This is a genomic window from Cupriavidus sp. 09_S30 (assembly GCF_056930435.1).
On record NZ_JBXOWI010000001.1, the window covers coordinates 2743183 to 2855135 of the forward strand.

At 67.5% G+C, this 111953-nt stretch carries 102 protein-coding genes, 4 tRNA genes and 1 riboswitch (2 of these 107 only partly in view); of the genes, 60 read left to right on the forward strand and 46 right to left on the reverse strand.

What is annotated here, in order from left to right:
• The 8 genes from xdhA to AC1Z3O_RS13025 all read left to right on the forward strand — a co-directional run.
• A protein-coding gene (gene xdhA / locus AC1Z3O_RS12990; RefSeq protein ID WP_483516129.1) for a xanthine dehydrogenase small subunit crosses the window boundary here: on the forward strand, positions 1-530 show its 3' portion. Its footprint begins 982 nt before the window's first position; the window shows 530 of its 1512 coding nt (coding positions 983-1512); its start codon lies off the left edge, out of view; the stop codon is at positions 528-530.
• A gap of 12 nt (positions 531-542) precedes the next feature.
• A complete protein-coding gene (xdhB, locus tag AC1Z3O_RS12995; protein WP_483516130.1) occupies positions 543-2900 on the forward strand; it encodes a xanthine dehydrogenase molybdopterin binding subunit in 2358 nt (785 codons plus the stop codon).
• Positions 2901-3207: 307 nt separating this feature from the next.
• Positions 3208-4221, forward strand: coding sequence for a xanthine dehydrogenase accessory protein XdhC (gene xdhC / locus AC1Z3O_RS13000; RefSeq protein ID WP_483516131.1), 1014 nt, complete (start codon positions 3208-3210; stop codon positions 4219-4221).
• A 29-nt stretch (positions 4222-4250) separates the two neighbouring features.
• A complete protein-coding gene (locus AC1Z3O_RS13005; protein ID WP_483516132.1) occupies positions 4251-5294 on the forward strand; it encodes an adenosine deaminase in 1044 nt (347 codons plus the stop codon).
• A 70-nt stretch (positions 5295-5364) separates the two neighbouring features.
• On the forward strand, positions 5365-6711 hold the full coding sequence (gene guaD / locus AC1Z3O_RS13010) for a guanine deaminase (protein ID WP_483516133.1): 1347 nt from the start codon (positions 5365-5367) through the stop codon (positions 6709-6711).
• Between the two features lie 193 nt (positions 6712-6904).
• A complete protein-coding gene (locus tag AC1Z3O_RS13015; RefSeq protein WP_483516134.1) occupies positions 6905-8068 on the forward strand; it encodes a fatty acid desaturase in 1164 nt (387 codons plus the stop codon).
• Positions 8069-8140: 72 nt separating this feature from the next.
• A riboswitch (yybP-ykoY riboswitch) is annotated at positions 8141-8352 on the forward strand.
• Positions 8353-8405: 53 nt separating this feature from the next.
• Entirely contained in the window at positions 8406-8990 is a 585-nt protein-coding gene (locus tag AC1Z3O_RS13020; RefSeq protein ID WP_483516135.1) for a TMEM165/GDT1 family protein, read from the forward strand.
• Between the two features lie 146 nt (positions 8991-9136).
• Complete coding sequence (locus AC1Z3O_RS13025) at positions 9137-9550, forward strand: hypothetical protein (RefSeq protein ID WP_483516136.1); 414 nt, start codon at positions 9137-9139, stop codon at positions 9548-9550.
• Between the two features lie 186 nt (positions 9551-9736).
• On the opposite strand, the gene AC1Z3O_RS13030 is transcribed toward AC1Z3O_RS13025, so the two are convergent.
• Positions 9737-10936 (reverse strand): urate hydroxylase PuuD, encoded by a 1200-nt coding sequence (locus tag AC1Z3O_RS13030; protein ID WP_483516137.1) that lies wholly within the window; start codon positions 10934-10936, stop codon positions 9737-9739.
• A 30-nt stretch (positions 10937-10966) separates the two neighbouring features.
• Entirely contained in the window at positions 10967-11320 is a 354-nt protein-coding gene (gene uraH / locus AC1Z3O_RS13035) for a hydroxyisourate hydrolase (RefSeq protein WP_483516138.1), read from the reverse strand.
• A gap of 325 nt (positions 11321-11645) precedes the next feature.
• Here uraH and AC1Z3O_RS13040 point away from each other — a divergent pair, with 325 nt between their 5' ends.
• The 5 genes from AC1Z3O_RS13040 to AC1Z3O_RS13060 all read left to right on the forward strand — a co-directional run bounded on the left by AC1Z3O_RS13040 (position 11646) and on the right by AC1Z3O_RS13060 (position 16727).
• The gene (locus AC1Z3O_RS13040) at positions 11646-12389 is read left to right on the forward strand and encodes a GntR family transcriptional regulator (protein WP_483516139.1); all 744 of its coding nucleotides are present in this window, start codon (positions 11646-11648) and stop codon (positions 12387-12389) included.
• A gap of 167 nt (positions 12390-12556) precedes the next feature.
• A complete protein-coding gene (locus AC1Z3O_RS13045) occupies positions 12557-13963 on the forward strand; it encodes a nucleobase:cation symporter-2 family protein (protein ID WP_483516140.1) in 1407 nt (468 codons plus the stop codon).
• 62 nt (positions 13964-14025) lie between these two features.
• On the forward strand, positions 14026-14976 hold the full coding sequence (puuE, locus tag AC1Z3O_RS13050) for an allantoinase PuuE (protein ID WP_483516141.1): 951 nt from the start codon (positions 14026-14028) through the stop codon (positions 14974-14976).
• The gene (gene uraD / locus AC1Z3O_RS13055; protein WP_483516142.1) at positions 14973-15491 is read left to right on the forward strand and encodes a 2-oxo-4-hydroxy-4-carboxy-5-ureidoimidazoline decarboxylase; all 519 of its coding nucleotides are present in this window, start codon (positions 14973-14975) and stop codon (positions 15489-15491) included. Before puuE ends, uraD begins: the two co-directional genes overlap by 4 nt.
• A gap of 165 nt (positions 15492-15656) precedes the next feature.
• A complete protein-coding gene (locus AC1Z3O_RS13060; RefSeq protein WP_483516143.1) occupies positions 15657-16727 on the forward strand; it encodes a porin in 1071 nt (356 codons plus the stop codon).
• Positions 16728-17094: 367 nt separating this feature from the next.
• Here the strand turns inward: AC1Z3O_RS13060 and AC1Z3O_RS13065 are convergent, their stop codons facing one another.
• On the reverse strand, positions 17095-17982 hold the full coding sequence (locus AC1Z3O_RS13065; RefSeq protein WP_483516144.1) for a haloalkane dehalogenase: 888 nt from the start codon (positions 17980-17982) through the stop codon (positions 17095-17097).
• Between the two features lie 172 nt (positions 17983-18154).
• Between AC1Z3O_RS13065 and AC1Z3O_RS13070 the strand changes: the two genes are divergently transcribed.
• The 3 genes from AC1Z3O_RS13070 (at position 18155) to AC1Z3O_RS13080 (ending at position 20296) form a co-directional block, all read left to right on the forward strand.
• Entirely contained in the window at positions 18155-18799 is a 645-nt protein-coding gene (locus tag AC1Z3O_RS13070) for a helix-turn-helix transcriptional regulator (protein ID WP_483516145.1), read from the forward strand.
• Positions 18796-19764, forward strand: coding sequence for a threo-3-hydroxy-L-aspartate ammonia-lyase (locus tag AC1Z3O_RS13075; protein ID WP_483516146.1), 969 nt, complete (start codon positions 18796-18798; stop codon positions 19762-19764). The genes AC1Z3O_RS13070 and AC1Z3O_RS13075 overlap by 4 nt, the downstream gene beginning before the upstream one ends.
• A 286-nt stretch (positions 19765-20050) precedes the next feature.
• Positions 20051-20296 carry a hypothetical protein gene (locus AC1Z3O_RS13080; protein ID WP_483516147.1) on the forward strand — a complete coding sequence of 82 codons (246 nt, stop codon included), beginning with the start codon at positions 20051-20053 and terminating at the stop codon, positions 20294-20296.
• Positions 20297-20466: 170 nt separating this feature from the next.
• Here AC1Z3O_RS13080 and AC1Z3O_RS13085 read toward each other — a convergent pair whose 3' ends face one another.
• Both AC1Z3O_RS13085 and AC1Z3O_RS13090 read right to left on the reverse strand, forming a co-directional pair.
• Entirely contained in the window at positions 20467-22788 is a 2322-nt protein-coding gene (locus AC1Z3O_RS13085; protein ID WP_483516148.1) for an NADP-dependent malic enzyme, read from the reverse strand.
• 266 nt (positions 22789-23054) lie between these two features.
• On the reverse strand, positions 23055-23711 hold the full coding sequence (locus AC1Z3O_RS13090) for a DUF4136 domain-containing protein (protein WP_483517593.1): 657 nt from the start codon (positions 23709-23711) through the stop codon (positions 23055-23057).
• A 160-nt stretch (positions 23712-23871) separates the two neighbouring features.
• Here AC1Z3O_RS13090 and pepN point away from each other — a divergent pair, with 160 nt between their 5' ends.
• From pepN to AC1Z3O_RS13105, 3 genes are all read left to right on the forward strand, one after another.
• Positions 23872-26583 (forward strand): aminopeptidase N, encoded by a 2712-nt coding sequence (gene pepN, locus AC1Z3O_RS13095; RefSeq protein WP_483516149.1) that lies wholly within the window; start codon positions 23872-23874, stop codon positions 26581-26583.
• 100 nt (positions 26584-26683) lie between these two features.
• The gene (locus AC1Z3O_RS13100; RefSeq protein ID WP_483516150.1) at positions 26684-27700 is read left to right on the forward strand and encodes a class 1 fructose-bisphosphatase; all 1017 of its coding nucleotides are present in this window, start codon (positions 26684-26686) and stop codon (positions 27698-27700) included.
• A 162-nt stretch (positions 27701-27862) separates the two neighbouring features.
• Positions 27863-27938 (forward strand) — tRNA-Thr (locus tag AC1Z3O_RS13105).
• Between the two features lie 219 nt (positions 27939-28157).
• On the opposite strand, the gene AC1Z3O_RS13110 is transcribed toward AC1Z3O_RS13105, so the two are convergent.
• Positions 28158-29444: a hypothetical protein gene (locus AC1Z3O_RS13110; protein ID WP_483516151.1), complete on the reverse strand. Its 1287-nt coding sequence runs from the start codon at positions 29442-29444 to the stop codon at positions 28158-28160.
• Positions 29445-30123: 679 nt separating this feature from the next.
• Between AC1Z3O_RS13110 and AC1Z3O_RS13115 the strand changes: the two genes are divergently transcribed.
• The gene (locus AC1Z3O_RS13115; RefSeq protein ID WP_483516152.1) at positions 30124-30492 is read left to right on the forward strand and encodes a hypothetical protein; all 369 of its coding nucleotides are present in this window, start codon (positions 30124-30126) and stop codon (positions 30490-30492) included.
• A 136-nt stretch (positions 30493-30628) separates the two neighbouring features.
• Here AC1Z3O_RS13115 and AC1Z3O_RS13120 read toward each other — a convergent pair whose 3' ends face one another.
• Positions 30629-31669, reverse strand: coding sequence for a LysR family transcriptional regulator (locus AC1Z3O_RS13120; protein ID WP_483516153.1), 1041 nt, complete (start codon positions 31667-31669; stop codon positions 30629-30631).
• 138 nt (positions 31670-31807) lie between these two features.
• On the opposite strand from AC1Z3O_RS13120, the gene AC1Z3O_RS13125 reads away from it, so the two are divergent.
• The 3 genes from AC1Z3O_RS13125 (at position 31808) to mmsB (ending at position 35627) form a co-directional block, all read left to right on the forward strand.
• A complete protein-coding gene (locus tag AC1Z3O_RS13125; RefSeq protein ID WP_483516154.1) occupies positions 31808-33046 on the forward strand; it encodes an ABC transporter substrate-binding protein in 1239 nt (412 codons plus the stop codon).
• A gap of 138 nt (positions 33047-33184) precedes the next feature.
• The gene (locus AC1Z3O_RS13130; protein WP_483516155.1) at positions 33185-34684 is read left to right on the forward strand and encodes a CoA-acylating methylmalonate-semialdehyde dehydrogenase; all 1500 of its coding nucleotides are present in this window, start codon (positions 33185-33187) and stop codon (positions 34682-34684) included.
• A 31-nt stretch (positions 34685-34715) separates the two neighbouring features.
• Positions 34716-35627 (forward strand): 3-hydroxyisobutyrate dehydrogenase, encoded by a 912-nt coding sequence (gene mmsB / locus AC1Z3O_RS13135; RefSeq protein ID WP_483516156.1) that lies wholly within the window; start codon positions 34716-34718, stop codon positions 35625-35627.
• 167 nt (positions 35628-35794) lie between these two features.
• On the opposite strand, the gene AC1Z3O_RS13140 is transcribed toward mmsB, so the two are convergent.
• The gene (locus AC1Z3O_RS13140) at positions 35795-36307 is read right to left on the reverse strand and encodes a DUF1697 domain-containing protein (protein ID WP_483516157.1); all 513 of its coding nucleotides are present in this window, start codon (positions 36305-36307) and stop codon (positions 35795-35797) included.
• Positions 36308-36578: 271 nt separating this feature from the next.
• On the opposite strand from AC1Z3O_RS13140, the gene AC1Z3O_RS13145 reads away from it, so the two are divergent.
• Positions 36579-37409, forward strand: a complete 831-nt coding sequence (locus tag AC1Z3O_RS13145; protein WP_483516158.1) for a class I SAM-dependent methyltransferase — start codon at positions 36579-36581, stop codon at positions 37407-37409.
• A 56-nt stretch (positions 37410-37465) separates the two neighbouring features.
• Here the strand turns inward: AC1Z3O_RS13145 and AC1Z3O_RS13150 are convergent, their stop codons facing one another.
• Entirely contained in the window at positions 37466-38092 is a 627-nt protein-coding gene (locus AC1Z3O_RS13150) for a DUF1415 domain-containing protein (RefSeq protein WP_483516159.1), read from the reverse strand.
• Positions 38093-38223: 131 nt separating this feature from the next.
• Here AC1Z3O_RS13150 and AC1Z3O_RS13155 point away from each other — a divergent pair, with 131 nt between their 5' ends.
• Positions 38224-39552, forward strand: coding sequence for a TIGR03862 family flavoprotein (locus AC1Z3O_RS13155; RefSeq protein WP_483516160.1), 1329 nt, complete (start codon positions 38224-38226; stop codon positions 39550-39552).
• Positions 39553-39592: 40 nt separating this feature from the next.
• Here the strand turns inward: AC1Z3O_RS13155 and AC1Z3O_RS13160 are convergent, their stop codons facing one another.
• Together AC1Z3O_RS13160 and AC1Z3O_RS13165 are read right to left on the reverse strand one after the other, a co-directional pair.
• A complete protein-coding gene (locus AC1Z3O_RS13160; RefSeq protein WP_483516161.1) occupies positions 39593-41215 on the reverse strand; it encodes an NAD(P)/FAD-dependent oxidoreductase in 1623 nt (540 codons plus the stop codon).
• A 53-nt stretch (positions 41216-41268) separates the two neighbouring features.
• Positions 41269-41649 carry a hypothetical protein gene (locus AC1Z3O_RS13165; protein WP_483516162.1) on the reverse strand — a complete coding sequence of 127 codons (381 nt, stop codon included), beginning with the start codon at positions 41647-41649 and terminating at the stop codon, positions 41269-41271.
• A gap of 252 nt (positions 41650-41901) precedes the next feature.
• Here AC1Z3O_RS13165 and AC1Z3O_RS13170 point away from each other — a divergent pair, with 252 nt between their 5' ends.
• From AC1Z3O_RS13170 to AC1Z3O_RS13180, 3 genes are all read left to right on the forward strand, one after another.
• Positions 41902-43359 (forward strand): aminotransferase-like domain-containing protein, encoded by a 1458-nt coding sequence (locus tag AC1Z3O_RS13170; RefSeq protein ID WP_483516163.1) that lies wholly within the window; start codon positions 41902-41904, stop codon positions 43357-43359.
• Positions 43360-43462: 103 nt separating this feature from the next.
• Positions 43463-43636, forward strand: a complete 174-nt coding sequence (locus AC1Z3O_RS13175) for a hypothetical protein (RefSeq protein ID WP_483516164.1) — start codon at positions 43463-43465, stop codon at positions 43634-43636.
• A gap of 213 nt (positions 43637-43849) precedes the next feature.
• Positions 43850-45334, forward strand: coding sequence for a sensor domain-containing diguanylate cyclase (locus AC1Z3O_RS13180; protein ID WP_483516165.1), 1485 nt, complete (start codon positions 43850-43852; stop codon positions 45332-45334).
• A gap of 3 nt (positions 45335-45337) precedes the next feature.
• Here the strand turns inward: AC1Z3O_RS13180 and AC1Z3O_RS13185 are convergent, their stop codons facing one another.
• From AC1Z3O_RS13185 to AC1Z3O_RS13195, 3 genes are all read right to left on the reverse strand, one after another.
• Positions 45338-45661: a putative hemolysin gene (locus AC1Z3O_RS13185; protein ID WP_483516166.1), complete on the reverse strand. Its 324-nt coding sequence runs from the start codon at positions 45659-45661 to the stop codon at positions 45338-45340.
• Between the two features lie 200 nt (positions 45662-45861).
• Entirely contained in the window at positions 45862-46764 is a 903-nt protein-coding gene (lpxO, locus tag AC1Z3O_RS13190; RefSeq protein WP_483516167.1) for a lipid A hydroxylase LpxO, read from the reverse strand.
• 206 nt (positions 46765-46970) lie between these two features.
• Positions 46971-47282: a hypothetical protein gene (locus AC1Z3O_RS13195; protein WP_483516168.1), complete on the reverse strand. Its 312-nt coding sequence runs from the start codon at positions 47280-47282 to the stop codon at positions 46971-46973.
• Positions 47283-47481: 199 nt separating this feature from the next.
• Here AC1Z3O_RS13195 and AC1Z3O_RS13200 point away from each other — a divergent pair, with 199 nt between their 5' ends.
• On the forward strand, positions 47482-47781 hold the full coding sequence (locus tag AC1Z3O_RS13200) for a hypothetical protein (protein ID WP_483516169.1): 300 nt from the start codon (positions 47482-47484) through the stop codon (positions 47779-47781).
• Positions 47782-47834: 53 nt separating this feature from the next.
• Here AC1Z3O_RS13200 and AC1Z3O_RS13205 read toward each other — a convergent pair whose 3' ends face one another.
• From AC1Z3O_RS13205 to AC1Z3O_RS13220, 4 genes are all read right to left on the reverse strand, one after another.
• A complete protein-coding gene (locus AC1Z3O_RS13205; RefSeq protein WP_483516170.1) occupies positions 47835-48518 on the reverse strand; it encodes a Fe2+-dependent dioxygenase in 684 nt (227 codons plus the stop codon).
• Between the two features lie 282 nt (positions 48519-48800).
• A tRNA-Met gene (locus AC1Z3O_RS13210) sits at positions 48801-48876 on the reverse strand.
• A gap of 84 nt (positions 48877-48960) precedes the next feature.
• Positions 48961-49248: a hypothetical protein gene (locus AC1Z3O_RS13215; protein WP_483516171.1), complete on the reverse strand. Its 288-nt coding sequence runs from the start codon at positions 49246-49248 to the stop codon at positions 48961-48963.
• A 325-nt stretch (positions 49249-49573) separates the two neighbouring features.
• Positions 49574-49650, reverse strand: a tRNA-Arg gene (locus AC1Z3O_RS13220).
• A 124-nt stretch (positions 49651-49774) separates the two neighbouring features.
• Here AC1Z3O_RS13220 and greB point away from each other — a divergent pair.
• Positions 49775-50356, forward strand: coding sequence for a transcription elongation factor GreB (gene greB / locus AC1Z3O_RS13225; protein WP_483516172.1), 582 nt, complete (start codon positions 49775-49777; stop codon positions 50354-50356).
• A 27-nt stretch (positions 50357-50383) separates the two neighbouring features.
• Here greB and AC1Z3O_RS13230 read toward each other — a convergent pair whose 3' ends face one another.
• The 4 genes from AC1Z3O_RS13230 to AC1Z3O_RS13245 all read right to left on the reverse strand — a co-directional run bounded on the left by AC1Z3O_RS13230 (position 50384) and on the right by AC1Z3O_RS13245 (position 55004).
• Positions 50384-52816 (reverse strand): RelA/SpoT family protein, encoded by a 2433-nt coding sequence (locus tag AC1Z3O_RS13230; RefSeq protein ID WP_483516173.1) that lies wholly within the window; start codon positions 52814-52816, stop codon positions 50384-50386.
• 220 nt (positions 52817-53036) lie between these two features.
• On the reverse strand, positions 53037-53240 hold the full coding sequence (gene rpoZ / locus AC1Z3O_RS13235; protein ID WP_006578656.1) for a DNA-directed RNA polymerase subunit omega: 204 nt from the start codon (positions 53238-53240) through the stop codon (positions 53037-53039).
• Between the two features lie 83 nt (positions 53241-53323).
• Entirely contained in the window at positions 53324-53974 is a 651-nt protein-coding gene (gene gmk, locus AC1Z3O_RS13240; protein WP_483516174.1) for a guanylate kinase, read from the reverse strand.
• 94 nt (positions 53975-54068) lie between these two features.
• Positions 54069-55004 (reverse strand): YicC/YloC family endoribonuclease, encoded by a 936-nt coding sequence (locus tag AC1Z3O_RS13245; RefSeq protein WP_483516175.1) that lies wholly within the window; start codon positions 55002-55004, stop codon positions 54069-54071.
• 162 nt (positions 55005-55166) lie between these two features.
• Between AC1Z3O_RS13245 and AC1Z3O_RS13250 the strand changes: the two genes are divergently transcribed.
• The 5 genes from AC1Z3O_RS13250 (at position 55167) to hemW (ending at position 60137) form a co-directional block, all read left to right on the forward strand.
• Entirely contained in the window at positions 55167-56216 is a 1050-nt protein-coding gene (locus AC1Z3O_RS13250; protein WP_483516176.1) for a serine/threonine protein kinase, read from the forward strand.
• A gap of 160 nt (positions 56217-56376) precedes the next feature.
• Entirely contained in the window at positions 56377-57291 is a 915-nt protein-coding gene (locus AC1Z3O_RS13255) for a PP2C family protein-serine/threonine phosphatase (protein WP_483516177.1), read from the forward strand.
• A 244-nt stretch (positions 57292-57535) separates the two neighbouring features.
• Positions 57536-58255 (forward strand): ribonuclease PH, encoded by a 720-nt coding sequence (gene rph, locus AC1Z3O_RS13260; RefSeq protein ID WP_483516178.1) that lies wholly within the window; start codon positions 57536-57538, stop codon positions 58253-58255.
• A gap of 11 nt (positions 58256-58266) precedes the next feature.
• Positions 58267-58884 carry an RdgB/HAM1 family non-canonical purine NTP pyrophosphatase gene (gene rdgB, locus AC1Z3O_RS13265; protein ID WP_483516179.1) on the forward strand — a complete coding sequence of 206 codons (618 nt, stop codon included), beginning with the start codon at positions 58267-58269 and terminating at the stop codon, positions 58882-58884.
• Positions 58881-60137: a radical SAM family heme chaperone HemW gene (hemW, locus tag AC1Z3O_RS13270; RefSeq protein WP_483516180.1), complete on the forward strand. Its 1257-nt coding sequence runs from the start codon at positions 58881-58883 to the stop codon at positions 60135-60137. The genes rdgB and hemW overlap by 4 nt, the downstream gene beginning before the upstream one ends.
• A gap of 77 nt (positions 60138-60214) precedes the next feature.
• Here the strand turns inward: hemW and AC1Z3O_RS13275 are convergent, their stop codons facing one another.
• Positions 60215-60757: an outer membrane lipoprotein gene (locus tag AC1Z3O_RS13275; protein ID WP_483516181.1), complete on the reverse strand. Its 543-nt coding sequence runs from the start codon at positions 60755-60757 to the stop codon at positions 60215-60217.
• Between the two features lie 227 nt (positions 60758-60984).
• Here AC1Z3O_RS13275 and AC1Z3O_RS13280 point away from each other — a divergent pair.
• A tRNA-Ser gene (locus tag AC1Z3O_RS13280) sits at positions 60985-61074 on the forward strand.
• A gap of 202 nt (positions 61075-61276) precedes the next feature.
• Here the strand turns inward: AC1Z3O_RS13280 and AC1Z3O_RS13285 are convergent.
• The 3 genes from AC1Z3O_RS13285 to gudD form a co-directional block, all read right to left on the reverse strand.
• Positions 61277-61636: a hypothetical protein gene (locus AC1Z3O_RS13285; protein WP_483516182.1), complete on the reverse strand. Its 360-nt coding sequence runs from the start codon at positions 61634-61636 to the stop codon at positions 61277-61279.
• Between the two features lie 114 nt (positions 61637-61750).
• Positions 61751-62800 carry a Bug family tripartite tricarboxylate transporter substrate binding protein gene (locus AC1Z3O_RS13290; RefSeq protein ID WP_483516183.1) on the reverse strand — a complete coding sequence of 350 codons (1050 nt, stop codon included), beginning with the start codon at positions 62798-62800 and terminating at the stop codon, positions 61751-61753.
• A gap of 62 nt (positions 62801-62862) precedes the next feature.
• Positions 62863-64260 carry a glucarate dehydratase gene (gene gudD / locus AC1Z3O_RS13295; protein ID WP_483516184.1) on the reverse strand — a complete coding sequence of 466 codons (1398 nt, stop codon included), beginning with the start codon at positions 64258-64260 and terminating at the stop codon, positions 62863-62865.
• Between the two features lie 140 nt (positions 64261-64400).
• Between gudD and AC1Z3O_RS13300 the strand changes: the two genes are divergently transcribed.
• Entirely contained in the window at positions 64401-65150 is a 750-nt protein-coding gene (locus tag AC1Z3O_RS13300) for a FadR/GntR family transcriptional regulator (RefSeq protein WP_483517594.1), read from the forward strand.
• A gap of 144 nt (positions 65151-65294) precedes the next feature.
• Complete coding sequence (locus AC1Z3O_RS13305; protein WP_483516185.1) at positions 65295-66872, forward strand: aldehyde dehydrogenase (NADP(+)); 1578 nt, start codon at positions 65295-65297, stop codon at positions 66870-66872.
• Between the two features lie 99 nt (positions 66873-66971).
• Here the strand turns inward: AC1Z3O_RS13305 and AC1Z3O_RS13310 are convergent, their stop codons facing one another.
• From AC1Z3O_RS13310 to AC1Z3O_RS13325, 4 genes are read right to left on the reverse strand one after another with little or no spacing between them, the layout of a single operon-like run.
• On the reverse strand, positions 66972-68141 hold the full coding sequence (locus AC1Z3O_RS13310; protein ID WP_483516186.1) for an osmoprotectant ABC transporter ATP-binding protein OsmV: 1170 nt from the start codon (positions 68139-68141) through the stop codon (positions 66972-66974).
• A 2-nt stretch (positions 68142-68143) separates the two neighbouring features.
• Entirely contained in the window at positions 68144-68791 is a 648-nt protein-coding gene (locus AC1Z3O_RS13315; protein ID WP_483516187.1) for an ABC transporter permease, read from the reverse strand.
• A 10-nt stretch (positions 68792-68801) separates the two neighbouring features.
• Complete coding sequence (locus AC1Z3O_RS13320; protein WP_483516188.1) at positions 68802-69725, reverse strand: glycine betaine ABC transporter substrate-binding protein; 924 nt, start codon at positions 69723-69725, stop codon at positions 68802-68804.
• Between the two features lie 47 nt (positions 69726-69772).
• Positions 69773-70489, reverse strand: coding sequence for an ABC transporter permease (locus AC1Z3O_RS13325; protein WP_483516189.1), 717 nt, complete (start codon positions 70487-70489; stop codon positions 69773-69775).
• 691 nt (positions 70490-71180) lie between these two features.
• Between AC1Z3O_RS13325 and AC1Z3O_RS13330 the strand changes: the two genes are divergently transcribed.
• The 6 genes from AC1Z3O_RS13330 (at position 71181) to AC1Z3O_RS13355 (ending at position 77714) form a co-directional block, all read left to right on the forward strand.
• Positions 71181-72110 (forward strand): pirin family protein, encoded by a 930-nt coding sequence (locus AC1Z3O_RS13330; RefSeq protein ID WP_483516190.1) that lies wholly within the window; start codon positions 71181-71183, stop codon positions 72108-72110.
• A gap of 280 nt (positions 72111-72390) precedes the next feature.
• Positions 72391-74055: an ABC transporter ATP-binding protein gene (locus tag AC1Z3O_RS13335; protein ID WP_483516191.1), complete on the forward strand. Its 1665-nt coding sequence runs from the start codon at positions 72391-72393 to the stop codon at positions 74053-74055.
• Positions 74048-75139, forward strand: coding sequence for an ABC transporter permease (locus AC1Z3O_RS13340; RefSeq protein ID WP_483516192.1), 1092 nt, complete (start codon positions 74048-74050; stop codon positions 75137-75139). The genes AC1Z3O_RS13335 and AC1Z3O_RS13340 overlap by 8 nt, the downstream gene beginning before the upstream one ends.
• A gap of 9 nt (positions 75140-75148) precedes the next feature.
• Positions 75149-76069: an ABC transporter permease gene (locus AC1Z3O_RS13345; protein WP_483516193.1), complete on the forward strand. Its 921-nt coding sequence runs from the start codon at positions 75149-75151 to the stop codon at positions 76067-76069.
• A 66-nt stretch (positions 76070-76135) separates the two neighbouring features.
• Entirely contained in the window at positions 76136-77281 is a 1146-nt protein-coding gene (locus tag AC1Z3O_RS13350) for a BMP family ABC transporter substrate-binding protein (protein ID WP_483516194.1), read from the forward strand.
• Positions 77282-77420: 139 nt separating this feature from the next.
• Positions 77421-77714, forward strand: coding sequence for a YkvA family protein (locus AC1Z3O_RS13355; protein WP_483516195.1), 294 nt, complete (start codon positions 77421-77423; stop codon positions 77712-77714).
• Positions 77715-77853: 139 nt separating this feature from the next.
• Here AC1Z3O_RS13355 and AC1Z3O_RS13360 read toward each other — a convergent pair.
• The 5 genes from AC1Z3O_RS13360 to AC1Z3O_RS13380 form a co-directional block, all read right to left on the reverse strand.
• Positions 77854-79004, reverse strand: a protein-coding gene (locus AC1Z3O_RS13360) for an IS3 family transposase (protein ID WP_483516196.1) whose coding sequence is annotated in 2 segments (ribosomal slippage) — positions 77854-78743 and positions 78743-79004 — 1152 coding nt in all. Because the reading frame shifts where the segments join, the coding sequence is not laid out codon by codon here.
• A 660-nt stretch (positions 79005-79664) separates the two neighbouring features.
• Positions 79665-80645, reverse strand: a complete 981-nt coding sequence (locus AC1Z3O_RS13365) for a quinone oxidoreductase family protein (RefSeq protein ID WP_483516197.1) — start codon at positions 80643-80645, stop codon at positions 79665-79667.
• A 69-nt stretch (positions 80646-80714) separates the two neighbouring features.
• The gene (locus AC1Z3O_RS13370; RefSeq protein ID WP_483516198.1) at positions 80715-81116 is read right to left on the reverse strand and encodes a methylglyoxal synthase; all 402 of its coding nucleotides are present in this window, start codon (positions 81114-81116) and stop codon (positions 80715-80717) included.
• Positions 81117-81179: 63 nt separating this feature from the next.
• Positions 81180-81968 (reverse strand): SDR family oxidoreductase, encoded by a 789-nt coding sequence (locus AC1Z3O_RS13375; protein WP_483516199.1) that lies wholly within the window; start codon positions 81966-81968, stop codon positions 81180-81182.
• A gap of 48 nt (positions 81969-82016) precedes the next feature.
• On the reverse strand, positions 82017-82904 hold the full coding sequence (locus AC1Z3O_RS13380) for a DMT family transporter (RefSeq protein ID WP_483516200.1): 888 nt from the start codon (positions 82902-82904) through the stop codon (positions 82017-82019).
• A gap of 262 nt (positions 82905-83166) precedes the next feature.
• On the opposite strand from AC1Z3O_RS13380, the gene AC1Z3O_RS13385 reads away from it, so the two are divergent.
• The 3 genes from AC1Z3O_RS13385 (at position 83167) to AC1Z3O_RS13395 (ending at position 85427) form a co-directional block, all read left to right on the forward strand.
• Positions 83167-84225 carry a Bug family tripartite tricarboxylate transporter substrate binding protein gene (locus AC1Z3O_RS13385; RefSeq protein WP_483516201.1) on the forward strand — a complete coding sequence of 353 codons (1059 nt, stop codon included), beginning with the start codon at positions 83167-83169 and terminating at the stop codon, positions 84223-84225.
• Between the two features lie 164 nt (positions 84226-84389).
• Positions 84390-85040 carry a uracil phosphoribosyltransferase gene (gene upp, locus AC1Z3O_RS13390; protein WP_483516202.1) on the forward strand — a complete coding sequence of 217 codons (651 nt, stop codon included), beginning with the start codon at positions 84390-84392 and terminating at the stop codon, positions 85038-85040.
• A 222-nt stretch (positions 85041-85262) separates the two neighbouring features.
• Complete coding sequence (locus AC1Z3O_RS13395; protein ID WP_483516203.1) at positions 85263-85427, forward strand: DUF3149 domain-containing protein; 165 nt, start codon at positions 85263-85265, stop codon at positions 85425-85427.
• Between the two features lie 37 nt (positions 85428-85464).
• On the opposite strand, the gene AC1Z3O_RS13400 is transcribed toward AC1Z3O_RS13395, so the two are convergent.
• Positions 85465-86994, reverse strand: coding sequence for a helicase HerA-like C-terminal domain-containing protein (locus tag AC1Z3O_RS13400; protein WP_483516204.1), 1530 nt, complete (start codon positions 86992-86994; stop codon positions 85465-85467).
• A 224-nt stretch (positions 86995-87218) separates the two neighbouring features.
• On the opposite strand from AC1Z3O_RS13400, the gene AC1Z3O_RS13405 reads away from it, so the two are divergent.
• The 10 genes from AC1Z3O_RS13405 (at position 87219) to AC1Z3O_RS13450 (ending at position 96245) form a co-directional block, all read left to right on the forward strand.
• Entirely contained in the window at positions 87219-87944 is a 726-nt protein-coding gene (locus AC1Z3O_RS13405) for a YebC/PmpR family DNA-binding transcriptional regulator (protein ID WP_483516205.1), read from the forward strand.
• Positions 87945-88061: 117 nt separating this feature from the next.
• Positions 88062-89330, forward strand: a complete 1269-nt coding sequence (gene purD / locus AC1Z3O_RS13410; RefSeq protein WP_483516206.1) for a phosphoribosylamine--glycine ligase — start codon at positions 88062-88064, stop codon at positions 89328-89330.
• Between the two features lie 156 nt (positions 89331-89486).
• Positions 89487-90398 carry an oxygen-dependent coproporphyrinogen oxidase gene (gene hemF / locus AC1Z3O_RS13415; RefSeq protein ID WP_483516207.1) on the forward strand — a complete coding sequence of 304 codons (912 nt, stop codon included), beginning with the start codon at positions 89487-89489 and terminating at the stop codon, positions 90396-90398.
• 10 nt (positions 90399-90408) lie between these two features.
• Positions 90409-91140: a nicotinate-nucleotide adenylyltransferase gene (locus AC1Z3O_RS13420; RefSeq protein WP_483516208.1), complete on the forward strand. Its 732-nt coding sequence runs from the start codon at positions 90409-90411 to the stop codon at positions 91138-91140.
• A 51-nt stretch (positions 91141-91191) separates the two neighbouring features.
• Positions 91192-91935, forward strand: a complete 744-nt coding sequence (gene rsfS, locus AC1Z3O_RS13425) for a ribosome silencing factor (protein WP_483516209.1) — start codon at positions 91192-91194, stop codon at positions 91933-91935.
• Positions 91936-91981: 46 nt separating this feature from the next.
• On the forward strand, positions 91982-92461 hold the full coding sequence (gene rlmH / locus AC1Z3O_RS13430) for a 23S rRNA (pseudouridine(1915)-N(3))-methyltransferase RlmH (protein WP_483516210.1): 480 nt from the start codon (positions 91982-91984) through the stop codon (positions 92459-92461).
• 67 nt (positions 92462-92528) lie between these two features.
• The gene (locus tag AC1Z3O_RS13435) at positions 92529-93182 is read left to right on the forward strand and encodes a Maf family protein (RefSeq protein ID WP_483516211.1); all 654 of its coding nucleotides are present in this window, start codon (positions 92529-92531) and stop codon (positions 93180-93182) included.
• A 95-nt stretch (positions 93183-93277) separates the two neighbouring features.
• Positions 93278-94744 carry a ribonuclease G gene (gene rng / locus AC1Z3O_RS13440; RefSeq protein ID WP_483516212.1) on the forward strand — a complete coding sequence of 489 codons (1467 nt, stop codon included), beginning with the start codon at positions 93278-93280 and terminating at the stop codon, positions 94742-94744.
• Between the two features lie 216 nt (positions 94745-94960).
• A complete protein-coding gene (locus AC1Z3O_RS13445) occupies positions 94961-95578 on the forward strand; it encodes a phosphatase PAP2 family protein (protein WP_483516213.1) in 618 nt (205 codons plus the stop codon).
• Positions 95579-95717: 139 nt separating this feature from the next.
• On the forward strand, positions 95718-96245 hold the full coding sequence (locus tag AC1Z3O_RS13450) for a hypothetical protein (RefSeq protein ID WP_483516214.1): 528 nt from the start codon (positions 95718-95720) through the stop codon (positions 96243-96245).
• A gap of 90 nt (positions 96246-96335) precedes the next feature.
• On the opposite strand, the gene AC1Z3O_RS13455 is transcribed toward AC1Z3O_RS13450, so the two are convergent.
• Both AC1Z3O_RS13455 and msbA read right to left on the reverse strand, forming a co-directional pair.
• On the reverse strand, positions 96336-96929 hold the full coding sequence (locus AC1Z3O_RS13455) for a peroxidase-related enzyme (protein WP_483516215.1): 594 nt from the start codon (positions 96927-96929) through the stop codon (positions 96336-96338).
• A gap of 102 nt (positions 96930-97031) precedes the next feature.
• Entirely contained in the window at positions 97032-98741 is a 1710-nt protein-coding gene (msbA, locus tag AC1Z3O_RS13460; protein ID WP_483517595.1) for a lipid A export permease/ATP-binding protein MsbA, read from the reverse strand.
• A 250-nt stretch (positions 98742-98991) separates the two neighbouring features.
• Here msbA and AC1Z3O_RS13465 point away from each other — a divergent pair, with 250 nt between their 5' ends.
• Positions 98992-99741, forward strand: a complete 750-nt coding sequence (locus tag AC1Z3O_RS13465) for a glycosyltransferase family 2 protein (protein WP_483516216.1) — start codon at positions 98992-98994, stop codon at positions 99739-99741.
• A gap of 90 nt (positions 99742-99831) precedes the next feature.
• A complete protein-coding gene (locus tag AC1Z3O_RS13470) occupies positions 99832-100674 on the forward strand; it encodes a glycosyltransferase family 2 protein (RefSeq protein WP_483516217.1) in 843 nt (280 codons plus the stop codon).
• Positions 100675-100706: 32 nt separating this feature from the next.
• On the opposite strand, the gene AC1Z3O_RS13475 is transcribed toward AC1Z3O_RS13470, so the two are convergent.
• From AC1Z3O_RS13475 to dnaE, 4 genes are all read right to left on the reverse strand, one after another.
• Positions 100707-101627: a glycosyltransferase family 2 protein gene (locus tag AC1Z3O_RS13475; protein WP_483516218.1), complete on the reverse strand. Its 921-nt coding sequence runs from the start codon at positions 101625-101627 to the stop codon at positions 100707-100709.
• Between the two features lie 23 nt (positions 101628-101650).
• The gene (locus AC1Z3O_RS13480; RefSeq protein ID WP_483517596.1) at positions 101651-102949 is read right to left on the reverse strand and encodes an O-antigen ligase family protein; all 1299 of its coding nucleotides are present in this window, start codon (positions 102947-102949) and stop codon (positions 101651-101653) included.
• A gap of 370 nt (positions 102950-103319) precedes the next feature.
• Positions 103320-104513: a glycosyltransferase family 9 protein gene (locus AC1Z3O_RS13485; RefSeq protein WP_483516219.1), complete on the reverse strand. Its 1194-nt coding sequence runs from the start codon at positions 104511-104513 to the stop codon at positions 103320-103322.
• 59 nt (positions 104514-104572) lie between these two features.
• Complete coding sequence (dnaE, locus tag AC1Z3O_RS13490; protein ID WP_483516220.1) at positions 104573-108073, reverse strand: DNA polymerase III subunit alpha; 3501 nt, start codon at positions 108071-108073, stop codon at positions 104573-104575.
• Between the two features lie 277 nt (positions 108074-108350).
• Between dnaE and AC1Z3O_RS13495 the strand changes: the two genes are divergently transcribed.
• Complete coding sequence (locus AC1Z3O_RS13495; protein WP_483516221.1) at positions 108351-109193, forward strand: sulfurtransferase; 843 nt, start codon at positions 108351-108353, stop codon at positions 109191-109193.
• A gap of 69 nt (positions 109194-109262) precedes the next feature.
• On the opposite strand, the gene AC1Z3O_RS13500 is transcribed toward AC1Z3O_RS13495, so the two are convergent.
• From AC1Z3O_RS13500 to rimM, 4 genes are all read right to left on the reverse strand, one after another.
• Positions 109263-109943: a CoA pyrophosphatase gene (locus AC1Z3O_RS13500; protein WP_483517597.1), complete on the reverse strand. Its 681-nt coding sequence runs from the start codon at positions 109941-109943 to the stop codon at positions 109263-109265.
• 154 nt (positions 109944-110097) lie between these two features.
• A complete protein-coding gene (gene rplS / locus AC1Z3O_RS13505) occupies positions 110098-110487 on the reverse strand; it encodes a 50S ribosomal protein L19 (RefSeq protein ID WP_483516222.1) in 390 nt (129 codons plus the stop codon).
• A 77-nt stretch (positions 110488-110564) separates the two neighbouring features.
• Complete coding sequence (trmD, locus tag AC1Z3O_RS13510) at positions 110565-111347, reverse strand: tRNA (guanosine(37)-N1)-methyltransferase TrmD (RefSeq protein ID WP_483516223.1); 783 nt, start codon at positions 111345-111347, stop codon at positions 110565-110567.
• Positions 111348-111388: 41 nt separating this feature from the next.
• Positions 111389-111953: the 3' portion of a ribosome maturation factor RimM gene (gene rimM / locus AC1Z3O_RS13515; protein ID WP_483516224.1), read on the reverse strand. The gene runs 50 nt beyond the window's last position; 565 of the gene's 615 nt are visible here — the last part of the coding sequence; the start codon falls outside the window, past its right edge — the gene reads right to left on this strand; the stop codon is at positions 111389-111391.

Genomic DNA, 111953 nt, shown 5'->3' on the forward strand with positions numbered 1-111953 from the left:
AGGTGGTGCTGCAGTGCGGTGAAACGCGCCGCACGCTGCCGCTGGAAGACCTGTACCTGGCCTACCAGAAGACCGCCATGACGGAAGGCGAGTTCGTTGCCGCGCTGCGCGTGCCGCTGGAGGGCCCGGCGCATTTCCGCACCTACAAGCTGTCCAAGCGCTTCGACGAGGACATCTCGGCAGTCTGCGCGGCCTTCGCCATCGACGTCGAGGACGGCATCGTGCGCCGCGCGCGCATCGCCTTCGGCGGCATGGCCGCCACGCCCAGGCGTGCCGCCGCCGCGGAAGCCGCGCTCGCCGGCCAGCCCTGGAACGAGGCCACGGCGCGCGCCGGCATGGCCGCGCTGGGCCAGGACTACGCGCCGCTCACCGATATGCGCGCCACCGCCTCCTACCGGGCGCGCGGCGCCGCCAACCTGCTCTACCGCTTCTGGCTGGAAACGCGCGAGGACGCCCTGCCCGCCACCAGCGTCAACGTCCGCGCCCCCGGCGCCGGTGCCAGCGCCTGTACGCTCGCCGCCAGTGTCTAAGGAGTGACCGGCATGAACAAGCAAACCGAACCCTTCCTGCTCGATGAAAGCGTGGCCGCGGAAACCACGCCGCAGGTCGGCATCTCGCGTCCTCACGAGTCCGCCCACCTGCACGTGGCCGGCACTGCCACCTACACCGACGACATCCCCGAGCTGGCAGGCACGCTGCATGCGGCCCTGGGCATGAGCACGCGCGCCCATGCCCGCATCAAATCCATCTCGCTCGACAAGGTGCGCGCCGCGCGCGGCGTGGTCGCCGTGCTGACGGCGGCGGACATCCCCGCCGCCAACGAGTGCGGCGCGATCATCCATGACGACCCCATCCTGGCCACCGGCGAAGTGAAGTTCATCGGCCAGCCGGTCTTCCTGGTGGTCGCCACCTCGTATGACGCGGCGCGCCGCGCGGCGCGGCTGGGCGAGATCGAATACGAAGACCTGCCGCCGGTGCTGTCGCCCGAGGCCGCACACGCAGCGGGCAGCTACGTGCTGCCGCCGATGCACCTGAAGCGCGGCGAGCCGGCCGCGCACATCGCCGCGGCCGCGTGCCGCGAGGCCGGCAATATCCGCCTGGGCGGCCAGGAACAGTTCTACCTCGAAGGCCAGATCTCCTACGCCGTGCCCAAGGAAAACGACGGCATGCACGTCTGGTGCTCCACCCAGCATCCCACCGAGATGCAGCACGCCATCGCCCATATGCTGGGCTGGCACGTCCACCAGGTGCTGGTGGAGTGCCGCCGCATGGGCGGCGGCTTCGGCGGCAAGGAATCGCAGTCGGCGCTGTTCGCCTGCTGCGCCGCGCTGGCGGCCTGGAAGCTGATGTGCCCGGTCAAGCTGCGCCCCGACCGCGACGACGACATGATGATCACCGGCAAGCGCCACGACTTCGTCTTCGACTACGCGGTGGGCCACGATGCCGACGGCCGCATCGAGGGCGTGCAGGTGGAGATGGTGTCGCGCGCCGGCTTCTCGGCCGACCTGTCCGGCCCGGTGATGACCCGCGCGATCTGCCACTTCGACAACGCTTACTGGCTGCCGCACGTGCAGATCGACGGCTACTGCGGCAAGACCAACACGCAGAGCAACACCGCCTTCCGCGGCTTCGGCGGCCCGCAGGGCGCCTTCGCCATGGAATACATCCTCGACAACGTCGCCCGCGCCGTGGGCCGCGATGCGCTCGACGTGCGCCGCGCCAACCTGTACGGCAAGACCGAGCGCAACGTCACGCCCTACGGCCAGACGGTGGAAGACAACGTCATCCACGAACTGCTCGACGAACTCGAGGCCAGCAGCGAGTACCGTGCGCGCCGCGCCGCCACTCGCGCCTTCAACGCGGCCAGCCCGGTGCTGAAGAAGGGCATTGCCCTCACCCCGGTGAAGTTCGGCATTTCCTTCAACGTGGCGCACTTCAACCAGGCCGGTGCGCTGGTGCACGTCTACAACGACGGCTCGGTGCTGGTGAACCACGGCGGCACCGAAATGGGCCAGGGCCTGAACACCAAGGTGGCGATGGTGGTGGCGCACGAGCTGGGCATCCGCCTGGAGCGCGTGCGCTGCAGTGCGACCGACACCAGCAAGGTCGCCAACACTTCGGCCACCGCCGCCTCCACTGGCGCCGACCTGAACGGCAAGGCGGCGCAGGATGCGGCACGCCAGATCCGTGAGCGCCTGGCCGCCTTCGCCGCGCGCAAGGCCGGCGTGGCCGAGGACGAGGTCCGCTTCGGCGACGACTTGGTGGTCGCCGGAGAACTGCGCCTGCCCTTCGAGGAGCTGGCGCGACAGGCTTACCTGTCAAGAGTCCAGCTGTGGTCCGACGGTTTCTACACCACGCCCAAGCTGCATTGGGACCAGAGCAAGCTGCAGGGCCGGCCCTTCTACTACTTCGCCTACGGCGCGGCCTGCTCCGAGGTGCTGGTGGACACGCTGACCGGCGAATGGCGGCTGCTGCGCGCCGACGTACTGCATGACGCGGGCCGCTCGCTGAACCCGGCCATCGACATCGGCCAGGTGGAAGGCGCCTTCATCCAGGGCATGGGCTGGCTGACCACCGAGGAGCTGTGGTGGAACCAGGACGGCAAGCTGATGACGCACGCGCCTTCCACCTACAAGATCCCGACCGTCAACGACTGCCCGGAAGCGTTCAATGTGCGGCTCTACCAGAACCGCAACGTCGAAGACAGCATCCACCGCTCCAAGGCCGTGGGCGAGCCGCCGCTGCTGCTGCCCTTCTCGGTGTTCTTCGCGATCCGCGACGCGGTGGCGGCACTGGGCGACTACCGGATCAACCCGCCGCTGGTGGCGCCTGCCACCAGCGAGGCGATCCTTGATGCCGCGGATGCGGTGAGGGAGGCGGTGGCGGCAACGAAAGGATGATGGAATGACACGAGTGACGGGGAGGCGCTGGCAGTTTGCGTGCTGACGCGGCTGCGAGCGCCGGCCCTCTCCCCCGCCCCTCTCCCGCAAGCGGGAGAAGGGAGAAAACCTCGGGCACTTCCCCTGCTCCCGGTTTGCTCCCCTCTCCCACACGGTGGGAGAGGGGCCGGGGGAGAGGGCAGGCGCCGGCAAGAGCCACCACCACATCGCAACGCCCGTGACCTCGCGCCCGTGACCTCGTACTGCAACCAGCACCGCAAGCAGCCCGACCGATAACCCCGCGAACGCCGCACCCAGAGACCGAACCATGCAGGACGCCCCGCTCAAACCCTTCCGCTTCGCCGATGCCGCCCGCTGGGTGCGCGCCGGCGTGCCCGTGGCGATGGTCACCATCGTCGAGGTCAAGGGCTCGGCGCCGCGTGAGCCCGGCGTGCGCATGCTGGTGACGCGCGAGGAGCTGGTCGGCACCATCGGCGGTGGCCATCTCGAATGGCGCGGCATGGAGATTGCGCGCGCGATGCTGGCGGGCGCGCCCTCCCCCGCGCGCCGCATCGAGCGCATTCCGCTGGGGCCGGCCCTGGGCCAGTGCTGCGGCGGCGTGGTCCAGCTCGCCTTCGAGGTGCTGGGCGCGGCCGACCTGCCCTGGCTCGACGCCGTCGAGGCCGCCTTCGCGCGCGGCGAGGCGCTGCAACGCGCGGTGCCGCCGGCCGGGCCCGCGCGCCATGCGCCCAGCCGCGCGGTGGCGCCGGCGGTCACGCTGCATGCCGACGGCAGCTGGAGCGACACCTTGGTCTCGGACGAGATGCAGGTGGTGCTGTTCGGCGCCGGCCACGTCGGCCACGCGCTGGTCAAGGTGCTGGCCAACCTGCCCTGCCGCGTGCGCTGGGTGGACGAGCGCGACACGCTGTTCCCGCCCGGCCTGCCCGGCAACGTGCACGCCGAGGCCACCGACACGCCCGAGGCGGAAGTCGACGCCGCGCCGCGCGGCACGTACTTCCTGGTGATGACGCACAGCCATGCGCTCGACCTCACGCTGTGCGAGCAGATCCTCAAGCGGCGCGACTTCGCCTACTTTGGCCTGATCGGCTCGAAGACCAAGCGCGCCCGCTTCGAACACCGCCTGGCCGAGCGTGGCGTGGACAGCGCGCGGCTTGCCGAGATGACCTGCCCGATCGGCGTCGCCGGCATCACCGATAAGGCTCCAGCTATGATTGCGGTTGCCATCGTCGCCCAACTGCTCCAGGTGCGCGATCAGCGGCTTGCCGCCCTGACCGCGCGCACCAGGCAGCCAGAAGGGATGGCGCAACCCGTCACCCGGTGACTTTCGCCGGGCAATCATCAGAGGCCCCCATGACCATCGACGCCGCGCTCGCCGAACGCATCCGCCGCAGCCCCAAGGCGGAACTGCACGTCCATATCGAAGGCACGCTCGAACCCGAGCGCATCTTCCAGCTCGCCCAGCGCAACCAGGTCAAGCTGCCCTACGCCAGCGTCGAGGCGCTGCGCCAGGCCTACGCCTTCACCGATCTGCAGTCCTTCCTCGACATCTACTATGCCGGCGCCAGCGTGCTGCTGACCGAGGAAGACTTCTTCGACATGACCATGGACTACATCCGCCGCTCGGTGGCGGACAATGTGCGCCATGCCGAAATCTTCTTCGACCCGCAGACGCATACCGCGCGCGGCGTGCCCATCTCCACCGTGATCGACGGCATCGCCGACGCCCTGGCGCAGGCACGCACCGAGTTCGACTTCTCCAGCAGCCTGATCCTCTGCTTCCTGCGCCACCTGAGCGAGGAAGACGCCTTCGCCACGCTGGAAGCGGCGCTGCCCTTCCGCGACCGCTTCATCGGCGTGGGCCTGGACTCTTCCGAACAGGGCAACCCGCCTGAGAAATTCGCCCGCGTGTTCGCCCGCGCGCGCGAGCTGGGACTGCACCTGGTGGCGCACGCCGGCGAGGAAGGCCCGGCCGGCTACGTGCGCGACGCGCTCGACCTGCTCAAGGTCGAACGCATCGACCACGGCGTGCGCGCCATCGACGACCCCGCGCTGGTCGAGCGCCTCGCGCGCGAGCGCGTGGCGCTGACCGTGTGCCCGCTGTCCAACCAGAAGCTCAAGGTCTATCCCGACCTGCGCGATCACTCGCTCAAGAAGCTGCTCGATGCCGGCGTGGCGGTGACGCTGCATTCCGACGACCCCGCCTATTTCGGCGGCTACATGAACGCCAACTGGGAAGCCGTCTTCGACGCCCTGCCGCTGGACGCGGCCGATGCCCACAAGCTGGCGCGCAACAGTTTCGAGGCGGCCTTCCTGCCGGCAGCGCAGAAGGCCGACTTCCTCGCCGAAGTGGACCACTTCTGGCGATCGCCGCCCGCCACGCCGCCCGCGGCCTGAGCGAGGCTCATTCCAAGACACCGGCGTGCCCGGGCTGCGGCCCGCGCCGCCGGCCCCTAAAGACCAAGTCATGACGACCACTCCCGCCAACCCGTCCGACGCCAGCGGCACCAGCGGCATCAACAGCACGCAGGCCGTGCGCGGCCGCGTGCTGCATTTCCAGCGCGACCCGCAGTTCCACGAGGACGCCTATCAGTACTGGGAGGACGGTCTGCTGATCATCCGCGCCGGCCGCATCGTGGCCGCGGGCGACTACGCCCGCCTGGCGGCCGAGATCCCCGCCGACGCGCAGGTGACCGACCACCGCGGCAAGCTGATCGTGCCGGGCTTCATCGACACCCACGTGCACTACCCGCAGACGGACATCATCGCCTCGCCGTCGCCGGGCCTGCTGCACTGGCTCGAAACCTACACCTTCCCCGAGGAGCGCCGCTTCGCCGATCCCGACTACGCGCGCGGCGTGGCGGGCTTCTTCGCCGACGAGCTGCTGCGCAACGGCACCACCAGCGCCGTGGTCTGGAGCACGGTGCACGCCGCCTCGGCCGACGCCTTGTTCGCCGAAAGCGCGAGCCGCAACCTGCGCATGGTCACCGGCAAGGTGCTGATGGACCGCAACTGCCCCGAGTTCCTGCGCGACACGGCCGAATCCGGCGCGCGCGAATCGGCCGAGCTGCTGTCGCGCTGGCACGGCAAGGGCCGGCTGTCGTATGCGATCACACCGCGCTTCGCGCCCACCTCCAGCGAGGCGCAGCTGGCCGCCTGCGCCGAACTGGCACGCGCCTACCCTGACGCCTTCATCCAGACCCACGTGGCGGAGAACCGCGACGAGGTCAAGTGGGCGGCCGAGCTGTTCCCCGATGCGCGCAGCTACCTGGACGTCTACGACCGCTACGGCCTGCTGCGCCCGGGCGCGCTGTACGGCCACGCCATCTACCTGGACCAGGACGACCGCCGGCGCCTGGCCGACAGCGGCGCGGCGGTGGCGCACTGCCCCACCTCCAACCTGTTCCTGGGCAGCGGCTTCTACGACTTCCACCAGTCCGACGCCAACCGGCTCAACGTCACCCTGGCCACCGACGTGGGCGGCGGCACCTCCTTCTCGATGCTGCGCACGATGAACGCCGCACACAAGGTGGCGCGCATGGGCGGCTACCACCTGACCGCGCTGCGCATGTTCTACCTCGCTACGCGCGCGGCTGCCGACGCGCTGGGCTGGTCCGACCGCGTGGGCAGCTTCGCCGCAGGCTGCGAGGCCGACTTCATCGTGCTCGACCCGCAGGCCACGCCGCTGATCGCGCGCCGCAGCGCCCGCTCCGAGACGCTGGAAGAGCAGCTCTTCGCCTTCGCCATGCTGGGCGACGATCGGGTGATCGACAGCGTCTATGTGATGGGCGAGCCGGCAGGGATGTCTCATTAGGCATTTCCGGCGCAGTCGGCCCCGCCGCAAAGCGGCGGCTGCCGTGCGCCGGCCACCTCGCTTGACCCTGGTCAACACCCCCATTCGGCGGGGCTTCTAAGCTGTCGCTTCCCGGCGCGCCTGCCGGCGCCGTGGGCAAATGCCCGCGGCGCAGCCTGATCGCGGCGCGTCCCTGACCTTGGAAGAATTCCGCATGACTGCCAAGCTGCAAGCCAGGGCCATGGAGCCCTACCCAGACACCGCCGCCGCGCCGGCACCAGGCGCGAGCCGGAAGCCGGCCCTGCCCGAGCCCATCGCCCCGGAGGCGCCACTGCCCGCGCGCAAGATCATCCGGAGCTGGCTGATCCCGCTGGGACCGCGCACCACGCCGCTGCCCGTGGCGCTGACCTTGCTCGATAGCGCGCTGTTCTTCGCCACGCTGGCCGGCATCGTGCTGATCCAGCACTGGGCCGCCAAGCTCGGACTCGGCATCGTCGCCGGCGTGCTGATCGCCCGCCTCTTCATCATCGGCCATGACGCCTGCCACCAGAGCCTGACGCCCCGGCGCGGGCTGAACAAGTGGCTGGGCCGGCTGACCTTCCTGCCGTCGCTGACGCCCTACAGCCTGTGGGAAGTGGGCCACAACGTGGTGCACCACGGCTACACCAACCTGAAGGGTTTCGACTTCGTCTGGGCGCCCTACTCGCTGGAAGAGTTCCGCGCGCTGCCGCGCTGGCGCCGCGTGTTGGAACGCATCTACCGCACCGGCTTCGGCCCGGGCCTGTACTACCTGATCGAGATCTGGTGGCTGAAGATGTTCTTCCCCAGCAAGCGCCAGATGCCCTCGCGCCGCGCCATCTTCAAGTGGGACTGTGTGCTGGTGGCGGCATTCGGCGCGGCGTGGATCGGTGCTCTGCTGTGGCTGGCCTCGGCAACCGGCCAGTCAGGCTGGATGCTGCTGATGATGGGGTTCGTCGTGCCCTTCCTGGTCTGGAACGTCACCGTCGGCTTCGTGCTCTACGTGCACCACACCCATGCCAGCGTGGCCTGGTACGAGACCAAGGCAATGTGGGCGCGCGCCCAGCCCTTCGTCTCGACCACCGTTCACCTGCGCTTCCGCTACGGCATCGGCGCGGCGCTGCACCACATCATGGAGCACACCGCCCACCACGTCGACATGAGCGTGCCGCTGTACCACCTGAAGCGCGCCCAGAGCGTGCTGGAACACGCGCTGCCCGGCCGCATCATCGTCGAGAACTTCTCCTGGCGCTGGTACTTCGACACCGCGCGCCGCTGCAAGCTGTACGATTTCAAGGCCCTGTGCTGGACCGACTTCCGCGGCCGCCAGACCAGCGAAAACGCGCCGGTGCCCGCCTGAGCACCCGGCCGCGCGCGGCCCTGTGCCGCGCGCGAACAACAGGCGGCAGTGGACTTGCCCGCGCTGCCGCCGCTATAATCCGGGCTTCCATTGGGGAGTAGCCGCTCCGCCGTCACCGTCCCGCGCAACGCGGGAGCCGGAACGCGGAGGCGTACGTCAACAGACTTGACCGCTTGCGGTTATGGCGTGCGCAGCTTCCGGACCCTGGCCCGCCTTCCGGCACGGCCCGCGTCCATGGCCTGGCGAGACCGATGACGTCGCTTTTCCGGACAGGGCCGGGGAAGGCGTGCGTCATTGGCATCTCGCAGATGCGTCCGGCCCGGTTACTTGAAGAAAAATGGAAGCCTTCCTCGTGTCCACGGGTATCGTCGCCCTCGCCGAAATGGGCGACAAGACACAGTTGCTGTCTCTCGTGCTGGCAGCGCGCTATCGCCGCCCCATTCCCATCATCCTCGGCATCCTGATCGCCACACTGGTCAACCACGGCTTTGCCGGCGCCCTGGGCGGCTGGATCACCCACATGGTGGGCCCTAGCCTGCTGCGCTGGATCCTTGGCCTGGGCTTCATTGCCATGGCGGCCTGGATGCTGATCCCCGACAAGCTGGACGACGTCGAGCAAGCCAAGCCGGTGCGCGGCGCGCTGGGCATCCTGGGCACTACCATCATCGCCTTCTTCTTCGCCGAGATGGGCGACAAGACCCAGATCGCCACCGTGGCGCTGGGCGCGCGGTTCAGCGACACGATCGTGGCCGTGGTTGCGGGCACCACCTTCGGCATGATGCTGGCCAACGTGCCGGCAGTGCTGCTGGGCGGCCGCTTCGCCGACAAGATGCCGATCGGCCTGGTGCACAAGATCGCCGCCGGCATCTTCGTGGTGCTGGGCGTGCTGGCACTGCTCAACGTCGGCGCCTCGGCGGCCTGACTTGCTTCCGCAGGCACGGAAACGCGTACTTACAACTTGTTGTCGCTACTTCGGCACCTTCACCCGTTATGTGGAGCAGCACCGGCGCAGCAGCGTCATTCGCCACGCTGCCCGGGCATAACGACCCTTGATGAGGAGAAGGACTGATGCCGAACAAGACAAGCGGCCTGCGCCGGGCCGCACAGGCCGCGGCGATCGCGCTGGCGGCGGCCGCAATATTGAGCGGCTGCGTGACTGAACGTACGGTGGTTGTCCACGAGCCGGCGCCGCCCCCGCACCAGGCAGTGCGCGTCATGCCCCCGATCGTGCACGAGGACCGCGGCGCTTCGCCCGGCTACGGCTGGAACTGGGTCCCCGGCCACTGGAAGTGGGCCGGCAACGACTGGCTCTGGGTGCACGGCAAGTGGGTGCAGCAGGCCGTGCCGCCCATGCCGCCCGTGATCGTCGAGCAGGTCACGATCCAGCCCGCACCGCGCGCCTATTGGGTGCCGGGCCACTGGGTCTGGCGCTACGAGGCCGGCGGCGGCTGGGGCTGGGTCCAGGGCCACTGGCACGGCTGAGCGGGCGGACCGCCCCGCTAGCGCGGACCAAAAAAACGGGGCGAAACGCCCCGTTCAAACCCTCTCCGGCCCATGCTGCCGGCTGCCCTCACGGGCGGCCGGCGGGCCATCGATCACCGAACTGTCAATTCCATCATCGGCATCTGGCAGGCGACCGGCCTGCTGGCCGCCCGCTCAGTTGGTCGCTCAGTTGGCCGTCTTGGCGCCGCCCTCGAACCACTGCCCCAGCAGCGCGCGCTCGTCATCCGTGATCTGCGTGACATTGCCCAGCGGCATCGTCTTCTGCTGCACCGCCTGCTGATAGATCAGCTGGGCGTGCGCCTTGATCTCGTCCGCCGAGTCGAACATGATGCCCTTGGCCGCGGTCGGCATCATCTTCGGCTGGGCAGCGTGGCACTGCACGCAGCGGGCGTTGATGATCTCCTGCACCTTGGCAAAGCTGACCTGGTTGGCCGCCTCGTTGGCGGCCACCGCAGGCCGCGGCTGCGGGGCGATCATCACCGCCACGCCGGCCAGCAGGGCGACGCCCACCGCCGGCCAGGCGATATTGATCTTGCCCTTGTGCTTCAGGATGAAGAACTGGCGGATAAAGACACCGGCCGCCATGATCATCACCAGCGCCAGCCAGTTGTACTTGTAGCTGTAGGTCATGCTGTAGTGGTTGGACAGCATGGCGAACAGCACCGGCAGCGTGAAATAGGTGTTATGCACGCTGCGCTGCTTGCCGCGCTTGCCGTGGATCGGATCCGCCGGCTGGCCCGCCTTCAGCGCCGCCACCACCTTGCGCTGTCCCGGGATGATCCACACCAGCACGTTGGCGCTCATGATGGTCGCAATCATGGCGCCGGTCAGCAGGAACGCCGCGCGGCCCGAGAACACGTGGCAGGCCACGAAGGCCGCCGCCACCACGTACAGCGCCACCAGCACGCCTACCGTGGCGTCGCTCTTGCTGAAGATGCGGCAGATGCAGTCATAGACGATCCAGCCGATCAGCAGGTAGGAGACCGCGAAGCCCACCGCGGCGCCCGGCGACATGTCGAACACATTCTTGTCGATCAGGAAGGTGCTGGCATTGAACAGGTAGAGCACCACCAGCAGCGCGAAGCCGGACATCCAGGTGGAATACGATTCCCAGTAGAACCAGTGCAGGTTCTCCGGCAGTTGCTTGGGCGCGAGCAGGTACTTCTGTGGGTTGTAGAAGCCGCCGCCGTGCACGGCCCACAGCTCGCCATCGACGCCCTTCTCCTTCAGGTCGGGGGCGGTCGGCTTGGTCAGGCTGTTGTCCAGCCAGACGAAGTAGAAAGAAGAACCGATCCAGGCGATGGCGGTGATCACATGCAGCCAGCGCAGCAGCAGATTGGCCCAGTCGAGAATATAGCCTTCCATGACTTGTCTCCTGTTTCCCGTACTGGCGGATCAGCTGCCGCGGTAGGTCGAGTACGACCACGGCGAGACAAGCAGCGGCACGTGGTAGTGCGCGCCTGCATCCGCAATGCCGAAGCGCAGCGGCACCACGTCGAGGAAGGGCGGCTGCGGCAGGTTCACGCCGCGCGCACGGAAGTAGTCTCCCGCGTGGAATTCGAGTTCGTACACGCCGGGCGCGAACGCCTCGCCTTCCAGCAGGGGCTGGTCGCAGCGGCCGTCATGGTTGGTGACGACGGTCTTCAGCGTCTCGCGGCGATTGTCGACAATTTTATAGAGTGTGATCGACATGCCTTGTCCGGGGGTACCGGCTGCCGTGTCGAGCACGTGGGTGGTCAAGCGTCCCATCCTGTCTTCCTTAGGGGTTTGGGTTGTGAGGGGCGCCGCTGCCTTCACTAGCACCGTCCGTGGGAGGACGATGCCCGCTCGGTACGTGTTTCCAACGCATCCCGGCGCTGAACCGATGCACGGCGACAATGCGCCGGACCGGTTCGGTTGACAAATCAGGGATAACCCGCGGATTCCAGGGATTACCCTTGCCTGTCGAAAACATGATCTCGTTTTGTTGACAATATTGGAGCCATAACCAAATAATTGTCAACAATTTTCGGGCCGTCGCCTTGCCTTGCTACCCCAGCGGCCACGCCCTCCCTCCTCGATAGCTGGTGCCACGATGTCCAAGAATCTCAAGCTGATTGCCGCCGCCGAAGACGCCACCTCCCTGGCCGAATCGCGGCCTGCGCGCAAGGGCTCCGTCGAAGAGCGCATGTACCACGAAATCTACGACGCGATCATGGAGCACCGGCTGCCGCCGCGCACCAAGCTGACCGAGCACTCGCTTTGCGAAATCTATGCCACCGCGCGCCACACCGTGCGCAAGGTGCTGTCCCGCCTCGCCGCCGACGGCATGGTCGACCTTGAGCCGAACCGCGGCGCCTTCATCGCCAGCCCGTCGACCGACGAGGCACACGATATGTTCGAGCTGCGCCAGATGATGGAGCGCGCCGTGCTGGAAAAGGTGGCCGGCATGCGCGACGCACGTGCCGCGGTGGCGCCGCTGCGCAAGATGGTGGCGGCGGAACGCCAGGCCTTCCTGAGCCATGACCGCCCCACCTGGATCCGGCTGTCGGCGGAGTTCCACACGGCGCTGGCCGAGCTGTCGGGCAATGCGCTCTTGGTCAACATGATGCGGCGCCTGGTGTCGCGCACCACGCTGATGATCGCCAGCGTCGAAGCGCCCGGCAACAACGCCTGCTCCTTCGACGAGCACGAGGAAATCCTCGATGCCCTGGAACAGGGCGACGCCGCCCTCGCCCAGGCCCGCATGGCGCATCACCTCGGCGCCTGCGCCGACCGCGTACAGCCCGACGAGCCGGGCAATTTCGATCTTCGCAGCGTGCTGGGCCGCTCCACCTAGCGCCTTGTCGTTCCCGCCGTCGCGCCGAGTATTGCGCGGCCTTCGTGACAAGGCCCGATTCCTGCTAACGACACAGCGTCCCCCCAGAGGATGCGCGGCGCAGGATCCGGCCAGGAAGACCGTGGCGCAGTGGCATCCCATCAAACCAAAGGAGAGGAGACACTTCGATGACTAGCGCAAGCACCACGGTCCCCACGGACCTCACCAACGAGCGGTTGCCCTCGGGGCGGCTGCTCGCGCTCGGCCTGCAGCACGTCCTGGTGATGTACGCCGGCACCGTCGCCGTCCCCCTGATCGTCGGCGGCGCGCTGAAGCTGCCCAAGGACCAGCTCGCTTTCCTGATCAACGCCGACCTGTTCGCCGCCGGCATCGCCACGCTGATCCAGGCGCTGGGCGTGTGGAAGTTCGGCATCCGCATGCCGGTGATGATGGGCGTCACCTTCGCCTCGGTCGCGCCGATGATCGCGATCGGCTCCGATCCCAACGTCGGCCTGCTCGGCATCTACGGCGCGGTGATCGCGGCAGGACTATTCGGCATCCTGGTGGCGCCGCTGATGGGCCGTATGCTCGGGCTGTTCCCGCCGGTGGTGACCGGCACCGTCATCACACTGATCGGCTTCTCGCTGATGCGCGTGGGCATCAACTGGGCCGGCGGCGGCCAGCCCACCACGCGCGCGGTCATCGACGGCGTGGTCAAGGACGTGCCCAACCTCGCCTACGGCGACCTCAGCAACCTGGCCATCGCCGGCCTGGTGCTGGTGGTGATCCTGGTGCTGACCAAGTACGGCCGCGGCCTGGTGTCGAATTGCGCGGTGCTGATCGGCATCATCGTGGGCACGCTGGTGTCGATGGCGATGGGCAAGGTGTCCTTCGAGGGCCTGAACGATGCCAGCTACGTGGCCGTCATCACGCCGCTGCACTTCGGCATGCCCAGCTTCCAGCTCACCGCCATCCTGTCGATGTGCATCGTGATGCTGATCACGCTGGTGGAGTCCACCGGCATGTTCCTGGCGCTGGCCGACATCACCGGCAAGAAGCTGAGCAACGCCGAACTGACCAACGGCCTGCGCGCCGACGGCCTGGGCACCGTGATCGGCGGCCTCTTCAACACCTTCCCCTACACCTCGTTCTCGCAGAACGTCGGCCTGGTCACGGTGACCGGCGTGCGTTCGCGCTATGTGGCGGTGGCCGGCGGCATCGTGCTGATCGCCTTCGGCCTGTTCCCCAAGATGGCCCACGTGGTGGCCTCGGTCCCGCAGTTCGTGCTGGGCGGCGCAGGCATCGTGATGTTCGGCATGGTGGCGGCGACCGGCATCCGCATCCTCGGCTCCTGCGACTTCAACCGCAACCGCCACAACCTGTTCATCGTCGCGATCGCGATCAGCTTCGGCATGATTCCGACGCTCGCGCCGACCCTGTTCCAGTACCTGCCGAAGTGGACCGAGCCGTTCACCCACAGCGGCATCGTGCTGGGCACCATCGTCGCCGTTGCGCTGAACCTGTTCTACAACGGCATCCAATCCCACGAGGAGGCCATGCGCAACGCGGCAGCCAACTCGCACGGCACCGAGTGACGGCATCCCGCGCAAGCGGGTTCCACCGGCGCCCGCCCGTTCTCTGATGTGAAGAAACAAAGATGAAAGACCAACACTATCCACGCGATCTCATCGGTTACGGCAGCCAGCCGCCGCACGCCCGCTGGCCTGGCGGCGCGCGCATCGCGGTGCAGTTCGTCCTCAACTACGAGGAAGGCGGCGAGAATTGCGTGCTGCACGGCGACGCGGGCTCCGAACAGTTCCTCTCCGAGATCATCGGTGCGGCGGCCTACCCCGACCGCCACATGAGCATGGAGAGCATCTATGAATACGGCTCGCGTGCCGGCGTCTGGCGCATCCTGCGCGAATTCGAGCAGCGCGGCCTGCCGCTGACCGTGTTCGGCGTGTCGATGGCGCTGCAGCGCCATCCCGAGGTCACCCGCGCCTTCGTCGAACTGGGCCATGAGATCGCCTGCCACGGCTGGCGCTGGATCCACTACCAGGGCCTGGACGAAAACACCGAGCGCGAGCATATGCGCATCGGCATGGAGATCATCAAGACTCTCACCGGATCCCTGCCGCTGGGCTGGTACACGGGCCGTGACAGCCCCAACACGCGTCGCCTGGTGGTGGAGCACGGCGGCTTCCTCTATGACTCCGACTACTACGGCGACGACCTGCCCTTCTGGACCGAGGTCGAGGTCAGCGGCGGCGAGAAGAAACCGCACCTGGTGGTGCCCTACACGCTGGACACCAACGACATGCGCTTCGCCACGGCGCAGGGCTTCAATACCGGAGAACAGTTCTTCCAGTACCTGAAAGACTCTTTCGACGTGCTCTACGCCGAAGGCGACCCCGCCGGGCTGGACCGCCCCAAGATGCTGTCCGTCGGCATGCACTGCCGCCTGCTCGGCCGCCCGGGGCGCTTCCGCGCGCTGCAGCGCTTCCTCGACTACGTGCAGGGCCACGACAAGGTCTGGATCTGCCGCAGAGTCGACATTGCCCGCCACTGGGCCGAGACCCACCCCCACCCTTCCCGCAAGCAAGCATGAGCCAGACCTATACCCTGAACCAGTTGAATACGATGACCGAGGCTGAGTTCGTCAACGTGCTCGGCGCCATCTACGAACATTCGCCCTGGGTCGCGCAGGGCGCGGCCGCGCGCCGCCCCTTCGCCGATCCTGACGCACTGGCCGGCGCCATGCGTGCAGAGGTGGACAAGGCCGGCGAAGCGGCGCAGCTCAAGCTGGTGCGCGCGCACCCGGAACTGGCGGGCAAGGCCGCCGTGCGCGGCGAGCTGACCGCCGAGTCCACCCGCGAGCAAAGCGGCGCCGGGCTGGACCAGTGCAGCCCCGAGGAATTCGCACAGCTGCAGGCGCTGAACAAAGGCTACAACGAGAAATTCGGCTTCCCCTTCATCCTCGCCGTGCGCGGCTACGACCGCGCCGGCATCATCGCCGCCTTCAGCCAGCGCCTCGAAAACGAGCCTGCCGCCGAGTTGCAAACTTGCATCAACCAGATCCATCGCATTGCACAGTTCCGCTTGAACGACTTAGTATCCGCCTGAGCCAAAAAACGCGCCCTTCCCAATAGCGCAAGAGCCAACAACGAAGAAGCCGCCGGACCCCATCCGACACCGTCCAGGCGGCGTAATCAGAAGAAGAGAAGCCGAACCCAGCTGGAGCCAGCACACAGCGCGTTCGATTCAGGATCAATCACGGAGGTCTTTCCAATGCAGAAGCAGTACAAGCCGGCCCTGAAGCTGGCAGCCTTGGCCGCAACCCTTTGCAGCGGCGCAGCGATGGCACAGTCCAACGTCACGCTGTACGGCCAGGCCGACATGTTCGTCGGCGGCATCAAGAGCCCCGGCTCGTCCAACCGCGCCTGGGTCGCCAACTCCGGCGGCATGCAGACGTCGTACTGGGGCATCAAGGGCACCGAGGACCTTGGCGCAGGCAACAAGGCCATCTTCGACCTGAACGGCTTCTTCCAGACCGACACCGGCGCTTCCGGCCGCTTCCCCGGCGACTCCATGTTCAGCCGCAACGCGTTCGTCGGCCTGCAGAACGACAAGTACGGTACGGTCAAGCTGGGCCGCAACACCACGCCCTACTTCCTGTCGACCATCCTGTTCAACCCGCTGATCGACTCCTACGTCTTCTCGCCGGCGATCTGGCATACCTACTTCCCGGCCGTCAGCGGCACCGTCAACGACCCCGGCATCATCGGCGACTCGGGCTGGAGCAATTCGGTGCTCTACTCGACGCCGAGCTTCGGCGGCCTGAGCGCGAACGTGATCTACGCCTTCGGCGAGCAACCCGGCAATGGGGGCAAGAACAAGTGGGGCGGCAACCTGATGTACTTCAGCGGGCCGATCGCTGCGACCATCGCCTTCCAGCAGGTCAAGTTCAATGTGGTGCCGGGCGATGTCACCTCGCCGGCCGGCTTCGACAAGCAGAACGCGGTGCTGGGCGGCCTGTCCTATGACTTCACGGTGGTCAAGCTGTTCGCCCAGGGCCAGTACATCAAGACCAATGTGAACGCGGGCCCGACCGGCGACATCAAGCACATCAACGGCCAGGTCGGCGCCTCGGTGCCCATCGGGGCCGGCAGCCTGCTCGCCTCGTATGCCTACGACAAGACCATGAACGGCGTGGGCAACTTCAAGCGCAACACCTTCGCGATCGCCTACGACTACAACCTGTCCAAGCGCACCGACGTGTACGCCGCCTACTTCTACGACAAGATCACCGGCATCGAGCAGGGAGATACCTTCGGCATTGGCGTGCGCCACAAGTTCTGACGCGCGCTCCTCTGCCGCAAGGACAAGAGGCTCGCCGCTCGGCGGAATGCCGTTCAGTTTAGGCTGGGCGGCATTTTTCATTTGGGGTGGCGCGGGTCTGAGCGCTTTGCTTTAGCGGCGTGGGTTGAGCGAGGCAACAGCCTGTTTCGACTCCCCCTGCGGGAGGCCGATCTGCTCTAGTGGTATGGGTCTGCGAGGCAACAGCCTGTTTCGACTCCCCCGCAGGGGGAGTCGAAACAGGCCTTTGGCCCGAACAACCAACACCGCTGGCCTTGAGCGCGCAAACCACAACCACAAGCCAGAGCCCACGCCACACACCCTAGGCCAGCAGCAGAAAACCCGCCAAGCTGCCCCGCGCGCCGCCGCGCTAGCCGCGCAACTCCCGCACAAAACCAGCCACGGCCTGACCGATCTCATCGGGGCTGTCTTCCTGGATGAAGTGGTAGCCCTTCACCGTGACCTCACGCTGGCTGGGCCAGCGACGGCACAGCTCGCGCTGCCGGCCGGTGAGTATCGAGCCGGGCTCCGCATTGATGAACAGCTTCGGCACCGGGCTGGCGGCCAGCCAGGCCGCGTAGTCCTCGACCACCTTGACCACCTCGGGCGGCTCGCCTTCGATCGGGATCTGCCGCGGCCAGGTAAGCGTCGGCCGGCGATCCTCTCCCGGCCGGGCAAACGGAGCACGATAGGCTGCCATCTCCGCCTCGCCCAAGGGCCGCATCACCGAGGCCGGCAGCACGCGTTCGACGAAGGTGTTCTTGTCCAGCACCATTTCCTCCCCGGCCGGCGAGCGGAAGCCCTGGAACACACGGCGCGCGTTCTCCGGCCAATCCGCCCACGTCACCGGCGCGACGATGGCCTCCATGTAGGCGATGCCCTGCATGCGGTCGCGGTGCCGGCAGGCCCAGTCGAAGCCCAGCGCCGAGCCCCAGTCATGCAGCACCAGGACGACGTGCTCGCCCAGGTCCAGCTGATCGAGCAGCGCGAACAGGTAGTCGCGCTGCTCGCCGTAGGTATAGCGCTGCGGCCCGGAGTCCGGCAGCTTGTCGGAATCGCCCATGCCGATCAGGTCGCAGGCGACCAGCCGGCCCAGGCCCTGGCAATGCGGCATCACATTGCGCCAAAGATAGGAAGAGGTCGGGTTGCCATGCAGGAAGACGATGGCATCCCCCTCGCCGACATCGATATAGGCCATGCGCCGGCCGTTGACGGTAGCGAACTGCTTGGGCGCGAAGGCTTCGGTACTGAGTGGCACGGTGGTCTCCTCCATTCTTGCGGTTGGATGGCTGCGATCCGGCGCTCCCGGTCGCGAGGTGTGCCTGGGCTCGGTGGTGCAGCATCATGATAGACAGGTCAGCGGCGATGCGTCGCAAGAGACGCTGCACTTCGCATTGACACTTCGTCAATCATTGACATAAAGTCTACGCATGGAACGCGACGAAGAAAACCGGCTGCTGCTGCGCGAGGCGCGCAAGATCGTCGAGGCGCTAGGCCAGACACTGGCCCCGCTGGTCGAGGTGGTGCTGCATGACCTGACCCGCCCCGAGCACGCGGTGGTCGCCATCGCCAACAATCTGTCAGGCCGCCAGGTGGGCGAGCCCGCGACCGAACTCGGCCTGGCACGCATCACCGACCCCGCCTACCCGGACGTCATCCAGAACTACCCGAACCACTTCCCCGATGGCCGCCCGGCCAAGAGCACCTCGATCGGGCTGAAGAACGGCGCGGGCGAGTATGTGGCCGCCATCTGCCTGAACCTCGACACCTCGCTGCTGGGGGCCGTGACGGCCAGCCTCGGCCAGCTGATCCAGACCAGCAGCGGCATGCCGCCCGTGAGCGAATCGCTGGCGCCGCGCAGCGCAGAGGCCGTGCGCGGGGCGCTGGAGCGCTTCGCCGCCGCGCGCAACACCACGCCGATGGGCATGACGCTGGCCCAGCGGCGCGAGGCCATGCGCGAGCTGGCCCAGGGCGGCCTGCTCAACCTGCGCCGCGCCTATACCGAGGTGGCCCAGACGCTGGGGGTCGCCCGTTCCACCGTCTACACCTACCTGCCCACGGAAGACCGCACATGACCGCCCTGCCCATCACGTTTGACGACGTCGCCGCCGCCCACGAGCGCATCCGCGGCGCGGCGCACCGCACGCCGGTGCTGACCTCCTCCACCGCCGATGCCGCCACCGGCGCCTCGCTGCATTTCAAGTGCGAGAACTTCCAGCGCATGGGCGCCTTCAAGTTCCGCGGCGCCTACAACGCCATCGCGCAATTCACGCCGCAGCAGAAGGCGGCCGGCGTGCTGGCCTTCTCTTCCGGCAACCACGCCCAGGCCATCGCCCTCTCGGCGCGCCTGCTGGGCGTGCGCGCGGTGATCCTGATGCCGGAGGACGCGCCCTCGGTGAAGATCGAGGCCACGCGCGGCTACGGCGCCGAGGTCGTGCTGTACGACCGCTACAAGGAAGACCGCGAGGCGCTGGCCGCGCGCCTGGCCGCCGAGCGCGGCCTGACCTTGATCCCGCCGTACGACCATCCGCACGTGATGGCCGGCCAGGGTACGGCCGCGAAGGAACTGTTCGAGGATGCCGGCGCGCTCGACGTGCTGCTGGTCTGCCTGGGCGGTGGCGGCCTGCTGTCCGGCAGCGCCGTGGCGGCGCGCGCGCTGCACCCCGCTTGCAAGGTGATCGGCGTCGAGCCCGAAGCCGGCAATGACGGCCAGCGCAGCCTGCGCAGCGGCGAGATCGTCCATATCGACACGCCCAAGACCATCGCCGACGGCGCGCAGACCCAGCATCTGGGGCAATACACCTTCCCGGTCATCCGCGCGCTGGTCGACGACATCGTCACCGTCAGCGACGCCGAGCTGATCGAGACCATGCGCTTCTTCGCCAGCCGCATGAAGATCGTCGCCGAGCCCACCGGCTGCCTGGGCGCTGCCGCCGCACTGCACGGCAAGGTCGACATCCGTGGCAAGCGCGTGGGCATCATCGTCTCGGGCGGCAACGTGGACATGGGACGCTTCGGGCACTGGATGCTGGGACAGTAGGCATCGCGGCGGCAGGGCGGCGCCAGGCCTGACGCCCCCTTTCCGCAGGCCACGCCGCGTGCCTCGGAGCGGCCTGAATGCTGCGCCGCAAGGTCCTTAGCATGGCAAATTTGCAGGATCGGAGGCCGAAGCGCCATAGGCCGATTCAATTGGCGGGCACCTGCCGCCCTGCCTAGATTGGATTCCCGGGCATCGATTCGCCGACAGGCGATGGGCCCCGTCTACCGCCTGCGGGGGCGGAAGAACGGCGCGGCACTGCCCCGGGACAACCAAAGCGAGGTGACACATGCGGCGCTACGCCAAGAGCCGATCGGAGCTGATGGCCATCCTGAACCAATGTCTTGAAAATAACCCGGAATGCGGGGAATGCGAGTTGCACGCCGTACGAACGCATCGCCCCGACCACACCGGTTGCAATTGGAGCGCCGAGGTCGACTTTCCGCAGGAGCCGGTGGACGACCTGTCGCGCCGCCTGGCCGCCGCACGATCGATCATCGTGGTGATGCGCGAGCAATACAACATGCTGCAATGATGCGCGTGCCCCCATAGCCGCCTGCCACTGCGGCAGGCGACCCGCCACGGCACAGCCGGGGCAAAAAAAAGCCGGACCTGATGGTCCGGCTTTTTCATGTCCGCGTGCCTACGCGGCGCCACATTGCGGCCACGCAGCACGGCCCGCTGCGCGAGCCGCGCTGCAGCGCATCAACGCTGGGCGTTGGCCTCCGCCACCGCCACCGCCGTCATGTTGACGATGCGGCGCGAGGTGGACTGCGGGTTCAGGATATGCACCGGCTTGGCCGCGCCCAGCAGGATCGGGCCCACGGTCACACCCTGCCCGCCGGTGATCTTCAGCAGGTTGAAGGCGATGTTGGCCGCGTCCAGCGTCGGCATCACCAGCAGGTTGGCGCTGCCGGCCAGCTTGGTCGACGGCAGGAAGTGGCGGCGCACATCCTCCACCAGCGCGGCGTCGCCCTGCATCTCGCCTTCCACTTCCAGGTGAGGTGCGGTGGCGGCGAGGATCTCGCGCGCAGCACGCATCTTGCGCGCCGACGGGCGGCTCGAGGAGCCGAACATCGAGTGCGACATCATCGCCACCTTCGGGTGCAGGCCGAAGCGCGAGACCTCCTCCGCCGCCAGCTGCGTGATTGCGGCCAGTTCCTCGGCGGTGGGATCGTCGTTGACGAAGGTGTCGGTGATGAACAGCGTGTACTTCTCCAGCATCAGCGCGTTCATTGCCGCGAACACCTTGGCGCCGGGGGCCAGGCCGATCACGTCGCGCACGTGCTCGAGGTGGGCCTCGAAGCGGCCGACGGTGCCGCACAGCAGCGCGTCGGCATCGCCCATGTGCATCAGCATGGTGCCGATCAGCGTGTTGGAGCGGCGCAGCGCCACCTTGGCCATGTCCGGCGTAACGCCGTCGCGGGCGCGCAGGTGGTGGTATTCCTCGTGGTAGGCGCGGTAGCGCGGATCGTCCTCGGGGTTGATCAGCTCGAAGTCCACGCCCGGCTTCAGGCGCAGGCCGGCCTTTTCAATGCGCATCTGGATGACGTGCGGGCGGCCGATCAGGATCGGGCGCGCCAGGCCTTCGTCGACCACGCCCTGCACCGCACGCAGCACGCGTTCCTCCTCGCCCTCGGCGTAGGCCACGCGCTTGGGCGAGGCCTTGGCGGCGGTGAACACCGGCTTCATGATCATGCCGGTGTGGTACACGTACTGCGTCAGCTGCTGGCGATAGGCCTCCAGGTCCTGGATGGGACGCGTGGCCACGCCCGATTCCGCCGCCGCCTTGGCCACCGCCGGCGCGATCTTCTCGATCAGGCGCTGGTCGAACGGCGTCGGGATGATGTACTCGGGGCCGAACTTCAGCTCGCGGCCGCCGTAGGCCGCCGCCACCGCCTCGTTCGGCTCGGCCTCGGCCAGATCGGCGATCGCCTTGACGCAGGCCAGCTTCATCTCCTCGGTGATCTTGGTCGCGCCGCAATCGAGCGCGCCACGGAAGATATAGGGGAAGCACAGCACGTTGTTGACCTGGTTCGGGTAGTCCGAACGGCCGGTCGCGATGATGCAATCCGGGCGCGCGGCCTTGGCCACTTCCGGGCGGATCTCCGGCTCGGGGTTGGCCAGCGCCAGGATGATGGGGCGGTCGGCCATGGTCTTGACCATCTCGGCAGTCAGCACGCCAGCGGTCGAGCAGCCCAGGAAGACGTCGGCGCCCTTGACGATGTCGGCCAGCGTGCGGGCCGAGGTGTCCTGCGCGTAGCGGGCCTTGTTGGGCTCCATATTGGCATCGCGGCCGACGTAGATCACGCCCTTGGAGTCGACCACCGAGATGTTCTCGCGCTGCACGCCCAGGCTGACCATGGTGTCGAGGCAGGCGATCGCGGCGGCGCCGGCGCCGGACACGGCCAGCTTGACCTTGGCGACATCCTTGCCCACCACCTTCAGGCCGTTGAGCAGCGCGGCGGTCGAAATGATGGCGGTGCCGTGCTGGTCATCGTGGAAGACGGGGATGTTCATGCGCTCGCGCAGCTTCTTCTCGATGTAGAAGCACTCGGGCGCCTTGATGTCTTCCAGGTTCACGCCACCCAGCGTGGGTTCCATCGCCGCAACGATCTCGACGATCTGGTCCGGGTCGCGCGCGTCGAGTTCGATGTCGAACACGTCGACGCCGGCGAATTTCTTGAACAGGCAGCCCTTGCCTTCCATCACCGGCTTGCCGGCCAGGGGCCCGATGTCGCCCAGGCCCAGCACGGCGGTGCCATTGGTCACCACGGCGACCAGGTTGGCGCGCGAGGTGTACTCGGCCGCGGTGGACGGGTCCTTGGCGATTTCCTCGCAGGCGTAGGCCACGCCCGGCGAGTAGGCCAGCGACAGGTCACGCTGGTTGGACAGCGGCTTGGTCGCCGTGACCTGGATCTTGCCCTTGGTCGGGCTGCGGTGGTATTCCAGCGCGGCCAGGCGCAACTGCGCCTCAGGACTGTGGGGGGCATGTTGCGGTGCGTCACCGCTGGTCTTGCTGCTCATTCTGCTCGTCCGGTGAAAAGGCCCTGCCGGCGAGGCCCGTCTGCGTTGCCGCGACAGTCCCCGGCGGCCAGGGCCGGAAAAATCGAGGAGCCATTTTAGCCCAGGCGCCCCGATCGAATAGCCCCGAAAGCCACCCCTGTGGCCAAAACAGGGGCTTTTTCTCGGGTAAAACACCTTTTACCCGCGCAGGTGCAATCGACGGAGCGCCTCGCCCGGCCGCAAGACCGCCCTGTCGACATTTGCACGCAGTTGTCGGCGGCCTGCCGCTACTGGTCTCCTTTGTCCAGCGGCAGCGTGACGTGGTGCGTGCGGCCGTCACCGTCCGTCGGGAAGTTGGCAAAGGCGCTGCGGATCAGGTAGGGCATCGCCGATTGCAAGGTACCGCCTTCGGTCTGCTGGCGCGCGGTCACCTGGTAGACGCGGCGCCCGCTGCCGGCATCCTTGAAATACACGTTCAGCACGGATTCCGTCACCGGCACATCGCGCACCACGGTAGTGGGCGGCCAATAGCCCGGCCCCCAAGGTCCCCAGGGCCGGTAGTAGCCATAGGGTCCCCAGTACGGCCCCCAGGGCCCGTACCAGGGATCGGGATAGGCGGTGTCGACCACGCGGACCATGGTCGGGATGGCGCCGTATTCCATGCTGACCAGGTAGCGCGCCTGGCCACGCGGCACCAGCGCGAAACCGAGCGGCGCCAGCGTCTGCGCCAGCCATTGCTCGTAGGTCTGGCGGTCGAGCTCGTCCTGCCGCGCCTTGTCGCTGTCAAAGGCGTAGGTGCGCGGCAGATCGTTCGGCCAGTCCGCCTGCCGGAACGCGGTGACCTCGCTGGTCACCGTGCTGGCGCAGCCGCCCAGCAGCAGCGCGCCCAGCAGGACCAGCCCTGCAGCGATACCGCGCCCTGTCTTGTCCCTATGCCGCCACATCATCATGCATCGCTCTCGTTTGCCTCGATCTGAGCATTATGACCGCGCCGTTGCCGCCGAATTCCCGCACGGCCGCCAGCCGGGCCCTTGGCTACAATGGGGTTTTGGCCCGCGCCCCGGCGGCGCGGGCCGCCCAAGGTCACCCGAGGACAGAACCGCCATGCCGCGCACCGATACGCCCGTCACCGTCTACCGTAAAGACTATACGCCGCCCGCCTTCGCATTCGAACATGTCGACCTGGTGCTCGAACTGGACCCCGAGCGCACCATTGTCACCAGCACCGTGCAGTTCCGTCGCACCGCCGCGGCTGCGCCGCTAGTGCTGGCCGGCGAAGAGCTGGAACTGATCGGCGTGAAGCTGGACGGCACGCCGCTGGCAGGCGCCACGGCGCAGGCCGACGGCACGCTGACGCTGGCCGGCCTCCCCGACCAAGGCCAGCTGGAGATCACCAGCGCCTGCCGCCCCGCCGCCAACACCTCGCTGTCCGGCCTCTACGTCTCCAACGGCAACTTCTTCACTCAGTGCGAGGCCGAAGGCTTCCGCCGCATCACCTACTTCCTCGACCGGCCCGATGTGATGACCACCTACAAGGTCACGCTGCGCGCCGACCGCGGCGCCTATCCGGTGCTGCTGTCCAACGGCAACCTGGTCGGCCGCAGCGACCTGCCGGGCGGGCGCCACGAGGCGGTCTGGGAAGATCCGTTCAAGAAGCCGAGCTACCTGTTCGCGCTGGTCGCCGGCAAGCTCGAATGCGTGGAAGAGCGCATCGTCTCCGCCTCCGGCAAGGAAAAGCTGCTGCAGGTATGGGTGGAGCCGCAGGACCTGGGCAAGACGCGGCACGCCATGGACTCGCTCATCCATGCCATCCGCTGGGACGAGCGCCGCTTCGGCCTGGAGCTCGACCTGGACCGCTTCATGATCGTCGCCGTGGGCGACTTCAACATGGGCGCGATGGAAAACAAGGGCCTCAACATCTTCAACACCAAGTATGTGCTGGCCAATGCCGAAACGGCCACCGACACCGACTTCGCCAATATCGAATCGGTAGTGGGCCACGAGTACTTCCACAACTGGACCGGCAACCGCGTCACCTGTCGCGACTGGTTCCAGCTCTCGCTCAAGGAAGGCCTGACCGTGTTCCGCGACCAGGAATTCTCGGCCGACATGATGGGCTCGGAATCCGGCCGCGCGGTCAAGCGCATCGAGGACGTGCGGCTGCTGCGCCAGGTGCAGTTCCCCGAGGACGCCGGTCCGATGGCCCACCCGGTGCGCCCCGACAGCTACGAGGAAATCAATAACTTCTATACCGTCACGGTCTATGAGAAAGGCGCCGAGGTCGTGCGCATGTACCAGACTCTGCTCGGCCGCGATGGCTTCCGCAAGGGCATGGATCTGTACTTCCAGCGCCATGACGGCCAGGCCGTCGCCTGCGACGATTTCCGCGCCGCCATGGGCGACGCCAACGGCCGCGACCTGGCCCAGTTCGGCCTGTGGTACAGCCAGGCCGGCACCCCGGTGGTGAGCGTGCGCACCGCCTGGGATGCCAGGGACGGCAGCTTCACGCTGACCTTGGCGCAGCACTGCGCCAAGGCCGGCATCGAGACGCGCGCGGGCACGCCGGACAAGCAGCCCTTCCATATCCCCTTCGCGGTCGGCCTGATCGGTGCGGACGGGCGCGACCTGCCGCTGCGGCTCGAAGGCGAACAGGAAGGCGATAGCGGCGCCGGCGCCACCACGCGCGTGCTCGACCTCACCCACGCCGAGCAGCGCTTCCGCTTCGTCGGCCTGCCGGCGCAGCCCGGCGGCGCGGCGCCCCTGCCCTCTCTGCTGCGCGGATTCTCCGCGCCGGTGATCGTCGACGCCGACTACACCGACGCCCAGCTCACCTTCCTGCTGGCGCATGACAGCGACCCGTTCAACCGCTGGGAGGCCGGCCAGCGGCTGGCCACGCGCGCGCTGCTGCAACTCGTATCGGATGCGCAGGCAGGCCGCGAACTGCACCTCGCGCCGGACCTGGTCAGCGCCGTGCGCGCGGTGCTGACCGACGCCAGCCTGAACCCCGCCTTCCGCGAGCAGGCCCTGCTGCTGCCGGCAGAAGCCTACCTGGCCGAGCGCATGAGCGTGGCCGACCCGACCGCCATCCACCGCGCCCGGCAGTTCCTGCGCGAAGGCCTGGCCCGCGCGCTGCAGCCGGAGTGGCTGGCCACCTACGAAGCCAACGCCACACCAGGGGCCTACAGCCCCGACGCGGCCAGCGCCGCCAAGCGCGCACTGCGCAACCTGGCGCTGGGCTACCTGGCCGACACCGGCGACGCCGCCATGCAGGCACTGGCCGAGCGCCAGTACCGCGCCGCCGACAACATGACCGACCGCTTCGCCGCCTTGACCGCCCTGGTGAACAGCTTTGCCCCGGGCCGCGAAGCCGCGCTGGCCGACTTCTACCAGCGCTTCGAACACGATGCGCTGGTGGTGGACAAATGGTTCTCGCTGCAGGGCATGCAGCGCGGCGAGGTGGGCCCGCACGCCGGCAAGCGCACCATCGACACCGTCCGCGCGCTGATGGAGCACCCCGCCTTCACGCTGCGCAACCCCAACCGCGCCCGCGCGCTGATCTTCAGCTTCTGCTCCGGCAATCCCGCGCAGTTCCACGCCGAAGACGGATCGGGCTACCGCTTCTGGGCCGAGCAGGTGCTGGCGCTGGACACCATCAACCCGCAGGTGGCGGCACGGCTGGCTCGCGTGCTGGACCGCTGGCAGAAGTACGCCCCGGCGCTGCGCGAGCGCATGCGCGCGGCCCTGGAGCAGGTGGCGGCGGCCCCGGCGCTGTCGCGCGACGTTCGTGAAATCGTCGGCAAGGCCCTGGCCGCCTGAGGCGGCAGCAAGCGGCGCCGCCAAGGATATGGGTAAGGCCGGCGGCGCCGGCCGTGCCCCGGCGGCCATGTAGAATTGCGGCCATCCAAGGAGAACCAACATGACACGCATCAGCCTCACCCGATACCTGGTCGAGGAGCAGCGCAAGCACAATACGATCCAGCCCGAACTGCGGCTGCTGATCGAAGTGGTCGCGCGCGCCTGCAAGGCCATTTCCAACTCCGTCAACAAGGGCGCGCTCGCCGGCGTGCTCGGCTCCGCCGGCACCGGCAACGTGCAGGGCGAAACCCAGCAGAAGCTGGACGTGATCGCCAACGAAGTACTGCTCGACGCCAACGAGTGGGGCGGCCACCTGGCGGCCATGGCCTCGGAGGAAATGGACACCTTCTACGAGATTCCCAACCGCTACCCGAAGGGCGAATATCTGCTGATGTTCGATCCGCTCGACGGCTCGTCCAATATCGACGTCAACGTCTCGATCGGCACCATCTTCTCGGTGCTGCACATGCCCAAGCCCGGCCAGACCGTGACCGAGGGCGACTTCATGCAGCCCGGCAGCCACCAGGTCGCCGCCGGCTACGCCGTCTACGGTCCGCAGACCACCCTGGTGCTGACGGTCGGCAACGGCGTCCAGATGTTCACGCTCGACCGCGAGGCCGGCAGCTTCGTGCTGACCCAGTCCGATGTGCAGATTCCGGAAGACACCAAGGAATTCGCCATCAATATGTCCAATATGCGCCACTGGGCCCCGCCGGTGCGCCGCTATATCGACGAGTGCCTGGCCGGCACCGACGGCCCGCGCGGCAAGAACTTCAATATGCGCTGGATCGCCTCCATGGTCGCCGACGTGCACCGCATCCTCACGCGCGGCGGCATCTTCATGTACCCCTGGGACAAGCGCGAGCCGGAGAAGCCCGGCAAGCTGCGCCTGATGTACGAAGCCAACCCGATGGCGATGCTGGTCGAACAGGCCGGCGGCGCCGCCACCAACGGCCACCAGCGCATCCTCGACGTCCAGCCGGAGAAGCTGCACCAGCGCGTGTCGGTGATCCTCGGCTCCAAGAACGAAGTGGACCGCGTGACCCGCTACCACCTGGAAACGGACGGGGCAGCCTGAAACTTCGGGAGATGACCCGCCGGGCACGGCCCGCGATGGCCGGGGAATGAAGCAGGCGGTGGGAAAAGGCAGCGCACATGCAGATGTCGCCGCAAAAAACTTCCCACAGAAGAAATTCCCTGCTATTATTGCGGGCTGTTCCAGATTGCACGGAACGATGTTGCCGAAGTAGCTCAGTCGGTAGAGCAGCTCATTCGTAATGAGAAGGTCGGGGGTTCGATTCCTCTCTTCGGCACCATTCAAATCAAGCACTTAGCCCAGCCAACCGGTTGGGCTTTGTTGTTTCTGGGCGCCATGCCGCCCTAGGCATCGAGTCGCCGTCCTGCAAGCGGCCGCAAAGCCGCCTATCAAGCTGAAGACACGCGCACCAAAACAAAAAAGCAGCGGGACAATGCGTCCCGCTGCCAGAGCAAATGCACCGATCATCCAGCAAGCATCGGCAATGAGTCCAATGGGGCTATAGGGAACAAGCAAGCTTGACCGAGAGCCCACCCCAGCCCGTCGCCTGGTTAGTGTCGAGCTGCACCTGCAACTTGTCGCCATGACTTACGGAGCCTGACGGAGCTTGCACACTGCAGCTCTGCTGACCGTTGTTGATCTTGCAACTCAAGCCACTGACCGGCGCGAAGGTAGCTGACACGCCGGAGCCCGTGACCTTGTACACGGCGAGGTTCAACGAGCCTTGGGGCTTGCCGAGCGTTGTCGCGGTCAGTGTCACGCGGCTGCAATCGTACGGGATCGTGACGCCGATATCGCTAGGCAGGGGCACCGCGCCGCCATCACCGGTCATGACGTACGCGCCCCGACTCAGTGTGTCAGGCACGTTGAAGTTGCCGTTGTAGACGGTGCCGGTGGTCAAGGCCACGCCGCTGCTTGGCCACTTGCCACCCGTCTTGGGACCGTAAAGGGTCGACGTCGAGGTATCGAGATAGAAGTCACCATCGGCGCCGATGTCATCGGTGGGCGCGCCGCTCCCGGACCAGATGTGACCACCGGTGCCGGAACCACTTCCGCTACCGCTACCACCGCTGCTGCCGCCACCGGAAGCCTGGCTGACCAGCGATACGCCGGCCGGCCAGGCGCCATTGACCTTGGGCCCATAGATGGTCCAGGTACTGGTGTCGAGATAGAAGTCGCCATTGTTGCCAATGGAATTGCTTGGGGCGCCGACACCCGACAGGATGGTGTTGCCGTTGGCGCCTGGGTTGCCTGCGGGGCCTACCAGCGAGACGCCCGGCGGCCACTTGCCGTTGGCCTTGGGCCCGAACAGCGTGGAAGTCGCGGTGTTGATGTAATAGTCACCATTATTGCCGACGCTGTCGGTCGGGTCGGTCGAGCCCGAAAGAATGGTATTACCGGCCGCGCCAGTATTCCCGGTGGCGCCCTGGGTGCCGCTCGCTCCCGGCGGACCAGCCAAGGACACGCCCGCCGGCCACACGCCATTGGCCTTGGGCCCGAAGATCATCCAGGTCACCGTATTGATATAGAAGTCCCCATCGTTGCCGACACTGGCAGTAGGATCCGTGGTGCCTGACAGCATCGTATTGCGCGGCGCGGTGGGCGATTGCGTTGTCGTTCCCGTGTCTGGCGTAGCGGGGTTCGTCGTTGGGCTCGTAGACTGCGACCCCGCGCTCGGAGTCGTGGTGTCCGTAGTTGTGGAGTCGCCCCCTCCACCGCAACCCGCCAAGGTGATTGCCAGGCAGGCAAAGGACAACGCAGTCAGCTTCCTATGGTTTTGTTTCATACATGGCCCCTTTTTCCCGATTCTTTCTGTCCCGCTGCTCGGAGGCTCTTTGCGAGCGCTCGACAACGTATGAGTAACGTATCGCCAGAAAGAAAGCGGGAAAATCGCCTGTATGGATGAGGCGCGAACAAGCTTGCCCAGGGCCGTTGCGGCGTTGATTAGAACAGCCGTTATATCGGTTCGGTGCCATCACGACCGACGGCAGTCATTGGTGTATATCCTCGGGACGCGCAAAGAATAAGAGATACCGGCGTGGAAACGGCTATCGAACATTATGGCGAGCGGCTTCGCAATGAAATATTGGGCGCACCAGAAATCGTCAAGCCCCACGATAGACGGGATACCTGATGCATGGGAAAACCTAGTGCAAAAGGATGAGATTCTGGGGCGTTTCTGGGAGCCTGGTTTTTTGCTCACATCGAGCAGATCATGGCAATGCAGATCTGGAGTTCCATTGCGGGCGCAGCCAAGGGAAAACGATACGCGGACGTCCGTACAGGCGCGCGAAACCGTCGTGTCCCGGGCAGGAATTTCATCCGGTGGCGCCGGCCCCCATGATGGGATCGATGGCCAGACCACGGACGAAAATTCTCCGCCGCCCATCTTTGGTACCATCCAGCCCGAGACACGCCCTCAGGCCGACAGCCCCTGTCCCATGGGCATGAATGGAGATCGCGCTGTGAAATACCTGAAGATCCTGGCGGTGATGGCCTGCCTGGTGTCTGCTGCCTGCACCACCACAGCGCCGCCCTATTCCGGCCGCCAGATGTCCACGTACGATATGTCGACGGAGTACACGGTGGAATATGTGCCAGACGGCTTCACGCTCATGGTCGACTACCGGTACCAGCAGTTCACGATTCTGCCCAGTACCGCAGCGGCCGCGTGCAGGACAGCGGTCAGCAATGTGGCCAACAGCCTGGCCGACCGAAGGCACAGGCCGATCGAGCCGATAGGCGACCAAAGCATCAAGCTGAACACCAGCAGGAATTGGTTCGGGAAGGTTACCGCCTGCTCCGCGACCGCGCCGATCGTCTGGAAGCGCTGAACCGATCGCGACCAGGCCATACCGGCGACAAAGCGCCCAAGCCAGGCTCGACTCGAGCCGCCTACTCGCCCTGCAGGGACTCCAGCATCTCGAACCGGCACGTGTAACCGTGAAAATCGTTCGCTGCGGACCTCCGTCACGCGTGCCGCAGCTCGCCGGCCCTGCCCTGCAGCAGCGCGTCGTTGCGCTGTGCGGCTTCGCGCAGGTAGTCCCACAGCGTGGTGATGCGCTTGAGCGTGCGCAGTTCCTCGTGGCAATAGATCCAGAAGCTGCGCGTCACGACCACCTCGTCCACCAGCAGCGGTACCAGCCGCGGGTCTTGCGCGGCCATGAAGCAGGGCAGGATCGCCAGCGCTTCGCCCTGCAGCGCGGCGTGGTATTGCGCGATCACGCTGGTGCTGCGCAGCACGACGTCGCCGCCGGGCACGATGTCCTCCAGATAGCGCAGTTCCTTGCTGAACGTGAGTTCGTCGACGTAGCTGATGAAGCGCCGGCCCTTGAGATCGCCAAAGCGCTCGACCGCGCCGTGCCTGGCGAGGTATGCAGGCGTGGCGTAGAGCTGGAGCCGGTAGTCACACAGCTTGCTGCACACATAGGGGCCGCGCCGCGGGCGCTCAATGGTGATGGCCAGGTCCGCCTCGCGCTTGGACAGGCTCACGAAGCGCGGCACCGGCATGATGTCTAGCTGGATCGACGGGTATTGCCGCTGGAAGCGCGACAGCAAGGGCGTGAGGAAGTAGGTGCCGAACGCCTCGGTAGAGCCGATGCGCACATGCCCCGACAGCGTCTGCCCCCAGCCGGCCACCTGCTCGCAGGCCGATTGCAGCGTGCCCTCCATCTGCTCGGCGTACACCTGCAACTGCTGCCCCTCGGGCGTGAGTGCGAAGCCCGCATTGCGCGACTTGTCGAACAGCAGCGTGCCCAGCGCCTGTTCGAGCGCGCGCACGCGGCGCGAGACGGTGGTGTGGTCGACTCCGAGGCGCTGCGCCGCCATGCTCACCCGCTGGGTGCGGGCGACTTCAAGGAAGTAGCGCAGGTCATCCCAGTCGGGGCGGGCGCCCGGCAAGCCGCCGTGCGGGCTCCCGTGCCCGCTCCCTTGTCCGTTTGGCGTGCTCGTTGCGCTGGATGTCTTCGCCGCCCTCGTGACTTGGCCGGCCCCGCTCGCTCGACTCGGCATGGCGGCGTCTCCTATGTGTGTTTTTGCACATAGTAAATGCAGATATTCACCATACAAAGCAAATTCACACAAATATACTGGCCCGATGCCACGCAAAGATGGCAAGGCAAGACAAGAAAAACACCAAGGAGACAGACGATGAAGATCAAGCCATGGCTGGCCGCGCTGGGACTCGGCGTGGGCTTTTGCGTCAACGTGCCCGCAGGCTTCGCGCAGCTGCCGGACAGGCCGGTGAAGGTCGGTGTGCTGACCGACATGACCGGACCGTATTCGGCCATGGGCGGCTCAGGATCGGTGGTGGCCGCACAGATGGCCATCGACGACTGCCTGGCGGCTGAATGCAAGGGCATGAAGATCAGCCTGGTCTCGGCGGATAACCAGAACAAGGCGGACGTCGCCGCCAACCGGGCGCGCGAATGGTTCGACCGCGACAACGTCGACGCGATTGCCGACCTGACCAATTCCGCCGCGGCCCTGGCCGTGCAGAAGCTGGCGATGGAAAAGCAGCGCGTGGTGATGTTCTCCGGCCCCGCGACCACGCGCCTGACCAATGAAGACTGTTCGCCGACGGGCTTTCACTGGATGTTCGACACGTATTCGCAGTCGGCCGCCACGGCCCGCGCGATGGTCAAGAGCGGCGGCAAGTCCTGGTACTTCCTGACCGTGGACTATGCCTTCGGCACCTCGCTGGAGAAGGACGCGGCCGATAACGTCAAGGCGCTCGGCGGCACAGTGGTGGGCCAGTCGCGCCATCCGCTCAACGCATCGGACTTCGCCTCCTTCCTGCTGCAGGCGCAGGCGTCGAAGGCACAGGTCGTGGCGCTGGCCAATGGCGGGCAGGACACCGTCAACGCGCTCAAGGCGGCGCGCGAGTTCGGCATCGTGCAGCGCGGCCAGAAGCTCGCGGCCTTGCTCGTGTTCCTCTCGGACGTGCACGCCCTCGGCCTGGATACCGCGCAGGGCCTGATGTTCACCGACGGCTTTTATTGGGACTACGACGACGCCTCGCGCGCCTGGTCCGCCCGCTTCCAGCAGAAGTACAAGAACCTGAAGCCGACCATGGTGCAGGCGGGGGTGTATTCGAGCGTGCTGCATTACCTGCGCTCGGTGGCGGCGGCCGGCAGCGTCGATGCGAAGGTGGTGGCACAGAAGATGCGCGAGCTGCCGATCCGCGACCCGATCATGCGCAACGCCTCGATCCGCCCCGACGGCCGCGTGATCCACGACATGACCCTGTTCCGCGTCAAGACGCCGGCCGAATCGAAGGGACCGTGGGACTACTACACCGCAGTGGCCACGGTGCCCGCGGCCGAAGCGTTCCAGCCGCTGTCGAAGTCGAGCTGCCCGCTGCTCAAGACGACCTCCGCGTCACGCTGACACGCTGACGCACTGACGCACTGACGCACTGACGCACTGACGCAAGGATGCGATGACCGGTTCCGCCGCGGCGGCCCGGCTCGCCTCCCATTTTCTTCTTGATTGATCATCCGATCCGGTTCCCCAGGAGAGCGATCCATGTCCATTCCGACCCTCCCGCTGCTGATCGACGGCAAGCGCGTCGAATCGAAGACCACGCAATGGCGCGACGTCATCAACCCGGCCACGCAGGAGGTGGTCGCGCGCGTACCGTTCGCGACCGCTGACGAACTCAACACGGCCGTCGCCTCGTCCAAGGCCGCGTACAAGACCTGGCGCAACACCTCGCAAGCGGCGCGCATGCGCATCATGCTGCGGTTCCAGCAACTGCTGCGCGATCACACGGCCGAGCTGGCGGCGCTGATCACCCGCGAGCACGGCAAGACCCTGCCCGACGCGGAGGGCGAGGTGGGGCGCGGCCTGGAGGTGGTGGAGCACGCCTGCTCGATCGCCTCGCTGCAGCTCGGCGAATACGCGCAGAACGCGGCCGGCGGCATCGACGTCTACACGCTGATCGAGCCGCTCGGCGTGTGCGCCGGCATCACCGCGTTCAACTTCCCGGTGATGCTGCCGTGCTTCATGTTCCCGCTGGCGGTGGCGTGCGGCAACACCTTCGTGCTCAAGCCGTCGGAGCAGGATCCCAGCGCATCGCTGCGGCTGGCCGAGCTGGCGCTCGAAGCCGGGCTGCCGCCGGGCGTGCTCAACGTGGTGCACGGTGGGCCGGACATCGCCAACGGCCTGTGCGAGCATCCGGACATCAAGGCCGTGTCGTTCATCGGCTCGACGCACGTGGGCACGCAGCTCTACCGCCGCGCGTCGGACGCTGGCAAGCGCTGCCAGGCCATGATGGGCGCCAAGAACCATTGCGTGATCCTGCCCGACGCCGATCGCGAGCAGGCCATCAACCACCTGCTGGGCGCAGCGTTCGGCGCGGCGGGCCAGCGCTGCATGGCAACTTCGGTGGCCGTGCTGGTGGGCGAGGCGCGCGAGTGGGTGCCCGAGATCGTCGAGCGTGCGCGCCAGCTCAAGGTGGGGCCGGGCACGGACCGCAGCGCGGACCTCGGCCCCGTGGTCTCGAAGAGCGCGCGCGCGAGAGTCGAGCGCCTGATCGGCGCCGGCGTGGAAGAAGGTGCCAAGCTGCTGCTCGACGGCCGCGACCATCACGTGACGCAGGCGCCCGAGGGCAACTTCGTCGGACCGACGGTGTTCGACGGTGTGACCGCTGACATGTCAATCTACCGCGAGGAGATCTTCGGACCGGTGCTGTGCATGACGGGCGTCGACACGCTCGACGCGGCCATCGACCTCATCAATGCCAACCCGAACGGCAACGGCGTGGCGCTGTTCACGCAGGACGGCGGCGCGGCGCGCCAGTTCCAGAACGAGATCGACGTCGGGCAGGTCGGCATCAACCTGCCGATTCCCGTGCCGGTGGCGTGGTTCAGCTTCACCGGCTCGCGCGCATCGAAACTGGGCGACCTCGGCCCCAATGGCAAGCAGGCCATCCTGTTCTGGACGCAGACCAAGACCGTGACGTCACGCTGGCAGGCGCGCGGCACGGGGCCGACCGGCGTGAACACGACCATCACGCTGAAGTGATGCCAGCCTGATGCGAACACGGGAGACGATCATGTCCACACAGAGCATCGCCTTCATCGGCCTGGGCAATATGGGCGGCCCGATGGCCGCCAACCTCGTCAAGGCCGGGCACGCCGTGCGCGGCTTCGACCTGTCGGGCGCGGCGCTCGAACGGCTGGCCGCGCAAGGCGGCCAGGCGGCCGGCTCGATTGCCGACGCCGTGCGCGAGGCCGACGTGGTCATCACCATGCTGCCCGCGGGCGAGCATGTGCTGGCCGCTTACGGCGGGCCGGACGGCATCCTCGCGCATGCCGCCCCGCACGCCGTGCTGATCGACTGCAGCACGGTGCCGCCGGACGTGCCGCGCCAGATCGCGGCGCAGGCGCGCGCGGGCACGCCGCTGCTCGACGCACCGGTATCAGGCGGCACCGCGGGCGCCGCAGCCGGCACGCTCACCTTCATGGTCGGCGGCGACGCGGCGCTGGTCGAGCGCATGCGGCCGCTGCTGGCATCGATGGGGCGTGCCATCCACCATGGCGGACCGCTGGGCGCCGGGCAGACGCTCAAGCTGTGCAACAACATGCTGCTGGGCATCCTGATGGCCGGCACCAGCGAAGCGCTGCGGCTGGGCATCGCCAACGGGCTCGACCCCAAGGTGGTCTCGGCCGTCATGCAGCAGAGTTCGGGTCGCAACTGGACGCTCGAGGTGTACAACCCCTGCCCGGGCGTGATGGAAGCGGCCCCGGCCTCGCGCGGCTATACCGGCGGCTTCGCCACCGACCTGATGGCCAAGGACCTGCGCCTGGCGCACGCCGCCGCAGCGGCCAGCGACGTGGCGGCACCGCTGGGCGACCTGGCGCGGCGCATCTTCGAAGTGCACCGCGCCAACGGCCACGGGCCGCTGGACTTCTCCAGCGTGTTCGAGGATGCGGTGACGCTGGAGCAGGCGCTGGCGGTCAGGTAGGCCCTGCGACAAACGCCGTTTGCGGCACGAAGGAGCGGGCCCCATCTCTGGGGCCCGCTTTTGCATTCGGGGGGCGACGAAGGGAGAAAGCGGACATCCTGCGATCTCGTTGCGCGACCCGGACAGGGCCGGCCAGGCACCGCCCCCGGAAACCGGACCCGCAACCCTCAACCGCCCGATGCCCAGCGCGCCAGCGTAGCAACCGTGTTCATATTGCGCGCCGTGCCCGCCTGCGCACCTGGGATCTTCAGCTTCGAGGCCGCCATGCCCGCGCCGTAGTGCACATAGATCTCGCGCGCGCCGAGGGCCACCCGTTCGTCCTGCAGACCGCTTACCCCGTCGAGCATGTCGGCGGATGGGGCGTCATCCAGGAAGATCGCAACCGTCCGGTTGGGCGCCGCCTCGGCAAAGGGATTGGCAGCGAGCACGGCGGCCATCTCGACGCCCGTGCGCACCAGCACGCCGACCGGCTTGCCGGCATAGGCGGCCAGCGCCGTCTCCAGCGCCGCCTTGACCCCGCTCGCCGGCAGATCGCTGGTGAAGACAACGTTGCCGCTGGCGATATAGGTACGTGCACCGGCAAATCCGAGGCCGGCACAGATGGCGCGTAGATCGGCCATCGGCAGCTTGCCGGTGCCGCCGACGTTGACGGCGCGCAGGAGGGCGATATAAGTGGTCATGCGCGCATTCTATGCCGTTGCCAAGCCCGTCCCTGCGGCCTCGATCGCCCTGCCCGCCTCCAGCCGCCGGGTCCGGTAAGTGGCTGGCCTCTGCCCGCGTGCCGGTGCCCGGCGCGCAGCGCATGCGGCGCCGGCGTTACGTATCGCGTCGCACGTCTATCCGGCCGCCGCTAAGGCTGCCGCCAATCACGCCAGCCAAGCCTGGCCGCTTTCGGTAAACTGGCGGGCAACGCGCGATGCGGCTGCCGCATGCGCCCTTTTTTCCCGCTTCATGTCGAATACCCACGAAATCCGCCCCGGCCAGTCGATCGAACTGCTCAAAGCCCTGCACATCCTGACGCGCGACGGCAAGATGAACCAGGACAGCCGGCGCAAGCTCAAGCAGGTCTACCACCTGTACCAGTTCATCGAGCCGCTGCTGCAGGAACGCAAGGAGGCGCGCGGCCAGATCACGCTGGTCGACCACGGCGCCGGCAAGTCCTACCTGGGCTTCATCCTCTACGACCTGTTCTTCAAGGCGCTGCAGGACCAGTCGCACATCTACGGCATCGAGACGCGCGAGGAACTGGTGCACAGCTCGCGTGAGCTGGCCGAGCGCCTGGGCTTCCCGGGCATGTCCTTCCTCAACCTGTCGGTGGCCGATTCCATCACCTCCGACGCGCTGCCCGCCACCGTCGACATCGTCACCGCGCTGCATGCCTGTAACACGGCGACCGACGATGCCATCCGCTTCGCGCTGCACAAGCGTGCCCATCACATCGTGCTGGTGCCCTGCTGCCAGGCCGAGGTGGCCAGCGTGCTGCGCCGGCACAAGGGCAAGCTGCTGGCGGGCAACCCGCTCACCGAGATCTGGCGCCATCCGCTGCACACGCGCGAGTTCGGCAGCCAGGTGACCAATGTGCTGCGCTGCCTGCAGCTGGAGGCGCATGGCTACCAGGTCAGCGTGACCGAGCTGGTGGGCTGGGAGCACTCGATGAAGAACGAGCTGATCATCGCCCAGTACAAGGACCTGCCGCGCCGGCGCCCGGCCGAGCGGCTGCACAGCGTGCTGGAATCGCTCGGCCTGGAAGAGCTGCAGGAGCGCTTCTACACGCCGGCCTGAAGCCGGCACGGCCGGTACGCGACCGGCCCACGCGCCCGCGCTGCGCGGGCGCAGGCTCAATCTTCGGATTCGCCGCGCATCCACTCGCGCCAGCCGGCATGGCCCAGGCGGCGCAGCGTTTCCTGGTTGCGCTCGTAGATGTCTGCCGCATCGGGAAAGGCCTCGGCGGCGCGCGCGATGCTGTCCTCCCGCAGCAGGTGCAGGATGGGGTAAGGCGCCCGGTTGCTGTAGTTCTCGATATCGTCCGGCTCGCTGTCCGCGAACTGGTATTGCGGGTGGAAGCTGGCGATCTGCAGCGTGCCCTCCAGCCGCAGGCTCTTCAGGAGGCGCTCGGCGAAGTAGAGGAAATCGTTGTATTCGAGAAAGTCCGCCAGCGCATGCGGCAGGATCAGCAGAGTGGTGTCGATGCGCTCCGGATCGGCCTCGGCCAGCAACTTGAGCTCGCGCTCCAGGTCATCCAGCACATCCTGCGCCTCGCTGGCCTCGCTGATTGCATAGCGGATCTGCCCCTTCACGTGCACGCCCTTGGCGAAGGGACACAGGTTGAGACCGATGACGGCACGCGTGAGCCAGTGGCGTGTGGCGGCGAGCACGCTGTCATGGCCGGCATCATGGCCAGCATCAGCGCCGGAAGTGTGGTGGGGATCGCTGCCGCCGGCAGCGTTATCGTTGATATCAAGCATGGGGGTCGGACGCATGGGGTCGGACGCAGGGACGTCGGACCAAGTACTGCCCGCGATTTTACCCCTCGCGCACCCGATATAATCCGCCGCGGGACAGCCGACCCGCGCCCGCCCTTCCCCCGACGCCATTCATGCCAGCAGCAGACGCCCCCGCTCCATCCTCCGCCTCCGACCGTTCCAGCACCGCCGCCGGTTTATCGTCTGGCCGGCCGGGCCAACCGGGCCACACCGTCGCGGTGGTCGGCGGCGGCCCGGCCGGCCTGATGGCCGCGCAGATGCTGTCGGAGGCGGGCATCGCCGTCACGGTCTTCGACGCAATGCCCTCTGTCGGCCGCAAGTTCCTGATGGCTGGCAAGGGCGGCATGAACCTGACCCACGCCGAGCCAGAGGCCGCCTTCCGGGCCCGCTACGGCAGCCGCAGCGCCGACATCGCGCCGCTGCTCGACGGCTTCGGACCGCAGGCCCTGCGCGACTGGGCGCACGGCCTGGGCATCGAGACCTTCGTCGGCAGCTCCGGACGCGTCTTTCCCACCGACATGAAGGCCGCGCCACTGCTGCGCGCCTGGCTGCACCGCCTGCGCGAGGCCGGCGTGGTGTTCCGCATGCGCCACCGCTGGCTCGGCTGGGCCGACCAGGCGCAGGCCGGCGGCCAGTGCCTGCGCTTCGCCACGCCGCAGGGCGAGGAATGCGTCCAGGCCGATGCCGTGGTGCTGGCGCTGGGCGGCGGCAGCTGGGCCCGGCTGGGATCGGACGGCGCCTGGGTGCCGCTGCTGGCGGCGCGCGGCGTCGACATCGCGCCGCTGCGCCCGGCCAACTGCGGCTTCGACGTGGGCTGGAGCGAGCACTTCAGCACGCGCTTCGCCGGCCATCCGCTGAAGGCGGTGGCGATCGGCCTGACCGGGCCTGACGGCACCGAGCACCATCGCCAGGGCGAATGCGTGGTGACCGCCGGCGGCATCGAAGGCAGCCTGGTCTACGCCCTCTCGGCACCGATGCGCGACCTGCTCGACAGCGGCGCGGAAGCCGTGATCCGGCTCGACCTGGCGCCCGGCCTGAGCACGCAGCGCGTCGCCGAGGAAGTCGCGCACCCGCGCGGCGCGCGCTCGATGTCGAGCCATCTGCAGAGCCGCCTGGGCATCACGGGAGTCAAGGCGGGCCTGCTGCGCGAATGCCTGCCCAAGGAAACGATGGCAGACCCGGCAGCGCTGGCGGCGGCGATCAAGGCCTTGCCGCTGCGGCTGCTGCGTGCGCGGCCCATCGATGAAGTGATCAGCAGCGCAGGCGGGGTGTGCTTTGAGGCGCTGGACCGCGACCTGATGCTGCGCGCGCAGCCGGGCGTGTTCTGCGCCGGCGAGATGCTGGACTGGGAAGCCCCCACCGGGGGCTATCTGTTGACGGCCTGCTTTGCCAGCGGCCGGGCGGCGGGGCTGGGGGCCGCCACCTACCTCGGCTGCCGCTGAAGCCGGCGGCGCGGGCCGCGCCGCCCGCGCTCAGCCGCCCTCAGCCGCGCTTGCCGCCGGTGATGGCCAGCGCCACCGCCTCGGCCACCTCGATGCCATCGATGGCTGCCGAGTAGATGCCGCCCGCATAGCCGGCGCCTTCCCCGGCGGGATAGAGGCCGTCCACATTCATGCTCTGGTAGTCGTCCTTGCGGCGGATGCGCAGCGGCGACGAGGTGCGCGTCTCCACGCCCGTCAGCACGGCATCGTGCATGGCGAAGCCGGCGAGCTTCTTGTCGATCTCCGGCAGCGCCTCGCGGATGGCCTCGATCACGTAGTCCGGCAGCGCGGTCGACAGGTCGGTCGGCGTCACGCCCGGCTTGTACGAAGGCTCGACCGAGCCCAGCGAGGTCGACGGCCGGCGCGCAATGAAATCGCCCACCAGTTGGCCCGGCGCCCGGTAGTTGCCGCCGCCCAGCTCGAAGGCCCGCTCTTCCCAATGGCGCTGGAAGGCGATGCCGGCGAGCGGGCCGCCCGGATAGTCTTCCGGCGAGATGCCTACCACGATGCCGGCGTTGGCGTTGCTCTCGGCGCGCTTGTACTGGCTCATGCCGTTGGTGACCACGCGGCCCGGCTCGGAAGCCGCCGCCACCACCGTGCCGCCGGGGCACATGCAGAAGCTGTACACCGAGCGGCCATTGCTGCAGTGGTGCACGACCTTGTAGTCGGCCGCGCCCAGCAGCTTGTTGCCGGCGAACTTGCCGAAGCGGCTGCGGTTGATCAGGCCCTGCGGATGCTCGATGCGGAAGCCCAGCGAGAAGGGCTTGGCCTCCATGAACACGCCGCGCGCCTCCAGCATTTCGAAGGTGTCGCGCGCGCTGTGGCCCACCGCCAGGATCAGCTGCTCGCAGGCCAGGTAGTCGCCGGTGGAGAGCTTGACGCCGCGCAGCTTGCCGCCGTCGATGTCGAGGTCGTCCACGCGCGTGCTGAAGCGGATCTCGCCGCCCAGCGCGAAGATCTCGGCGCGGATCTTCTCCACCATGCTGACCAGGCGGAAGGTGCCGATGTGCGGCCGCGCCTTGTACAGGATGTCCTCGGGCGCACCCGCCTTGACGAACTCCTCCAGCACCTTGCGGCCGTAGTGCCTGGGGTCCTTGATCTGGCTGTAGAGCTTGCCGTCGGAGAAGGTGCCGGCACCGCCCTCGCCGAACTGCACGTTCGACTCCGGATTCAGCACGCTCTGACGCCACAGGCCGAAGGTGTCCTTGGTGCGCTCGCGCACTTCCTTGCCGCGCTCCAGGATGATGGGGCGGAAGCCCATCTGCGCCAGCAGGAGGCCTGCCATCAGCCCGCACGGCCCCATGCCCACCACCACCGGCCGCGGTGTGCTGCCGCCTTCCGGGGCGTGCGCGACGAAGCGGTAGTGCATGTCGGGCGTCACGCTCCAGTGCGGCTTGCCCGCCATGCGCTTCTTCGCGCCTTCCTCGTCCTTGACCTCGATATCGATGATGTAGGTCAGCTTGATGTCCGAGCGCTTGCGCGCATCGTGCGCACGCCGGAACACTGTGTAGCCGACCAGGCCGTCGGCCTTGACGCCGATCTGGGCCAGGTGGGAGAGGATAGCGGCCTCGAGATCACTTTCATCGTGTTCGAGGGGGAGTTTGACTTCACTGAGACGTAGCATGGGCAAAGGATTCTGCGGCCGGGATGACAAAGCGCGACGGCCGGACCGCAATTCTATCGGCTTTCGGCGCCGGCCTCCTCTTCGGCATGCCCTTCCCGCCCGCTGCACGCCCTTCTGCTCAGCCCCAGCACCGCGCGCACGGCCAGGCGCCAGCCCTGGAAGCACGTCGCAAGACGTGCGCGAAGGCGTGCACGCCCCGCGCCGCGGCATGCCAGCGGCGGGCGCAGCGTCACGGCGGACTCTCCGTCCGGCTGCAGCGCAAGCCAGCCCGCGGATTCCACCACGAAGACATCGCCGGCAGCCAGGCGGCGCTCGTGGCGGAACAGCGTGTCGGCCAGCCAGGCCGGCGCCGCGGCAAGCCCAAGGCGCCCCGTGTTGACGTGCAGCACGGTGCCGGCCACGGCATGCACGCGCAGCGACTGGCCTGGCTTCAAGTGGAACTGTTGCGCCGGTTGGGTCGGCTGGGTCGGTTGGATCTGCGGCCCGCGGGGGGCAAGGTGAGCGGATGGCATGGCTTCGGTTGCAGTGGACTGTCAGGCCACCAGCGTAGCCAGCGCGACACTGCCGAAACAGGCACACGCCGCCCCCAAATCGAGCGCAACAGTCGCGGCTGCGGACCACTGTTACGATACAGCTTCGCCCCTTCTGTATCTGTTCGAGCGGCGCCGCGCGCGCCATCATGCCCCATGGATTCCGCGACGCTCTATCACAAGCTGGCCACCCGCTATCGGCAGGCCATCGGCGCCGGCACGCTGACGCCCGGCGACCGCATGCCCTCAGTCCGCAAGCTGATGGAGCTGCATGGGGTGAGCCTGTCCACCGCGCTGCAGGCGTGCCGGCAACTCGAACGCGAGGGCCTGCTCGAGGCACGGCCACGTTCGGGCTATTTCGTGCAGCGGCGCGCGGCGCCATCGCGGGCCGCCCCGATCGCGGAACCTGAGGCCAGCTTGCCTGACCCGGCGCAGTACGTCGGCATCCATCAGCGCATCTCGGCCATCCTGGCACGCAGCCGCCAACACACCATCCAGGTCAGCCTGGCCGGCATCAGCGCGGCGCCGGAGTTCTACCCGGCGACCGCACTGCAGGCCGCCGCCGTGCGCGCGCTGCGCCGCGACCCGCGGCTCTACGCCCGCGCGCCGGAGGCAGAGGGACACCCGGCACTGCGCGCGGCGCTGGCGCGCCACGCCCTGCTGTCGAGAGTCAGCCTGGCGCCCGAGGACATCGTCGTGACGCATGGCGGCACCGAGGCCCTGCACCTGGCACTGCGCGCCGTGGCCGGTCCCGGCGATGTGATCGCAGTGGAGTCGCCCACCTACTATGGCCTGCTGCAGATCCTGGAAGGCCTGGGCATGCGCGCGCTGGAGATTCCCTGCAGCCCGCACACCGGCATCTCGCTCGAGGCACTGGAGCTCGCCGCGCAGACCTACGACAACATCAAGGCGGTGGTGGTCGTGCCGACCTTGCAGAACCCGCTGGGCAGCATCATGCCCGACGCGCACAAGGCCGCGCTGGTGCAGTGGTGCGAGGCGCGCGGCATCGCGCTGATCGAAGACGACTGCTTTTCCACCTTGGCCGATGGCGACACGCGGCCGGCCGCCGCCAAGTCCTGGGACCGCAGCGGCAACGTGATCCACTGCGCCTCGCTGCACAAGTTCCTGGCCCCCGGCATGCGCCTGGGCTGGATCGCGGCGGGCCGCTGGGCGGCGCGCGTCGCCATGCTCAAGTACAGCCAGTCGCGCCCCAACGAATCGCTGGCGCAGCTTGCGGTGGCCGATTTCATGTCCAGCGGCGCCTTCGAGCGGCACCTGCGCCGGCTGCGCGAACAACTGCGCGGCCAGCGCGAATGGATGACTGACGCCATCGCCGGCGGCTTTCCCGCCGGCACCCGACTGTCTTCGCCACGCGGCGGCATGCATCTGTGGGTGGAACTGCCGGCCGGCATCGCCTCCGAAACGCTCTTCGAACTGGCGCTGCGCGAAGGCATCCACGTCGTGCCGGGGGTAATGTTCTCCAACTCCAGCCGCTTCGACCACTTCCTGCGCATCAATTGCGGCACGCCGCGCTCACCGTTGCTGGAAGACGCGATGCGCCGGCTGGCGGGCGTGGCCAACCGGCTCGCCTCATTGCAGCCGGAGCGCGGATGAGCCTCGCGGGGCGCGGCAACGTGGGCCCGGCATGATCTTGGACAAGGTGCGGACCGAGGGTTTGCCCTAGGATCTGGACATTGATTGTCCACGGCCCTTCACCATGCAACAAGGACACCCGGCCCCGCACTACTCCATCGACGACCTGCGCGCACTGGCGCGCCACCTGACCGATGGTTCGCTGCTGCAGACCACCACGCTGCTGCTGATTGCCGAAATCGAGAGTAACGCCCGCCGCCCCCTGCCGGTGCGCGCCGGCCGCGGCCGCGCCGACTGAGCGCGCCGCCCCGCGCCGGTTGTCGCAGACCGCGCCGCGAAGACCGCTCTGCGCGGTCCGATATTTGCAATTCCTTTTTGCAATACCGCTCCCATTTTCCCGCCCCCTGCCCTATGCTACGGCGCTGACGCGCCTGCCTGGCCGGTCACCGGGCGCCGGCCATCCGGCCACCTCCTTCTGCGCGCCTGACGGGAACCTTTGGAAGCCGCCTCCATGACAGCCATGACAACAACACTGATCGCCGGCGCACACACCGACGACGACTACAAAACCCTGTTTCAGCTCGCCCCCGTGTCGCTGTGGCTGGAGGATTTCAGCGCGGTCAAGGCCCGCTTCGACATGCTGCGGGAGCAAGGCATCGTGGATCTGCGCGCGCACCTGCGGGCCAACCCCGAGGAAGTCGCGCGCTGCTCGGCGCTGATCCGCGTGATCGCCGTCAACCGCCGGACGCTGGAGCTCTTCCGCGCCGCCGACCTGGCCGACCTGGTCGACAACCTCGACGCCGTCTTCCGCGACGATATGTTCGACCAGCACGTGGAAGAGCTCGGCCAGCTGTGGGATGGCCAGGCGCGCTTCGCCAGCCAGACCGTCAACTACGCGCTCGACGGAGAACGCCTGGACATCCGCCTCGAGGCCCGTGTGATGCCCGGCTACGAAGACAGCTGGGAACGGGTGCTGCTGTCGCTCGAGGATGTCACCATGCGCACGCGCGTGGAGCGCTCCCTGCGGCGCAGCCAGCAATACGCGCGCGGGCTCTTCGAACATTCGCCGGTGTCCTTGTGGGTGGAAGATTTCAGCGTGGTCAAGATGCTGCTCGACGAGGTGCGCGCGGCCGGCATCACCGATTTCCGCACCTTCATGAACGTGCATCCCGATTTCATCATGCGCTGCATGCAGGAAATCCGCGTGATCGACGTCAACCAGCAGACGCTGCAGATGTTCAGCGCGCCTTCCAAGGAAATCCTGCTGTCACGCCTGGGCGACGTGTTCCGCGACGACATGCGCATCCACTTCGCGGAGCAGTTGCTGGACCTGTGGCACGAAAAGCTGTGGCAGCAGCGCGAGGTCATCAACTACGCGCTGGACGGCCGCGCGGTCGATGTCTTCATGCAGTGGTCGGTCTTCCCCGGGCGCGAGGCCGACTGGGACCAGGTGCTGGTGTCGCTGACGGACATCACCGCGCGCAAGAAGGCGGAAGCCTACGTCGAGTTCCTCGGCAAGCATGACGTGCTCACCAAGCTGTACAACCGCGCCTTCTACGAAGACGAGCTCGCGCGCCTGAGCCGCAAGGGTCCCTGGCCGGTCAGCGTGATCGCGCTCGACCTCAACGGCCTGAAGCAGGTCAATGACCAGAACGGGCATGGCGACGGCGACGGGCTGCTGCGCCGTACCGGCGAGGTCCTGAAGAAGGCCGTGAGCGAGCAAGCATGCATCGCGCGCGTCGGCGGCGACGAGTTCATGGTGCTGCTGCCCGGCTGCGACGAGCGCGGCGTGAAGCTCGTGGTCGATCAGGTCAGCCAGGTGCAGGAGCTGAACAATCAGTTCTACCCGGGGGCGGCGCTGTCGCTTTCGATCGGCGCAGCCACCTGCGTGCAGGGCGAGCGCCTCAGCGACGCCGTAAAGGCAGCCGACGCACAGATGTATGAGGCCAAGCGGGCCTATTACGAGGCGCAGGACAACGACCGGCGCCGCGTCTGAGCCTCATTCAGGCGAACATTCCCCGCGCATCAGCGCCCACTCCTCGCACTGCTTGCCGGAGGGGAAGATGCACATGCCGGCCTGGCCGGCCGCCGAGGAAACGATCTGCAGAGTGCCGCCGCGCTGCGAGCAGTTGACGGAGGCGGGATTCGGCATGCCGATCACGCGCGGGCCATCCGGCTGGCGCGCTGGCACCGCGCTGGCGGGCGTGGCCGTCACCGCGGATGCGGGCGTGCCGGACTGGCCGGCGCCCGGTGCCTGGCCGGGCGTGGGACCGCCACAGGAAGCCACCGCCAGCGCGGCGGCGAGAAAAAGATAGTTGCGCATGTTGGGCTATGGGATGGCCCGGCTGATGACGGGCCAAGCGGAAAGCAGGAAGTCGGAAACTGCGGGAAGCGGCGGAATACGACGGGAAACGACGAAAGCGGCAGAGAAAGCGGATGCGGCGCCCGGCAGTCGCCAGGCGGCGGGCAGGATCCGCGCAGCCGCAAGCGGAACGGGACGGCGCACGCGCCGCCCCGGCCGGCTTACAGGTAGATGATCAACGCAATGCCGGCCACGATCAGGCCGAACTTCACCACATAGTAGAGCGGACGGTTCCACGCCTTGAAGCGGCGGCGGTACTGCCCACCCAGCCAGACGATGCGGAACAGCCGGTTGATCATGCCGGTCTGGTCGGTCTCCTCGTTCGGCGAGCTGGCGGCGGTCATCAGCTTGCGGCCCAGCCAGCGGTTCACCTGCGCCGCCCAGCCGAAGCGCATCGGACGCTCGACGTCGCAGAACAGGATCAGGCGGTTGGCGTCGCTCTTGTTCTCGGCCCAGTGCAGGTAGGTCTCGTCGAAGACCACGCCGACGCCGTCGCGCCAGCTATGGCGTTCGCCGTCGACCTCGATAAAGCAGCGGTCGTCATTGGGCGTGGCCAGCCCAAGGTGGTAGCGCAGCGAACCGGCGAACGGATCGCGGTGCGGATTGAGCTTGCCGCCCGGCGGCAGCTCGGCGAACATCGCGGCCTTCACGCTGGGCAGTTCGCGCAGCAGCGCTACGGTGCGCGGGCACAGCGTCTCCGCCGAGGGATGATGGGCTTCGTACCACTTCAGGTAGAAACGCTTCCAGCCGTACTTGAAGAAGGAGTTGAAGCCCGCGTCGTCGTTCTTCTCGGCGGCCTTGATCTTGCGCATCGCGGCCAGCGCCAGGCCCTCGTCCCGGATCTCGGGCCAGGCGGCACGCAGCTTCTCCAGTTCAGGGAAGCGCTCGACCGGGATGTAAGGCGTGCGCTGCACGCCCGAGAAGGCGTACATAAAACAGTTCAGCGGCGCCACGACCGCCGAATGGTCGAGCAGCTGGCGCCAGATACGCAGGCGCACCTTGCCGCGGAAGTGCACGTACAGAATCGCGCCCAGATAGCCCGCGACGATAATCCACTTGATCACCCGAAATCCTCCATATCAACCGGCGGACGCCGCGCGTGCCATCGAGGCAGGGGAACGCGGCGCCCCGAGGGGCGAAAAGCCGTATTTTAGCGAAATGCCGCCGCGCGGGCAGGATGTGGGTCGCATGCCACTTGACTCGCGTCAAAGACAACGGCCCGAAATGCAGGGACGAAACCGGGCGGCCCCGGCATCGGCGCGGTTCGGCCTCAGTCGCCGCCTCGCGAGCGCCGGGCGATGCGCGCGATCAGGGCCTGGGCGTCGGCGGGCGCACCCTGCAGCGTCAGCAGCCGCGCATTGAGCACCAGGTTCTCCAGCACCAGCTTGGCGGTGGAGGCCCACATGGTCGCCATGATGGCTTCCGGCGGCAGCCCAGAGGACTCCATCTCGCTCGAGCGCTCGGCCACCAGGTGGCAGACCAGCGCGCGCAGCGCGTCATCGTCGAAGGGAAGATTGGCGTAGTCGATCGGGTCCTCCTTCTCGACTTCCTCCATCAGCTGCAGCAGCATCTCTTCGGTCATCAGCAAGCTCCTTGCTTGATGCGCGGGCGATCGCGCGGCAACGCGATGCGGACGGTGCGCAGGGGCGCGCCCCGAGAATCACGCTAAATCAAAGGCCGGAGCCTGTCAATCGGCCCGCCGCAGACCGACGGCACGGGGAGATTGAACAAAACAGTGTAAGCTTTGGTCATAACAGCCATTCAATCGGGGAATAGCGTTCATGACCAAGCGTTTGTTGTCCGCCATGCGTCAGTACGCATGGTTCAGAGGGGTGAAGCATCATGTCGTGCAGGGCGTGGAAGCCCTGGCCGACCTGCTCAAATCGCCCTCCGCCGCGGCGCGTGCCGTCGCGGCCGTCATCGCCGAGACCGAGCATGGCGTGCAGGTGTGGGTATCCTATTTCGGCAAGCCGCTGGATCCCCACACAAACTACGTCCTGTGGCCGGGCCAGAGGCTCAAGCCCGCGCGGCGCCGCGTCGCGGCGATTCCGCTCCAGCCGACGCGGCGGCCGCACGACTAGCGCGGCACTCACCCCGGCATCGCCGCGCGCTGCGCGGCGATGCACCGGCGACGTCAGGCTTCAGCCCAGCGCCGCAGCAGGTTATGGTAGACGCCGGTCAATCCGACCACGGCCGGCTCCTGCTGCCCTAGTGCCTGTCCTACCCGACGGATCTGTGCATCCAGTTCGAACAGGAGCGTGCGCTGGCCGTCGTCGCGCACCATGCTCTGAATCCAGAAAAAGGACGAAACCCGCGCGCCCCGCGTAACCGGGGTCACGTGGTGCACGCTGCTGGCGGGGTACAGCACCATATGGCCCGCGGGCAGCTTCACGCGCTGCGGTCCGTAGGTATCCTCCACCACCAGCTCGCCACCGTCGTAGTCCTCCGGCTCCGTCAGGAACAGCGTTGCCGACAGGTCGCTGCGAAGGCGGAAACTACTGCCGCGCAGATAGCGGATGGCATTGTCGACGTGGCTGCCGAAGGCCCCGCCCCCCTCATAGCGGTTGAACAGCGGCGGAAAGACCTTGAGCGGCAACGCTGCCGCGAAGAACAGTGCATTGGCGGCCAGCGCATCCTCGATCAGCGCGCCGACCTCCCGCGCCGAGGGCGAACCCTCGGGCAACTGCAGATTGCGCTTGGCCAGCGCGGACTGGAATCCCGATGTCGCGTTACCGTCGTGCCATTGCGCCGCATCCAGAATGGCCCGGCATTGCGCCACCTGGTCCGGAGAGAGCACGTTCGGAATCTGCAGCATCATGACGTCGATCACCTTGCAATGGGTTGGAAACCCGGGTGCGGCACGCGAACGCAAGCGCATGCCAGAGCCCGGCGTGCCCACATTGTATGGGAAAGCCCGCCACAATAAAAATGCGAATCATTTACATTTGAGCCGAGACAAAACCGCGCACGCACAGGCACACAACACTGCTGTCGCTGGCGATATGCAGTCAGATCTGGCTTGGAGGAAATGCGGCCGGATCGGCCATTGCCGGCACCCTGCGTTGCGAACGATGCCGCGCGTGATGCCAAAGGAGGGGACTGGTTGCGGGGGCAGGACTTGAACCTGCGACCTTCGGGTTATGAGCCCGACGAGCTGCCAACTGCTCCACCCCGCGTCCGAAGAAGAGAGATTATGGAGGATCCGACAGAACATTGCAAGCAGTTTCGCACCGATTTCGTGCCGGCCACGCGCAACGGCATCACTCGGGCTGCCCGAGCATGCGATCCACCAGCCCATAGGCCGCAGCGAAGGCCGCGACCTCGGCCGCATGCCGCGTGGCGAAGCCGCTGCTGCCGCTCGATATCACCTCGGTATCGCCTGCATCCGAAGGATCTGCACCCTGCTGGCACACGCGCGCCTCATAGCCCCACAGCCCGCCCTGCGACTCCCGCGCCTGCGAAGCCGTTTCCGCCTGTCGACGCAGCGCGGTCCGCACATAGACATCCATGCTGCGATAGGCCTCCACACGCCAAGTGGTCTCTCTCATCTGGGCCGCCTCCAGCTTGCTGTTACGCGCCACGCCCGTGCGTGGCGCATCGTGCTTGCAGCCTAGTTGCGCGCGCACGCGGGCGCAAGGCGCACTGCGGCAGCGGTGTTGCCGTGATGTGGCGCAGACCAAGGGATCAAGTTCGGAAATTCAGCGGTGCTGGCCCCGGACGCGGCGATGCAAATGCAGCCTGACCGGACCGTGCCGTTGGCAACGTGTTGCAATGTGTCGCGAGGCGTCGATAAGTGGGACGCACAGACCGCGCGGGACCCGAAGGCACAAAAGAAAAAGGGCTTCCGTTTCCGGAAGCCCTTTCTTCAATAGGTGGCGCGGCTGGCAGGATTCGAACCCACGACCCCTTGGTTCGTAGCCAAGTACTCTATCCAACTGAGCTACAGCCGCACGCGAGAAGGAAATTATATCGGGTTTTTCATTTTTGTGAACCCCCCTGCGCCAACTTTTTTGCACTTTGGGCTGAAGGCCCCACTCTTCCTATAATGAGAGCCTCAGCGAAGTGATCCGGAACATGAACAAGGCGTTTGTCAAAGAGTCGTCCGGCGAGGATGAGGACGACCTGCCGGAAGGCGCAGCCCCGCTGCCGCCCGGCACCAAGAACTACATCACCGCGCAAGGCTATCAGCGCCTGCGCGACGAACTGATGCAACTGATCGACGTGGAACGACCCGAGGTCGTGCAGGTGGTGTCGTGGGCGGCCTCCAACGGCGACCGCTCCGAGAACGGCGACTACCTGTACGGCAAGAAGCGGTTGCGCGAGATCGATCGCCGCATCCGCTTCCTGACCCGGCGCCTGGACAAGGCCGAAGTGGTCGACCCCTCGCTGCAGGGCGAGAATGACCAGATCTTCTTCGGTGCCACGGTCACCTATCTCAACGGCGCCGGCGACGAGACCACCATCACCATCGTCGGCATGGACGAAGTCGATCTGGACCAGCACCGCGTCAGCTGGATCTCGCCGATCGCCAAGGCCTTGATCAAGGCCCGCGAGGGCGACACCGTGCCCCTGCGCACGCCGAACGGGGTCGAGCAGATCGAAGTCCTGGAAGTGCACTACCCCGCGCGCCTGGCAGGCGGCCAGGGCAAGGCCTGAGCACGGCGCCCTGCCGGCACGGCTTGCTCAACTGTCGTTGCGGTCGCGGAAGATACGGATGACGTCCGGGTCGCGCCGCAGCGCGCGCATCACGTTCGCCAGGTGCAGGCGGTTCTGCACCTGGATGATGAACTGCATATAGGTCGCTTCCTGGTGGACGACGCTCTGCTCCATCGCCACGTGGGCGACGTTGGCGTCGGCCGCGGTCAGGTCGGCGGCCACACGCGCGACGATGCCCTTGACGTTGCGCACCATGATCTTGATCGAGACATCGAAGGGGCGCGTGGTCTTGTGCGCCCACATGACGTCGATCCAGTGCTCAGGATCCTTGCTGTGCAGCCGCTTCGCGACCTTGCAGTCCTGCACGTGGATCTGCAGTCCTTCGCCCTTGCCCAGGTAACCGACGATGGAGTCGCCGGGAATGGGACGGCAGCAGGTCGAGAAGATGATCGACATGCCTTCGTCGCCAGTGACCGCCACTGCCGGCGCTTCCTCGCCGGCAAAGGTCTGCACCGCGGCCATCAGCGAACTGTCGGTGTCGCCTGACAGATCCTGCAGCAGGATCTCCATGCGCTTGGCGACCACCGCCGGCACGCGCCTGCCCAGCGCCAGGTCGGCGAAGATGTCTTCGCGCTGCTTGTTGCCGGTCCACTGGATCATGCGGTCCCAGACCGCGGACGGCACCGCCTTGAGATCGATGCCGAGCTGGCGGGCGGCCTGCTCCAGCAGGCGCTCGCCCAGCTGGATGGCCTCGTCGAGCTTGGTGGTCTTCAGGTAGTGGCGGATCGCCGCGCGCGCCTTGCCGGTGCGCACGAAGGCCAGCCACGCCGGATTGGGCTTGGAGTACGGCGCCGTGACCACCTCGACGATGTCGCCGCTCTTGAGCTCGGTGCGCAGCGGCAGCAGCTCGTTGTTGATCTTGACCGCGACACACTGGTTGCCCAGGTCGCTGTGCACGGCATAGGCGAAATCCAGCGCGGTGGCGCCACGCGGCAGCGCGCGAATATGGCCTTTGGGGGTGAAGACGTAGACCGCGTCCGGGAACAGGTCGATCTTGACGTGCTCCAGGAACTCCTGCGAGTCGCCCGTCTGGCTCTGGATGTCCAGCAGCGACTGCAGCCACTGGTGCGCGTGCTGCTGGATCTCGTTGGCCTGTTCGGGCTGGTGCTTGTACATCCAGTGCGCGGCCACGCCGGCCTCGGCGATCTGGTGCATCTCGCGCGTGCGGATCTGGAACTCCACCGGCGTGCCGAAGGGGCCGACCAGCGTGGTATGCAGCGACTGGTAGCCGTTGATCTTCGGGATCGCGATGTAGTCCTTGAACTTGCCCGGCATGGGCTTGTACAGCGCGTGCAGCGCGCCCAGCGCCATATAGCAGTGCATCTGGGTCTCGACCACCACGCGGAAGCCGTACACGTCGAGCACCTGCGAGAACGACAGCTGCTTGTCGTGCATCTTGCGGTAGATGCTGTACAGCGTCTTCTCGCGGCCCGACAATTCGGCCACCATGCCGGCATCGGCCAGCGACTTCTGCGCGGCCTCGAGGATGCGCTTGACCACCTCGCGGCGATTGCCGCGCGCGGCCTTGACCGCCTTCTCGAGGGTGGCATAGCGGAACGGCGAGCCGACCTTGAACGAGAGCTCCTGCAGTTCGCGGTAGGTCGTGTTCAGGCCGAGCCGGTGAGCGATGGGCGCGTAGATCTCCATCGTCTCGAGCGCGATCCGGCGCCGCTTTTCCGGCGGCACGAAATCGAGCGTACGCATGTTGTGCGTGCGGTCGGCCAGCTTGACCAGGATCACGCGCACATCGCGCGCCATCGCGAGCAGCATCTTGCGGAAGCTTTCCGCCTGCGCCTGCTCGCGGCTCTGGAATTCGAGCTTGTCCAGCTTGGTGAGGCCATCGACCAGTTCGGCGACCTTGGGGCCGAAGCGCTCGGCCAGCTCGCCCTTGGTGATGCCCTGGTCTTCCATCACATCATGCAGCAGCGCCGCCATGATGGATTGCACATCCAGCCGCCAGTCGGCGCACAGCTCGGCCACCGCCACCGGATGGGTGATGTAGGGCTCGCCGCTCTGCCGGTACTGGCCGAGGTGGGCTTCATCGGAAAACTGGAAGGCCTCGCGCACCAGCGCCTGATCGGCGGGCTTCAGGTAGGACAGCTTCTCCATCAACCGGGTGATGGAGATGACCTGCTGGCGCGGCGGTACGGCGGGCTGCGAAGTCGGGCCGAAGAAGTGGCGGTAAGACTGCGCCAGCACGGCATCGATGAACAGCGCGTCGCCGACGGCCTGCGCGGCGGCGGGCGCCGCCGGCCCGGCCGCGGGTTCGGATCCCGCCTGCGCGGACGACTCCTGCTGGCGCGCCTTGGCCTGCGCCATCGGCGGCACCACGGCACGCTCACCCACGACGTCGCCGCCGAGCGGATCCGGCAGGTTGGGTGCTCCGGTACGGGCCGTCATCGGGCCCTGGCCAGGCATGCCGCGCTTGCGGGCTGAGGCGGAACTCGCATCGATTGCCGCCTCAGTGAGCGCTTCGCCACGCGACCCCGCCGGCGCCACGCTGGGGCCGGGCGCTGATGGTACGTGGGAAGGCTGGGAATGAGACATCGGGGCGGCCTCCGGAAACCGGCTCGGTACGCGCTTGCACCATGCGAGGCATTGTCACTGGCCGCCCTGGGAATCAGGTCGGAACCTTCTTCAGCATCTCGATGCCGACCTGGCCGGATGCGATCTCGCGCAGCGCGACGACGGTGGGCTTGTCCTTCGCTTCGACCTTGGGCGTGTGGCCCTGCACGAGCTGGCGAGCCCGGTACGTGGCGGCGAGCGCGAGCTCGAAGCGGTTCGGGATGTGTTTCAGACAATCTTCGACGGTAATACGCGCCATATCAAATCTACCTTGAGACTAAACCTATTCGATGCCTGCCATTTTACAGCACGCGGCCGCAAGCGTTGCCGCAGCCCCGCCGCTCAGTGGATGCCGAGCTCGACAAAGAGCTCGGTGTGCCGCGACTTCTGCGCCGAAAAGCGCAGACGGGTCGCGCGAACGAGGCTGCTGAGCTCGTCGAGCGCTTGCTCGAACACCTCGTTGATGATCACGTAGTCGGACTCGGACGCATGCGCCATCTCGCTGCCTGCGGCGAGCAGCCGGCGCACGATGACGTTCGGCTCGTCCTGGCCGCGCTTCTTCAGGCGCTCTTCCAGCGCGGTCAGGGACGGCGGCAGGATGAAGATCTCGATGGCGTTGGAAAAGCGCTTGTGCACCTGCTGCGCGCCCTGCCAGTCGATCTCGAGCAGCACGTCGTTGCCCTGCGCCATCTGGTCCTCGATCCACACGCGCGAGGTTGCGTAGTAGTTGCCGTGCACCTCGGCCCATTCGAGGAATTCATCGCGCGCACGCGCCGCGCGGAATTGCTCGGTGCTGACGAAGTGGTACTCGCGGCCATCCTGCTCGCCCGGGCGCGGCGCGCGCGTGGTGTGCGAGATCGACAGGCGGATGCTCGGATCGCGCGCCAGCAGCGCGTTGACCAGCGTGGACTTGCCCGCGCCCGAGGGGGCCACCACCATGAACAGGTTGCCGGGATAGGCGTTGTCGAGGGCGCTTGTGGACGATTCGTTCATGATGATTCGGTAATGCCAGGGTGAAGATGAATTACGGTTGTGGCAGCCGCCGCGCCATGCAGCGGCTGCCGGGAAAAATGTTTCGGACGTCTGCTTATTCGAGGTTCTGGACCTGTTCGCGCATCTGCTCGATCAGCAGCTTCAGCTCCATCGAGGAGTCGGCAAGCTCTTTCGCGGCGGCCTTGGAGCCCAGCGTGTTCGCCTCGCGGTTGAGCTCCTGCATCATGAAGTCGAGCCGCTTGCCGACCTGCCCGCCCTTCTTCAGGATATGCCGCGTTTCGTTCAAGTGTGCCTGCAGGCGTGCCAGCTCCTCGGCGATGTCGATGCGGATGCCATAGACGGTGGCTTCCTGGCGGATGCGCTCGGCGATCTCGTCGCGGCTCATCGACGGCATGCCATTGGGTGCAGCCAGGTTGAAGGCTTCCTGCAGGCGCTCGGTCAGCTTGTCCTGGTGGTGCGCGATCAGCTGGGGAATGGTCGGCGTCAGGCGCTCGACGATGGCCAGCATCGCGTCCACGCGCTCGAGCAGCGTCGCCTTGAGCGCCTCACCCTCGCGCCGACGTGCCTCCAGCAGCTGTGCCAGCGCCTCTTTGGCCGCGCCGGTCACCGCCTCGCGCAGCGCTTCCTGCGACAGTTCGGGCTCGACCAGCACGCCGGGCCAGCGCAGGATCTCGCCCATGCGCAGCGCGCCCGCCTCGCGGAAAGTGGCCGCCACGGTGCTCTCGAGCGCGCGGATCTGCGCCAGCAGGCCGTCATTGAGCGCCAGCGTGGCACCGCCGGCATCGGCGCGCTGCAGGTTGATGCGGCATTCCAGCTTGCCGCGCGACAGCTCGGCCATCAGCATCTCGCGCAGGGCGGGTTCGAAGGCGCGGCATTCTTCCGGGGCCCGGAACAGCAGGTCGAGGAAGCGCGAGTTGACGGTGCGGAACTCGACCGAGACGGCGGCCGTCCGGCCGCTGGCCTCGCCCTGCGCGTTCGTCAGCGGCGCCTGGCGCGTCGCGGCGCCGTAGCCAGTCATGCTGTGGATCATTGGATATTCTCGCGAATGGGCCGGCTCGCGCCGGTGCGGCGGACAGCCCGCGGCCAGCCGGGCGGCGCCGGAAAAAGACGGCCAAAAAGGCCCCTATTTGTGTTCTTTACAAGTAACTGATTAGCCGGGACAATCCGGAGGCCATCCAGGTCCCCGAATCCCATGACAGAGTCCAAGGGCGCTACACAACCGAAGAGTGCACCGCTGCCCATCGGCACGCTGCTGTCCAACTATCGTATTGTAAAGAAGTTGGCCAGCGGGGGGTTCAGTTTCGTCTACCTGGCCACCGACGAGACCGGCACGCCAGTCGCCATCAAGGAGTACCTGCCGGGCTCGCTGGCCCGCCGCAGCCCGGGCGAACTGATCCCGGTGGTGCCGGAAGAGAACGCCGCCTCCTTCCGGCTCGGACTCAAGTATTTCTTCGAGGAAGGCCGCTCGCTGGCCCACATCTCCCACCCCAGCGTGGTGCGCGTGGTCAACTTCTTCCGCGAAAACGGCACCGTCTACATGGTGATGAACTATGAGATGGGCAAGACGCTGCAGGAACACATCCTGCAGGCGCGGCAGCAAGGCCGCAGCAAGGTGCTGCGCGAGCATTTCATCCGCAAGGTCTTCCACGCCCTGATGAGCGGACTGCGCGAGGTCCACATCCACAAGCTGCTGCACCTGGACATCAAGCCCGGCAACATCTACCTGCGCGAAGACGAATCGCCGATCCTGCTCGATTTCGGCGCGGCCCGGCAGACCCTCACCATGGAAGCGGCACGCTTCCAGCCGATGTACACGCCAGGCTTCGCCGCCCCCGAACTGTACGGCAAGCACAACGAGCTGGGACCGTGGAGCGACATCTACAGCCTGGGCGCCACCCTCTATGCCTGCATGGCCGGCATGCCGCCGCAGGAAGCCAACCAGCGCGAGAAGGACGACCGCATGGGCGACGCCCTGACCCGCCTGCGCACCAGCTACACCGGCGGCCTGGTCGACCTGGTCGAGTGGTGCCTGAAACTGCCGCCGTCGGAACGTCCCCAGAGCGTGTTCCGCCTGCAGAAGGAGCTGCGCGAGCAGACCAATGCGCTGAGCGAGCAAGCCGCCACACCGCCTCCCGCCCCTGCCGAGAAGCAACCGACCACTCGGCTGAGGACGCTGCTGCGCCGCCGCGAGGACAGTGCACCGGCCACGCGGCCCAAGCGCACAGGCAGCAGCGGCGACTGAAACGGGAGCGCCCGCCCGGCGCGGACCCAGAAGCTCGGACGCGCCTTGCACTGCACTTGCAGCCATGCTTTCGCCCGAATCCCGCTATGATGAAGATGGCGCCCGCGGAATCGCGCATCCCTGACGCCACCACCCACGAACCGAATCCGAACCAGCCAACATGCGATTTTCCGTATATCAGGAAAGCCGAAAAGGCGGCCGACGCAGCAACCAGGACCGCATGGGCTATTGCTTCACGCGCGATGCGCTGTTGATGGTGCTCGCCGACGGCCTGGGCGGCCATGCGCTCGGCGAGGTCGCCGCGCAGCAGGCGCTGCAGACACTGGCCCACCAGTTCCAGGCGCAGGCACGCCCGGCCATCCGCAATCCTGCCGATTTCCTGCAGGATTCGATCATGCTGGCCCACCGGCAGATCCACCGCTACGCCGAAGCCAAGCGCCTGGCCGACATCCCGCGCACCACCGTGGTCTGCTGCCTGGTGCAGAACGGCCAGATCCACTGGGCGCACGCCGGCGACTCCCGCCTCTATCTGATGCGCCGCGGGCAGCTGCTGACACGGACGCGCGACCACTCCAAGATCGAGAACCTGCTGCAGCAGGAACGGGTGCTGCCGATGGAGGTGGCCAACCACCCGGAGCGCAACAAGCTTTACAACTGCCTGGGCTCCCCCAACCTGCCGCTGATCGACATCGGCGGCCCGCTGCGGCTGGAACCGGGCGACGTGGCACTGCTCTGCTCCGACGGCCTGTGGGGCAGCCTGGAAGAAAAAGTGCTGGTGGATACGCTCAGCCAGCTCTCCGTGGTGCATGCGATCCCTGACCTGATCGACCAGGCGCTGCGCAATGCCGGCGAAGGTGCCGACAACACCACGGCAATCGGCATGATGTGGGAACTCGACTCGCAGGCCGCCAGCGAAGACGCCGTAATGACCGACACGCTGCCGCTCAATGCCTTCACCACCTCCATCCTGGAGCGCGACGGCAATGAGGGCGACCTGCTGTCCGAAGAAGAAATCGAGCGCTCCATCGCGGAGATCCGCGCCGCGATCGACAAGAGCAGCAATCTGATGCGCTAGTCCACTGAATCATTGAAATGGGAGGTGAAGGACATGCCATGCGGGAGTCAGCGCTAGGCGCAAAGCGCAGCAATAGCACGGCTATTGCGAGCATTTGCAACGACGCGATGAGCCCGCATGGCGTGGCAGGCACCGACCGATTTCAGTGATTCAGTGGACCTGACGGGACGGCCACCTTTGGGCGGTGGCTGGCCGCCGGCGGTAGAATCCGGGTCTCGATACCGATTCTGAAGACGATACAGCCATGCGACCCAGTGGACGCGCAGCCGACGCGCTGCGCCCGATCAGCCTGACCCGCCACTACACCCGCCACGCCGAAGGCGCGGTCCTGAGCGCCTTTGGCGATACCAAGGTGCTGTGCACCGCCAGCGTGCTGGCCAAGGTGCCGCCGCACAAGAAGGGCAGCGGCGAGGGCTGGGTCACCGCCGAGTACGGCATGCTCCCGCGCGCCACCCACACGCGCTCGGACCGCGAGGCCGCGCGCGGCAAGCAGACCGGCCGCACCCAGGAAATCCAGCGCCTGATCGGGCGCGCGCTGCGCTCGGTCTTCGACCTGCCGGCGCTGGGCGAATACACCATCCAGCTCGACTGCGACGTACTGCAGGCCGACGGCGGCACCCGCACCGCGGCCATCACCGGCGCCTTCGTCGCCGCCCACGACGCGGTTTCCATGATGCTGCGCGACGGCCTGATCGCGGCCAGCCCGATCCGCGACTTCGTCGCCGCGGTCTCGGTCGGCATGGTCGACGGCGTACCCGTGCTGGACCTCGACTATGCCGAGGACAGCAGCTGCGACACCGACATGAACGTGGTGATGACCGGCAGCGGCGGCTTCGTCGAGGTGCAGGGCACGGCCGAGGGCACGCCCTTCGCCCGCGCCGACCTGGAAGCCATGACGCGCCTGGCCGAGGCCGGCATCGCGCAACTGGTGCGCTACCAGCGCGAGGCACTGGCGGTCGCATGAAGGAGGAAGCCATGCAACGCCTGGTCCTGGCCTCGAACAATGCGGGCAAGCTGCGTGAGTTCGGCAGCCTGCTGGCCCCGTTCGGCTTCGAGGTGGTGCCCCAGGGCGAGCTCGGCATCCCGGAAGCCGAAGAGCCGCACGTGACCTTCGTCGAGAACGCGCTGGCCAAGGCGCGCCACGCCAGCCGGCTGTCCGGCCTGCCGGCGCTGGCCGACGACTCGGGCATCTGCGTCGATGCGCTCGACGGCGCGCCCGGCGTCTACTCGGCCCGCTACGCGCAGCTGGTGGGCAAGGAGAAGAGCGACGCGGCCAACAACACGCACCTGATCTCGCAGCTTGCCGGCAAGCTCAATCGCCACGCGCAGTACTACTGCGTGCTGGTGCTGGTGCGCCATGCCGACGACCCGCGCCCGCTGATCACCGAAGGCAGCTGGTCAGGCGAAGTGGTCGACGCCCCGCGCGGCGCCGGCGGCTTCGGCTACGACCCGCACTTCCTGCTGCCGCACCTCGGGCGCACCGCGGCCGAGCTGAGCGCCGAGGAGAAGAACGTGATCAGCCATCGCGCGCTGGCCCTGCGGGCCCTGGCGAACCGGCTCTGCGAACACGGCCTGCAGGACGCGCTGCCATGATCCCGATCCGCCCCGTGCCGGCCACGTCCGCGCCGGCAGCCACCGGCACGCCGGACCAGGCCCGGCAACTCTGGCTGCAGCCCGGCCAGATCGCCCTGCCCGCGCTGCCGCCGCTATCGCTGTACGTGCACGTGCCCTGGTGCGTGCGCAAATGCCCCTATTGCGACTTCAATTCGCATGCCGCCCCCGGCGGCGAAGGCAGCCAGGAGATTCCCGAGGAGGCCTACCTCGACGCGCTGCGCGCCGACCTGGAACAGTCGCTGCCGCTGGTGTGGGGACGCCAGGTGCACACCGTCTTTATCGGCGGCGGCACGCCCAGCCTGCTGTCGGCGCAGGGGCTCGACCGGCTGCTGTCCGACATCCGCGCGCTGCTGCCGCTGGACGCCGATGCCGAGATCACGATGGAGGCCAACCCTGGCACCTTCGAGGCCGAGCGTTTCGCCAGCTATCGCGCCAGCGGTGTCAACCGCCTGTCGATCGGCATCCAGAGCTTCAACGACGGCCATCTCGCTGCGCTCGGGCGCATCCACGGCGGCGCCGAGGCGCGCCGCGCGGTGGAGATCGCGCTGGCCAACTTCGACAACGTCAACCTCGACCTGATGTACGCGCTGCCCGGGCAGACGCTGCAGGAATGCGGGCAGGACCTGGAAACGGCGCTCGGCTACGGCACCACGCACCTGTCGCTGTACCACCTGACGCTGGAGCCCAACACGCTGTTCGCCAAGTTCCCGCCGGCGCTGCCCGACGACGACCTGCCCAGCGACATGCAGGACCTGATCGAGACGCGTACCGCCGAGGCCGGCTACCGCCACTATGAGACCTCGGCCTACGCGCGGCCGCACCGCGAATCGAGGCACAACCTGAACTACTGGCGCTTCGGCGACTACCTCGGCATCGGCGCCGGCGCGCACGGCAAGCTGTCCTTCGCCAACCGCGTGCTGCGCCAGATGCGGCACAAGCATCCGGCCACCTACATGGCGCAGGCCATGGCGGGCAATGCCGTGCAGGAAGCGCACGACGTGCCGGCGGCCGACCTGCCTTTCGAGTTCATGCTCAATGCGCTGCGGCTGACGGACGGCGTGCCGGCCTCCAGCTTCTACGACCGCACCGGGCTGCCGCTGCACACCATCAGCCGCGAGCTGGCGGCTGCCGAGGCCAAGGGGTTGCTGGAAGCCGACCTGTCGCAGATCCGCCCGACCGAACTGGGCCGGCGCTTCCTCAATGACCTGCAGGAGATGTTCCTGAAGGCATGAGGCCCGCCTGAATGCGAAAACGGCGCCGCATGGCGCCGTTTTCGTACCTGGGCGCCCGCGTGGGCGCCGCTTCGCTGTTAGTAGGGCCTCGCCATGTCGTTGGCCACCTGGGCGCGCGTGCCAATGCGCAGCGCGCTCACGTCCCGCTGCGTGACGGTGGCCATGCGGCCGTCATCCAGGCGCACGTTGACGCGATAGACGGTATCCGTGGCCGTACCCACGCGCTTCTCGACCTGGTTGCCCGCGAGAGCGCCCAGCACGGTGCCGCCGATGGTCGCGACGGTCTGCCCCGAGCCGCCGCCGATCTGGTGGCCGATCAGGCCGCCCGCGGCGCCGCCGATCAGCGTGCCGACTATGCCCGAGCTGTTCTTTGTGGTGGTGATTGGCTCGATCGACTCCACGCGCCCGTAGAACACCGAGCCCTGAGGCGCCTGGTAGGTGTTGCCCTGTTGGCCCTGTTGGCCCTGATAGCCCTGCTGGCCCTGGTAGCCGGCGGTCTGCGGCGGCGCGTTGTATCCGCCGCCGTAGCCGCCACCATAGCCTCCGCCGGGTGCCGCGCAGCCCGCCATGCCTGCCGTGGCGGCCACCGCCGCGATACCGAACCAGATCTTTCCTTGCATATGTTTTTCTCCTCAAGAGTCAGGCCGGAGCCACCGCCATTGCGCATCCCCGGGCCTGGGACATCGGTAGGAGCAGACCACATGGCGCAAGGTTCCGCAAGCCGGCGGAAATGTCACGGCCTCTGCACGGTGACAAGCGTTTCGCGCGCCCCGGGAAGCGCCCGCCCTTGCTATAATGCGCGGCCTGGCCAGCACCGGGTTCCGCGCTACAATGCGCGCACATTTCAGGAGACGTGGCCGAGTGGTTTAAGGCAGCAGTCTTGAAAACTGCCGATGGGGTGACCCATCCGTGAGTTCGAATCTCACCGTCTCCGCCAATTCCCAGCCGACCTGCTCGGCCCCCGCCGAAGCGCATGCTAGCCGGGGAAGCCGGTCGCGAACGGTACGCAATGTCACTCAGGTGCTGCATGTGTACCGGTTGTTATCGAATCCTTGCCCGATCCCCGCACGCGCGGGATCACGACACGGCCGACGGCCTGTCCTGCGCATTCGCAGCGCGCACCTGTCACGCACGCCGCTTCAGCGCTCGCGTACCAGCAGACGATACGCATCCTCTTCCGTGATATCCAGGCGATAGCCGTGCGCCAGGGCGCGCGCACAAGGGCGCGCCGCGTGCAGGCCGGCGTGGCGGATCTGCTCGCGATAGGCTTCCAGCTCGAAGCGCAGGCGCCAGCGCCGGCTCAAGAGGTACAGCGGCCCCATCAGGCCGAAGGTGCGCCAGAACTGCCTGACGTGCACCTTTTCATGGGCGAGCAGGGCCGCGCTGGCGCCGGGCCGCAGCAGGATCAACGGGCCGGGCGCAAAACCGTCGAAACCGCGCGGAATGCACCAACGGGTCTCGATCAGCAGGCAGACGGGCGAAAGCAGGACACGGATCATCCGCTACAGCATACGCCGTGCGGAACGCCGACGGGCACGCGGTCCTTGGCACCGAGGCGTGCCGCACGGCTCGCGGCATGCCGCCCGCCCGCGCGGCACGCCGGACTTGTTGACTTAGTCCACCGTGATCTTGCCGGTCTCGATGACGGTCTTCCAGCGCTGCAGTTCCTGGTGCTCGAACTGCGTGAACTGCTCCGGCGTGTTGGCCACCACCTCGAAGCCGCTCTCGGCGAGCTTCTGCCGCATGCCCGGCTCGTTCAGCGCGCCGACCAGCGCGGCGTGCAGCCGCGACTTGACATCGGCCGGCAAGCCGCGCGGCGCGGCCACGCCCTGCCAGGAATACACCTCGACATCCTTGACGCCGGCCTCGGCCATGGTGGGCACATCGGGCAGCACGCTGGCGCGCTTGTCGGCGGTGACGGCGAGCGCCTTCAACTTGCCCGCCTTGATGTGCTGAAGCACCGCGTTGATGTTCTGGAAGGACAGGTCGGTCTGGCCCGCCAGCAGGTCCGAGATGGCCGGGGCGCCACCCTTGTAGGGCACATGCAGGCCGCTGGTACCGCTCTTCTGCCAGAACAGGGCTGCCGTCAGGTGATCCGATGAACCGGTGCCGGACGAGGCGAAGGCGACCTTGCCCGGGTTCTTCTTCATGTAGGCGATCAGCTCACGTACATTGCCGGCGGGGAAATCCGCCCTGGCCACCAGCACGTTGGGCGCGCGCACCGCGACCGTCAGCAGGTCGAAGTCCTTGACCGGGTCATAGGCCAGGTGCTTCTGCAGGAAGGGGTTGACCGCGTACACACCGATCGAGGCCACCATGATCGTGTAACCGTCGGCCGGGGCACGCTTGACCATGGCCGCGCCGATGGCGCCGGTCGCGCCCGGCCGGTTGTCGACCACGAAGGGCTGGCCCAGCTTCTCGTTGAGCGGCGGGGCGAGCATGCGCGCGATGGTATCGGTCGAGCCGCCTGCCGGGAACGGCACGATCACCGAAACGGCCTTTTGCGGCCAGGACTGCGCCGCGGCGGCCGCGACGGGTGCCAGGGCGGCGAGCGCGGCGACAGCGGACAATGCCAGCGCGGCGCGGCGCCCCAGGCACCATAGGGATTGCCGCAGGCGGCCGCCAGCAGGCCCGCCTACGGCGGGCCGGATCGATTGGAACATGGTGTCTCCTCCTTGTTTCTTCTATCGACTTCGGTCGGAAATCGCGGCCAGGCCGCGCGGGTTCACCTCACCATGCAGGGCGCCTTGTTATTGAAGCGCCAGCCGGGGATCAGGTATTGCATGGCGGCCGCGTCATCGCGGGCGCCGAGGCCCATGCGCTGGTAGCACGCGTGGGCCTGCTCCAGTTGCGCCATGTCCAGTTCGACGCCCAGCCCGGGCGCGGTGGGCACCTGCACCATGCCGCCCTCGATCTGCAGCGGCGACTTGGTCAGGCGCTGGCCGTCCTGCCAGATCCAGTGCGTGTCGATGGCGGTGATGCGCCCCGGGGCGGCGGCGGCCACGTGCGTGAACATGGCCAGCGAGATGTCGAAGTGGTTGTTCGAGTGCGAGCCCCATGTCAGGCCCCATTCCGCACACATCTGCGCCACGCGCACCGAGCCCTGCATGGTCCAGAAGTGCGGATCGGCCAGCGGGATATCCACCGCGCGCAGGCGCACGGCATGGCCCATCTGCCGCCAGTCGGTGGCGATCATATTGGTCGCGGTCGGGAGGCCGGTGGCGGTGCGGAACTCGGCCATGATCTCGCGGCCGGAATACCCCTCTTCCGCGCCGCAGGGATCCTCCGCGTAGGCAAGCACGCCATGCTTGTCGCGGCACAGACGCACCGCCTCGGCCAGCGACCACGCGCCGTTCGGGTCCAGCGTGATGCGCGCCTTGGGAAAACGCTCGGCCAGCGCGATAACGGCTTCCATCTCCTCATCACCGCGCAGGACCCCGCCCTTGAGCTTGAAATCGTTGAAGCCGTAGCGCGCATGGGCCGCCTCGGCCAGGCGCACGATGGCATCCGGCGTCATGGCCGCCTCGTTGCGCAGCCGGAACCAGTCATTGCCCGCCTCGGCCTCGCTGCCGGTCTCGCTGCGATAAGGCAAGGGCGTGCGCTGCCGATCGCCGATGAAGAACAGGTAACCCAGCATCGCCACGGCATCGCGCTGCTGCCCTTCGCCGAGCAGCGCCGCCACCGGCACGCCGAGGTGCTTGCCAAGCAGGTCCAGCAGCGCCGCCTCCAGCGCCGTGACGGCATGGATGGCGATACGCAGGTCGAAGGTCTGCAGGCCCCGGCCACCGGCATCGCGGCTGGCAAAGGCGGCGCGCGCACGATTCAGCGTGGCCTGGTAGTTGCCGATCGGCTGGCCGAGCACCAGCTCGCGCGCATCCTCCAGCGTCTGGCGGATCCCCTCGCCACCGGGCACCTCGCCCACGCCGGTATTGCCGGCGCTGTCGCGCAGGATGACGATATTGCGCGTGAAGAACGGCCCATGCGCGCCGGACAGGTTCAACAGCATGCTGTCGGCGCCCGCCACCGGCACCACGGTCAGTTCGGTGACCACCGGGGTGGCGGAGCAGGAGGAGCGGGAGGCGCCGTCGGCCGCGGGCGCGTGGATGTGCTGGGATGCTGGCATGATTGCCTGGTCTCCGGAAGCGCCGAACCCGCCACGCCTAAGAGGCGCCGGGCTCGGTCCATATATGTTATCAGTCGTCGTATGACTTGTTGCGCAGTATAATGAGCGCATCGAGAACCGGTCAAGCCCCGCCCGCCATCATGTCGAACCCTGCGCTCGCCCCCTCCCCTACCCTGCGCCGCCGCGGCCGCACGCTGGCCGAGGAGGCCGTCGGCAACCTGACCGAGCGGATCCACCAGGGTCAACTGAAGCCCGGCGATAAACTGCCCACCGAATCGGAGATCATGGCCGCACTGGGCGTGAGCCGCACCGTGGTGCGCGAGGCACTGTCGCGGCTGCAGGCCAGCGGGCTGGTGGAGACTCGCCACGGCATCGGTACCTTCGTGCTGGAGCGCCCGGCCGAATCCGCCACGCCGTTCCGCCTCGACCCCGCCATGGCGGGCACGGCGATGGACGTGCTGGCCATGCTGGAATTCCGCGTCAGCCTGGAGGCAGAGGCTGCCAGCCTGGCCGCCATGCGGCGCAGCGACGCCGAACTGGCCGACATGCGCCGCGCGCTCGACGAACTGGAGCGCACGGCCGCCGAGGGGCAGGACTCGGTCGGCTCGGACTTCGCCTTCCACCTGGCGATCGCGCGCGCCACCGGCAACCGTTACTTCACCGACATCATGGCCCACCTGGGCACCATGGTGATCCCGCGCAGCCGTCTGCACGTCAGCGCGCCCGAGCGCGCGCAGTACCTCGAGCGCGTCAACTTCGAGCACGAGAATATCTACGACGCTATCGAGCGGCGCGATCCCGAGGCCGCCAAGGCCGCCATGCGCATGCACCTGACCAATAGCCGCGAACGCCTGCGCAAGGCCTCGGCCGCGCTGGGGAACGAGGCCTGAGCATGGCCTGCCCGTCGCTTGCGGCGGTATATTCTATGTTGTAGGATGTCTTATCTCAATTCGCTCGAGCCGCGTGCGCGCCCGAGCGCCTGCGGCCGGCCCGACCTGGGCCGGCGCCGCCAACTCCCCTGCAGGAAGACTCCGATGACAATCACCGGCGACATGCTGATCGGCGCCAGCGCCGTGCGCGGCCAGCAAACCCAACTTCACTCCATCAACCCGGCCACCGGCGAAGCCCTGCCCCCGGTTTTCGGCGGTGGCGGCGAAGCGGAGGCTGAGCGCGCCTGCGCGCTCGCGGAAGCCGCCTTCGACGCCTACCGCAGCACCGCGCCCGAGACTCGCGCCCGGCTGCTGGAAGCTATTGCCGCGGGCATCGAGGCGCTGGGCGATGCACTGATCGAGCGCGCCCATGCGGAAAGCGGCCTGCCCGTGGCGCGGCTGCAGGGCGAACGCGCCCGCACCGCCGGCCAGCTGCGCCTGTTCGCCCGCGTGCTGCGCGACGGCCGCTGGCAAGCGGCCACGCTGGACAGCGCGCTGCCCGAGCGCACGCCGCCGCGGCCTGACCTGCGGCTGCAGAAGATCGCGGTAGGCCCGGTGGCCGTGTTCGGCGCCAGCAACTTCCCGCTGGCCTTCTCGGTGGCCGGCGGCGACACGGCGTCGGCGCTCGCTGCCGGCTGTCCGGTCGTGGTCAAGGCCCACTCGGCCCACCTTGGCACATCCGAATTGGTCGGGCGCGTGATCCAGAAGGCGGTGGCCGATGCCGGCCTGCCCGAAGGCGTGTTCTCACTGCTGGTCGGTGCCGGCACCTCGATCGGCACCGCGCTGGTGGCGCACCCCGCCATCCAGGCGGTCGGCTTCACCGGCTCGCGCGCGGGAGGACTCGCCCTGGTGCAGACCGCCAACAGCCGCGAGCAGCCGATTCCTGTCTATGCGGAGATGAGCAGCATCAACCCGGTCTTCCTGCTGCCGGCCGCACTCGAAGCGCGCGGCAGCCAGATCGCGCGCGACCTGGTCGACTCCCTGGTACTCGGCGTGGGCCAGTTCTGCACCAACCCCGGCCTGGTCCTGGCGCAGCAAGGCGCCGCGCTGGATGCCTTCCGCCAGGCCGCCGTCACGGCGCTGCAGGACAAGGCCGCCGCGACCATGCTGACGCCGGGCATCCACCGCGCCTACGAAAGCGGCGTGGGCCAACTGGCCGATCTCGAGGGCGTGCAGCGCATCGGCCTGGGCCAGCCTGCCGGCGGACCCAACCAGGCGCGTGCGGCCCTGTTCGAGACGACGGCGCAATGCTTCCTGGCCGACCACCGCGTCCAGGCCGAGGTCTTCGGCCCCGCTTCGGTACTGGTGGCCTGCCGCGATGCGGACGAGATGCTGGCGGTGGCACGCCGGCTCGAAGGCCAGCTGACCGCCACGGTGCAGGCTGACGCGGCCGACCATGCGCAGGCCCGCGCGCTGCTGACGGTGCTGGAACGCAAGGCGGGGCGCGTCTTGTTCAACGGCTATCCGACCGGCGTGGAAGTGTCGTTCGCGATGGTGCATGGCGGCCCGTACCCGGCCACCTCCGACACGCGCGCCACCTCGGTCGGCGCCAGCGCCATCGACCGCTTCCTGCGCCCCGTCTGCTACCAGAACCTGCCGGCCGAACTGCTGCCGCCCGCGCTGCAGGATGCCAATCCGCTGGGCCTGTGGCGGCTCAAAGACGGCGAGCCAGTGCGGGGCTGAAGCCGCGCCATCGCGTGAAAGCCACGGTGAACGGGACACCGCGGCAAAGAAAAAGGCGGCCTTCACCGGCCGCCTTTTCATTTCACTGCCCGCCACGTCTTAGGCGATCGCGGCCACGGCCTCCGGCTGCGCCTGGCGCGCGCCCTGCTGCGAGCCGCGCGAACGCCCGGAACTGAGATAGTCCGCGATCGAATCCTGCGTGACTTCGCCCAGATAGGCACCCTCTGCATCGAGTACGGGCAGCCAGCTGGTGTTGTGCTGGTACATGCGCGACAGCAGGATGCGCAGGTGTTCGTCGGCGCTCGCGGTGGCGGAGAAGGCCCGCATCACATCGGCGCAGCTGCCCTGCCGCGCGCGCGCATCGCGCCGCGCCACATAGCCCAGCGCGCGCTGGCCGGCATCGAGCACCGGCAGGTGGCGCACGTCGTTGTCGTCCATCATGGCGAAGGCCTCGGCCAGGCTCATGTCGGGGCGGCCCACCGGCGGCATCGTCGCTGCATCGCCGGCCAGCACCAGCAGCAAGCGCTTCAGCGTGTTGTCGTGGCCGACGAAGGCCTGCACGAAATCGTCGGCCGGGTGCGCCAGCAGCGCGTCGGGGTGGTCGAACTGAATCAGCTTGCCGCGCCGGAACACCGCCACCTTGTCGCCGAGCTTGATGGCCTCGTCGATGTCGTGCGACACCATGATCACGGTCTTGCCGAGCTGGCGCTGCATCTGGAAGAACTCGTTCTGGATGCTCTCGCGGTTGATGGGGTCGACCGCGCCGAACGGTTCGTCCATCAGCAGCACCGGCGCATCGGCCGCCAGCGCGCGGATCACGCCGATGCGCTGCTGCTGGCCGCCCGACAGCTCGCGCGGATAGCGCGTCAGCATGCGGTCCGGGTCGAGCTGCACCATGCCCATCAGCTCGCGCGCGCGCTCGCGGCAGCGCCGCTTGTCCCAGCCCAGCAGGCGCGGCACGACCATGATGTTCTCCTCGATGGTCATGTTCGGGAACAGGCCGATCTGCTGGATCACGTAGCCGATCTTGCGGCGCAGCGCCACCTCGTCGATGCCGCTGGTGTCCTCGCCGTCGATGCGCACCGTGCCCGAAGTCGACGGGATCAGCCGGTTGATCATCTTCAGCGTGGTGGTCTTGCCGCAGCCCGAGGGCCCCAGGAAAACGCAGATCTCACCCTTGGGCACAGCCAGGGAAACGGCATCGACGGCGGTCACCACCGAGCCGTCCTTCTGCGAGAACGATTTTGTGAGTCGGTCGAGTTCGATCATATTCAACGGATTCCTTTCGGTGTCAGTGCCTTCTGCAGCCACTGCAGGCAGACGTCGGCCACGATGGCGAGCAGGCTGACGAGGACGGCGCCCACGGCCAGCTTGCTCATATTGCTCTGGCTGATCGCCTGCAGGATCAGCACGCCCAGGCCACCGGCGCCGATGATGGCGGCGATGGTGGCCACCCCGATGTTCATCACCACGGCGGTGCGCACACCGCCCAGGATCACCGGCACTGCCAGCGGCAGGTCCACCAGGCGCAGGCGCTGCCACGGCGTCATGCCGATGCCGCGGCCCGCTTCCTGGATGCCGGGATCGACGTTGGCCAGCGCGGTGTAGGTGTTGCGCATGATGGGCAGCAACGAATACAGGAAGACGGCGGTCACGGCCGGCACATAGCCCAGCGCGTGGCCGAAGCGCGCAAAGATCGGGATCATCAGGCCGAACAGCGCGATCGACGGCAGCGTCAGCACGATGGTGGCCAGCGCCAGCAGGGGCGTGGCGAGGCAGCGGAAGCGCGTGATCAGGATGCCGAGCGGCACGCCGATCAGCACCGCCACGCCCACCGCCGACCCGACCAGCACGAGATGCTCGCCGGTCAGCTTGAGCAAGGTGGGCCAGCTATGGTGAAGGTAGCTCAACAGGTCCATGCGCCCCTCCTCAGATCAGGCCCTGGCTGCGCAGGAAGTCCTGCGCGACCTTGTCCACCGGCTGCTGCTCGATGTCCACCTGGTAGTTCATCGCCGTCATCTTCTCGTTGTCGAGCTTGGCCGACAGCGCATTGAGCAGGTCCGCCAGTTCAGGGTGGCGCGCCAGCGTTTCCTTGCGCACCACCGGCACGGCGTTGTAGGCCGGGAAGAAATGCAGGTCATCCTCGAGCAGCACCAGGTCGAAGCCCTTGACGCGGCCATCGGTGGTGTAGACCAGGCCCAGCTCGACCTGGTCGTTCTTCAGCGCGGTGTAGACCAGGCCGGCATCGAGCTGGATCACGTCGCGCCGCGTGAAGGGCAGGTGGTAAGTGGTCTTGAGCGGCTCCAGGCCGTCGGGGCGCGCGGCGAATTCCATGTCGACGGCAAAGGGGTGGTGCGCGTCGGCGCCGGCATCCCGCATCTTCTGCGCGAACTGCGACAGCGTGGTCACGCCTGCGGCCTCGGCACGCTTGCGCGGCATCGCCAGCGCATAGGTGTTGTTGACGGCCGAGGCATCGAGCCAGACCAGCCCGCGTGCGGCGTCGAGCGCCTTGACGCGATGGTAGCTGGCGTCGGCATCGAGCTTCTCCTCGACCTTGTTGAAAACGATCAGCGCGGTACCGGTGTAGTCCCACACGACATCGAGTTGATCGTTCTCCATGGCCTGCCGCATCAGCGTGCTGCCCAGGCCGGTGGTCAGCTCGGTGTGCAGGCCCTTGGCGTTCAGGTATTGCGAGGTCATCGAGGCCAGGATCAGCTGCTCGGTGAAATTCTTGCCGCCCACGCGCACCGCGTCGGGCTGCGCGCCGGCTGTCGCCGGCATCAGCGCCAGGCCCGCGGCGGCCGACGCCAGCAGCAGGACCAGGCGCGCGGCGGCGCTTCGGATCGATTGCATGAAAAAGACTCCTTCTTGTTCTTGGCGTTCGTCGTGTTGGGTGCCATTCAGCGCCCCAGTCCGCGCCGGCTCAGGTAGAGCTTGCCGGCGGCCGCGAACAGGCCGTCCAGGGTCAGCGCCAGCAGCGCCGTGGCAGCCGCGCCCAGCAAGAGCAGCGGCTGGTTGTTCAGATAGATGCCAGGGAAGATCAACTCGCCCAGGCTGTTGGCGCCGATCAGGAAGGACAGCGGCACGGTGCCGACATTGATCACCAGGCTGATGCGCACCCCGGCCAGGATCACCGGCAGAGCGTTGGGCAGTTCGACTCTCAGCAGCCGCTGTGCCGGCGTCATGCCGATGCCGCGTGCGGCTTCCAGCAACGACGGGGAGACGGTGCGCAAACCCTCGCAGGTGTTGCGCACGATCGGCAGCAGGGAAGCCAGCCAGAGCGCCAGGATGGCGGGCCGCTCGCCGATGCCGAACGCCGCGAGCGCAAGCGCCAGCACGGCCAGCGAGGGCACGGTGTTGCCCACGTTGAAGATCTGCATCAGCCGGTCGGACCAGCGCCGCAAGCAGGGCCGGCTCAGCGCGATGCCGGCCGGAATGCCGGTGGCCAGCGCCAGGCCCATGGACCAGGCCACGAGGCGCAGGTGGTCGGCCACGTCGTAAAACAGGCGATCCTGGTAACGGCGGATGACGTCCACGCCGATCCACGTGGCCAGGGCGGCCAGCGCGGCGAGCGTCACGCATCCCCAGGCCAGCGCCCGCATGGATTGCTTCGACATATTCCCCCTCTTGCCGCGCCGGCTGCAGGCAAAAGGACGGCCTGCCGCCGGAGCGGACGACATGAAGGGCACAAGCGGCTGCGGTGGGGTGCCGCCAGGCCCGGATCAGATTGCATTTCCCGCCATGACCGGCAGGCTGGCCGGTGGACGGACGCAGGGTCTCGCGCAAGCGGCGAGAGCCCAATTGACGGGACGCCCGGCCCGGAGGCAGGACCATCCCTGAAGCGGCGCAGCCGGTCTCCGGTGGTGCCGGAGTCGGGAGGCCAGTGGCAGCGCAAATATGAAGCTTCCGACGCGCCGCCGGATCAATCGGCCATTGCGGCAGGGGTGGCGCAAATCGCCTTAACCCTTGTATTACGCAGCAACGGATGGGAAAGAGGTGTCTATTGTACAGAACTTCATCGATTTTGTCACTTCCGGAGGTATCCGACCGCGATCGCCCCCGCTTCCACCCGCATCGCGGAGACCGCAGGAACACCCGCCAGCCCAGCCCTGGCAAGGGACGCCGGCGATCCGCCGGCGTTGCAATGTCAGACGCAAATCGCCAGAAATGATGCCGCAGATAGAACAATGTTTTGCTCTCGCACCCTCTACCGCCGCCGCGCCCAACCTTTACATTGTGTGGGTAGACAAAGCGGGGCGGCGGCGCGCAGCGCACCGCCGCCCACCGTCACCAAACAGGAGAACCGACATGCAAACCCGCAACAGCTTTCCCACCGTTCCGGCCAGCGGCGAAGAGACCGTGCAGCGCTCGCGCGCGATCGACCGGGTGGTGCGCGGCATCCCCACCTCGGACGGCGACGGCGTCAAGCTGACGCGCGTGCTGACGCACAATCTGCAGCGCCGGCTGGACCCGTTCCTGATGCTCGACGCCTTCGGCTCGGACAGCAAGGACGACTATATCGGCGGCTTCCCCGCCCACCCGCACCGCGGCTTCGAGACCATCACCTATATGCTGGCCGGCCGCATGCGCCATCGCGACAGCGCGGGCAACGAGGGCCTGCTGGAGAACGGCGGCGCGCAATGGATGGTGGCCGGCGCGGGCGTCGTGCACTCGGAGATGCCCGAGCAGGAAGACGGCCGCATGGAAGGCTTCCAGCTCTGGCTGAACCTGCCCGCCAGCGACAAGATGGCCAAGCCCTGGTACCGCGACCTGCCGGCCGCGGCCATCCCCGGTGTGGCCCTGCCCAATGGCGCGACCGTGCGCGTGCTGGCGGGCGCCTCCCACGGCGTGGCCGGCGCGGTCAGCCGGCCGGCGACGGAGCCCGTCTACCTCGACGTGCACCTGCCGGCCGGCCAGCGCTTCACGCAGGCGCTGCCCGCCGGGCACAACGCTTTCGTTTATGTCTACGCCGGCGAGGTCACGGTGGGCGATGGCGATGACGCCGCGGTGCTGGAAGCCCAGCGCATGGGCATCCTGGGCAATGCCCCCGATGCAGACGGTGTGGTGATCCGCGCCAGCCAGGATGCCGCCTTCCTGGTGATCGCCGGCCGCCCGCTGGGCGAGCCCATCGTGCAATACGGGCCGTTCGTGATGAACACCCAGGAACAGATCCACGAAGCCCTGGCCGATTACCGCGACGGCCGCTTCGCCCAGATCCCGGCCACGGCCGGCGCCTGACGCCTTTCACTGGTCCGCGCCGCGGACCAGTGGCGCTGCCCGGGCCATCGCCGCCATCGGCGTTGGCCCGGGCTTTCTTTTTTGCGCGGACCGGCCCCGCCCATGCCCGCCATCCTGTGTGCCGCGCAGCCGGCGCCCGCCCCCGCCACCCGACGCTCCGCCGGCATGCGACTTGCAACCCGCCTGCATCCGTTGCGGCGCTTGACATCGGCTTGGAAACAACAGGCCGAAGCCCCGCCCGCTTATATAATCCGAGCAAAATAACAGGCATCACGAAGCGATGATGAATGCTGCAATGCGTCGCCGCCATGCTGCGCTCGCACTGCCGCCGTTCTTGCCAGACCCACACGTTGCTGCCAACACGAAACGAGACGCCTCAGTGACACAACCCAACACCCCAAGGCTGGCGCTTGCCCATATCAGCAAGCGCTACCCCGGCGTGATCGCCAACGATGACGTCAGCCTCAGCGTCGCGCCCGGCGAGATCCACGCCGTACTCGGCGAGAACGGCGCCGGCAAGTCCACCCTGATGAAGATCATCTTCGGCGCAGTCAAGCCCGACGCCGGCGAGATGCACTTCAATGGCGCCCACGCCGCCATTTCCGGCCCGCACGACGCCCGCAACCTGGGCATCGCCATGGTGTTCCAGCACTTTTCCCTGTTCGACACGCTGACCGTGGCCGAGAACATCGCGCTGGGTCTGCCGGCCGGCAGCCGCGGCACCGGCATGAAGCAGCTCGCCGACCAGATCCGCACCACGGCGGAGCGCTACGGCCTGCCGCTGGAGCCGAACCGGCACGTCCACACCTTGTCGGTCGGCGAGCGCCAGCGCGTGGAGATCGTGCGCGCCCTGCTGGCCAAGCCGCAGCTCCTGATCCTGGACGAGCCCACCTCGGTGCTGACGCCGCAGGCCGTGGAGTCACTCTTCGTCACGCTGCGGCAGCTCTCCGACGAGGGCACCAGCATCCTCTACATCAGCCACAAGCTCGACGAGATCCGCGCGCTGTGCCATCACGCCACTGTGATGCGCATGGGCAAGGTGACCGGCGTGTGCGACCCGCGCCACGAAACCGCGGCCTCGCTGTCGCGCCTGATGATCGGTGGCGAGCCGCCGCGCGAGGCGAGAGTCACCACCGAACGCGGCCCACTGCGGCTGACCGTGCGCAGCCTGTCGCTGCCGCGCGCCCATGGCTTCGCCACCGAGTTGGAGGGCATCGCGCTGGACGTGCATGCGGGAGAGATCGTCGGCATCGCCGGCGTGTCGGGCAACGGCCAGCAGGAACTGCTGGGCGCGCTGTCGGGCGAGGACACCCGCGCCGACAATGGGGCCGTGGCGCTGGAAGGCAAGCCGGTCGGCAAGCTCGACGCGCGCGCGCGCCGACGCGCCGGCCTGTCCTTCGTGCCGGAAGAACGGCTCGGCCGCGGCGCCGTGCCGGACATGAGCCTGGCGGCCAATACACTGCTGTCGCACCAGACGCCGCCCTATGTGCGCAACGGGCTGGTCTCGCCCAAGGCGGCGGCCGGCCTGGCCGCCGCCATCATCAGCCGCTTCCGCGTCAAGGCGGGCGGGCCGCAGGCGCTGGCCAAGAGCCTGTCCGGCGGCAACCTGCAGAAGTTCATCGTCGGCCGCGAGATCGAAAGCGGCCCGAAGGTGCTGATCGTGGCCCAGCCTACCTGGGGCGTCGACGTCGGCGCCGCGGCCCAGATCCACAATGAGATCCTGGCCCTGAAGGCGACCGGCTGCGCGATCCTGGTGGTGTCCGAGGAACTGGACGAGCTGTTCGCCATCTGCGACCGGCTGCATGTGATCGCCAAGGGCAGGCTGTCGCCCTCGCTTCCCACCGAGCACGCCACGCGCGAGCAGGTGGGCCTGTGGATGAGCGGCCTGTGGGAAGGCGGGCCGGCGAGCCGGCACGAAGCGGAGGAGGCGCTGCACCATGGCTGAGCTGCTGCCCTTCTCGCTGGCGCCGCGCGGCAAACCGTCGCGCGGCATGGCCTACGCCTCACCCTTCTTCGCGCTGCTGCTGACCCTGGTCTTCGGCGCCCTGCTCTTCACGCTGCTGGGCAAGGACCCCGCGGCCGCGCTCAAGGTCTTCCTGGTCGATCCGGTCAAGGACAAGCGCGCCATCGGCGAGGTGCTGCTCAAGACGGTGCCGCTGGTGCTGTGCGCGCTCGGCCTGTCCGTCTGCTACCGCGCCAATGTCTGGAACATCGGCGCCGACGGGCAGCTGATCGTCGGCGGCATCTTCGCCGGCGCGACCGTGCTCCACTTCGATGTGCCGGGCCACACCATCAATGGCACCGTGGTGCTGCTGCTGGCTTCACTGGCCGGGGTCGTTGGCGGCATGCTGTGGGCAGCCATCACGGCCGCGCTGCGTGACCGCTTCAATGCCAACGAGATCCTGGTCTCGCTGATGCTGACCTATATCGCGCAGCAGTTGATGCTGTACATGGTCAACGGCCCACTGAAGGATCCCAACGGCATGAACTTCCCGCAGTCCCAGGTGTTCTCGCCCGAGTTCCTGCTGCCCAACCTGCTGCCGGGCTCGCGCCTGCATGCGGGCTTCGCGGTGATGCTGGTGCTGGTGGTGCTGATGACCGTGTTCATCTTCCGCAGCTTCGCCGGCTACCGGCTGCAGGTCGGCGGCACGGCGCCGCTGGCGGCGCGCTATGCCGGCTTCTCGGCACGGCGTTCGCTGTGGAACGCGCTGATGGTGTCGGGCGCCACGGCGGGACTGGCCGGCGCCTTCGAGGTGACCGGCCCGATCGGCCAGCTGCTGCCGTCGATCTCGCCGGGCTACGGCTTCACCGCCATCATCGTGGCCTTCGTCGGCCGCCTGCATCCGGTGGGCGCGGTCTTCGGCGGCATCGTGATGTCGCTCTTCTACATCGGCGGCGAGATGGCGCAATCGCGCCTCGGGCTGCCGTCGGCCATCGGCTGGGTCTTCCAGGGCATGCTGCTGTTCTTCCTGCTCGCCTGCGACACGCTGATCGAGAACCGCCTGCGCTGGCGCACCCGGACCGCCTGAACCCGATCCATGGAACAACTCGCTCCCCTCATCGCCACCGCCATCAATGCGGGCACGCCGCTCTTGCTCGCGGCGCTCGGGCTGCTGATCAATGAACGCTCCGGCGTGCTCAACCTCGGTGCCGAAGGCATGATGCTGGTTGCCGCCGCGATCGGCTTCATGGTCGGCTACCAGACGCAGTCGCCGATGCTCGGCTTCCTGGCCGGCGCCTGCGCCGGCATGCTGATGGCCACGCTGTTTTCCTGGCTTGCCCTGGTGCTGGCCACCAACCAGGTCGCCACCGGCCTGGCGCTGTCGATCTTCGGCACCGGCCTGTCGGCCTTCATGGGCCAGCGCTTCGTCGGCCATGCCATGCCGGCGCAGGCCAAGTCCATCCCCGGCCTGGCCGACCTGCCCTTCTTCGGCCCGGCCTTCTTCCAGCAGCACTGGATGGTCTACTTCAGCGTGCTGCTGTGCTTCGCCATCATGTGGTTCCTGTTCCGCACGCGGGCCGGGCTGGTGCTGCGCGCGGTAGGCGAGTCGCCCGAGTCGGCGCATGCGCTGGGCTATCCGGTGCGCCTGATCCGCTTCGGCGCGCTGCTGTTCGGTGGCGCCTGCTGCGGCCTGGCCGGCGCCTACCTGTCGCTGGTCTACACGCCCATGTGGGTGGAAAACCTGGTGGCCGGGCGCGGCTGGATCGCGCTGGCGCTGACCACCTTCGCCACCTGGCGGCCGGGGCGCGTGCTGGTCGGCGCCTGGCTGTTCGGCGGCGTCACCATCCTGCAGTTCTACCTGCAGAGCATCGGCATCTCGGTGCCATCGCAGATCCTGTCGATGCTGCCGTACGCCGCCACCATCGTGGTGCTGGCGGTGATCTCGCGCAACCCGGCGTGGATCCGGCTGAACATGCCGGCCTCGCTGGGCCGCCCCTTCCGTCCGGGCAGTGCATGAGCCGCGCGCCCGTACTATGAGCAAGGCACTATTGCTTACACAACACTGATATCAACAGGAGAAATCATGATCGTGACACGCAGGAAGACCCTGGCGGCGCTGGCCGCCACCGCGCTGCTGGCCCTGGCCGGCTGCGGCAAGAAGGAAGCCGAAAAGCCGGCCGAGACTGCGGCCCCGGCCTCCGCACCAGCCGCCGAGCAGAAGGCCGAGCCGCTCAAGGTCGCCTTCGTGTATATCGGGCCGGTGGGCGACGCCGGCTGGACCTTTGCCCACGACGTCGGCCGCAAGGCAGTGGAAGAAAAATACGGCGACAAGGTCAAGACGACCTACGTGGAGAACGTCCCCGAGTCGGCCGCCGACGCAGAGCGCGTGTTCCGCGACCTGGCCAGCCAGGGCAACAAGGTCATCTTCGGCACCAGCTTCGGCTTCATGGAGCCGATGCTGAAGGTGGCCAAGGAATTCCCGGACGTGAAGTTCGAGCACGCCACCGGCTTCAAGACCGCCCCCAACCTGGCCCAGTACGATGTGCGCACCTATGAGGGCGCCTACCTGGCCGGCGTGGTCGCCGGCAAGATGAGCAAGACGGGCAAGATGGGCGTGGTCGCCTCGGTGCCCATCCCCGAGGTGATCCGCAATATCAACTCCTTCACGCTGGGCGCGCGCAGCGTCAACCCGAAGGCGACCGTCAAGGTGGTCTGGGTCAACAAGTGGTTCGATCCGGGCAAGGAGCGCGAGGCAGCCACCACCCTGATCGGCCAGGGCGTCGACATGCTGATGCAGAACACAGACTCGGCCGCCGTGGTCCAGACCGCGCAGGAAAAGGGCGTGCACGCCTTCGGCTGGGACAGCGACATGAGCAAGTTCGGCGCCAAGGCCCACCTGGCCGCCTCGGTGATCTCCTGGGGCGTCTACTACAACAAGGTGGTCGGCGACGTGCTCGACAACAAGTGGACGAACGGCACCAGCTGGTGGGGCCTGAAGGAAGGCATGATCGACCTGAAGGACTTCAACCCCGACGTGCCGGAAGACGTCAAGGCGCTGGTGGCAGAGCGCAAGAAGGGCATCGTCGATGGCACCGCGCCGATCTGGAAGGGTCCGCTGAAGGACAATACCGGCAAGGAGCAGCTGGCCAAGGACCAGGTGGCCGACGACGCTTTCCTGCATGGCATCAAGTTCTACGTCGAAGGCGTGGAAGGCAACATCCCGGGCTGATCGCCGGCTTCTGCCGCGGCGCGCAGGGGGTGCCCGGCGCGCCACGGGAACTTGATAACGCCGCCTGCGGACCAAGATAGTCTGCAGGCGGCGTTTTTCCTTGGCTTGGCCGCCTTCGTTTGTGAAGGAGCCATCTCCTATGTGGAAGCGATTCTCCGTACTGCTGTCCTTGGTGCGGCGCGACGGGCGCTTGCTGTGGTATGCGCTGCGCCATCCGGATGCGCCTGCCTGGCTGCGCCCTGCCACGCTCGGACTGGTGCTCTACGCGATCTCGCCGATCGACCTGATTCCCGATTTTATTGTCGGGCTGGGGCAGGTCGATGACGTTGTGCTGATTTCGCTGGCTATCCACTTTATGGTCAAGCGCTTGCCGCCGCATGTGTTGCGGGAGGTGGAGGCGCGTGCGGGGGCTACGACTGTGCGGGCGCGATAGCTGGTGTTTGATGGATTGATTGTTTTTTGGCCTTGGTCGGGCCTAAGCTGGGCGTCGCTGGTTGTTTAGGGCAAAGGCCTGTTTCGACTCCCCCTGCGGGGGAGCCGACTGTGGTGGTCAAGTAATCTTGGACACTTTTTCAGGCAGCCCTTCGTTTGAAAGCCTCGTACTCGGCCGGCGGCATGTTCATCGCCGCCGAGTGCAATCGCTGCTGGTTGTAGAAGAACAGCACGTAGTCCGTGATGTCCGCCTGGGCCTGAGCATGGTCGCGGTAGGCCCGGTCCCGTATGCGTTCGCCCTTCAGTGAGCAGAAAAACCGCTCCACCACTGCGTTATCCCAGCAGTTGCCGGCTCGGCTCATGCTGGGGGTAATGCCCTCGTCGTGCAGCATCGCCTGGAATGCGAGACTGGAGTACTGACTGCCCTGATCCGAGTGGAACATGAGCCCTTTGTCGGGGCGTCGGCTCTCCAGCGCCAGCCTCAGCGCCCGACTCACCAGGCGCGTGTCAGCCGAAGACGAAAAGGCCCAGCCCACCACGCGCCGTGAGTACAGGTCAATCACAACGGCAAGGTAGAGCCAGCCTTGCTGGGTCCAGATAAATGTCACATCCCCAGCCCAGACCCGATTGGGCCGAGCCACCTCGAACTGGCGATTGAGCCGGTTTGGCGCGATGGCCGACGATGTGCCGCCCTTGCTGTAGTAATGCCGGCGCCGAGCGCGTACGACGACCTCGGCTTCCTTCATCAGCCCGCGCGCCCGGTGCCGGCCGATGTCGTGGCCGCGTCGCCGCAGCTCCTGCGCCATCCGACGACTACCGTAGCTTTGCCCGCTGGCTTGATGGATCACCCTGACCTCGTGCACCAGCGCCTGACGCTGGGCACGCGGTCGATCCCTTCTGGCCTTCCACGCGTAGTAGCTGCTACGCGGCATTCCCAGCAGCGTGCACATCACTGCGACCGGCCACGCCTTCTCCATCAGCCAAATCACTTCGTATGGCGATCGAGTTCCTTGACGAAGAAGGCCGTGGACTTTTTTAGGATGTCACGCTCCCGCTCCAACTGCGCCACCTGCTGCTCCAACTCCCGGATGCGGCGCTGCTCCGGGGTCAGATCACTCGTGACCTGGCTCTGCGCCGGTTTGGCCTTGGCTTGCCGCTGGCCCAGCCAGCGGCGCAGTGCCGTCTCGCCAATGCCTAGCGCCTGCGCGGCCTTACTGACGCTGTAGCCCTGCTCCAAGACCAGATTGACCGCATCTGACTTGAACTCGTCCGAGAAATCTTTACGTCCCATTTACACCTCACTGGTTGACCGAAAGTCTACCTTTTGAGGTGTCCAAGATCATTGGACCACTACAGACTCACTTTCTTTGTCTCGCCAAAGAAAGTAAGCAAAGAAAGGCGACCCGGGTGCAGCGAAACCCCCTCGCGAATTTGCCCCGGCCGCCGCGCCCGTCCGAACTCGCGGCCTGCGGCCGCTCAAACAGCGGACGGGCTTCATCGGCGGCCGGGGCAAATTCGCGAGGCGCCGCACACGGGAGGGAACGACCAAACCATTGGTTTGACAGTCACCTTCGCTAACTGGATGTGGCATCGCATGCCGACTCATTGTGTTCGGCCAGCAAGCTGGCCGAACACCTGCCACCCGATGCGAAGCGAGGCGTGGCGTCTTTACCCTGCCGTATGCGGCGCCTCGCGGGCTGGCGAAAAGAGCGGAAAAGAGGGCCCCCTGTCTGAGGATCGCCTTAAGGCGATCCGAGTTGGGGCCCGGCCGCTCTTTTCGCCAGCCCGCGAGGGGTCTTTGAGCCGCATCCGGCGCGCCTTCTTTGCCTACTTTCTTGGCAAGACAAGAAAGTAGGTCGGCTCCCCGCAGGGGAGTCGAAACAGGCCGTTGGCCCAAACAACCAACAGCGCCAATATCAGCGCCCGGGCATCAGATCATCAGCTGAGCAACTCACGCCCACGGCAACAAAACCGTCGACCCCGTCGTCCTCCGCCCCTCCAGATCCCGATGCGCCTGCGCCACGTCAGACAACGCATAGCGCTGCCGCACATCGATCTTCACCTTGCCCGACCCCACCACATCGAACAACTCGGCGGCCATCGGCTCCAGCAGCTCCCGATGCACCACATAGGTCATCAGCGTGGGACGAGTCAAACGCAGAGAGCCCTTGTTGCCCAGCACCGAGATATCGACCGGCGGCACCGGCCCCGAGGCATTGCCGAAGCTGACCATGGTGCCGCGCGGCGCCAGGCAGTCCAGCGAGCCGTTGAAGGTGTCCTTGCCGATGGAGTCGTAGACGACGGGCACGCCCTTGCCGCCCGTGATCTCCTTGACACGATCGACAAAGGATTCACGCGTATAGATGATCGTATGGTCGCAGCCGTGCGCCCTTGCCAGCGCCGCCTTTTCGTCGCTGCCGACGGTGCCGATCACGGTGGCGCCCAGGGCCTTGAGCCACTGGCAGGCAATCAGGCCGACGCCGCCGGCCGCGGCATGGAACAGCACCGTGTCGCCAGGCTGCACGCGGTAGCTGTCGCGCAGCAGGTATTGCGACGTCAGGCCCTGCAGCATCATGGCCGCGCCCTGCTCGAAGGAAATCGACTCCGGCAGCCTGACCACGATGTCGGCGGGCATCACGCGCACCTGCGCATAGGCACCGGTCGGGCGGCCGGCGTAGGCCACGCGGTCGCCTGCCTTGAGATGGCCGACGCCCTCGCCGACCGCCTCGACCACGCCGGCGCCCTCCATGCCCAGGCCCGCCGGTAGCGCCTGCTTGTACAGGCCCGTGCGGAAATAGACGTCGATGTAGTTCAGGCCGACCGCTTCATGGCGCACGCGTACCTCGCCGGGGCCGGGTTCGCCCACCTCCACGTCGACCCACTGCATTACCTCCGGCCCACCGGTTTCGTTGATGCGGATGGCTTTGCTCATGACTGTTCTCCTCGTTTGCGTGATGTGGGTAGTCCGCTGTCCGCGGGCGACCGCAAGTTCAGAAGCTGCTCAGGCTGCCTGCTCGTCCCGCACATGCTGCCGACACAGCTCCGCGATCAGCAGGTCCGCGGTGGCCACATTGGTGGCGCAAGGCACGTTGTGCACGTCGCAGGCGCGCACCAGCGCGTTGATATCGGGTTCGTGCGGCTGCGGCGTCATCGGGTCGCGCAGGAAGAACACGGCCGCGACCTTGCCTTCGGCCAGCCGCGCGCCGATCTGCAGGTCGCCGCCCCAGGGACCGGACAGCATGCGCGTCACGTCCAGCCCGAGTTCGTCGGCCAGGCGGCCGCCGGTGGTGCCGGTGGCCACCAGCTCGCACTGGGCCAGGAAGTCGCGGTGACGGTGGGCGAAGGCAACGATGTCGTCCTTCTTGTGGTCGTGCGCGATCAGTGCAATGCAGGGGCGGGTCATCTCATTTCCCAATGATGTTGGATTCCATGGGGTCCCGCGGCTTGCAGGGCCCCCGGCGCCGGTTCAGAAGGTGCCAGGATAGGCGCCGCCGTCGAGCAGGATATTCTGCGCGGTGATATAGGCTGCCTGGCGGCTGCACAGGAAGGCACAGGCGGCGCCGAACTCGGCCGGCTCGCCGAAGCGGCGCGTGGGGTTCAGCGCGGCGCGCTTCTGCGCCACCTCCTCCACCGTCAGCCCCGCCTTCTTCGCGCCGCCTTCCATGGTCTTGAAAAGGCGGTCGGTATTGAACGGGCCGGGCAGCAGGTTGTTGATGGTGACGCCGTACTGCGCCACGTCGCGCGCCACGCCGGCGACGAAGCCGGTCAGGCCCGAGCGCGCGCCGTTGGACAGGCCGAGCACGTCGATCGGCGCCTTGACGGCACCGCTGGTGATATTGATGATGCGGCCCCACTTGCGCGCGATCATGCCGTCGACAGTCGCCTTGATCAGCTCGATCGGGGTCAGCATGTTGGCGTCCAGCGCGGCCAGCCAGTCGTTGCGGTCCCAGTCGCGGAAATTGCCCGGCGGCGGGCCGCCGGCGTTATTGACGAGGATGTCGAGGTCGCCCAGCTTGGCCGCCGCGTCCAGCGCGGCCTTGCGGCCTTCCGGCGTGGTGATGTCGGTGGCCACGGCCAACACGCGGCGGCCATGCCGCGCGCGCAGGTCGGCCGCGGCTTTTTCCAGCGCCTCGGCGCCGCGTGCCACGATCACCACGTCCACGCCCTCGGCCGCCAGCGCATCGGCGCAGGCGAAGCCGAGGCCCTTGCTGGCGCCGCACACCAGTGCATGCTTACCACGCAGTCCGAGATCCATCTCACTCTCCTTGTCTTGTTTGTATCGGGGTTGCCGTCGCGTGGCTGCTTACGCCTTGCGCGCCGACAGAAGGTACATGCCGCCCAGCACCAGCGCGCTGCCCGCGAGCTGTGCGCCGCTGATCGGCTCGCCCAGCAGCCAGTATCCCAGCAGCAAGGTGGAAACCGGGCCGATCATGCCTGCCTGCGAGGCCATCGGCGCGCCGATGCGCGCGACCGCCACCATTGTCAGCGAGACCGGCAGCACCGTGCAGAAGACCGCGTTGACCGCGGACAGCCACATCACGGGGGCCGGCTGCAGCAGTTCGGCCAGCGCGCGGCCCAGCACCAGGTACTGGATGATGCAGCACGCGGTGGAAACGCACATGGCGTAGGCGACCAGGCGCAGCGAGCCGACGCGCCGCACCAGTTCGCCGCTGGCGATCAGGTACACGGAATAGGTGATGGCGCTGCCCAGCACCAGCCCGCCGCCCAGCCAGACGCCGCTGCCGCTCACATCCAGGTCATGCGCGAAGACCAGCACGATGCCGGCATAGGCCAGCAGCAGCGAGACCCACTGCCGCGGCGAGATCGGGCGCTTGAACAGCAAGGCGGTGGCGAGCAGGACGAAGGACGGCGTCAGGAACAGGATCAGCCGCTCCAGCCCGGCGGTGATGTACTGCAGGCCGAGGAAATCCAGGAAGCTGGACAGGTAGTAGCCGATAAAGCCCAGGAACACCACGCGCCCCCGGTCGGCCCAGGACAGCGCAGGCAGGCGGCGCGATTGCCACCAGCCGATCGCCATGAACAACGGTACCGCGAACAGCATGCGCAGGGTGATCACCATCACGGCGTCGACCTGGTAGCGGTACATCAGCTTGGCAACGATCGCCTTGGCGGAAAACAGCACCGCACCGACGGCGGCAATGGCCAGCCCGCTGCGCGTAGGCGAGGACATCTCGGCTGGCAGGGACAGGGTTTTCGGGGATGCGGGCACGGCAAGAATGGCTTCGCCGCCGCGCCGGACGGCGGGCGGTCGTGGGTGAGCGGAGCGCGATACAGGCGACGCGACGATTGTATGCGAAAAGCGCTGCCGGCATCGGCCGCGCCCCGGGACCCGCGAGGCCGCTGGCAGGCCTGGCGCTTCTGCCTTAAGCTGTGCGCCCCGCCCCGCAGCGGGGCCCGCCCAATGACAAACAATACGAAGGAGAAACTCCCCCATGACAACGCCGATCGAGACCCCGGCCACCCCGGCCACCTCGTTCCCGTCGGCTCAAGCCGACACCCGCTCGGCGCGGCGCCGCCGCCTGCTGGCCGGCGCGCTTGCCGGCACCTGCGCGGCCGGGCTGGCCATCCTGTCCGCGCCCGCGCTGGCGGGCAGCGACTACCCGAGCAAGCCCATCCGCTTCATCGTGCCTTACGCGGCCGGCGGCACCACCGACCTGGTGGCCCGCACCGTGGGCGAGAAGGTTGCACAGAAGCTCGGCCAACCGGTGGTGGTGGAGAACCGCCCCGGCGCGGGCGGCAACATCGGCATGGGTGTGGTGGCCAAGGCCGCGCCCGACGGCTACACCATCGGCTTCGGGGCCATCTCCACCAATGCGCTGAACCCGCACATCTACCGCCACGTGCCCTTCGACCCGCGCAAGGACTTCACCGCCATCAGCCTGCTGGGCAACTCGACCATCGTGCTGGAGGTCAGCCCTGCCCTGCCGGCCAAGACCGTGCCTGAACTGATCGCCTACGCCAAGTTGCACCCCGGGCTGACCTACGCCACTGCCGGCGCCGGCACGTCGATGCACCTGGCCGGGGCAATGTTCTCGCAGATGACGCAGACCGGCCTGGTCCACGTACCGTACAAGGGCAGCAGCCCCGCCATCAACGACATGCTGGGCGGCCACGTGCAGGTGATGTTCGACAACCTGCCGGCCTCGCTGCCCCACATCCAGGCTGGCAAGCTGCGCGCACTGGCGGTGGCGGGCAAGAGCCGCGCGCCGTCGCTGCCCAATGTGCCGACGCTGGCCGAGGCCGGCCTGCCCGGCTACGCGGTCGACCCCTGGTTCGGCGTCTATGGCCCGGCCGGCATGCCGCCCGCAGTGGTGCAGGCGCTCAATACCGCCTTCGTCGAGGCGCTGGCCCGGCCCGACGTGCGCGAAAAGCTCGGCGTGGCCGGCTTCAGCCCGAAGGGATCGAGCGCAGCCGAGCTGCAGGCCCTGACGCTGTCGGAATATGAACGCTTCGGCAAGGTGGCGCGCAGCGCCAGCATCACCGTCGACTGACAGGTTTCGGCAGGCGCGGCGCGGCGGGGGCGCCACGTGCCGGCCGCCGCGCCGGCCGGCCCCGACGCGACCGGCCCAGCTTCCTTTACAATCGCGCCAATCCCGCCGAGGCAGCCCGTGCCGCCGCGGCCCCCCCTGCACGCTGCCCTCTCCCGCTAGCCGCCATGAAGCAAGACCCGCGATTCCCCAACCTGTTCATCCTCGACCACCCGCTGATCCAGCACAAGCTCTCGCATATGCGCGACAAGGAGACCTCCACGCGCACCTTCCGCGAGCTGCTGCGCGAGATCACGCTGTTGATGGGCTATGAGATCACCCGCGACCTGCCGCTGACCACCCGCCATATCGAGACGCCGCTGGTCGGCCTGGACGCACCCGTGATCGCCGGCAAGAAGCTGACCATCGTGCCCGTGCTGCGCGCGGGCGTCGGCATGAGCGACGGACTGGTAGAGCTGATCCCGTCGGCGCGCATCGGCCATATCGGCGTCTATCGCGACGAGCAGCACCGTCCGGTGGAATACCTGGTGCGCCTGCCTGACGTGGAAGACCGCAGCTTCATCCTGTGCGACCCGATGGTGGCCACGGGCTATTCCGCCGCGCATGCGGTGGACGTGCTCAAGCGCCGCGGCGTCAAGGACGAGGCCATCACCTTTGTCGCGCTGGTGGCCGCCCCCGAAGGCGTCGAGGTCTTCCAGAAAGCGCATCCCGGCGTGAAGCTGTTCGTGGCCTCGCTCGACAGCCGCCTGGACGAGCATGCCTACATCGTGCCCGGCCTGGGCGATGCCGGCGACCGGCTGTTCGGCACCAAGAACTGACGCGCGCGGCCGCCCGGCCGCCAGCACGGGCGCTGCGCGCGCCCGCCCGTCTGCAGCGGGCTTGACGGGCCTCAAGGCCCGCCGCCCGCACATGCCCCTACACTCGTGTCTGAATCTCAGCCGTCCGGCGCGTGATCGGCGTCGACGGCGATGCGTTCCTGGCGGAACGCAGCAGGTCCCAGCCGCCCCCTTACGGCAGTGCGTAGACTACGGAGACGAGCCATGGCTGCAATCAAGATCCTGTTCACCACCGATGTCGGCCTGATGAGCCTGGGCGTGATCGCCTTCATCGTCGGCATGGGCATCTTCTTCACAAGGCTGTTCCGCAAGAAGATGCGCGAGGACGCGGCACGCGCCCAGGCAGCCGGGCAGATCACGGGCCGCTGAAGCAATGGGCCGGCCGCCGTGCCCGGCGTCGGCTGCCCTACTTCTTCTTGCCCGAGCCGAGCAGGCTCCCCAGCACGCCGCGGATCAGCTCGCGCCCGACCTGCGAGCCGACGGTGCGTGCCGCCGACTTGGCCATCGACTCCAGGATGGAGTCACCGCGCCCGCTCTTGCCGGTGCCGCGCGTCAGGCCGCCGAGAATCTCGCCCGCCTGCTCGAGCCAGCCACCCGCCGCGCTGCCTTCGGCCGGCGTATCCGTGCTAGCCGGCGCGGGCGCGCCGTTGCCCGCCGGGGCTGCCACGCGGCCCTTCAGCTTTTCATAGGCTGATTCGCGGTCGATGGCCTGCTCGTAGGCACCGGCCACCAGCGAGGTGGCCATCAGTTGCTTGCGCTCGTCGTCGGTGATGGGTCCGATGCGGCTGCCGGGCGCCAGCACCCAGGCGCGCTCGGTCACGCCCGGGGTGCCCTTGGCATCCAGCAGCGAGACCAGGGCCTCGCCCACGCCCAGCTCACCGATTGCCTTCTCCAGGTCCAGCCCGGGGTTGGCACGCATGGTGGTGGCCGCCACCTTGACCGCTTTCTGGTCGCGCGGAGTGAAGGCGCGCAGCGCGTGCTGCACGCGGTTGCCCAACTGCCCGAGCACGGTGTCGGGGATGTCGGCCGGATTCTGCGTGACGAAGTACACGCCCACGCCCTTGGAGCGGATCAGCCGCACCACTTGCTCGATCTTGTCGAGCAGGGCCTTGGGCGCGTCATTGAACAGCAGGTGGGCCTCGTCGAAGAAGAACACCAGCTTGGGCTTGTCCAGGTCGCCCGCCTCGGGCAGCTTCTCGAACAATTCCGACAGCATCCACAGCAGGAAGGTAGCGTACAGCTTGGGCGAGTTCAGCAGCCGGTCCGCCGCCAGGATGTTGACCACACCCTGGCCCTTGTCGGTCTGGATGAGGTCTTCGAGGTTCAGCATCGGCTCGCCGAAGAAGACATCGGCGCCCTGCGATTCCAGCGCCATCAGGCCGCGTTGGATCGCGCCGATCGAGGCGGCCGAGATATTGCCGTACTCGGTGGTGAACTGGCCCGCTTTGTCGCCCACGTACTGCAGCATCGCGCGCAGGTCCTTGGCGTCGAGCAGCAGCAGTCCGTTGGCATCGGCGATGCGGAAGACCAGGTTGAGCACGCCCTGCTGGGTATCGTTCAACTCGAGCATGCGCGACAGCAGCAGCGGCCCCATGTGCGAGATGGTGGCGCGGACCGGGTGCCCCTTCTGCCCGAATACGTCCCACAGCGTGGCCGGGCAGGCGCCCCAGGCCGGCTCCGGCAACTGCAGTTCCTGCAGGCGCGCCTTGAGCTTGTCGGATGGCTGTCCGGGCTGGGAGATGCCGGCGAGGTCGCCCTTGACATCGGCCAGGAAGACCGGCACACCCAGGCGCGAGAAGCCCTGGGCCAGCGTCTGCAGGGTCACTGTCTTGCCGGTGCCGGTGGCGCCGGTGATCAATCCGTGGCGGTTGCCCATCTGGGGCAACAGGGCCAGCTCGTGCTGGGCATTCTTGGCAAGGACGATGGGTTCTGCCATGGCGTGTCTCGTTCCGGTGGCGCACGGCGCGGGCGGGCGCGCTGCCCCCGGCGCCGGCGGGGGCGCGTGATAAAATGCAGGGTTGATTATAGCCAGCAGCAAGGCACAACAATTACATGGTGCGCCCGCCGTGTCCGATCCCATCGGCACGGCGGGCGCGCCCGGTACACCCGGCGGCGGCAGACACCTGCGCGCCGCCCCAGCATTCCGCCTCGGAGAGAATCATGGCCGGTCATTCAAAATGGGCCAATATCAAGCACAAAAAAGCCGCAGCTGACGCCAAGCGCGGCAAGATCTGGACTCGCCTGATCAAGGAAATCACGGTTGCCGCCAAGCTCGGCGGCGGCGATGCGGACTCCAACCCGCGCCTGCGCCTGGCCATGGACAAGGCCACCGATGCCAACATGCCCAAGGACAACATCCAGCGCGCCATCCAGCGCGGGGTGGGCGGACTGGAAGGCGTCAACTACGAAGAAATCCGCTACGAAGGCTACGGCCTGGCCGGCGCAGCCATCATCGTCGACTGTCTGACCGACAACCGCACCCGTACGGTGGCCGAGGTGCGCCATGCCTTCTCCAAGCACGGCGGCAACATGGGCACGGAAGGCTCGGTGGCCTTCATGTTCACCCACTGCGGCCAGTTCCTGTTCGCACCGGGCACGCCCGAGGACCAGCTGATGGATGCCGCCCTCGAGGCCGGCGCCGACGACGTGGTGACCAATGACGACGGCTCCATCGAAGTGGTCTGCCCGCCCAACGACTTCGCCGCGGTCAAGGCCGCGCTGGAGGCGGCCGGCTTCAAGGCCGAGGTGGCGGACGTGGTGATGAAGCCGCAGAACGAAGTCAGCTTCAGCGGCGACGACGCAGTCAAGATGCAGAAGCTGCTCGACGCGATCGAAGGTCTCGACGACGTGCAGGAAGTCTTCACCAACGCGGTCATCGAAGACTAAGCGAGCATCGCGCAATCCGGCGGCGGAGCCAACGGCGCAAGCGCCGGCTCCGCCCTTTCAGCGCCCCCTCGGCTCCGTCGCGGCATCGCGCGGGCGCATCTTTTCTGGCAGTGGATCATGAAAGTATTGGTTGTCGGCTCGGGCGGCCGTGAACACGCGTTGGCCTGGAAACTGGCCCAGTCCCCCAAGGTGCAGGTCGTCTACGTGGCGCCCGGCAACGGCGGCACGGCGCTCGACAAGCGGCTGCAGAACGTGCCGCTGACCGACCCCGAAGTGCTGGCCGCATTCGCCGAGCGCGAGGGCGTGCAGTTCACCGTGGTCGGCCCCGAGGCGCCGCTGGCCGCAGGCATCGTCGACATCTTCCGCGCCAAGGGCCTGCCCATCTTCGGGCCGACCCGCGCCGCGGCCCAGCTCGAGTCGTCCAAGGACTTCGCCAAGGCCTTCATGCAGCGCCACGGCATCCCGACCGCGGCCTACCAGACCTTCTCCGACGCGGCGCAGGCTCACGCCTACATCGACGCGCAGGGCGCCCCCATCGTGATCAAGGCCGACGGCCTGGCCGCCGGCAAGGGCGTGGTGGTGGCGATGACGCTGGAAGAGGCCCACACCGCCGTCGACATGATGCTGGCCGACAACAAGCTCGGCGATGCCGGCGCCCGCGTGGTGATCGAAGAGTTCCTCGCAGGCGAGGAAGCCAGCTTCATCGTGATGGTGGACGGTAAGAACGTGCTGGCACTGGCCACCAGCCAGGACCACAAGCGCCTGCTGGACGGCGACGCCGGCCCCAATACCGGCGGCATGGGCGCCTACTCGCCGGCGCCGGTGGTGACGCCCGCGCTGCACGCGCGCGCGCTGCGCGAGATCATCCTGCCCACCGTGCGCGGCATGGAAAAGGACGGCATTCCGTACACCGGCTTCCTGTACGCGGGCCTGATGATCGACAAGGACGGCAACCTGAAGACGCTGGAATTCAACTGCCGCATGGGCGATCCGGAAACCCAGCCGATCCTGGCGCGCCTGAAGACGGACCTGGTCGATGTGCTCGACCATGCCGTCTCCGGCAAGCTGGACAGCATCGAGCTGGACTGGGACCGCCGCACCGCGCTGGGCGTGGTGATGGCCGCCCACGGCTACCCGGATGCGCCGCGCAAGGGCGATGCCATCACGGGCATCCCGGCCGAGACCGATGACAGCGTGACCTTCCATGCCGGCACCACGCTCCAGGACGGCACCCTGCTGACCACGGGCGGGCGCGTGCTGTGCGTGGTGGGCCTGGCGGACACGGTCAAGGCAGCCCAGCGCGCGGCCTATGCGGCTGTCGAGCAGATCCGCTTCGATGGCATGCAGTACCGCACCGACATCGGCTACCGGGCGATCAAGCGCTGAACGCGGCCTGTCTTGCCTGTCCGGCGTGCCGGCGCCTTGCCGGCCGGCCTGCCGGTACAATCATGACTACGCCATGACTCCGGGCGGCGCGCTCCACCTGCCGCCGCCCCTCCCCGGCCCACGGGGCCCGCTTCGGGCCCCTCCGCTTCCACCGCCATGATCGACTCCCAGGCAGTCCGCGCCTACCTCCTCGGGCTGCAAGACCAAATCACCGACAGCATCGCCACCATCGACGGCGGCGCATTCCTTACCGACGCCTGGGAAAAGCCGCCCACCGAGCGCCTGCGCGGCAACGGCCGCACCCGCATCCTGGAAGGCGGCGCCGTGATGGAGCGCGCCGGCGTGGGCTTCTCCCACGTCACCGGCGATGCGCTGCCGCCCTCGGCCAGCGCGCACCGGCCGGAACTGGCCGGCCGCGGCTTCGAGGCCCTGGGCGTGTCGCTGGTCTTCCATCCGCGCAACCCGTACGTGCCCACGGTGCACATGAACGTGCGCTGCCTGCTGGCCACCAAGCCGGGCACGGAACCGGTCTGGTGGTTCGGCGGCGGCATGGACCTCACGCCCTACTACGGCGTGGCCGAGGATTGCACCCACTTCCACCGCACCTGCCGCGACGCGCTGGCGCCCTACGGGGCCGAGCTCTACCCGCGCTTCAAGCAGTGGTGCGACGACTATTTCTACCTGAAGCACCGCGGCGAAGCGCGCGGCATCGGCGGCATCTTCTTCGATGACTTCTCCGCGCTCGGCTTCGAGCGCAGCTTCGCCATGATGCGCGCGGTCGGCGATGCCTTCCTGCCCGCCTACCAGCCCATCCTGGAAGCCCGCCAACACACGCCCTACGGCGAGCGCGAGCGCGACTTCCAGGCCTACCGGCGCGGACGCTACGTGGAATTCAACCTGGTCTTCGACCGCGGCACGCATTTCGGCCTGCAATCGGGGGGCCGCGCCGAGTCGATCCTGATGTCGATGCCTCCCCAAGCGAGCTGGCGCTATGACTGGCAGCCCGAGCCGGGCAGTGCGGAAGCGGCACTCTATGCCGACTTCCTGCCTCCGCGCGACTGGGCCTGACCACAAGACCATGAACAACAAGGAAACGGGCCCTGCCCCCGCCGCCGGCAAGTCCGGCACCACGCCCTGCCCCAAGGCGGGCGAGCGTCCCTATCGCCTGGGCATCCTGGGCGGCACCTTCGATCCGCCCCATGGCGGCCACCTCGCGCTGGCGAGCCTGTGCATCGACCACCTGGCGCTGGACGAACTGGTCTGGATTCCGACGGGACAGTCCTGGCAGAAGGGTGCGGACGTGACGCCGGCTGCGCATCGGCTGGCCATGACCGAGCTGGCGGCCACCGCGCTGTCCGAGATGCCAGCCAAGGTGCGCGTCAGCCGCATGGAGGTCGACCGCTCGGGCCCCAGCTACACGATCGACACCGTGCGCCAGCTGCGCGAGCAGTATGGACCCCATGCCTCGCTGTCCTGGCTGATGGGAACCGACCAGCTGCTGCGCCTGCACACCTGGCATGGCTGGCAAGACCTCTTTGCCTATGTCCATCTGTGCACGGCAACCCGGCCCGGCTTCGACCTGGCTGCGCTGGACGGCCCGGTACGCGCCGCGCTCGACGAGCGCCAGGCCGACACCCGGCTGATACAATGCACGCCCTCCGGCCGTATGTGGATCGACCAGACGCTCGCCGTCGACCTGTCCTCCACCGGCCTGCGCCAGCGCCTGGCAGACGGGCTGCCGGCGGATGACCAACTTCCCCCGGGCGTGGCACACTACATCGCACAGCAGCGGCTCTATCGCGCCGCCTGAGCCATGACGCCCGTCCGAACGCAACCGAACTGAGCTGAACAAGAACACTCCATGGATATTCGCAAACTGCAGCGCGCCATCGTCGACGGTCTGGAAGACGTCAAGGCGCAGGACATCAAGGTGTTCGACACCAGCCACCTGACCGAGCTGTTCGACCGCGTGGTCATCGCCAGCGGCACCTCCAACCGTCAAACCAAGGCGCTGGCGGCCTCGGTGCGCGACACCGTCAAGGAGGCCGGCGGCCATATCGTCGCGGTCGAAGGCATGGAGACCGGCGAGTGGGTGCTGGTGGACTGCGGCGATGCCGTGGTGCACATCCTGCAGCCGCAACTGCGCCTCTACTACAACCTCGAGGAAATCTGGGGCGACAAGCCGGTGCGCATGAAGCTGGCCGCCGCCAAGGGCCTGGCCAAGGCCAGCGAGCCGATCGACGACGACGAGGAAGCCCCGCGCGCGCCGCGCCGCGCCAGCGGCCTGCGCCCGGCGCTGGCCCGCCTGCCCGAAGGCATGAAGGAACCGTCGCCGCCGATGGGCCACGAGGACACCGACCCGGACGCGATCGCCACCATTCGCAAGCCGGCGGCCCGCACGCGCACGACCAGCGCCGGCGGCGCCGCACCGGCCCGCAAGGCACCGGCCAAGACCGCCGCGCCGCGCAAGAGCGCAGCGGCCAAGCCGGCCACCAAGACCGCGACCCGCGCGGCCGCCAAGCCGGCCACGAAGACCGCAGGCAAGACCGCCACCAAGACTGCAGCCAAGCCGGCCGCCCGCAAGCGCACCACGCGCCAGGCTTGATGCCGGCGCCGCGCCTCTGGACCGACCCGCACCACAAACCCCAGCCATGCAGCTCGTGATCGTCGCCGTGGGCCACAAGATGCCCGGCTGGATCGAGACCGGCTTCGCCGAGTACGCCAAGCGCATGCCGCCCGAGCTGCGCATCGAGCTGCGCGAGGTCAAGCCCGAGACCCGCTCGTCCAGCAACAATGCCGCCACCGTGATGCAACGCGAGGCGGCGCGCATCGAGTCGGTGCTGGCATCGCTGCCGCGCCAGTGCCGCATCGTGGCGCTGGACGAACGCGGCCGCGACCTCAGCACCATGCAGCTCGCCGAGCAGCTCACCGGCTGGCAGCGCGAGGGTGGCGACGTCGCCTTCCTGATCGGCGGTGCCGATGGCCTGGATCCGGCGCTGAAGGCGCGCGCGCAGATGCTGCTGCGCCTGTCCAGCCTGACCATGCCGCACGGCATGGTGCGCGTGCTGCTGGCCGAGCAGCTCTACCGCGCCTGGTCGGTGACGCAGAACCATCCCTACCACCGCGCCTGAGACGCCTCCCGCGCCGCCCCGCCGCCCGCGCCAGGGCATTGCACCGCCCTGCCCGAGGGCAGGTAGAATGCGGCGCAATGCGTGCCCCAGCATCCACGCCCATCCGACCTCTGCCGTGATCCACGAAACCCTCTATCTCGCCTCGCAAAGCCCGCGCCGGCGCGAACTGCTCGACCAGCTCGGCGTGCGCCACGAACTGCTGCTCGCCGACGATGACGAAGACGCCGAGGCGCTCGAAGCCGTGCTGCCCGGCGAAACGCCGGACGACTACGTGCAACGCGTGTGCGCACTCAAGGCCGAGGCCGCCCTGCGCCGGCGCGAGCGCCGCGCGCTGCCCGAGGCGCCCATCCTGTGCGCCGACACCACGGTCTGCCGCAATGGCGAGATCCTGGGCAAGCCGGCCGACGACGCCGAGGCCGCGCGCATGCTGGCCGCACTGGCCGGTACCACCCATCGCGTGCTCACCGCTGTCACCGTCGTCTCCACGCTGGGCCTGCGCCATGCGCTGTCGATCTCAGAGGTGACCTTCCGTACGATGCACGCCGACGAGATCGCGCGCTACGTGGCGAGCGGCGAGCCGCTCGGCAAGGCCGGCGCGTATGGCATCCAGGGCCGCGCGGCGGAGTTCGTCGAGCGGATCGCCGGCAGCTATTCGGGTATCATGGGCCTGCCGCTGTTCGAGACAGCCGCGTTGCTACGGCAGGCGCAGTTGCGTTTCTGATGGGACTCCCGTCGCTGCTCGGCGATGGGAACGGGACAGTGGCAGCGGCAGTCACAACGATAAGGCCGGCCGACCGGCGACGCGACGCATCCACCATGACCGAAGACATCCTCGTCAATATCACGCCGCAAGAAACCCGGGTCGCCATCGTGCAACAGGCCGCCGTGCAGGAGCTGCACGTCGAGCGCACGCTGACGCGGGGCCTGGTCGGCAACCTCTATCTCGGCAAGGTCGTGCGCGTGCTGCCCGGCATGCAGTCCGCCTTCATCGACATCGGGCTGGAACGCGCGGCCTTCCTGCACGTGGCCGACATCTGGCACCCGCGCGACAGCGACAAGGGTAGCAACGGCACGCCGCTCGCCATCGAGAAGACCCTCTACGAAGGCCAGGCGCTGACGGTGCAGGTGATCAAGGACCCGATCGGCACCAAGGGCGCGCGCCTGTCGACCCAGGTCAGCATCGCCGGGCGCACGCTGGTCTATCTGCCGCAGGACCCGCACATCGGCATTTCCCAGCGCATCGAAGGCGAGATCGACCGCGAGGCGCTGCGCGCGCGCGTGCAGGGCCTGGTGCCCGCCGACGAGCGCGGCGGCTTCATCGTGCGCACCATTGCCGAAGAAGCCAGCGACGAGGAGCTGGGCAACGACATCGCCTACCTGCGCAAGATCTGGGCCTCGATCCGCCAGAGCGCCACCACGCTGCCCGCGCCCAGCCTGCTCTACCAGGACCTGAACCTGGCCCAGCGCGTGCTGCGCGACTTCGTCAGCGACGTCACGGGTGTGATCCAGGTCGACTCGCGCGAGAACTACCAGAAGCTGGTCGAGTTCGCCGAGGAGTACACGCCGGCGGTGTTGCCGCGGCTGTCGCACTACACCGGCGAGCGGCCCATCTTCGACCTGTACAACATCGACGCCGAGATCGAGCGCGCGATGTCGCGCCGGGTGGACCTCAAGTCGGGCGGCTACCTGATGATCGACCAGACCGAGGCGATGACGACGATCGACGTCAACACTGGCGGCTACGTGGGCGCGCGCAACTTCGACGACACGATCTTCAAGACCAATCTCGAGGCTGCGCACACCATCGCCCGCCAGCTGCGGCTGCGCAATCTCGGCGGCATCATCATCATCGACTTCATCGACATGGAGAACGGCGAGCACCGCGACGCCGTGCTCTCCGAGCTGAAGCGCGCGCTCGCGCGCGACCGCACCCGCATCACCGTCAATGGATTCTCCCAGCTCGGGCTGGTCGAGATGACGCGCAAGCGCACGCGCGAATCGCTGGCGCATATCCTGTGCGAACAGTGCCCGGTCTGCCAGGGCAAGGGCCAGGTCAAGACGCCGCGCACCGTCTGCTACGACATCCTGCGCGAAATCATGCGCGAGTCGCGCCAGTTCAATCCCCGCGAGTTCCGCATCCTCGCCTCGCAGGAAGTCATCGACCTCTTCCTCGAAGAGGAAAGCCAGCACCTGGCCATGCTCGGCGACTTCATCGGCAAGCCGATCTCTCTGCAGGTCGAGTCGACCTTCCATCAGGAACAGTACGACATCATCCTGATGTAAGGACAGGCGGGCCGCCCGCCGACCATCGCGCGCGGCCGGGGCATCCGCCGCCGCGCCGGCCTCCCCCTGGGGCAGGCCGTGCGCATGCTGACCACGGCACACTGAACCTCTCTGTCGCAAAACCGTCATAGAACGGCGGCGCATGCTTTGCGCCACCCCGTCAACCCGCCGGCCGCGCCAGCCCTGCCAGCCGCCTCCCCCCGCAACGACAACGTAATGCTGGCCCTCAACGAACTCGCCGTTCCTGGCAACACCGCACTGCTGCTCTGGCTGACAGGGCACGCGGAACACATCGACCTGGGCGTGCTGCGCGCCACCTTCGCGCTCTTCGATCCGCGCCTTTTCCCGCTGCAGGCCGCCGCCTGCGCCTGGCTGCGTGCCCGCCAGCGCGCCCACGGCGGCGCGGCGGTCGGCGGCCTGCACGATCTGTTCTTCTGCCTGCTCTGCCTTGCGCTGGCGGTCGGGCTGGTGGGCGTGACCAAGATCGCGGTCGACGCACCGCGCCCGGCGCTGCTGCTCAGCGAGCTGCTGCCGCGCCTGGCGGCCGGCGACCCCTACAGTTTCCCGAGTGGCCATGCCGCGGCGGCGGCGGCGTCCGTGTTCCTCTTGTGGCCGCTCGCCGGGGCCTGGGTCCGCACCGCGCTGGCGCTGTTGCTGGCGTGGGTGATGGCCACCCGCTGCATCGCCGGCCTGCACTTCCCGCTGGACGTGGCCATGGGTGCCGCGCTGGCGTTCGCCGCATGCGCCTGCATATCCCGTGCGCACGACTGGCTGCGCCGACGCCGCGCGCCATCGGTAAGCGCACAACCGGCAAGCACGCCACCGGCAAGCTGATCGGCACGCCGGCGGACATCGCACCGCGCACTCGGCCTTGCCCCTCTTTCCGCCTCGCCTTTTGCTGGGCTTTGGCTATAAATAACGAGCAGGGCATGGCCCGCCCCCAGCGGCGGGCGGTGGTAAGGAAGGAGCCAGTATGCGGATCTCACCGATCTTGTCTGGCCGGACGGCGGCCGGACTGCTGGCGGCGCTGCTGCTCACGGCCTGCGAGACTCCATTGCTACTACCGCCCAAGCCCGTCGTTGCAGGGGCGCCACGTGTGGCTTCGGGTCCCGGCCTGGCCGAGACGCCGGCAACGCCGATCCCATTACGCGAAATCGAACTGGCCGGCGAATGCAAGCGCACCGAGGAAGACGGCTTCCACGAGGAGGCACAGATGCGCGTGAACCACAGCGCCGTGCAAGCCTTGGTGTGGAACGTGAGAGCAGGTCGGCACGGCACCTGTCACTTCGACCTGACCCAGTTCCACCAGGTCAGGAAATCGCCCCATATCGAACTGGAAGCGGTGGATGGCAGCGCGTGCCGGCTGATGGTCTGGCAGGATCCGCGCCGCGTCACGCTGGCCTATGCGCAGTGCGAGAAGCACTGCACGCCAGGCGCCTACGAGCATGTCTGGCCGGTGCTGTTCGACCCGGCCAGCGGCAGTTGCGCTCAGATCCGCTGAAGGCGGGCTTGGGCAGACTTGGGCGGGCTTGCCGCGTGCCGCGCCAGAGGTACTCCGGCCCGGCAGCGCGCGCACCTTGGTCCGGCACCGCTACTTCGCCTTCGGCACGCGCCCCATCAGGTAGAACTCATCGTTGGGGCGCATGCTGATCGTGTTGGCCATGCGGTTGGACAGGCCGAAGAAGGCCGTGATGGCGGCGATATCCCAGGCATCCTCATCGCTGAAGCCATGCGTGCGCAGCATGGCGAAGTCCTCGTCGCCAACTTCGGCCGAAGCCTGGCTGACCTTGAGCGCGAAGTCGAGCATGGCGCGCTGGCGCGGCGTGATGTCGGCCTTGCGGTAGTTGACCGCGACCTGGTCGGCCAGCAGCGGCTGCTTCTCATAGATGCGCAGGATGGCGCCATGCGCCACCACACAGTAGAGGCACTGGTTGGCGCCTGAGGTGGCAACCACGATCATCTCGCGCTCGCCCTTGCTCAAGCCGCCCTCCTTGAGCATCAGCGCGTCATGGTAGGCAAAGAAGGCACGGAATTCGTCCGGCCGGTGCGCCAGCGTCAGGAAGACATTGGGCACGAAGCCCGCCTTCTCCTGCACTTCCAGGATGCGCGCGCGGATGTCGTCCGGCAGATCCTTTAGCGCCGGCACGGGAAAGCGGCTGATGGGAGGATGTTGCACGCTGCTCATGACTGTCTCCTTTGGGGGTATCCCCCTCTCTGGCGTGTCCTGGCCGCGGCGGGCAGCCGCGGCCATCGTCGAAGCAAGGCGGCCCGGGCACGGGCCGCGCCGTCACTGCAGGGCGAACTGGATGCGGTGCAGGCCGGCGTACAGGCCGTCGGCGGACAGCAATTCGTCGTGGGTGCCCTGTTCGGCCACGCGGCCCTGCTCCAGCACGACGATGCGGTCGGCGTTCTCGATGGTGGAGAGGCGGTGGGCGATCACCAGCGTGGTACGGCCCCGCATCAGCGATTCCAGCGCTGCCTGCACCTGGCGCTCCGACTCCGAATCCAGCGCCGAAGTCGCCTCGTCCAGGATCAGGATCGGCGCATCCTTGTAGAGCGCGCGTGCGATCGCCAGGCGCTGGCGCTGGCCGCCGGACAGCTTCATGCCATTGTCGCCGATGTTGGTCTGCAGGCCGTCGGGCAGGCTCTTGACCGTGTCGGTCAGGTAGGCGGCCGCAAGGGCGCGTTCCACGCGGGCCATGTCGATCTGCTCGCGCGGGTGCACACCGTACGCCACGTTCGCCGCCACGGTGTCGTTGAACAGCACCACGTCCTGGCTGACGAAGGCGATCTGCTGGCGCAGGTCCGGCAGCGAATAGGCATCGATCGACTGTCCGTCGAGCAGGATGCGGCCTTCGGTCGGATCGAAGAAGCGCGGCACCAGGTTGACCAGCGTGGTCTTGCCGCTGCCCGAGGGGCCGACCAGCGCCACCACTTCGCCGGCGTCGACGCGGAAGTCGATGCCCGCCAGCGCCGGCCGTCCGGCGTCGCCGTAGCGGAAGCCGACCTTGTCGAAGACCAGGTTGCCGCGTGCGCGCGGCAGCGGCAGGCCGCCTTCGCGCCGCTCGACCGGCTCGTCGATCAGGCGGAAGATCATTTCGGCGGCGGTGATGCCGCGCGTGAGCGGCTGGTTGATGTCGGTCAGGTGCTTGAGCGGCGAGATCAGCAGCAACATCGCCATCACGAAGCCGGTGAAACCGCCCACCGTGGTCTGGTTGCCCTGCGCCTGCACCATCGCGATGGTGATGATCACCGACAGCGCCAGCGCGGCCAGGAAGGCCGTGACCGGCTGGTTCAGGCCACCCGCCACCGCCATGCGCATCGAATAGGCCTTCAGGCGCTCGGCCATGCGGCGGAAGCGGTCCATCTCGTACGCCTCGCCGCCATGGAGCTTGACCACCTTGAAACCGCCCGCCGCCTCCTCGACCACATAGGCCGCGGTGTTCGTCATCGTCTGGTGGTCGCGGTTCAGCCGCCGCAGCCGGCGGTTGATCTTCGACATCAGGTAGCCGATCACGGGCAGGATCACGGCGACGATCAGCGTCAGGCGCCAGTTGGTGTAGAAGAGATAGATCAGCAGCGCCAGCACCGTCAACGAATCGCGCACCAGGGTGATGAACACATTGGTCAGGATCGACAGCACCTGGTTGACCTCGAAGATCACGGCATTGATCAGCGAGGCCGCCGTATTGCGATGAAAGAACAGCGCGGGCGCGTGCAGCACGCGGTCAAACATCTGCATGCGCATCTTGAGCAGCACGCGATTGGAGATCAGGCTGAGCAGGTAGCCGGAGGCGAATTGCGCCACGCCACGCACCAGCGCCACCCCGGTTAGGATGGCAGGCACGTGCCAGAGCCGGCCGGCGTAGTCACCGCCGAATCCCTTGTCGAGCAGATCGTTGACGACCTTGGGGATGATGCCCTCGCTGGCCGCCACCACTGCCATGGCGAGGATCGCCACCAGGAAAACGCGCGCCTCAGGGCGCAGATAGCCCATCAGGCGCTTGCCGACTTGAACATCCTCTGCGGTGGTCTGTTGGGGCTTTGCTTGTATACTCACCATCACTCTTGATTAGAAGGCCCATCTGCCGGCATGCCGGCGGCACGGCCGGCCACCGCCTCCGACACCGGCGCGGCAGCATGCGTCGCACGTGTCGCGTTATCGCGTATGTCGCGTGTGATTCCGCTGCCTCATCGGCAGCCATGGGCGGCAGCCATTGTAACCGTATTCACCCTCGCTCTCCTCGATGCCATCCCTGTCTGTCATTGTCATCACCCGCGATGAGGCGGCGCATATCGGCGACTGCCTGCGCTCGGTACGCGATCTTGCCGACGAGATCGTCGTGGTGGACTCCGGCAGCACCGATGACACGGTGCGGATCTGCCGCGAACTGGGCGCACGCGTGATCGAGACCGACTGGCCGGGCTTCGGCCCGCAGAAGAACCGCGCCCTCGATGCCGCCACCGGCGATTGGGTGTTCAGCATCGACGCCGACGAAAGAGTGACGCCCGAACTGGCCGGTGAACTCCGCGCGGCAATGGCCGGCAACCAGGCCGACGCCTACGCCGTGCCCCGGCTGTCGCAATTCTGCGGCCACTGGGTCCACCACTCCGGGTGGCGGCCCGACTACATCGTGCGGCTGTTCCGCCGCGGCCGCGCGCGCTTCTCCGACAACCTGGTCCACGAGAGCATCCTCCCCCAGGGGCCCGTCGCAAAGCTGAAGACATCGCTGCTGCACTACAGCTACACTTCGCGCGCCCAGGTCGAGGCCAAGAGCCGCCAATACGCCGAGGCCGGCGCGCGCGAACTGCGCCGGCGCGGCAAGCATGTCGGGCCGCTGTCGCCCGCCCTGCACGGCACCTGGGCCTTCCTCCGCACGCTGCTGGTCAAGCGCGGCATCCTGGACGGCCGCACCGGCTTTGCCATCGCCAGGATGAACGCCTCGGTCAGCTATGAAAAGTACCGGCGCGCCCGCGCGATGGCGGCGTCGGCGTGACGTCTTGCCGGATGCGGGCCACCGCCCGCTCCGGACACCGCCTTCGCATCGCCGCCTCCCCGAGCCCTACGACAACGCATCCCGATCGCCATGTTCTCCATCATCATCCCGACCTGGAACAACCTGCCCTACCTGCAACTGGTCGTCGACAGCCTGCGCCGCCATTCGGCCCATGACCACCAGATCATCGTGCACGTCAACGACGGCTCGGACGGCACGCTGGCCTGGGTGCGCGAGCAAGGCATCGAGCACACCGCCTCGCCCGCCAACATCGGCATCTGCCACGCCGTGAACCTCGCCGCCGCGCGCGCCACGCGCGACTACATCGTCTACATGAACGATGACATGTTCTGCTGCCCCGGCTGGGACAGCGCGCTGGTGCGCCACATCGAACGCATGCCCTCGGACCTGTTCATGCTGTCCGGCACGATGGTCGAACCGGTCGACACCGGCAATCCCTGCGTGGTCGTACGCAACTTCGGCCGCGACGCCGCACAGTTCGATGCGGCAGGACTGGAGGCAGCAACATCGTCGCTGGTACGCGGCGACTGGCTGGGCGCCACCTGGCCGCCCACCCTGGTGCACCGCGACTGGTGGCACAAGGTCGGCGGCTACAGCAGCGAACTCAGCCCCGGCATGAGCAGCGACAATGATTTCTCGATGAAGCTCTGGCACGCCGGCTGCCGCATCTTCCTGGGCGTCGGCGACAGCCTCGTCTATCACTTCCAGCAGAAGAGCACCGGCAAGATCGTCAAGAATGACGGCCGGCGGCAGTTCCTGAACAAGTGGGGCATGACGCAGGCCACCTTCGACCGCTTCTACCTCCGGCGCGGCCAGGCAGCCGGCCAGCCACTGGAACTGGCCGAGCCCGTTGCCAGCGCCGGCCTGCAGCGCGCGCTGCTGAAATCCCGCCTGAAGCGCATGTTCAGCTGACTGGCCCGGGGGTTGCCCCCCCGGCAGCCTGCTCAGCCTCCGCGTTCGCCTTCGTAGGCGTGGGCGGACAATTGCGCCGGCAGATCGGGCTCCCAGGCCTCCAGATCCCCGGTGGGATGACGGCGCGGCGCGTAGATCGCGCGCTTGAGCCGGACGGCAAGGCCAGCGCGAGGCACCTTGGGCAGGAGATCCGCCGCGCCGTGGGCCGTGGCTTCAACGTAGTCGCGCGTGAACGCCTGCTGCGTGATACCCCACTTGAGCAAGAATTCGCGCCCGCCTTTGTTTCGTCGCACGCGTCGCGTCGTCGAGCAGCCGAAATGATAGATGCGGCTCGCATCGACCGCGCGATAGATACGGCAGCCAACCAGCCACAGCTTCATCAGGAAATCGTCGTCGCTGCTCATGCCAGGACCGAACTCGATGCTGTAGCCGCCCACCAGATGCCACAGGCGGCGGCTCAGCAGCGTGGGCTGCAGCGCCACGCCGTTCCGATCCGGCGCCGCTGCCAGTCCGGCCGTGTAGGCCACCAGTCCGGCCTCGTCGAAATTGTCGGGTTGGGTGCCGAAGTTCGCGACCGTCACCTTCGCATTGCCGGTATCGAGCGGCTCGATAAGCCGTGCCGCGAGGTAGGAGAAGCGGTCGCCGATCTGACGCAAGGTCGCATCGAAGGCCAGGTCCCAGCCGGGCGTGCAGAACATGTCGTCATTCATGAACAGGATCCAATCGCGCGTGGCCAGGCGCGCGGCGTCATTGAGCGCCAGGCACACGCCCACATTGCCCTTGCTCCACGTGTGGCGAATGCCCTGCTCACGCACCCACTCGAGCGTGCCGTCGGTGCCTTCGTTGACGTGCACGATGATCTCGTGGTCGAACGCTGAATGGCGCCGGATGCCTTCGATGCACAACTTGAGGTAAGGGAGGTTGTTCCAGGTAGGAATCAGGATGCTGAACATGTTCGGTCTGGGTTCGGATTCCGTTATTGGCCGCGGCGTGGGCTCTGCGCGCACGCCGTATCGCCGGCGTGCGCAGCGATGCCCGCCAGCAGCGCGATCATGGCCGCGTAGAATGAAGCCGTCATCTTCAAGTCGAACATTTCCACCGTCAGGCCGAAAACAAAGAATGAGATGACGAAGGCCAGGCCCATCAGGGCCGCCCGGCGCATGGGTGCAGCGGGCGACTTCAGGCACCGCCAGAACAGCAGGCCCGGCACGAGATGGACGGCGATCAGGGCGATGGCGCCCACCAACCCATAGTTGGCCGTGTAGGCCAGCAACTCATTGTGCGCCTCGCCGCGGCCGAACTGGGCCGCCTCCGCCGTCATCCAGCCAGCATCGACCCGGGCCTGCAAGCTGTCGGCAAAGCCGCCCGCGCCCAGTCCGAAAATCGGATGCTGCGGGATCGATGCCAGGGCCGCCTCGTAGATCTGGAAACGGATGCCGATCGAGGTGTCCTTGTTGCCCTGCGCATACGCCGCCAGGTCCGACCAGACCTGATGGATACGGTCTTGGACCGAATCGAAGGCAAAGTAAAGCACGATCAGGGCAATGACTGCCGAAGCTGGCAGCAGGATGCGCCACCATCGCGACTTGGCACCGCCTCGCACGCACAGCACGAGAGCCACGACAAAGGGAATCGCCACCCATCCGCCCCGCGCACCGGTCAGCAAGGACGCCGCCAAACCCGCACACAAGCCACCGATCTTGAAAATGCGCACGGCGAGCGAATCCTTGCGCCACCAGTTCATGGACAGCACCGAAAGCACGCCAAGGACCAGGGCGATGTCACCGAAGTGAATAGGGTTCAGGAAGGAACTGCCGAGCCGTCCGAAACCCCAGTCGCGGCCTGCGAACAGACAGACTGCGAGCGAAGCATATCCGCCCAATGCAAAAGAGAGATCGCTCCAGCGCAACACCGGCAGTGGCAACCTGCGCAGCACCAGCAGAATTGGCACGGCCGCAATGAAGCGCGAAGGCGAGTCCATGGAACTCATGAGCAGCTTGCCGTGCCACATCTCGCTGAGCAGGACCGCGGCAAAAGGCAGCGTCATGGCCACACTCGACGCCAGCACCAGGCGATCCGTGGCGGACCACGAGCCACTTGGGCGGGCCCGGGGCATGGCCAGCACGATGAGAGAAATCAGGGTGGCGGTGAGCAGCAGCGCGCTGGCGGCGCCGCGCACTGCCAACGTCATGGAGGGATAAGCCAGCACGAAGGCTGCAACCAGCAAGTGGCGCGCAGCCGTCTCGCCTGGACGTCTATCGGAAATCGTAAGCATTACTGTTCTATCTACTCGGCCTGACGCAACGGCGTCGGGCCCTTTAGCGGCGCGGGACGGGTGGCGCGCGCCGCTGCGTCGGGCAGACCACGACGCCCAGGGTATGGGCGGCGCCGCCGGACGAAACCAAGGCCAGGACACACAAGCATCCGGATCGGACGGGCACCGGCAAGCGCGCCACGATAGCACCACCTGCCAGTCACCTGCCGTGCCGCTCGGTTTCTTCGGCAGCGGGTGGATGCGCGATGCGAAGAGGCGTTGCAACAAGCCCGCGGACTGCGTTGCGGCATGTACCGCACATGTAACGGGCAGCCAGCAGTATACGCGACCCGGAAACGGCCCCCAAGATCCGGCCGCGTGAATCAGGCGTTCAGCGGCGCGACATCGCTGCTTCTCCCGGCTTGAGAACACCGGCGTCGATGCGGTGCACAGACGCATGCTGGGACGCGGGGAGATCCAGCATTTCGGCGATCACCCGGATGACGCGCTCCGCGCGCATCTCCGTCAGGCACTTGCTATAGCTGCCGAGATGGCGATCGCAGCCCTCTTGCCGGCAAGGCACGCACTCCCCCTCCCCCTGCAGCAGGTAGACGTTGCCTTGCCGCCCCGACCCCTTGAGGCGCCACGGGTTCTCGCCGGGCACGGCGCTCGTCGGCCAGGGGCCCCAGCGCATCGCGTCGGACGGCCCGAACAAGGCGATGGTCGGCGTGCCGGTGGCGGCGGCCACATGGGTGGCACCGGTATCCGGCCCCACGAACACCTGCGCGCGGCGGAACAGCTCGGCGCTCTCGCCAAAGGACAGCTTGCCGACGAGATTCAGCACGGGAACGCCCGCGCCGGCAACTACGCGCTCGGCGTACTCGCGCTCCCCGGTGGCGGGGCCGCCGCTGAGCGCCACGGCGTAGCCCTGCTCGCGCAGCCAGTGGATCAGTGCGATCCAGCCACCGAGATGCCATTGCTTGTAGGCATACATCGGGTAGGGATGCAGCACGGCCAGCGGCTGGCCCGGCGCGCAGGCAGGTGCAGTGAACAGGGCGTCGAAGTCGGCGCGGCGCTTCGCGTCGCCGCCGATCCCGGGGGCCACCACCTGGGCCACGGGCTCGATGCCGATCACCGGCGCCAGCGCCAGCGTGCTCACCACGGTGTGCTCGGTTTCATGGCGGTTGAGCGCAATGCCGTGCAGCATCAGGCGCGTCCACCAGGTGACGCGGCCCGGATCGACCAGCCCGACGCGCTTGCGCCCGGCGAACCACGCGTAGAAGCGCGGGCGGTCGGAGCTCAGCGCGGCACAGGCCAGGTCGTAGCGGCGCCAAATGCGGGCGGCATCGCGCAGGCGCTCGCCCAGGCGTGCGCGCTGCGCCACCGTGATCACACGGCGCACGTCCGGGTTGCCCTCGAGCACGCCCTCCGTGCCGCGAAACACCAGCACGTCGATCTGGGCGCCGGGCCAGCGCGTCTTCAAGGAACGAATCAGCGGCGTGGTCAGCAGGACGTCGCCAATGCGGCGCGTGGCGGCCACGAGAATGGTGCGAGGCGCACGGTCGGGAGGAAAGAGAGCGGCCACGATGTCAGGAATCGGTCAGGCAGTTTGCACAGGTCAGGTACGAAGGCGTGCGGGCCGCATCAACTGTAGATCATGCTGACGTTCTCGCCCGACAAGGCCTCGCGGAAGCAGTTCAGCGCATCGTCCGAGGGCGTCACCTGCCACTGCCTGCCGAGGATGGCCTCGCACTGCGCGCTGGCCGCCGCATAGCACACACGCACCGGCAAGCCGGGCCCGGCGGCCTCCCCTGCCAGGTATGGCGTGAGCAGGTCGCGCAGCCGCTGGGTCGAGGCGTTGCCGTTGAACGATAGCGAGACCGCGTCCGCAAAGCGGGTGCGCGCCGCCACCAGGTCCATCACCGACTCCGCCGTGAAGCGGACGCCGCCGGTGAAGGTATCGTGCCGTGCATTGCCGGTGGCAATCAGCAGCTCGTCTTCCTTGAACATATGGCGGTTCGCATCGAACAGCTCGTTGAAGACGGTCATCTCGATCTGCGCCGTGCCGTCGTCGACCAGCACGATCAGCATCTTGCCGCGCTGGGTCATCTGGGTGCGGATGCCCGTGATGACGCCGGCGATGGTCTTGCCGCGCACGTCGCGGCCATAGCCGCCGCCGTTGCCCTGCACGTCCTTCTCCAGCGCGGCCAGCGTGCCCTTGACGAAGCGCCGCACCTCGTCGCGATAGGCGTCGAACAGGTGGCCCGAGAAGTAGTAGCCGAGCGCCTGCTTTTCTTCCTGCAGCGTGCGCTTGGGCGGCCAGCGCGGCTCGTCGACCAGTTCGGGCTTGTGCGCGTCGCCGGCGTCGCCCATCAGGTCGAACAGCGACACCTGGTTGGCCGACTGGGCCTTCTGCTCGGCGGCCTCCATGGCGCGCGAGACGGAGGCCAGCATCTGGCCGCGGTTGTCGTTCAGGCTGTCGAAGGCACCGGCGCGGATCAGCGCCTCCATGGTGCGGCGGTTGACCTGGCGGCGGTCGACGCGCTCGCAGAAATCGAACAGGTCGTCGAAGGGCCGCTCCTCGCGCGCGCGCAGGATGTCCTCGATGGCGCCCTGCCCCGAGCCCTTGATGCCACCCAGGCCGTAGCGGATGGTCTTGGCATCGGTGGGGGCGAAGCGGTACTCGCTGGCGTTGATGTCGGGCGGCAGCAGCTTGAGGCCGTTGAGCTTGCAGTCCTCGAACAGGATCTTCACCTTGTCGGTGTCGTCCATGGCGAGCGACATGTTGGCCGCCATGAATTCGGCCGGATGGTGCGCCTTCAGCCAGGCGGTGTAGTAGGCCAGCAGCGCGTAGGCGGCGGCGTGCGACTTGTTGAAGCCGTAGCCGGCGAACTTCTCCATCAGGTCGAAGATCTCGTCGGCCTGCTCCCCGGTGAGGCCGTTCTTGTCCGCGCCCACGCGGAACAGCTCCCGGTGCTGGGCCATCTCCTCGGCCTTCTTCTTGCCCATGGCGCGGCGCAGCAGGTCGGCGCCGCCCAGCGAGTAGCCGCCGATGATCTGCGCCATCTGCATCACCTGCTCCTGGTAGACCATGATGCCGTAGGTCTCCTTGAGCACCGGCTCGACGCGCGGGTCCGGGTACTCCACCTTCTCGCGACCGTGCTTGCGCGCGCAGAAGCTGGGGATCAGGTCCATCGGGCCCGGGCGGTAGAGCGCCACCAGCGCGATGATGTCCTCGAAGCGGTCGGGCTTGGCGTCCTTCAGCATGCCCTGCATGCCGCGGCTTTCCAGCTGGAACACGGCCACCGTGTTGGCGGTCTTCAGGATATCGAAGGCCGGGCCGTCGGCCAGCGGGATCTGGCTGCAGTTCCAGTCCGCCTTGCTCGGATCGAGGCGGCGGATGTAGCGCTCGGCCCAGTCGAGGATGGTCAGCGTGGTCAGGCCCAAGAAGTCGAATTTGACCAGGCCGGCCGCCTCGACGTCGTCCTTGTCGTACTGGCTGACCACGCCGCCGTCGTCGCCCTGCGTGTACAGCGGGCAGAAATCGGTCAGCTTGCCGGGCGCGATCAGCACGCCGCCGGCGTGCATACCGACGTTGCGCGTCATGCCTTCCACGCGCTGCGCCAGCTCCAGCAGCTGGCGCACCTCTTCCTCGTTGTTCTCGCGCTCGGTGAGCAGCGGCTCTTCCTTCTTGGCCTCCTCGATGGTGACCAGCTTGCCCGGCTTGAACGGGATCAGCTTGGCGATGCCGTCGACGAAGCCGTAGCCCAGGTCGAGCACCCGGCCCACGTCACGCACCGCGGCCTTGGCGGCCATGGTGCCGAAGGTGGCGATCTGCGAGACCGCGTCCTTGCCGTACTTCTCCTTCACGTAGGTGATGACGCGGTCGCGCCCGTGCTGGCAGAAGTCGATGTCGAAGTCAGGCATCGAGACCCGTTCCGGGTTCAGGAAGCGCTCGAACAGCAGCGCATACTTCAACGGATCGAGATCGGTGATGCCCAGCGCATAGGCTACCAGCGAGCCGGCGCCGGAGCCACGCCCCGGCCCCACCGGCACGCCATTGTTCTTGGCCCAGTTGATGAAGTCCGCCACGATCAGGAAGTAGCCCGGGAAGCCCATCTTGATGATGGTGCCGGTCTCGAACTCCAGGCGCGCGTAATACTCGGGCCGCTTCGCCTCGCGCACGGCCTCGTCCGGGAACAGCACTTCCAGGCGCTTCTCCAGGCCTTCCTTGGCCATGTGCACCAGGTAGTCGTCGAGCGACATGCCGTCCGGCGTCGGGAACAGCGGCAGGCGCGGCTTGCCCAGTTCCAGCGTCAGGTTGCAGCGGCGCGCGATCTCGACCGCGTTCTCCAGCGCGGAGGGGATGTCGGCAAACAGCGCGCACATCTCGTCCTGCGTCTTGAAATACTGGTCGGTGGTGAAGCGGCGCGTGCGGCGCGGATTGGCCAGCAGTTCACCCTCGGCGATGCAGGTGCGCGCCTCGTGCGCGGTGAAATCGTCCGGCTTCATGAACTGCACCGGATGCGTGGCCACCACAGGCAGCCGCAACGCAGCGGCCAGTTGCACGGCCTGCTGGACATAGCTTTCCGTGCCCGGCTGTTCAGCGCGCTGCAGCTCGATATAGAAACGCTGCGGGAATATCTCGGCCCAGTGCCGCGCGGCGCGCTCGGCGCCGGCCTGGTTGCCGTTGGCCAGCGCCATCCCGACGTCACCGCCCATGGCCCCGGACAGCGCGATCAGTCCGGTGGCGAGCGGCGCACCCTCCTCGCCCGGCTCCTCGAACCAGCCCGGCTCGATCTCGGCGCGGCCGCGATGCTGGTTGGCCAGCCAGGCGCGCGACAGCAGCGTGCACAGGTTCAGGTAGCCGATGCGGTCCTGCACCAGCAGCAGCAGGCGAGCGGGCTTGTCGCGGTCGTCCGCATTGCTCAGCCAGACGTCGGCGCCGACCACCGGCTTGACGCCGCCGCCTCGGGCCTCCTTGTAGAAGCGGATCAGGCCGAAGGCGTTGGCGAGGTCGGTCAGGGCGAGCGCTCCCATGCCGTCAGCGGCGGCGGCCTTGACGGCATCGTCGAGGCGCACGATGCCATCGACGACGGAATACTCGGAGTGCAGGCGGAGGTGTACGAAGCGGGGTGCAGACATGGGGCGATATTGTACCGGCTCGGCCCGCGTTGGCGGCCTTGTTTCGGCCTGCCTCCGGCCGCGGCCAGCACCCATGCGCGCTGTCCGGGTGAACCGTCCGGGCCCACCCCGCCCGCTTGTGGCGCCGGCTGCCCGCCGCAGGGGACAAGCCCGACGACGGCGCTGGGACATGGCGGCACGCAGCGCGCGCGACGGTATAATTTCGCCTTTCCAATCAGCCAGTTATCGCCGTCCCGCCTTGACGCGTGGCGGCGCCTGCGCTCCGGTACGCGCCGTCATGCAGATCGTCAATATCTCCGCCTATAAATTCGTCTCGCTCAACGACCGCGAGACCCTGCGCGAGCACCTGCGCGAGCGCTGCGAGGCCGCCGGCCTGAAAGGCACGGTCCTGCTGGCCCCCGAGGGCATCAATCTGTTCCTGGCCGGCACGCGCGAGGCCATTGACAGCGTCGTCGGCTGGCTGCGCGCCGATGCTCGCTTCGCCGATCTAGCGCCAAAGGAAAGCCTGTCGGAGAAGCAGCCCTTCAAGCGCATGCTGGTGCGCCTGAAGAAGGAAATCATCACGATGAAGATGCCGCTGATCCGGCCGGAGGACGGGCGCGCGCCCTCGGTCGCGCCGGTCGTGCTCAAGCGTTGGCTGGACCAGGGTCATGACGACGCGGGCCGCCCCGTGGTGATGCTCGACACGCGCAACGACTTCGAAGTGGCCGTGGGCACCTTCACCGGCGCGGTAGCGTACGGCATCAGCAAGTTCAGCGACTTCCCGGCCGAGGTGGCGAGCCACCGGGCGGACCTGGAAGGCAAGACGGTGGTCTCCTTCTGCACCGGCGGCATCCGCTGCGAAAAGGCTGCGATCCACATGCAGGAAGCCGGCATCGAGCACGTCTACCAGCTCGAGGGCGGGATCCTGAAGTACTTCGAGGAAGTCGGCGGCAGCCACTATGACGGCGACTGCTTCGTCTTCGACTACCGGACCGCGCTCAATCCGAGCCTGGAGCCGGCCGGCCCCAAGCAGTGCTTCGCCTGTCGCGCGGTCGTCAGCACCGAGGAGCAGCAGAGCCCGCTCTACATCGTGGGCCAGAGCTGCCCGCACTGCGCAGCCGGCAAGGCCGCCGCCTGAGCGCGCCCGCTCAGGCGTTCACCGCGCGGAGCGAAGCACCGCTGCGCGCGCCGGCCGCTCAGTTGGCCGTCAGGCGGCCAGGAGATGGTAGAGATTGCGCAGCATCGCGGCCGTTGCGCCCCAGATGAAGCGATAGCCCCCCTCCTCGCGCGGAAAGGGCATGGCATAGAAGACGCGCTCGCCATCCACCCAGCGCAGCAACCGGCGCTGGTGGTGGACCGGGTTCATCAGGAAGGCGAGGGGCACCTCGAAGACGTCCGCTACCTCGCCGGCATTCGGCTGCAAGGTGAAGCCATCGCGCACCAGCCCCACCACCGGACTGACCAGGAAACCCGTGCCCGTGATGTAGTCCGGCAGCATGCCGATCACCTCGACGAAGTTGCGCGGCAACCCCACCTCCTCCTCCGTTTCGCGCAAGGCCGTCCAGATCCGGTCCGGGTCTGTCGCGTCGAAGCTGCCGCCGGGGAAGCTGATCTGGCCGGCGTGCGCATTCAGGTTCGCATTGCGCTCGGTCAGCAGCACCGTCAGCCCGTGCTCGCGCTCGACCAGCGGCATGAGGACCGCCGCATCGCGCAGCGCGCCGCCGCGGTCCTTGGCGCGCGAATCGTCGACCAGTTCGGGTTGCCAGGCGGGCGGCGCGTGCAGCCGCTGCCGGATGAAATCGGGGCGCAGCCGCGGCGCGTCGATGGCCGGGTGGCGCGTATCGGTATCGATGATGGGAAGGGCTTCGGGATCAAAGGCGGGGCGCATAGCGGCTAAGTATGACAGAAGCGGCCATTCCAGGCCGGCTGCACTGCAGCATGCACAGCGCAGCCCCAAAGCAAAAAGGGCACCCCGGAGGGTGCCCTCGAAACTGCCGGTTCCGGCTGCATGGCAGGCCAAGAGGCCGGCCATGCCGATCGCCTTACTGGGCGGCGGCTACCTTGGTAGCCTTCGAAACCAGCTTTTCCTTGATGCGAGCCGACTTGCCCGAACGCTGGCGCAGGTAGTACAGCTTGGCACGGCGCACATCGCCGCGACGCTTCACTTCGATGCCGGCGATCAGCGGCGAGTACAGCTGGAACGTACGTTCCACGCCTTCGCCCGACGAGATCTTGCGCACGATGAAGGACGAGTTCAGGCCGCGGTTGCGCTTGGCAATCACGACGCCTTCGTATGCCTGCACGCGCTTGCGGTTACCTTCAACCACGTTCACGTTGACCACCACGGTGTCGCCGGGAGCGAACGCGGGAATGGTCTTGTTGGCGGTCAGACGCGCGATCTCGTCTTTTTCGATTTGCTCGATGAGGTTCATCGTTTTTTCTCCTAAGCCATCATGCCGGCGTTGTGTGCCCCGGGGCAATGCCCTGGCCCCGGCAGAGGATGGGGTTTTCACTTGGCGGAAGCGAGCTCCCGCCCTGCCTTCGCGGACCACTCCGACAAGAACTTCTCGTCGGCGCGGGTCAGCAAACCCTGCTTGCGAGCCGCCTCGATCAGGTCGGGGCGCTTGCTCGCGGTATTGGCCAGCGCCTGACGGCGCCGCCATTTCTCGATCTCGGCATGGTGCCCGCCAAGCAGAATCTCGGGCACCCGCTCGCCTTCATAGACTTCCGGCCGCGTATAGTGCGGGCAGTCCAGCAGGCCATTGACGAAGCTGTCCTGCACCGCCGACTGCGCATCGCCCAGCACGCCGGGCAGATGCCGCACCACCGCGTCGATCAGCGCCATCGCCGGCAGCTCGCCGCCCGACAGCACGAAATCGCCGAGGCTGATCTCTTCGTCCACGCGCCGATCGATCAGGCGCTGGTCGATCGCCTCGTAGCGCCCGCACAGGAGCACCAGGCCGGGGCGCTGCCCCAGTTCCATCACTTTGGCATGGTCCAGCCGCGCGCCTTGCGGCGACATCAGCACCACATGCGGCTTCGCCACGCCGGCCGCGGCCTGCGCCGCGCCCGCCGCATCGATCGCATCCTCGAGCGGCTTGGCCAGCATCACCATGCCTGGGCCGCCGCCATACGGACGGTCATCGATCGTGCGGTAGTTGTCGACGGTGAAATCGCGCGGATTCCAGGTGCGCAGCGCATAGCGTTGCTGCTGGGCCGCCCGGCTGGTGATGCCCCAGTCGGTCAGCGCGCGAAACATCTCGGGAAACAGCGTGATCACATCGAACTGCATCCGCCTCTCCCCTGCTTGGCCGCCACCGTGCGGCCGGCAAATCAGTAATCCAGACCCCAGTCGACCACGATCCGCCTGGCCGCGATATCGACCTCGCGCAGATAGGCGTCAACGAAGGGGATCAAGCGCTCGCCCGGCTTGCCGTCGGGCAGCGCGTGGGCCACCTCAAGAACCTGGTGGGCCCCGTTGTCGATCAGGCCGGAGACTTCGCCCAGCGGCTCGCCCTGCTCGTTGAGCACGGCACAGCCGATCAGATCGACCCAGTAAAATTCATCTTCCGCGGGCGCGGGAAAATCCGCGCGCCGGATCCAGACGCGGCGCCCCTTGAGCGCCTCGGCCAGATTGCGATCCGCGACACCGGCCGCCTGCGCGACCACGGTACCGCTATGTTCGCGCGACTGCGCGATCTTCACGCACAGCGGTGGCGCATCCGCGCTGCCGCCGGCGAGACCGGCACGCGGCGCAGCGAGCAGCCACCAACGGCGCGCATGCAGCAGCGCATCGGCGTTCTGTGCGTGCGGCTGGACCTTGATCCAGCCACGAATGCCATAAGCCGCGCCCACATAACCGACCTCCACCAGATCCTCCGGCAGGGCATCGGCATGA

Excerpts from the sequence above, each read along its gene's own strand:
- AC1Z3O_RS13040 (WP_483516139.1), top strand. The coding sequence starts at position 11,646 with ATGTCCAAGAATCTCAAGCTGATTGCCGCCGCCGAAGACGCCACCTCC.
- AC1Z3O_RS13180 (WP_483516165.1), top strand. The coding sequence starts at position 43,850 with ATGACAGCCATGACAACAACACTGATCGCCGGCGCACACACCGACGAC.
- pepN (WP_483516149.1), top strand. The coding sequence starts at position 23,872 with ATGCCGCGCACCGATACGCCCGTCACCGTCTACCGTAAAGACTATACG.
- rlmH (WP_483516210.1), top strand. The coding sequence starts at position 91,982 with ATGCAGCTCGTGATCGTCGCCGTGGGCCACAAGATGCCCGGCTGGATC.
- AC1Z3O_RS13445 (WP_483516213.1), top strand. The coding sequence starts at position 94,961 with ATGCTGGCCCTCAACGAACTCGCCGTTCCTGGCAACACCGCACTGCTG.
- AC1Z3O_RS13195 (WP_483516168.1), bottom strand. The coding sequence starts at position 47,282 with ATGACCGAAGAGATGCTGCTGCAGCTGATGGAGGAAGTCGAGAAGGAG.
- AC1Z3O_RS13285 (WP_483516182.1), bottom strand. The coding sequence starts at position 61,636 with ATGATCCGTGTCCTGCTTTCGCCCGTCTGCCTGCTGATCGAGACCCGT.
- AC1Z3O_RS13355 (WP_483516195.1), top strand. The coding sequence starts at position 77,421 with ATGTGGAAGCGATTCTCCGTACTGCTGTCCTTGGTGCGGCGCGACGGG.
- uraD (WP_483516142.1), top strand. The coding sequence starts at position 14,973 with ATGAGCCAGACCTATACCCTGAACCAGTTGAATACGATGACCGAGGCT.
- AC1Z3O_RS13030 (WP_483516137.1), bottom strand. The coding sequence starts at position 10,936 with ATGGAAGGCTATATTCTCGACTGGGCCAATCTGCTGCTGCGCTGGCTG.
- AC1Z3O_RS13070 (WP_483516145.1), top strand. The coding sequence starts at position 18,155 with ATGGAACGCGACGAAGAAAACCGGCTGCTGCTGCGCGAGGCGCGCAAG.
- AC1Z3O_RS13330 (WP_483516190.1), top strand. The coding sequence starts at position 71,181 with ATGCAAACCCGCAACAGCTTTCCCACCGTTCCGGCCAGCGGCGAAGAG.
- greB (WP_483516172.1), top strand. The coding sequence starts at position 49,775 with ATGAACAAGGCGTTTGTCAAAGAGTCGTCCGGCGAGGATGAGGACGAC.
- AC1Z3O_RS13175 (WP_483516164.1), top strand. The coding sequence starts at position 43,463 with ATGCAACAAGGACACCCGGCCCCGCACTACTCCATCGACGACCTGCGC.
- AC1Z3O_RS13250 (WP_483516176.1), top strand. The coding sequence starts at position 55,167 with ATGACAGAGTCCAAGGGCGCTACACAACCGAAGAGTGCACCGCTGCCC.
- AC1Z3O_RS13350 (WP_483516194.1), top strand. The coding sequence starts at position 76,136 with ATGATCGTGACACGCAGGAAGACCCTGGCGGCGCTGGCCGCCACCGCG.
- AC1Z3O_RS13380 (WP_483516200.1), bottom strand. The coding sequence starts at position 82,904 with ATGTCCTCGCCTACGCGCAGCGGGCTGGCCATTGCCGCCGTCGGTGCG.
- AC1Z3O_RS13020 (WP_483516135.1), top strand. The coding sequence starts at position 8,406 with ATGGAAGCCTTCCTCGTGTCCACGGGTATCGTCGCCCTCGCCGAAATG.
- AC1Z3O_RS13475 (WP_483516218.1), bottom strand. The coding sequence starts at position 101,627 with ATGTTCAGCATCCTGATTCCTACCTGGAACAACCTCCCTTACCTCAAG.
- AC1Z3O_RS13480 (WP_483517596.1), bottom strand. The coding sequence starts at position 102,949 with ATGCTTACGATTTCCGATAGACGTCCAGGCGAGACGGCTGCGCGCCAC.
- AC1Z3O_RS13305 (WP_483516185.1), top strand. The coding sequence starts at position 65,295 with ATGACAATCACCGGCGACATGCTGATCGGCGCCAGCGCCGTGCGCGGC.
- AC1Z3O_RS13185 (WP_483516166.1), bottom strand. The coding sequence starts at position 45,661 with ATGCGCAACTATCTTTTTCTCGCCGCCGCGCTGGCGGTGGCTTCCTGT.
- AC1Z3O_RS13075 (WP_483516146.1), top strand. The coding sequence starts at position 18,796 with ATGACCGCCCTGCCCATCACGTTTGACGACGTCGCCGCCGCCCACGAG.
- AC1Z3O_RS13375 (WP_483516199.1), bottom strand. The coding sequence starts at position 81,968 with ATGGATCTCGGACTGCGTGGTAAGCATGCACTGGTGTGCGGCGCCAGC.
- gudD (WP_483516184.1), bottom strand. The coding sequence starts at position 64,260 with ATGCCAGCATCCCAGCACATCCACGCGCCCGCGGCCGACGGCGCCTCC.
- AC1Z3O_RS13085 (WP_483516148.1), bottom strand. The coding sequence starts at position 22,788 with ATGAGCAGCAAGACCAGCGGTGACGCACCGCAACATGCCCCCCACAGT.
- trmD (WP_483516223.1), bottom strand. The coding sequence starts at position 111,347 with ATGCAGTTCGATGTGATCACGCTGTTTCCCGAGATGTTTCGCGCGCTG.
- AC1Z3O_RS13110 (WP_483516151.1), bottom strand. The coding sequence starts at position 29,444 with ATGAAACAAAACCATAGGAAGCTGACTGCGTTGTCCTTTGCCTGCCTG.
- guaD (WP_483516133.1), top strand. The coding sequence starts at position 5,365 with ATGACGACCACTCCCGCCAACCCGTCCGACGCCAGCGGCACCAGCGGC.
- hemF (WP_483516207.1), top strand. The coding sequence starts at position 89,487 with ATGATCGACTCCCAGGCAGTCCGCGCCTACCTCCTCGGGCTGCAAGAC.
- AC1Z3O_RS13150 (WP_483516159.1), bottom strand. The coding sequence starts at position 38,092 with ATGCTTGATATCAACGATAACGCTGCCGGCGGCAGCGATCCCCACCAC.
- AC1Z3O_RS13435 (WP_483516211.1), top strand. The coding sequence starts at position 92,529 with ATGCGGCGCAATGCGTGCCCCAGCATCCACGCCCATCCGACCTCTGCC.
- AC1Z3O_RS13420 (WP_483516208.1), top strand. The coding sequence starts at position 90,409 with ATGAACAACAAGGAAACGGGCCCTGCCCCCGCCGCCGGCAAGTCCGGC.
- AC1Z3O_RS13015 (WP_483516134.1), top strand. The coding sequence starts at position 6,905 with ATGACTGCCAAGCTGCAAGCCAGGGCCATGGAGCCCTACCCAGACACC.
- AC1Z3O_RS13450 (WP_483516214.1), top strand. The coding sequence starts at position 95,718 with ATGCGGATCTCACCGATCTTGTCTGGCCGGACGGCGGCCGGACTGCTG.
- xdhC (WP_483516131.1), top strand. The coding sequence starts at position 3,208 with ATGCAGGACGCCCCGCTCAAACCCTTCCGCTTCGCCGATGCCGCCCGC.
- AC1Z3O_RS13130 (WP_483516155.1), top strand. The coding sequence starts at position 33,185 with ATGTCCATTCCGACCCTCCCGCTGCTGATCGACGGCAAGCGCGTCGAA.
- AC1Z3O_RS13290 (WP_483516183.1), bottom strand. The coding sequence starts at position 62,800 with ATGTTCCAATCGATCCGGCCCGCCGTAGGCGGGCCTGCTGGCGGCCGC.
- purD (WP_483516206.1), top strand. The coding sequence starts at position 88,062 with ATGAAAGTATTGGTTGTCGGCTCGGGCGGCCGTGAACACGCGTTGGCC.
- AC1Z3O_RS13120 (WP_483516153.1), bottom strand. The coding sequence starts at position 31,669 with ATGCCGAGTCGAGCGAGCGGGGCCGGCCAAGTCACGAGGGCGGCGAAG.
- AC1Z3O_RS13455 (WP_483516215.1), bottom strand. The coding sequence starts at position 96,929 with ATGAGCAGCGTGCAACATCCTCCCATCAGCCGCTTTCCCGTGCCGGCG.
- AC1Z3O_RS13495 (WP_483516221.1), top strand. The coding sequence starts at position 108,351 with ATGCAGATCGTCAATATCTCCGCCTATAAATTCGTCTCGCTCAACGAC.
- AC1Z3O_RS13045 (WP_483516140.1), top strand. The coding sequence starts at position 12,557 with ATGACTAGCGCAAGCACCACGGTCCCCACGGACCTCACCAACGAGCGG.
- AC1Z3O_RS13160 (WP_483516161.1), bottom strand. The coding sequence starts at position 41,215 with ATGCTACGTCTCAGTGAAGTCAAACTCCCCCTCGAACACGATGAAAGT.
- AC1Z3O_RS13200 (WP_483516169.1), top strand. The coding sequence starts at position 47,482 with ATGACCAAGCGTTTGTTGTCCGCCATGCGTCAGTACGCATGGTTCAGA.
- AC1Z3O_RS13005 (WP_483516132.1), top strand. The coding sequence starts at position 4,251 with ATGACCATCGACGCCGCGCTCGCCGAACGCATCCGCCGCAGCCCCAAG.
- AC1Z3O_RS13025 (WP_483516136.1), top strand. The coding sequence starts at position 9,137 with ATGCCGAACAAGACAAGCGGCCTGCGCCGGGCCGCACAGGCCGCGGCG.
- rph (WP_483516178.1), top strand. The coding sequence starts at position 57,536 with ATGCGACCCAGTGGACGCGCAGCCGACGCGCTGCGCCCGATCAGCCTG.
- AC1Z3O_RS13465 (WP_483516216.1), top strand. The coding sequence starts at position 98,992 with ATGCCATCCCTGTCTGTCATTGTCATCACCCGCGATGAGGCGGCGCAT.
- AC1Z3O_RS13315 (WP_483516187.1), bottom strand. The coding sequence starts at position 68,791 with ATGGACCTGTTGAGCTACCTTCACCATAGCTGGCCCACCTTGCTCAAG.
- gmk (WP_483516174.1), bottom strand. The coding sequence starts at position 53,974 with ATGAACGAATCGTCCACAAGCGCCCTCGACAACGCCTATCCCGGCAAC.
- AC1Z3O_RS13100 (WP_483516150.1), top strand. The coding sequence starts at position 26,684 with ATGACACGCATCAGCCTCACCCGATACCTGGTCGAGGAGCAGCGCAAG.
- AC1Z3O_RS13385 (WP_483516201.1), top strand. The coding sequence starts at position 83,167 with ATGACAACGCCGATCGAGACCCCGGCCACCCCGGCCACCTCGTTCCCG.
- AC1Z3O_RS13500 (WP_483517597.1), bottom strand. The coding sequence starts at position 109,943 with ATGCGCCCCGCCTTTGATCCCGAAGCCCTTCCCATCATCGATACCGAT.
- AC1Z3O_RS13155 (WP_483516160.1), top strand. The coding sequence starts at position 38,224 with ATGCCAGCAGCAGACGCCCCCGCTCCATCCTCCGCCTCCGACCGTTCC.
- dnaE (WP_483516220.1), bottom strand. The coding sequence starts at position 108,073 with ATGTCTGCACCCCGCTTCGTACACCTCCGCCTGCACTCCGAGTATTCC.
- rplS (WP_483516222.1), bottom strand. The coding sequence starts at position 110,487 with ATGAACCTCATCGAGCAAATCGAAAAAGACGAGATCGCGCGTCTGACC.
- rsfS (WP_483516209.1), top strand. The coding sequence starts at position 91,192 with ATGGATATTCGCAAACTGCAGCGCGCCATCGTCGACGGTCTGGAAGAC.
- AC1Z3O_RS13275 (WP_483516181.1), bottom strand. The coding sequence starts at position 60,757 with ATGCAAGGAAAGATCTGGTTCGGTATCGCGGCGGTGGCCGCCACGGCA.
- AC1Z3O_RS13310 (WP_483516186.1), bottom strand. The coding sequence starts at position 68,141 with ATGATCGAACTCGACCGACTCACAAAATCGTTCTCGCAGAAGGACGGC.
- AC1Z3O_RS13255 (WP_483516177.1), top strand. The coding sequence starts at position 56,377 with ATGCGATTTTCCGTATATCAGGAAAGCCGAAAAGGCGGCCGACGCAGC.
- rpoZ (WP_006578656.1), bottom strand. The coding sequence starts at position 53,240 with ATGGCGCGTATTACCGTCGAAGATTGTCTGAAACACATCCCGAACCGC.
- xdhB (WP_483516130.1), top strand. The coding sequence starts at position 543 with ATGAACAAGCAAACCGAACCCTTCCTGCTCGATGAAAGCGTGGCCGCG.
- AC1Z3O_RS13125 (WP_483516154.1), top strand. The coding sequence starts at position 31,808 with ATGAAGATCAAGCCATGGCTGGCCGCGCTGGGACTCGGCGTGGGCTTT.
- AC1Z3O_RS13335 (WP_483516191.1), top strand. The coding sequence starts at position 72,391 with ATGATGAATGCTGCAATGCGTCGCCGCCATGCTGCGCTCGCACTGCCG.
- AC1Z3O_RS13205 (WP_483516170.1), bottom strand. The coding sequence starts at position 48,518 with ATGATGCTGCAGATTCCGAACGTGCTCTCTCCGGACCAGGTGGCGCAA.
- AC1Z3O_RS13325 (WP_483516189.1), bottom strand. The coding sequence starts at position 70,489 with ATGTCGAAGCAATCCATGCGGGCGCTGGCCTGGGGATGCGTGACGCTC.
- AC1Z3O_RS13145 (WP_483516158.1), top strand. The coding sequence starts at position 36,579 with ATGTCGAATACCCACGAAATCCGCCCCGGCCAGTCGATCGAACTGCTC.
- rng (WP_483516212.1), top strand. The coding sequence starts at position 93,278 with ATGACCGAAGACATCCTCGTCAATATCACGCCGCAAGAAACCCGGGTC.
- AC1Z3O_RS13395 (WP_483516203.1), top strand. The coding sequence starts at position 85,263 with ATGGCTGCAATCAAGATCCTGTTCACCACCGATGTCGGCCTGATGAGC.
- rdgB (WP_483516179.1), top strand. The coding sequence starts at position 58,267 with ATGCAACGCCTGGTCCTGGCCTCGAACAATGCGGGCAAGCTGCGTGAG.
- mmsB (WP_483516156.1), top strand. The coding sequence starts at position 34,716 with ATGTCCACACAGAGCATCGCCTTCATCGGCCTGGGCAATATGGGCGGC.
- uraH (WP_483516138.1), bottom strand. The coding sequence starts at position 11,320 with ATGGGACGCTTGACCACCCACGTGCTCGACACGGCAGCCGGTACCCCC.
- upp (WP_483516202.1), top strand. The coding sequence starts at position 84,390 with ATGAAGCAAGACCCGCGATTCCCCAACCTGTTCATCCTCGACCACCCG.
- puuE (WP_483516141.1), top strand. The coding sequence starts at position 14,026 with ATGAAAGACCAACACTATCCACGCGATCTCATCGGTTACGGCAGCCAG.
- AC1Z3O_RS13300 (WP_483517594.1), top strand. The coding sequence starts at position 64,401 with ATGTCGAACCCTGCGCTCGCCCCCTCCCCTACCCTGCGCCGCCGCGGC.
- AC1Z3O_RS13170 (WP_483516163.1), top strand. The coding sequence starts at position 41,902 with ATGGATTCCGCGACGCTCTATCACAAGCTGGCCACCCGCTATCGGCAG.
- AC1Z3O_RS13405 (WP_483516205.1), top strand. The coding sequence starts at position 87,219 with ATGGCCGGTCATTCAAAATGGGCCAATATCAAGCACAAAAAAGCCGCA.
- msbA (WP_483517595.1), bottom strand. The coding sequence starts at position 98,741 with ATGGGCTATCTGCGCCCTGAGGCGCGCGTTTTCCTGGTGGCGATCCTC.
- hemW (WP_483516180.1), top strand. The coding sequence starts at position 58,881 with ATGATCCCGATCCGCCCCGTGCCGGCCACGTCCGCGCCGGCAGCCACC.
- AC1Z3O_RS13340 (WP_483516192.1), top strand. The coding sequence starts at position 74,048 with ATGGCTGAGCTGCTGCCCTTCTCGCTGGCGCCGCGCGGCAAACCGTCG.
- AC1Z3O_RS13140 (WP_483516157.1), bottom strand. The coding sequence starts at position 36,307 with ATGACCACTTATATCGCCCTCCTGCGCGCCGTCAACGTCGGCGGCACC.
- AC1Z3O_RS13090 (WP_483517593.1), bottom strand. The coding sequence starts at position 23,711 with ATGTGGCGGCATAGGGACAAGACAGGGCGCGGTATCGCTGCAGGGCTG.
- AC1Z3O_RS13345 (WP_483516193.1), top strand. The coding sequence starts at position 75,149 with ATGGAACAACTCGCTCCCCTCATCGCCACCGCCATCAATGCGGGCACG.
- AC1Z3O_RS13215 (WP_483516171.1), bottom strand. The coding sequence starts at position 49,248 with ATGAGAGAGACCACTTGGCGTGTGGAGGCCTATCGCAGCATGGATGTC.
- AC1Z3O_RS13400 (WP_483516204.1), bottom strand. The coding sequence starts at position 86,994 with ATGGCAGAACCCATCGTCCTTGCCAAGAATGCCCAGCACGAGCTGGCC.
- AC1Z3O_RS13365 (WP_483516197.1), bottom strand. The coding sequence starts at position 80,645 with ATGAGCAAAGCCATCCGCATCAACGAAACCGGTGGGCCGGAGGTAATG.
- AC1Z3O_RS13230 (WP_483516173.1), bottom strand. The coding sequence starts at position 52,816 with ATGACGGCCCGTACCGGAGCACCCAACCTGCCGGATCCGCTCGGCGGC.
- AC1Z3O_RS13370 (WP_483516198.1), bottom strand. The coding sequence starts at position 81,116 with ATGACCCGCCCCTGCATTGCACTGATCGCGCACGACCACAAGAAGGAC.
- AC1Z3O_RS13470 (WP_483516217.1), top strand. The coding sequence starts at position 99,832 with ATGTTCTCCATCATCATCCCGACCTGGAACAACCTGCCCTACCTGCAA.
- AC1Z3O_RS13060 (WP_483516143.1), top strand. The coding sequence starts at position 15,657 with ATGCAGAAGCAGTACAAGCCGGCCCTGAAGCTGGCAGCCTTGGCCGCA.
- AC1Z3O_RS13320 (WP_483516188.1), bottom strand. The coding sequence starts at position 69,725 with ATGCAATCGATCCGAAGCGCCGCCGCGCGCCTGGTCCTGCTGCTGGCG.
- AC1Z3O_RS13245 (WP_483516175.1), bottom strand. The coding sequence starts at position 55,004 with ATGATCCACAGCATGACTGGCTACGGCGCCGCGACGCGCCAGGCGCCG.
- AC1Z3O_RS13080 (WP_483516147.1), top strand. The coding sequence starts at position 20,051 with ATGCGGCGCTACGCCAAGAGCCGATCGGAGCTGATGGCCATCCTGAAC.